Origin of the sequence: Streptomyces rimosus subsp. rimosus (genome assembly GCF_000720725.1) — a bacterium.
GTDB lineage: Bacteria > Actinomycetota > Actinomycetes > Streptomycetales > Streptomycetaceae > Streptomyces > Streptomyces rimosus_A.
This window is the reverse complement of record NZ_JOCQ01000006.1, coordinates 1-114,957: the sequence shown is the minus strand read 5'-3', so window position 1 is coordinate 114,957 and position 114,957 is coordinate 1. Positions and strand designations below refer to the sequence as shown.

At 73.0% G+C, this 114,957-nt stretch carries 101 protein-coding genes and 1 tRNA gene (1 of these 102 only partly in view); 49 read left to right on the top strand and 53 right to left on the bottom strand.

Annotation, left to right across the window (positions count from 1 at the left end):
* Together IH45_RS0104935 and soxR are read left to right on the top strand one after the other, a co-directional pair.
* On the top strand, positions 1–304 hold the 3' portion of the coding sequence (locus IH45_RS0104935; RefSeq protein ID WP_030661881.1) for a MaoC family dehydratase. It extends 158 nt beyond the left edge of the window; the window shows 304 of its 462 coding nt (coding positions 159–462); its start codon lies off the left edge, out of view; it ends in the stop codon at positions 302–304.
* 121 nt (positions 305–425) lie between these two features.
* Positions 426–959, top strand: a complete 534-nt coding sequence (gene soxR / locus IH45_RS0104930; RefSeq protein ID WP_030661878.1) for a redox-sensitive transcriptional activator SoxR — start codon at positions 426–428, stop codon at positions 957–959.
* A gap of 4 nt (positions 960–963) precedes the next feature.
* Here soxR and IH45_RS0104925 read toward each other — a convergent pair whose 3' ends face one another.
* The 6 genes from IH45_RS0104925 to IH45_RS0104900 form a co-directional block, all read right to left on the bottom strand.
* The gene (locus IH45_RS0104925; protein WP_030661875.1) at positions 964–2,406 is read right to left on the bottom strand and encodes an amidase; all 1,443 of its coding nucleotides are present in this window, start codon (positions 2,404–2,406) and stop codon (positions 964–966) included.
* A 59-nt stretch (positions 2,407–2,465) separates the two neighbouring features.
* Positions 2,466–2,579 (bottom strand): MFS transporter small subunit, encoded by a 114-nt coding sequence (locus IH45_RS1000000151170; RefSeq protein ID WP_463607441.1) that lies wholly within the window; start codon positions 2,577–2,579, stop codon positions 2,466–2,468.
* Complete coding sequence (locus tag IH45_RS0104915; protein ID WP_030661873.1) at positions 2,576–3,952, bottom strand: OFA family MFS transporter; 1,377 nt, start codon at positions 3,950–3,952, stop codon at positions 2,576–2,578. Before IH45_RS0104915 ends, IH45_RS1000000151170 begins: the two co-directional genes overlap by 4 nt.
* A 148-nt stretch (positions 3,953–4,100) precedes the next feature.
* Complete coding sequence (locus tag IH45_RS0104910) at positions 4,101–4,718, bottom strand: hypothetical protein (protein WP_030661871.1); 618 nt, start codon at positions 4,716–4,718, stop codon at positions 4,101–4,103.
* Positions 4,719–5,117: 399 nt separating this feature from the next.
* Positions 5,118–6,425 (bottom strand): hypothetical protein, encoded by a 1,308-nt coding sequence (locus tag IH45_RS0104905; protein WP_030661869.1) that lies wholly within the window; start codon positions 6,423–6,425, stop codon positions 5,118–5,120.
* Between the two features lie 223 nt (positions 6,426–6,648).
* Positions 6,649–8,019: an MFS transporter gene (locus IH45_RS0104900; protein ID WP_030661867.1), complete on the bottom strand. Its 1,371-nt coding sequence runs from the start codon at positions 8,017–8,019 to the stop codon at positions 6,649–6,651.
* A 347-nt stretch (positions 8,020–8,366) separates the two neighbouring features.
* Between IH45_RS0104900 and IH45_RS1000000146235 the strand changes: the two genes are divergently transcribed.
* Entirely contained in the window at positions 8,367–8,849 is a 483-nt protein-coding gene (locus IH45_RS1000000146235; protein WP_078897259.1) for an NUDIX domain-containing protein, read from the top strand.
* On the opposite strand, the gene IH45_RS0104890 is transcribed toward IH45_RS1000000146235, so the two are convergent.
* Together IH45_RS0104890 and IH45_RS0104885 are read right to left on the bottom strand one after the other, a co-directional pair.
* Positions 8,806–9,417: a hypothetical protein gene (locus IH45_RS0104890; protein ID WP_030661863.1), complete on the bottom strand. Its 612-nt coding sequence runs from the start codon at positions 9,415–9,417 to the stop codon at positions 8,806–8,808. The two genes, IH45_RS1000000146235 and IH45_RS0104890, sit on opposite strands and share 44 nt — an antisense overlap.
* An 88-nt stretch (positions 9,418–9,505) precedes the next feature.
* On the bottom strand, positions 9,506–10,831 hold the full coding sequence (locus IH45_RS0104885) for an exo-beta-N-acetylmuramidase NamZ family protein (protein WP_030661860.1): 1,326 nt from the start codon (positions 10,829–10,831) through the stop codon (positions 9,506–9,508).
* A gap of 207 nt (positions 10,832–11,038) precedes the next feature.
* Between IH45_RS0104885 and IH45_RS0104880 the strand changes: the two genes are divergently transcribed.
* From IH45_RS0104880 to IH45_RS0104870, 3 genes are all read left to right on the top strand, one after another.
* Positions 11,039–11,860: an SDR family oxidoreductase gene (locus IH45_RS0104880; protein ID WP_050514542.1), complete on the top strand. Its 822-nt coding sequence runs from the start codon at positions 11,039–11,041 to the stop codon at positions 11,858–11,860.
* Positions 11,857–13,572 (top strand): class I adenylate-forming enzyme family protein, encoded by a 1,716-nt coding sequence (locus IH45_RS0104875; protein WP_050514541.1) that lies wholly within the window; start codon positions 11,857–11,859, stop codon positions 13,570–13,572. The genes IH45_RS0104880 and IH45_RS0104875 overlap by 4 nt, the downstream gene beginning before the upstream one ends.
* Before the next feature lie 129 nt (positions 13,573–13,701).
* A complete protein-coding gene (locus tag IH45_RS0104870; RefSeq protein WP_107058570.1) occupies positions 13,702–14,343 on the top strand; it encodes a TetR/AcrR family transcriptional regulator in 642 nt (213 codons plus the stop codon).
* Between the two features lie 23 nt (positions 14,344–14,366).
* On the opposite strand, the gene IH45_RS1000000145045 is transcribed toward IH45_RS0104870, so the two are convergent.
* The 11 genes from IH45_RS1000000145045 to IH45_RS0104815 form a co-directional block, all read right to left on the bottom strand.
* Positions 14,367–14,909 carry a hypothetical protein gene (locus IH45_RS1000000145045; RefSeq protein WP_050514540.1) on the bottom strand — a complete coding sequence of 181 codons (543 nt, stop codon included), beginning with the start codon at positions 14,907–14,909 and terminating at the stop codon, positions 14,367–14,369.
* Between the two features lie 68 nt (positions 14,910–14,977).
* Positions 14,978–15,868, bottom strand: coding sequence for a MarR family winged helix-turn-helix transcriptional regulator (locus tag IH45_RS0104860; protein WP_030661847.1), 891 nt, complete (start codon positions 15,866–15,868; stop codon positions 14,978–14,980).
* 38 nt (positions 15,869–15,906) lie between these two features.
* The gene (locus IH45_RS0104855; protein WP_030661846.1) at positions 15,907–17,121 is read right to left on the bottom strand and encodes an acyl-CoA dehydrogenase family protein; all 1,215 of its coding nucleotides are present in this window, start codon (positions 17,119–17,121) and stop codon (positions 15,907–15,909) included.
* Positions 17,122–17,130: 9 nt separating this feature from the next.
* Positions 17,131–18,201 (bottom strand): phosphotransferase family protein, encoded by a 1,071-nt coding sequence (locus tag IH45_RS0104850; protein ID WP_030661844.1) that lies wholly within the window; start codon positions 18,199–18,201, stop codon positions 17,131–17,133.
* Between the two features lie 151 nt (positions 18,202–18,352).
* Complete coding sequence (locus IH45_RS0104845) at positions 18,353–18,736, bottom strand: DUF202 domain-containing protein (protein ID WP_078897249.1); 384 nt, start codon at positions 18,734–18,736, stop codon at positions 18,353–18,355.
* A 3-nt stretch (positions 18,737–18,739) separates the two neighbouring features.
* Positions 18,740–19,150 (bottom strand): YidH family protein, encoded by a 411-nt coding sequence (locus IH45_RS0104840; protein WP_030661839.1) that lies wholly within the window; start codon positions 19,148–19,150, stop codon positions 18,740–18,742.
* A 50-nt stretch (positions 19,151–19,200) separates the two neighbouring features.
* Positions 19,201–19,743 (bottom strand): NUDIX hydrolase, encoded by a 543-nt coding sequence (locus tag IH45_RS0104835; protein WP_030661837.1) that lies wholly within the window; start codon positions 19,741–19,743, stop codon positions 19,201–19,203.
* Between the two features lie 56 nt (positions 19,744–19,799).
* Positions 19,800–20,564: a glucose 1-dehydrogenase gene (locus IH45_RS0104830; protein ID WP_030661834.1), complete on the bottom strand. Its 765-nt coding sequence runs from the start codon at positions 20,562–20,564 to the stop codon at positions 19,800–19,802.
* 78 nt (positions 20,565–20,642) lie between these two features.
* Entirely contained in the window at positions 20,643–21,296 is a 654-nt protein-coding gene (locus IH45_RS0104825) for a TetR/AcrR family transcriptional regulator (RefSeq protein ID WP_030661831.1), read from the bottom strand.
* Between the two features lie 118 nt (positions 21,297–21,414).
* Positions 21,415–22,290: an MBL fold metallo-hydrolase gene (locus IH45_RS0104820; protein ID WP_030661828.1), complete on the bottom strand. Its 876-nt coding sequence runs from the start codon at positions 22,288–22,290 to the stop codon at positions 21,415–21,417.
* A 246-nt stretch (positions 22,291–22,536) separates the two neighbouring features.
* Entirely contained in the window at positions 22,537–23,427 is an 891-nt protein-coding gene (locus tag IH45_RS0104815) for a DMT family transporter (RefSeq protein WP_030661825.1), read from the bottom strand.
* Positions 23,428–23,647: 220 nt separating this feature from the next.
* Here IH45_RS0104815 and IH45_RS0104810 point away from each other — a divergent pair, with 220 nt between their 5' ends.
* The 6 genes from IH45_RS0104810 to IH45_RS01000000143170 all read left to right on the top strand — a co-directional run bounded on the left by IH45_RS0104810 (position 23,648) and on the right by IH45_RS01000000143170 (position 32,006).
* On the top strand, positions 23,648–25,312 hold the full coding sequence (locus IH45_RS0104810) for an FAD-binding dehydrogenase (protein WP_030661822.1): 1,665 nt from the start codon (positions 23,648–23,650) through the stop codon (positions 25,310–25,312).
* 339 nt (positions 25,313–25,651) lie between these two features.
* The gene (locus IH45_RS0104805; protein WP_030661819.1) at positions 25,652–26,605 is read left to right on the top strand and encodes a hypothetical protein; all 954 of its coding nucleotides are present in this window, start codon (positions 25,652–25,654) and stop codon (positions 26,603–26,605) included.
* Between the two features lie 239 nt (positions 26,606–26,844).
* Positions 26,845–28,407, top strand: coding sequence for an APC family permease (locus IH45_RS0104800; protein WP_030661816.1), 1,563 nt, complete (start codon positions 26,845–26,847; stop codon positions 28,405–28,407).
* A gap of 27 nt (positions 28,408–28,434) precedes the next feature.
* Positions 28,435–30,435, top strand: coding sequence for a primary-amine oxidase (locus tag IH45_RS0104795; RefSeq protein ID WP_030661814.1), 2,001 nt, complete (start codon positions 28,435–28,437; stop codon positions 30,433–30,435).
* Positions 30,436–30,679: 244 nt separating this feature from the next.
* On the top strand, positions 30,680–31,345 hold the full coding sequence (locus tag IH45_RS0104790) for a molybdopterin-dependent oxidoreductase (protein WP_234440424.1): 666 nt from the start codon (positions 30,680–30,682) through the stop codon (positions 31,343–31,345).
* On the top strand, positions 31,329–32,006 hold the full coding sequence (locus IH45_RS01000000143170) for a cytochrome b/b6 domain-containing protein (protein WP_030661810.1): 678 nt from the start codon (positions 31,329–31,331) through the stop codon (positions 32,004–32,006). Before IH45_RS0104790 ends, IH45_RS01000000143170 begins: the two co-directional genes overlap by 17 nt.
* Here the strand turns inward: IH45_RS01000000143170 and IH45_RS0104780 are convergent.
* The 5 genes from IH45_RS0104780 to IH45_RS0104760 form a co-directional block, all read right to left on the bottom strand.
* Positions 32,003–32,902 carry a phosphotransferase family protein gene (locus IH45_RS0104780; protein ID WP_030661808.1) on the bottom strand — a complete coding sequence of 300 codons (900 nt, stop codon included), beginning with the start codon at positions 32,900–32,902 and terminating at the stop codon, positions 32,003–32,005. The genes IH45_RS01000000143170 and IH45_RS0104780 overlap by 4 nt on opposite strands.
* 105 nt (positions 32,903–33,007) lie before the next feature.
* Positions 33,008–34,132 (bottom strand): sensor histidine kinase, encoded by a 1,125-nt coding sequence (locus tag IH45_RS0104775; RefSeq protein WP_030661806.1) that lies wholly within the window; start codon positions 34,130–34,132, stop codon positions 33,008–33,010.
* 73 nt (positions 34,133–34,205) lie between these two features.
* On the bottom strand, positions 34,206–35,042 hold the full coding sequence (locus IH45_RS0104770) for a winged helix-turn-helix domain-containing protein (protein WP_078897247.1): 837 nt from the start codon (positions 35,040–35,042) through the stop codon (positions 34,206–34,208).
* Positions 35,043–35,046: 4 nt separating this feature from the next.
* Positions 35,047–35,604, bottom strand: a complete 558-nt coding sequence (locus IH45_RS0104765) for a DM13 domain-containing protein (protein WP_030661803.1) — start codon at positions 35,602–35,604, stop codon at positions 35,047–35,049.
* A 114-nt stretch (positions 35,605–35,718) separates the two neighbouring features.
* Positions 35,719–36,681 (bottom strand): hypothetical protein, encoded by a 963-nt coding sequence (locus IH45_RS0104760; protein WP_030661801.1) that lies wholly within the window; start codon positions 36,679–36,681, stop codon positions 35,719–35,721.
* A 435-nt stretch (positions 36,682–37,116) separates the two neighbouring features.
* On the opposite strand from IH45_RS0104760, the gene IH45_RS0104755 reads away from it, so the two are divergent.
* On the top strand, positions 37,117–38,415 hold the full coding sequence (locus IH45_RS0104755) for a TolB family protein (protein WP_030661798.1): 1,299 nt from the start codon (positions 37,117–37,119) through the stop codon (positions 38,413–38,415).
* 361 nt (positions 38,416–38,776) lie between these two features.
* On the opposite strand, the gene IH45_RS0104750 is transcribed toward IH45_RS0104755, so the two are convergent.
* Positions 38,777–39,187, bottom strand: coding sequence for a hypothetical protein (locus IH45_RS0104750; protein ID WP_030661795.1), 411 nt, complete (start codon positions 39,185–39,187; stop codon positions 38,777–38,779).
* A gap of 103 nt (positions 39,188–39,290) precedes the next feature.
* Between IH45_RS0104750 and IH45_RS0104745 the strand changes: the two genes are divergently transcribed.
* Positions 39,291–40,670: a cytochrome P450 gene (locus tag IH45_RS0104745; protein ID WP_030661792.1), complete on the top strand. Its 1,380-nt coding sequence runs from the start codon at positions 39,291–39,293 to the stop codon at positions 40,668–40,670.
* A gap of 468 nt (positions 40,671–41,138) precedes the next feature.
* Positions 41,139–42,764, top strand: coding sequence for an ABC-F family ATP-binding cassette domain-containing protein (locus IH45_RS0104740; protein ID WP_030661789.1), 1,626 nt, complete (start codon positions 41,139–41,141; stop codon positions 42,762–42,764).
* An 82-nt stretch (positions 42,765–42,846) separates the two neighbouring features.
* Here the strand turns inward: IH45_RS0104740 and IH45_RS0104735 are convergent, their stop codons facing one another.
* Together IH45_RS0104735 and IH45_RS0104730 are read right to left on the bottom strand one after the other, a co-directional pair.
* Complete coding sequence (locus IH45_RS0104735; protein WP_234440422.1) at positions 42,847–43,233, bottom strand: NUDIX domain-containing protein; 387 nt, start codon at positions 43,231–43,233, stop codon at positions 42,847–42,849.
* Positions 43,234–43,287: 54 nt separating this feature from the next.
* Positions 43,288–43,992 carry an HAD family hydrolase gene (locus tag IH45_RS0104730; protein WP_030661782.1) on the bottom strand — a complete coding sequence of 235 codons (705 nt, stop codon included), beginning with the start codon at positions 43,990–43,992 and terminating at the stop codon, positions 43,288–43,290.
* A 153-nt stretch (positions 43,993–44,145) separates the two neighbouring features.
* Here IH45_RS0104730 and IH45_RS0104725 point away from each other — a divergent pair, with 153 nt between their 5' ends.
* A complete protein-coding gene (locus tag IH45_RS0104725; RefSeq protein ID WP_030661779.1) occupies positions 44,146–44,646 on the top strand; it encodes a DUF6314 family protein in 501 nt (166 codons plus the stop codon).
* A 79-nt stretch (positions 44,647–44,725) separates the two neighbouring features.
* Here IH45_RS0104725 and IH45_RS0104720 read toward each other — a convergent pair whose 3' ends face one another.
* Positions 44,726–45,637 (bottom strand): phosphotransferase family protein, encoded by a 912-nt coding sequence (locus tag IH45_RS0104720; protein ID WP_032916798.1) that lies wholly within the window; start codon positions 45,635–45,637, stop codon positions 44,726–44,728.
* 205 nt (positions 45,638–45,842) lie between these two features.
* On the opposite strand from IH45_RS0104720, the gene IH45_RS1000000146225 reads away from it, so the two are divergent.
* Positions 45,843–46,595: a class I SAM-dependent methyltransferase gene (locus IH45_RS1000000146225; RefSeq protein ID WP_234440421.1), complete on the top strand. Its 753-nt coding sequence runs from the start codon at positions 45,843–45,845 to the stop codon at positions 46,593–46,595.
* A 6-nt stretch (positions 46,596–46,601) separates the two neighbouring features.
* Here IH45_RS1000000146225 and IH45_RS0104710 read toward each other — a convergent pair whose 3' ends face one another.
* Entirely contained in the window at positions 46,602–47,930 is a 1,329-nt protein-coding gene (locus tag IH45_RS0104710) for a DegT/DnrJ/EryC1/StrS family aminotransferase (RefSeq protein ID WP_050514537.1), read from the bottom strand.
* 248 nt (positions 47,931–48,178) lie between these two features.
* On the opposite strand from IH45_RS0104710, the gene IH45_RS0104705 reads away from it, so the two are divergent.
* From IH45_RS0104705 to IH45_RS0104685, 5 genes are all read left to right on the top strand, one after another.
* A complete protein-coding gene (locus tag IH45_RS0104705) occupies positions 48,179–49,003 on the top strand; it encodes a class I SAM-dependent methyltransferase (RefSeq protein WP_030661768.1) in 825 nt (274 codons plus the stop codon).
* A gap of 227 nt (positions 49,004–49,230) precedes the next feature.
* A complete protein-coding gene (locus IH45_RS0104700; RefSeq protein WP_078897241.1) occupies positions 49,231–50,328 on the top strand; it encodes an acyl-CoA synthetase family protein in 1,098 nt (365 codons plus the stop codon).
* Position 50,329: 1 nt separating this feature from the next.
* On the top strand, positions 50,330–51,814 hold the full coding sequence (locus IH45_RS0104695) for an aldehyde dehydrogenase family protein (RefSeq protein WP_050514536.1): 1,485 nt from the start codon (positions 50,330–50,332) through the stop codon (positions 51,812–51,814).
* Positions 51,815–52,069: 255 nt separating this feature from the next.
* Positions 52,070–53,104, top strand: coding sequence for a DUF1611 domain-containing protein (locus tag IH45_RS0104690; RefSeq protein ID WP_050514535.1), 1,035 nt, complete (start codon positions 52,070–52,072; stop codon positions 53,102–53,104).
* A 65-nt stretch (positions 53,105–53,169) separates the two neighbouring features.
* Positions 53,170–54,021, top strand: coding sequence for an SMP-30/gluconolactonase/LRE family protein (locus tag IH45_RS0104685; protein ID WP_030661751.1), 852 nt, complete (start codon positions 53,170–53,172; stop codon positions 54,019–54,021).
* A gap of 138 nt (positions 54,022–54,159) precedes the next feature.
* On the opposite strand, the gene IH45_RS0104680 is transcribed toward IH45_RS0104685, so the two are convergent.
* The 5 genes from IH45_RS0104680 to IH45_RS0104660 form a co-directional block, all read right to left on the bottom strand.
* Entirely contained in the window at positions 54,160–55,371 is a 1,212-nt protein-coding gene (locus IH45_RS0104680; RefSeq protein WP_030661749.1) for an MAB_1171c family putative transporter, read from the bottom strand.
* Positions 55,368–55,886, bottom strand: a complete 519-nt coding sequence (locus IH45_RS0104675; RefSeq protein WP_032916797.1) for an ImmA/IrrE family metallo-endopeptidase — start codon at positions 55,884–55,886, stop codon at positions 55,368–55,370. Before IH45_RS0104675 ends, IH45_RS0104680 begins: the two co-directional genes overlap by 4 nt.
* Before the next feature lie 56 nt (positions 55,887–55,942).
* On the bottom strand, positions 55,943–56,383 hold the full coding sequence (locus tag IH45_RS0104670) for a helix-turn-helix transcriptional regulator (protein ID WP_030661743.1): 441 nt from the start codon (positions 56,381–56,383) through the stop codon (positions 55,943–55,945).
* 322 nt (positions 56,384–56,705) lie between these two features.
* Entirely contained in the window at positions 56,706–57,644 is a 939-nt protein-coding gene (locus IH45_RS0104665) for an NAD-dependent epimerase/dehydratase family protein (protein ID WP_030661741.1), read from the bottom strand.
* Between the two features lie 89 nt (positions 57,645–57,733).
* A tRNA-Leu gene (locus tag IH45_RS0104660) sits at positions 57,734–57,818 on the bottom strand.
* 233 nt (positions 57,819–58,051) lie between these two features.
* Here IH45_RS0104660 and IH45_RS0104655 point away from each other — a divergent pair.
* From IH45_RS0104655 to IH45_RS0104645, 3 genes are all read left to right on the top strand, one after another.
* Positions 58,052–59,377, top strand: a complete 1,326-nt coding sequence (locus IH45_RS0104655) for a M20/M25/M40 family metallo-hydrolase (protein WP_030661739.1) — start codon at positions 58,052–58,054, stop codon at positions 59,375–59,377.
* Between the two features lie 188 nt (positions 59,378–59,565).
* Positions 59,566–59,799: a chaplin gene (locus tag IH45_RS0104650; RefSeq protein ID WP_030661737.1), complete on the top strand. Its 234-nt coding sequence runs from the start codon at positions 59,566–59,568 to the stop codon at positions 59,797–59,799.
* A 145-nt stretch (positions 59,800–59,944) separates the two neighbouring features.
* Positions 59,945–60,808 (top strand): chaplin, encoded by an 864-nt coding sequence (locus IH45_RS0104645; protein WP_030661735.1) that lies wholly within the window; start codon positions 59,945–59,947, stop codon positions 60,806–60,808.
* 329 nt (positions 60,809–61,137) lie between these two features.
* Here IH45_RS0104645 and IH45_RS0104640 read toward each other — a convergent pair whose 3' ends face one another.
* Positions 61,138–61,326 (bottom strand): DUF5703 family protein, encoded by a 189-nt coding sequence (locus IH45_RS0104640; RefSeq protein ID WP_003986762.1) that lies wholly within the window; start codon positions 61,324–61,326, stop codon positions 61,138–61,140.
* 47 nt (positions 61,327–61,373) lie between these two features.
* On the opposite strand from IH45_RS0104640, the gene IH45_RS0104635 reads away from it, so the two are divergent.
* Positions 61,374–62,081: a hypothetical protein gene (locus IH45_RS0104635; protein WP_030661720.1), complete on the top strand. Its 708-nt coding sequence runs from the start codon at positions 61,374–61,376 to the stop codon at positions 62,079–62,081.
* A 361-nt stretch (positions 62,082–62,442) separates the two neighbouring features.
* On the opposite strand, the gene IH45_RS0104630 is transcribed toward IH45_RS0104635, so the two are convergent.
* Positions 62,443–65,061, bottom strand: a complete 2,619-nt coding sequence (locus IH45_RS0104630) for a helix-hairpin-helix domain-containing protein (RefSeq protein ID WP_050514534.1) — start codon at positions 65,059–65,061, stop codon at positions 62,443–62,445.
* The gene (locus IH45_RS0104625) at positions 65,058–66,041 is read right to left on the bottom strand and encodes an aldo/keto reductase (protein ID WP_030661713.1); all 984 of its coding nucleotides are present in this window, start codon (positions 66,039–66,041) and stop codon (positions 65,058–65,060) included. Before IH45_RS0104625 ends, IH45_RS0104630 begins: the two co-directional genes overlap by 4 nt.
* Before the next feature lie 267 nt (positions 66,042–66,308).
* Between IH45_RS0104625 and IH45_RS0104620 the strand changes: the two genes are divergently transcribed.
* Positions 66,309–67,364 (top strand): LLM class F420-dependent oxidoreductase, encoded by a 1,056-nt coding sequence (locus IH45_RS0104620; protein ID WP_030661711.1) that lies wholly within the window; start codon positions 66,309–66,311, stop codon positions 67,362–67,364.
* A gap of 288 nt (positions 67,365–67,652) precedes the next feature.
* On the top strand, positions 67,653–68,441 hold the full coding sequence (locus IH45_RS0104615) for a hypothetical protein (protein ID WP_030661706.1): 789 nt from the start codon (positions 67,653–67,655) through the stop codon (positions 68,439–68,441).
* Between the two features lie 88 nt (positions 68,442–68,529).
* Here IH45_RS0104615 and corA read toward each other — a convergent pair whose 3' ends face one another.
* A complete protein-coding gene (gene corA / locus IH45_RS0104610) occupies positions 68,530–69,525 on the bottom strand; it encodes a magnesium/cobalt transporter CorA (protein WP_030661703.1) in 996 nt (331 codons plus the stop codon).
* Between the two features lie 165 nt (positions 69,526–69,690).
* Between corA and IH45_RS0104605 the strand changes: the two genes are divergently transcribed.
* From IH45_RS0104605 to IH45_RS0104580, 6 genes are all read left to right on the top strand, one after another.
* A complete protein-coding gene (locus IH45_RS0104605; protein ID WP_030661700.1) occupies positions 69,691–70,389 on the top strand; it encodes a histidine phosphatase family protein in 699 nt (232 codons plus the stop codon).
* 126 nt (positions 70,390–70,515) lie between these two features.
* Positions 70,516–71,106, top strand: coding sequence for a DUF3090 domain-containing protein (locus IH45_RS0104600; RefSeq protein ID WP_030661697.1), 591 nt, complete (start codon positions 70,516–70,518; stop codon positions 71,104–71,106).
* Positions 71,106–72,053, top strand: a complete 948-nt coding sequence (locus tag IH45_RS0104595) for an SCO1664 family protein (RefSeq protein WP_234440419.1) — start codon at positions 71,106–71,108, stop codon at positions 72,051–72,053. The genes IH45_RS0104600 and IH45_RS0104595 overlap by 1 nt, the downstream gene beginning before the upstream one ends.
* Positions 72,054–72,194: 141 nt before the next feature.
* Positions 72,195–73,424, top strand: coding sequence for a cysteine--1-D-myo-inosityl 2-amino-2-deoxy-alpha-D-glucopyranoside ligase (gene mshC, locus IH45_RS0104590; protein ID WP_030661689.1), 1,230 nt, complete (start codon positions 72,195–72,197; stop codon positions 73,422–73,424).
* A 152-nt stretch (positions 73,425–73,576) separates the two neighbouring features.
* A complete protein-coding gene (locus tag IH45_RS0104585) occupies positions 73,577–74,533 on the top strand; it encodes an SMP-30/gluconolactonase/LRE family protein (RefSeq protein WP_030661686.1) in 957 nt (318 codons plus the stop codon).
* Positions 74,530–75,564, top strand: coding sequence for an NHL repeat-containing protein (locus IH45_RS0104580; RefSeq protein WP_050514533.1), 1,035 nt, complete (start codon positions 74,530–74,532; stop codon positions 75,562–75,564). The genes IH45_RS0104585 and IH45_RS0104580 overlap by 4 nt, the downstream gene beginning before the upstream one ends.
* Before the next feature lie 79 nt (positions 75,565–75,643).
* Here the strand turns inward: IH45_RS0104580 and IH45_RS0104575 are convergent, their stop codons facing one another.
* Positions 75,644–76,237 (bottom strand): TetR/AcrR family transcriptional regulator, encoded by a 594-nt coding sequence (locus IH45_RS0104575; protein WP_030661680.1) that lies wholly within the window; start codon positions 76,235–76,237, stop codon positions 75,644–75,646.
* A gap of 110 nt (positions 76,238–76,347) precedes the next feature.
* On the opposite strand from IH45_RS0104575, the gene IH45_RS0104570 reads away from it, so the two are divergent.
* Positions 76,348–77,358: an NADP-dependent oxidoreductase gene (locus IH45_RS0104570; protein ID WP_030661677.1), complete on the top strand. Its 1,011-nt coding sequence runs from the start codon at positions 76,348–76,350 to the stop codon at positions 77,356–77,358.
* Between the two features lie 127 nt (positions 77,359–77,485).
* On the opposite strand, the gene IH45_RS0104565 is transcribed toward IH45_RS0104570, so the two are convergent.
* Both IH45_RS0104565 and IH45_RS0104560 read right to left on the bottom strand, forming a co-directional pair.
* Positions 77,486–78,655 (bottom strand): serine hydrolase domain-containing protein, encoded by a 1,170-nt coding sequence (locus tag IH45_RS0104565; protein ID WP_030661674.1) that lies wholly within the window; start codon positions 78,653–78,655, stop codon positions 77,486–77,488.
* 158 nt (positions 78,656–78,813) lie between these two features.
* Entirely contained in the window at positions 78,814–80,025 is a 1,212-nt protein-coding gene (locus IH45_RS0104560) for a PAC2 family protein (protein ID WP_078897239.1), read from the bottom strand.
* Between the two features lie 328 nt (positions 80,026–80,353).
* Here IH45_RS0104560 and IH45_RS0104555 point away from each other — a divergent pair, with 328 nt between their 5' ends.
* From IH45_RS0104555 to IH45_RS0104520, 8 genes are all read left to right on the top strand, one after another.
* Positions 80,354–81,742: an enolase C-terminal domain-like protein gene (locus IH45_RS0104555; protein ID WP_030661668.1), complete on the top strand. Its 1,389-nt coding sequence runs from the start codon at positions 80,354–80,356 to the stop codon at positions 81,740–81,742.
* Positions 81,739–82,524, top strand: a complete 786-nt coding sequence (locus IH45_RS0104550; protein WP_030661665.1) for an SDR family NAD(P)-dependent oxidoreductase — start codon at positions 81,739–81,741, stop codon at positions 82,522–82,524. Before IH45_RS0104555 ends, IH45_RS0104550 begins: the two co-directional genes overlap by 4 nt.
* Positions 82,525–82,597: 73 nt before the next feature.
* Entirely contained in the window at positions 82,598–83,620 is a 1,023-nt protein-coding gene (locus IH45_RS0104545; RefSeq protein WP_030661662.1) for a sugar ABC transporter substrate-binding protein, read from the top strand.
* An 11-nt stretch (positions 83,621–83,631) separates the two neighbouring features.
* Positions 83,632–85,221, top strand: a complete 1,590-nt coding sequence (locus IH45_RS0104540) for a sugar ABC transporter ATP-binding protein (RefSeq protein ID WP_030661659.1) — start codon at positions 83,632–83,634, stop codon at positions 85,219–85,221.
* Entirely contained in the window at positions 85,218–86,249 is a 1,032-nt protein-coding gene (locus IH45_RS0104535; protein ID WP_030661656.1) for an ABC transporter permease, read from the top strand. Before IH45_RS0104540 ends, IH45_RS0104535 begins: the two co-directional genes overlap by 4 nt.
* A 13-nt stretch (positions 86,250–86,262) precedes the next feature.
* The gene (locus tag IH45_RS0104530; RefSeq protein WP_030661655.1) at positions 86,263–87,279 is read left to right on the top strand and encodes an aldo/keto reductase; all 1,017 of its coding nucleotides are present in this window, start codon (positions 86,263–86,265) and stop codon (positions 87,277–87,279) included.
* Positions 87,276–88,106, top strand: coding sequence for an amidohydrolase family protein (locus tag IH45_RS0104525; RefSeq protein ID WP_030661653.1), 831 nt, complete (start codon positions 87,276–87,278; stop codon positions 88,104–88,106). The genes IH45_RS0104530 and IH45_RS0104525 overlap by 4 nt, the downstream gene beginning before the upstream one ends.
* Before the next feature lie 287 nt (positions 88,107–88,393).
* On the top strand, positions 88,394–89,140 hold the full coding sequence (locus IH45_RS0104520) for an SDR family NAD(P)-dependent oxidoreductase (RefSeq protein ID WP_030661651.1): 747 nt from the start codon (positions 88,394–88,396) through the stop codon (positions 89,138–89,140).
* A 46-nt stretch (positions 89,141–89,186) separates the two neighbouring features.
* Here IH45_RS0104520 and IH45_RS0104515 read toward each other — a convergent pair whose 3' ends face one another.
* The 6 genes from IH45_RS0104515 to IH45_RS0104485 form a co-directional block, all read right to left on the bottom strand.
* Positions 89,187–89,858, bottom strand: coding sequence for a FadR/GntR family transcriptional regulator (locus IH45_RS0104515; protein ID WP_030661649.1), 672 nt, complete (start codon positions 89,856–89,858; stop codon positions 89,187–89,189).
* 123 nt (positions 89,859–89,981) lie between these two features.
* A complete protein-coding gene (locus tag IH45_RS0104510; protein WP_030661647.1) occupies positions 89,982–91,340 on the bottom strand; it encodes an amidohydrolase in 1,359 nt (452 codons plus the stop codon).
* A complete protein-coding gene (locus IH45_RS0104505) occupies positions 91,337–92,095 on the bottom strand; it encodes a nucleoside phosphorylase (protein ID WP_030661645.1) in 759 nt (252 codons plus the stop codon). Before IH45_RS0104505 ends, IH45_RS0104510 begins: the two co-directional genes overlap by 4 nt.
* A 121-nt stretch (positions 92,096–92,216) precedes the next feature.
* Positions 92,217–93,509 (bottom strand): MFS transporter, encoded by a 1,293-nt coding sequence (locus IH45_RS0104500; protein ID WP_107058571.1) that lies wholly within the window; start codon positions 93,507–93,509, stop codon positions 92,217–92,219.
* 232 nt (positions 93,510–93,741) lie between these two features.
* The gene (gene mtnC / locus IH45_RS1000000150590) at positions 93,742–95,097 is read right to left on the bottom strand and encodes an acireductone synthase (protein WP_267885128.1); all 1,356 of its coding nucleotides are present in this window, start codon (positions 95,095–95,097) and stop codon (positions 93,742–93,744) included.
* 26 nt (positions 95,098–95,123) lie between these two features.
* Entirely contained in the window at positions 95,124–95,720 is a 597-nt protein-coding gene (locus IH45_RS0104485) for a 1,2-dihydroxy-3-keto-5-methylthiopentene dioxygenase (protein WP_030661637.1), read from the bottom strand.
* A gap of 167 nt (positions 95,721–95,887) precedes the next feature.
* On the opposite strand from IH45_RS0104485, the gene IH45_RS0104480 reads away from it, so the two are divergent.
* Positions 95,888–97,417 (top strand): GMC family oxidoreductase, encoded by a 1,530-nt coding sequence (locus IH45_RS0104480; RefSeq protein ID WP_158812930.1) that lies wholly within the window; start codon positions 95,888–95,890, stop codon positions 97,415–97,417.
* 83 nt (positions 97,418–97,500) lie between these two features.
* Here the strand turns inward: IH45_RS0104480 and IH45_RS0104475 are convergent, their stop codons facing one another.
* The 4 genes from IH45_RS0104475 to IH45_RS0104460 all read right to left on the bottom strand — a co-directional run bounded on the left by IH45_RS0104475 (position 97,501) and on the right by IH45_RS0104460 (position 102,496).
* Entirely contained in the window at positions 97,501–99,111 is a 1,611-nt protein-coding gene (locus IH45_RS0104475) for a glycerol-3-phosphate dehydrogenase/oxidase (protein WP_030661630.1), read from the bottom strand.
* 12 nt (positions 99,112–99,123) lie between these two features.
* Positions 99,124–100,665, bottom strand: coding sequence for a glycerol kinase GlpK (gene glpK / locus IH45_RS0104470; RefSeq protein WP_030661627.1), 1,542 nt, complete (start codon positions 100,663–100,665; stop codon positions 99,124–99,126).
* Between the two features lie 42 nt (positions 100,666–100,707).
* Entirely contained in the window at positions 100,708–101,496 is a 789-nt protein-coding gene (locus tag IH45_RS0104465; protein ID WP_030661624.1) for an MIP/aquaporin family protein, read from the bottom strand.
* A 226-nt stretch (positions 101,497–101,722) separates the two neighbouring features.
* Entirely contained in the window at positions 101,723–102,496 is a 774-nt protein-coding gene (locus tag IH45_RS0104460) for an IclR family transcriptional regulator (RefSeq protein WP_003981592.1), read from the bottom strand.
* Positions 102,497–102,765: 269 nt separating this feature from the next.
* Between IH45_RS0104460 and metH the strand changes: the two genes are divergently transcribed.
* The 4 genes from metH (at position 102,766) to IH45_RS0104440 (ending at position 110,851) form a co-directional block, all read left to right on the top strand.
* On the top strand, positions 102,766–106,275 hold the full coding sequence (gene metH / locus IH45_RS0104455) for a methionine synthase (protein ID WP_030661621.1): 3,510 nt from the start codon (positions 102,766–102,768) through the stop codon (positions 106,273–106,275).
* Between the two features lie 160 nt (positions 106,276–106,435).
* Entirely contained in the window at positions 106,436–107,137 is a 702-nt protein-coding gene (locus tag IH45_RS0104450) for an HAD family hydrolase (protein ID WP_030661618.1), read from the top strand.
* A 373-nt stretch (positions 107,138–107,510) separates the two neighbouring features.
* Positions 107,511–109,121: an ABC transporter substrate-binding protein gene (locus tag IH45_RS0104445; protein WP_030661615.1), complete on the top strand. Its 1,611-nt coding sequence runs from the start codon at positions 107,511–107,513 to the stop codon at positions 109,119–109,121.
* Between the two features lie 137 nt (positions 109,122–109,258).
* Positions 109,259–110,851: an ABC transporter substrate-binding protein gene (locus IH45_RS0104440; RefSeq protein ID WP_030661612.1), complete on the top strand. Its 1,593-nt coding sequence runs from the start codon at positions 109,259–109,261 to the stop codon at positions 110,849–110,851.
* A gap of 107 nt (positions 110,852–110,958) precedes the next feature.
* On the opposite strand, the gene IH45_RS0104435 is transcribed toward IH45_RS0104440, so the two are convergent.
* Together IH45_RS0104435 and IH45_RS01000000143165 are read right to left on the bottom strand one after the other, a co-directional pair.
* A complete protein-coding gene (locus tag IH45_RS0104435; RefSeq protein WP_003981597.1) occupies positions 110,959–111,630 on the bottom strand; it encodes a response regulator in 672 nt (223 codons plus the stop codon).
* A 13-nt stretch (positions 111,631–111,643) separates the two neighbouring features.
* Positions 111,644–112,786 carry a RecB family exonuclease gene (locus tag IH45_RS01000000143165; protein ID WP_324607919.1) on the bottom strand — a complete coding sequence of 381 codons (1,143 nt, stop codon included), beginning with the start codon at positions 112,784–112,786 and terminating at the stop codon, positions 111,644–111,646.
* 192 nt (positions 112,787–112,978) lie between these two features.
* On the opposite strand from IH45_RS01000000143165, the gene IH45_RS0104425 reads away from it, so the two are divergent.
* On the top strand, positions 112,979–114,289 hold the full coding sequence (locus IH45_RS0104425) for a site-2 protease family protein (protein WP_030661607.1): 1,311 nt from the start codon (positions 112,979–112,981) through the stop codon (positions 114,287–114,289).
* The last annotated feature ends 668 nt before the right edge of the window (positions 114,290–114,957 follow it).

Here is a 114,957-nt window from a genome sequence, read left to right as displayed (position 1 = left end):
GGCCGCGGCCGGGCCGTTCGGCGCCACGATCGCGCACGGCTATCTGACGCTGGCGCTGCTGCCCGCGCTCGTACCGCAGCTGCTGCGGGTCGACAACGTCAAGATGGGCATCAACTACGGCGTCAACAAGGTCCGCTTCCCCGCTCCCGTCCCGGTCGGCTCGCGCCTGCGGGCCACCGCCCGGATCGCGGACGTGACGGAGGTGCCCGGCGGTGTGCAGCTGGCGACGGCGGTGACGGTCGAGCGCGAGGGCGGCGACAAGCCGGTGTGCGTGGCCGAGACGCTCAGCCGGTTCCTGCTGTGACGGGCCGCTGACCGTAACCTGTGGCGGCCCGCCGACCGTGGCCCGTACGGGCTGCCGCGCGTAGCCCGTACCGGAGGGCAGCCCCGAACCGTCCCCGCGGGCCCACGGATAGGGTTGGCCCGTGCCTCAGCTTCCTTTCAAGGTCCACGAGCTCACGGTCGGCCAGCTCTCCGCGCGTAGCGGCGCCGCGGTGTCCGCCCTGCACTTCTACGAGTCCAAGGGGCTGATCAGCAGCACCCGTACGGCCGGCAACCAGCGCCGCTACACCCGCGACGCGCTGCGCCGGGTCGCCTTCGTGCGCGCCGCCCAGCGGGTCGGCATCCCGCTCGCGGTGATCCGCGACGCGCTCGCCGAGCTGCCCGACGAGCGCACCCCCAACCGGGAGGACTGGGCCCGGCTCTCCGAGGTCTGGCGCGGCGAGCTGGACGAGCGCATCAGCCAGCTCGTCGAGCTGCGCGACCGGCTGACCGACTGCATCGGCTGCGGCTGCCTCTCCCTCCAGAAGTGCGCGCTGTCCAACCCGTACGACGAACTCGGCGAGCAGGGGCCGGGCGCGCGGCGGCTGCGCGTGGACCGGGCCGCCGGCGCACCGTCCCGGACGGGCGCGGCCGGCGCCGGGCCCGGCGCGCCCGACGGGTGCAGCACGGGCTGCTGAGGACTCACCAAACCTCCGGCTTGCGGTGCGCCCACGGCCGGGCCTGTTCCAGCTGCGCCGAGAGCGCGACCAGCGTCGCGTCCTCCCCGTACCGTCCGCCGAGCATGACGCCGATCGGCAGACCGGCCGCGTTCCAGTGCAGCGGGACGTTCACCGCGGGCTGGCCGGTGGCGTTGTAGAGCGGCGTGAACGGGGTGAAGGCGCCGACCGCGGCGAACTCGGCCTGCGGGTCGGCGTCGTTGCGCAGTTCGCCCACGCGCGGCGGCGGCGTCGCGACCGTCGGCGTCAGCACCACGTCGAACCCGCTGCCGCGCGGCATCACCCCGTCGGCGATCAGCTGCCCCAGCATCCGGAACGCGTACAGCGCGCGGGCGTACTCGGTCCCCGGGATCTCCGCGCCGCGCCTGCGCAGATAGCGGGTCAGCGGAAGCAGCTCCGCCTCACGCTCCGGCGGTACCGGGCGGTTGGCGGCGATCACCGACCAGACGCGGGTGAAGGCCAGGCGGTAGCTGTCGTCGGCGGGCAGGGTCAGTTCGTCCACCTCGTGCCCGAGGTCCGCCAGGAGCGCGGCCGTCTCCGTGACGGCGGCCCGGCAGTCCGGGTGCACCTCGACGCCCGGGAACGGCACGTCGACCAGCCAGCCGACGCGCAGCCGCCCCGGGTCGCGCCCGGCGTACGCGGTGTACGTCTCGCCGGGCGGCAGCGCGGGCGCCGCGTACGGGTCGCCGGGCATCGGACCGGCCATCGCGTCCAGCAGCGCGGCGGCATCCGCGACCGTACGGGCGAGCGGGCCTGCCGTACCCAGGCCGGAGACGTCGTGGAGCAGCGGTCCCGAGCTGATCAGACCGCGGCTCGGTTTGATGCCGTACAGGCCGCAGAGCGCGGCGGGGATACGGACCGAGCCGCCGCCGTCGCTGCCGTGCGCCACCGGGGCCAGCCCGCCGGCCACCGCCGTGGCGGCCCCACCGCTCGAACCGCCCGCCATACGCTCCAGGTCCCAGGGGGTGCGGGCGGGCGGCGCGAGGAGGTTCTCCGTGTAGCAGGGCAGGCCGAATTCGGGGGTGTTGGTCTTGCCGAGCAGGATCGTGCCCGCCCGGCGCAGCTTGGTGACGACGTGGTCGTCCCGCTCCGGCACCTGGTCGGCGAACGCCCGCGAGCCCATCGTGCAGCGCACCCCGGCGACCTGCGTGAGGTCCTTGACCGGCACCGGGACCCCGTGCAGCGGCGGCAGCTCCCGGCCCTCGCGCCGCGCCGCGGCCGCCTCGTCCTCCGCCGCGGCCGCCTGCTTGCGGGCGATGTCGGGGGTACGGGTGAGGAACGCGCCGAGCGTGCTGTCCAGGTCCTCGGCGCGGGCGAGGTAGTGCTCGGTGATCTCCACGGGGGACAGTTCGCCGCTCCGTACCCCGGCGGCCTGCTCCAGAGCGGTCAGATCGTGCAGTTCGGCCATGCGGGTCCGCCTTCGGGTGCGCTGTGGGGGACCGGTCCGGGCGGACCGGCGGTGCTGTGTCAGCCCGTGAAGAGTTGTCTCAGCTTCAGGGCCAGTTCGTAAAGGCCGTACCCGAACGGGAGGCCGACCCACAGCCAGGCCACGGCGAGCAGGGCGGTGCGGCGGGCGGTCACGGGGCGGCTCCCTTCGGAGCGGTGGGGGAGGCGGCCCGGGCCCCGGCCGGCGGTGGTTCGTGGTACCGGGGATGGACGGGCCGCACCAGCTCGTTGGCGGCGAACCCGACGACGAGCAGACCGATCATGATGAAGAAGGAGGTCGTGTACAGCTCGGGGCCGGTGTGCCCGGCGGACCTGCGGGCGTCGGCGACGGCGTTGACGATCAGCGGACCGAGGACGCCCGCGGTGGACCACGCGGTGAGCAGCCGGCCGTGGATCGCGCCCACCTGGTACGTGCCGAACAGGTCCGTCAAGTAGGCGGGCACGGTGGCGAAACCGCCCCCGTAGAACGAGAGCAGCACCGCGGCGCACACGATGAACAGCGGCTTGGAGGCGTCGCCCGCCAGCGCGATCAGCAGGTACATCAGCGCGCCCGCGCCCAGGTAGAGGCGGTAGACGTGCTTGCGTCCGGCCAGGTCGGAGGTGGCCGACCAGACGATCCGGCCGAGCATGTTGGCCAGCGAGAGCAGGCCGACGAAGCCCGCTGCGGCCGAGACGCTCACCGGCGCCGGACCGCGCGCGAAGAAGTCGGCGACCATCGGCGCCGCCTTCTCCAGGATGCCGATGCCTGCCGTGACGTTCGTGCACAGCACCACCCAGAGGCACCAGAACTGCGGGGTGCGCAGGGCGTTGCGGGCGGAGACCTGCGCGGTGGTGATCAGCGGGCGGGACGCTGTCGCGGTCCGGTGCGCACCGGGGGCGTCCCGGCCGGTGGGCGGCAGCCGTACCAGCAGCACCCCGAGCGTCATGAAGACCGCGTACGCCAGCCCCATCACCAGGAACGTGCGGGCGATCCCGGACGGGCCGGTGCCCAGCACGCCCAGCAGCCAGGCCGACCACGGCGAGGCGATCAGGGCGCCGCCGCCGAAGCCCATGATGGCGATGCCGGTGGCCGTGCCGGGGCGGTCCGGGAACCACTTGATGAGTGTGGAGACGGGGGAGATGTAGCCGATGCCCAGGCCGACGCCGCCGATCACCCCGTAGCCGAGGACGACGAGCCAGTACTGGCGGGTGGCCGCGCCGAGCGCCGCCACCAGGAAGCCCGCGGAGAAGCAGACCGCCGAGACGGCCATCGCCCAGCGCGGCCCGTTGCGCTCGACGAGGGTGCCGCCGAACGCGGCGGACAGCCCCAGCATGACGATGGCCAGCTGGAAGGGGAGCGCGGAGGCCGTCCCGGACAGGCCGAGCGCGGACTCCAGGGGAGGCTTGAACACGCTCCACGCGTACGCCTGCCCGATGGCGAGGTGGATCGACAGCGCCGCGGGCGGCACGAGCCAGCGGCTCCAGCCCGGCGGCGCGACGGCGGTACGGGAACGGCCGGACGCACACATGAGGCGGAACGTACAGCGTTCACCCACCTCCGGGAAGTACGCCCGCACCGCGCCCGCCCCCGCGGACGTCCTGCCACCCGTCCCCGCGAACGCCCTGCCGCCCCGGCCGAGCGCCCACGCCGCCCCGGCGACGCGCCCCGGCCGCCCCTCAGGCCGCCACGAACAGCCGCCGCTCGCGGGACGACTGCCGCGCCTGCGCCAGCGTCTCCCTGGTCAGCACCGCCAGCGGCGCCACGATCCCGCACTCCTGGCACACCGGTCCCGCCATCGGGAAGCGTTCGAGATCCGTGCGCCAGACGAATCGCGGCGTGTCGCAGACCGGGCAGTCCGCCCGCGGCGTACCCGCCTCCATCGCGCGGATCATGCTGCGCAGCACCGCGGCCAGCGGCGCCGCCGGATGCCGGTGGGGCGCTTCGCACGGCACGATGTCACAGCCGCCCCACGTCCGCCGGTGCCAGTCGTCGAGCGCGCTGGGCTGCCGAATGCCGTCGTGCTTCTCGCGGCGCCTGCGGGCCGCGAACTCCTGCTCGTACCCGAGCCAGACGGCGCGGGCCTCTTCCAGTTCCTCCAGCGCGGCCACCAGCCGCGCCGGGTCGGGTTCGCGGTCCTCGGTCGCGATGCCCGCCCTGGTGCACAGATGGTGCCAGGTCGCGCGGTGCCCGTACGGGGCGAAGCGTTCAAGGCACTTGCGCAGGGCCGTACGCCGCTGGGTGGCGACGAGACGGGGGTTGCGCACCTGTTCTGCGAGAGCTCTGAAACCGGCCAATTCATCCCACCTCCGTGGGGAGGACCCGACTGGACAGAGAATGGACGTAGCGGACCGCCCACCGGATCCATCGAACTGTCTTGCGGGTGTGTGGTGGCGGCACTCGCGCCGCACCGGTCGCCCCTCGCTCCCGGTGTCCCCCGCGGCGCCCGGCGCGCCTCGTGTGCATCATCCACCGTACATCTGTGGGGATTTGAGAAAGTTAAGGTTGCCCACCTTCCGACTGCGGCGCGGTACCGGCGCCCTCATCGCAAGGGGCGCCGGTGACTCCTGGTACCCAAGCCGCGGGCGATCGATCCATGCGGCGGGCTACTTGGCGGTATCCGGTCGGTCGTGTGCGAAGCGGTTTCGTACGCCCCGCCCCCGTACGAGCACCTGCTCGCGCCGCGCGGACGGAGGCTACCTACCGGTCACCCGCCCGGCCCCCAGCACCACCCGCGCCAGTTCCCCGTGGCAGATGTCGCTGTGCGCGCCGGCGGGCGGCGGGCCGTCACGCACCACCGAGGACGCGTCGATGCTCACGCAGCCCGCACCCGGCACCGCGGCGCCCAGCCGCACGATCCGGGTGCCGTCCACCGCCTGGATGCCGTCATGGCCGATCGCGCCCCAGCGGTCGAACAGGCCAAGGAAGCTCGCCGAGTCGCCGGAGAGCTTGGAGGCCAGCGGATAGAGCATGCTCAGCGCCGAGTCGTGCCGCGAGAAGCAGGCCACCATCGGCCCGTCCACCCGCTGCTGCACCCCTTTCAGTGCCCCGCCCCGGTCCGGGTCGTGCGGCAGCCGGGCAGCGAAGGCGTAGTGCGAGAAGGCCCCTTGCAGCAGGGTCACGGACTTCACCCCGGTGGCCCCGGCGGGCATGCCGCGCAGCGCGTACGACACCAGCCGGGCGCCGAAGCTGTGCCCGATCAGGTGGATGCGCACCCCCGGCGCGCTCTTCACCAGCGCGCCGAGCACCGGGCCCAGCCCCAGCTGGCCCACCACGCCCGCACGCCGCTTCATCCCGTAGTAACTCGACTGCCGCAGGAACTCCTTGGCCCCGTTCCACAGCCGCTTCAGACCGTCCCCGAACAGCTCCTGCTGCCCGCACTTCTCCAGCGCCGCCGTGAAGATCTCGCACACCCCGAGCGGGTCGTCGGTGAGCATCGCGGGCGTGCCGGTGCCCATGTCCTCGGCCAGCTGTTCCGCCGGGCTGTCCGCGCGTACGGACACCAGGTCGCGTACGAGGCGCGCGTACTCGTCGAAGGCGGACCGGGCCTCGGGCCGCTCGGCCAGCAGCTCCTGGACGCGCCGCAGCGTCAGGTCGCGGCCGGGGAAGCACCGCGCCAGAGCGCGCAGCGTCGCGTCGTCCAGCAGCGGCGGACCGGCCGGCGCGGTGGGCGCGGCGGCCGGTGCCGGGGGGAAGTCCGGGATCGGCTCGTCCGTGAACCGCATCGCCGGCCAGATCACCCCGGCGTACCCGAGGCGCACCCCGGCCCCCGCCATCGCGGGGAACGGCGCGAAGAACCGCCCGTACAGGCGCGTGGCCATCGACCGGTCGTTGTTCCAGCCGTGCGCGAAGACCAGCAGATCGGTGACGCGCTGCTGCGCCGCCCCGGCCACCAGCCGGTCCCGCTGCCCGGCGTCCGGGTCGCCGTCGGCGTCGAACGTCAGCTCCCAGTACGGCAGTACGCCGATGTCCGCTGCGCCGGAACTGCCCGCGGTATCCGTCATGACGACCCCCTGAGCGGCGCGCCGGGCCACGCTGCCGGGCCGGAATTCCGGGCCGCGCCGCGTTGTGCAGCGCATCGTCCTGCGGAGGGGTGGATCCGGCCATACGTCAGGTGTGGCCGATTCACGCCGGGGCGGGACGGGGGCGGGCCGACCCGGGATGGGGGCGGGCCGATCCGGGACGGCGCGGGGCGGCCCCGGTGCCGTTACCGGTGCGCGCCGATCCCTACCCCGCCAACTCCCTCTCCCGCGTCTCCGGCAGCGCCAGTACGCACCCCAGCGACACGACCGCCATCGCCGTCACGTACCACCCCACGGAGCTCGACCCGAAGGCCGCCTGCAACCGGGTCGCCACCAGCGGCGACACCGCGCCGCCCAGCACCCCGCCGAGGTTGTAAGCCAGCGAGGCGCCCGAGTACCGCACGGTGGTGCCGAACAGCTCCGGCAGGTACGCGCCCATCGGCCCGTACACCACACCCATGCAGAAGAGCGCACCGCCGATCGCCACCGCGATCAGCACCGGCTGCCCGGTGTCCAGCAGCGGAAAGAGGACGAGCCCCCAGACGCCCGCGGCCCCCGTCCCGGCCAGCACCAGCTTGCGGCGCCCCGCGCCGTCCGAGCGGGTGGCGGCGAGCCAGGTGCCCGCCGCCAGGAACAGGCAGGCGACCAGCGAGAGGGCGAGCATGGTGTTGCGCGGGACGCCGAGCGTCCCGGTGGCGTACGCCAGGCAGTACGTCGTAGCGGTGTAGAAGAGCCCGTACGCGACGACCATGCCGCCCGCCCCGAGCAGCAGCTCCCGCGGATACCGCCGCAGCACATCCAGCACCGGCACCCGGCCGGCTTCCCGCTTGCTCATCACCTCCGCGAAGACCGGCGTCTCGCTGATCTTCAGCCGTACGAACAGTCCCACCGCCACCAGCAGGAACGACAGCAGGAACGGCACCCGCCATCCCCACGACCGGAACGCGCCGTCGTCCAGCACCGCCGACAGCAGCCAGAACACCCCGGTGGCCGCGAAGAACCCGACCGACGGCCCCAGTTGCGGAAACGCCGCATACAGCCCGCGCCGCTTCTTCGGCGCATGCTCCACCGCCAGCAGCGCGGCCCCGCCCCACTCGCCGCCGAGCCCGATCCCCTGCAGGAACCGCAGCAGGATCAACAACAGCGGCGCCCAGACCCCCAGCGTCCCGTACCCCGGCAACAACCCCACCAGCGCCGTCGACAACCCCATCAACAACAACGAGGCCACCAACACGGACTTCCGCCCCACCCGGTCCCCGAAATGCCCGAACACCACCGACCCGAGAGGCCGCGCCGCGAACGCCACCGCATAGGTGGAGAACGACGCGAGGGTCGCGTTGACCGGGTCCAGGGTCGGGAAGAACGCCTGGTTGAGGACGAGGGCGGCGGCCGTCCCGTAGATGTAGAAGTCGTAGAACTCGATGGCCGTCCCGATGAACGAGGCCACGGCCACGCGGCGGAGGCTTTCGGGGGCGGCGGGAGAGCCGGGCGCGGCGGTGCCCTCGCCCTGGTCCGGAACCGTTGCGGCCGGGAAGAGTTCCGCCGGGTTGGCTGCTGATGACGCGTCACTGTGCATGAGGCGCACTGTCGGGCGGGAGGGTGGGGGAGTCAATAGGTGGGATGGGGGGTCTTGGATGATGAGACGGCCTGTACCGTCAAAAACTCACCCCGCGATGGTCGGCCCACTTCTCGGCAGCCCCGAGCATGGCTTGGAGCCAGGCGGCGTCGGACGACCGGTCGCAGCGCGCCTTGGCCCGCCGGCCCTGGGAGCCTCCTGGCGTTGAGTTGCGCAAGGCGCCGCCGCCACTTGCCATCGTGCGTATCCGCCGGTCCGTGACTTTCTGGCCCAATGCGATGAAGCCGCACGGGTCAGGAGGCTGCTGCTCGCGGACATCATTTCGCCACGGAGTGGAGGACACGCCCATGAGGCCGACGCCTGATGACCCCGACGCGTGGCACGCCTACCTCGCGGAGGGCAATGCCAAGCAGCCCCGTAAGCGTGTCGCTGCCGACGTGCTGCTCCGCAACACGCATGGGACCTACCTGCTCGTGCAGCCGACGTACAAGCCTGGGTGGGATCTTCCCGGAGGCATGGCGGAAGCGAACGAAGCGCCCGAGGACGCGGCCGTGCGAGAAGTGAAGGAAGAGCTCGGCGTGACCATTACGTTGCTGGGACTGCTGGTTGTGGACCGGGTGCCGCCCCATGGGCCTCGGTGCGATCAGTTGGCATTCATCTTCGACGTTTCCGCAGGTCAGAAGGCTTGTCTGGGAGCCTCTCGGTGTGCCTCGGTGTACTGCTGTGAGTGCTTCCCCAAGGAGGGGGATACGTCCACCAGCGAGGAGGCCGGGGAGCCAGGCCACGTCACCCTCCGGGCACGGTGGCAGGGCGGTGAACCTCCAGAATGACTGCGGTCCCGGCCACCGTTCGGTCCTCGTGCATGGTGATCTGCCGGCCGGGCCGGACGTGCGTCCAGTGGGCGGGGGTGAGGGGTACAAGACGAACCGTGGCATGCCCGCCGGGCTCCAGCGTGGGCATGTTCTCGATCCAGAGCGCGGCGATGCTGACCGCACGTTCACCGGTGGGTGAGAGCTGTCCGATGTCCCACATGGGGCGCAGAACACCGGCGCCGACGATGGGTGTCGTGCGTCGTGCCTCGCGGGCAGGACGGAGCGTCAGATCGGCTCGGATCGCGCCGTTGCGGATCTCGGCGCATCGCCAATGGCACCAGGCCGCGCTCCGCTCAAGCCCGAGCTGCTCAGCCGCTTCGGCGAGCTTCTGCCAGAACGCCAGAGGGAGCGAGCGACCGTCTCCGAGCTCCTCCAGCAGGCTCAGGGCGGTCTCCCACTCGTCGTGGGCGAGGTAGTCCCAGATGTCTTGCACCGTGATGTCGTTCTCGGTGGCGGTCTCTTCCGGGGCCAGCAGGGAGGCTGATTCGAGCAGCTCGGGGACGTACACGCGCTCATTGTCGACCATTTGCAAGAGCGTCCCGGTCACTCGCTCAACTCATGGCCCTGAGAAGATGAGCATGGCGACGGCGACACGCGTGGAGGACGTGGCGAACTCACCGGTAGCGCAAGTACTCCCGCCGCATCCGACGGAAGCCGGCCAAGTCCTCCTGCCAGGCCGCGGTCACCTCGTCCACCCCGGCGCCGGCGTCGATCATCGTGCGGACGCGTGGGGTGCCGGTCAGCTTGTCGATCCAGTGGTCCGGGCGCCAGGCGAAGGCGGGCCAGGTGCGGGCCGCGGTGACCAGCAGGGCGATGCCCGTACGGACCGGGTCGAAGGCCCTGCGGTCGTGGACGTGGAGCTGGACGCCGCCGACGGTCTTGCCCTGGAACTTGGAGAAGGCGGGGGCGAAGTAGGCCTCACGGAAGTGGACGCCGGGGAGACCGATGTCTGCGGCGAGGGTGTTGACCGCGGCGGCCCAGCGGCGGTCGATGCCGTCCGCGCCCAGGAGCTCGAAGGGGCGGGTGGTGCCGCGGCCCTCGGAGAGGTTGGTGCCTTCGAAGAGGCAGGTGCCCGCGTAGACCAGGGCGGTGTCCGGGGTGGGCATGTTGGGGCTGGGCGGGACCCAGGGGAGGCCGGTCGCGTCGAAGAAGTCCGACCGCCGCCAGCCCTTCATCAGGACGGTCTCCAGGTCGGCCGCCCGGCCCGCCGCGCGGGGTACGAACTCGGCGTTGAAGAGTTGGGCGAGTTCCGCCACGGTCATGCCGTGCGCGAGGGCGATCGGTTCCCGGCCCACGCCGGACGCCTGCGCGCGCTCCAGTACGGGGCCGGCGGCGGCGCGGCCGGTCACCGGGTTGGGGCGGTCGAGGACGACGAAGCGCTTGCCCGCGAGGACGGACGCGACCATGCAGTCGTACAGCGTCCAGATATAGGTGTAGAAGCGCGCCCCGACGTCCTGGATGTCGAAGACGACCGTGTCCACGCCGGACCGGGTGAAGATGTCCGCCAGCGCCCGGCCGCTCTTGCCGTACGTGTCGTGGACGGGCAGGCCGGTGGCCGGGTCCTCGTAGCTGCCCTCCGAGCCGCCCGCCTGCGCCGTGCCCCGGAAGCCGTGCTCGGGGCCGAAGACGGCGGTCAGGTTCACCCGGTCGTCGGTGTGCATCACGTCCACGATGTGGCGTACGTCGGGGGTGACACCGGTGGGGTTGGTGACGATGCCGGTGCGGCGGCCGGACAGGAGGGCGTAGCCGTCGGCTGCCAGGCGGTCGAAGCCGGTACGGACCCGGGGGCGGGCAGCCCCTGTCTCCCCTGGCCCCGCCTCACCGGTCCCGGTGGTGCCTGTGCTCCCGTACGCCGCAGCCGCCTCACCCGTCATCGCCGTCGCACCCACCATGCTCGTGACCGCCGTCGCGGCCAGCAGATTCCGTCTGGACAGGGTCATGCGTCCACCTCCGCCGTCAGGCCAGTGTGGTGCGCACGCTAACGCCCGGCGGCCGCCGGGGGAACGCGCCGGACGGCGTGCCGCGCGCCCTCGCCGCGTCCGGCGCACGGGCCGGTCCGCGCCCTTCCGCTCCGGCATACCGACTGGTTAGTCTGCCTGGCAGTCGAGTCAGGGGCGACCGATCAGGGCGACCGAGGGAGACCGCAGGTGGAAGCCGTACGGGACAGGACAGTCGTGGTGACCGGGGCGGGCGGCGGCATCGGTGCCGCGCTGGCCCGCCGCTTCGCCGCCGGAGGGGCGCGGGTGGCGGTCAACGACCTGGACGCGGCCAAGGCCGAGGCGACAGCCCGGGAGATCGGCGCGGTCGCCGTGCCCGGGGACGCCTCCACCGTCGTGCCCGCAGCCCGTGAAGCGCTCGGCGGGACCGTCGACATCTTCTGCGCCAATGCCGGGGTCGGCACCGGCGGCGGGCCCGAGGCGCCGGACGACGCCTGGGAGCTGGCCTGGGACGTCAACGTGATGGCGCATGTACGGGCCGCCCGCGCGCTGCTGCCCGAGTGGCTGGAGCGTGGCGCGGGCCGGTTCGTGTCCACCGTGTCCGCGGCGGGCCTGCTGACCATGGTGGGCGCGGCCCCGTACAGCGTCACCAAGCACGGCGCGTACGCCTTCGCGGAGTGGCTGTCGCTCACGTACCGGCACCGCGGCATAGCCGTGCACGCGATCTGTCCGCAGGGGGTGCGCACCGACATGCTCGCGGCCACCGGCGCGGCCGGGGAACTGGTGCTGACCCCGACGGCGATCGAGCCCGCCGCCGTCGCCGACGCGCTCTTCGCGGCGATGGCGGAGGAGCGGTTCCTGGTGCTGCCGCACCCGGAGGTCGGGGAGTACTACACCGCGCGGGCGGGCGACACCGAGCGGTGGCTGGGCGGCATGAACCGCCTCCAGCGGAAGCTGGAAGGCGCCGGGCGGCCGGAGGCCGTCGTGGAGCCGGACACCGGTGCCGCCGCGGCCGAGGAGGTGGCCCGATGACCTCCTACCAGGACGAGGCCTCCCAGCGGGGCAAGACGCCCTCCCACCAGGGCAAGACGCCCTCCTACCAGGACAAGCCCTGGCTCGCCCAGCTCACCGACGCCCAGCGCGCCCCCGTCCACCCGCACCCCTCCGCCCTGCACGCCTTCCGGGAAGCCGCCCGCCGGGCCCCGGACCGCACCGCCCTCGCCTACTTCGACGGCCGGCTCTCGTACGCGGAGGTCGACGCGCTCAGCGACGGCGTGGCCGGGCACCTGGCGGCACACGGCTTCCGGCCCGGCGACCGTGCCGCGATCATGCTCCAGAACACCCCGCACTTCGCCCTCGCGCTGCTCGGCATCTGGAAGGCGGGCGGCATCGTCGTCCCCGTCAACCCCATGTACAAGTCCGCCGAGATGACGCACATCCTCACCGACGCCGAGGTCACCGCGATCGTCTGCGCGGACCACACCTGGGACGCGTTCCTGCGTACGACGGCTGCCGCCGCGCCCTCCGTGCGGATCGCCCTGACCGCCTGCGAGCGGGACCTCCAGACCCGCGACGACGCGCGCGTGCTGCGCGGCGAGCGGCTCGGGCCGCGCGAGGGCGCCGACGACCTGCTGGCGGCGGCCCGCGCGTACGAGGGACGGCCGCCCGGCGTGGCCGGACCGGACGCCGCCGACACCGCCCTGATCAGCTACACCTCGGGCACCAGCGGCACGCCCAAGGGCGCCACCAACACCCACGGCAACATCGCCTACAACGCCGAGCGGCAGCGCACCGGCCTCGGCCTGCCCGACGGCGCCACCTACTTCGCGCTGGCCCCGCTGTTCCACATCACCGGCATGGTCTGCGAACTGGCCGCCTGCTTCGCCAACGCCGGCACCCTCGCGCTGGCCTACCGCTTCGAGCCGGGTGTCGTCCTAGACGCCTTCCTGGAGCACCGGCCCGCCTACACCGTCGGCCCGTCCACCGCCTACATGGCGCTGACGGCCCACCCCGGCGTCACCCGCGACCACTTCGCGTCCTTCTCCTCCCTCTCCTCGGGCGGGGCGCCGCTGCCGCCCGCGCTGGTCGAGAAGTTCCGCGCGGACTTCGGCCCGTACCTGCACAACGGTTACGGGCTGACCGAGTGCACCGCCCCCTGCGCCAGCGTCCCGCCCGGCCGCGAGGCGCCCGTCGACCCGGCCTCCGGCACCCTCGCCGTCGGCGTGCCGGGCCCCGACACGGTCATCCGGATCATCGACGACCAGGGCCGGGACGTGCCGTTCGGGGAGCAGGGCGAGATCGCGGTGCGCGGCCCGCAGGTGGTGCCCGGTTACTGGCGCCGCCCGGACGCCACCGCCGAGGCCCTGCCGGACGGTGAACTGCGCACCGGCGACATCGGTTTCATGGACGCGGGCGGCTGGCTGTACGTCGTGGACCGCAAGAAGGACATGATCAACGCGTCCGGCTTCAAGGTGTGGCCGCGGGAGGTCGAGGACGTGCTCTACGGCCACCCCGCGGTGCGCGAGGCGGCCGTGGTCGGCGTGCCGGACGCGTACCGGGGCGAGTCGGTCAAGGCGTATGTGAGCCTGCGGCCCGGGCAGCACGCGGAGCCGGCCGAGCTGGCCGGGTACTGCAAGGAGCGGCTGGCCGCGTACAAGTACCCGCGCCAGGTGGAGATCCTGCCCGAGCTGCCGAAGACGACCAGTGGCAAGATCCTCAGGCGGGAACTGCGCGGGCGCGGCTGACCGCGCCCGCGGGGGCACCACGCAGCGACACCACGCAGCGACACCACGCAGCGACACCACGCAGCGACACCACGCAACGACACGACGCATGACGCACAGCGCACGACGCACGAGGGACAGGTGAGGGCGATGGCCGGCACGACGGACGGCGGGAGTACCGGGAGCGCCGGGAGCACGGGGAATTCCGCAGGCACCGCAACCGCCAAGCCCGTGGCCCAGCGGCTGCTGGCCACCGCCACCCGCCTCTTCGCCGAGCGGGGCTACGACCGCACCTCCGTCCAGGAAATCGTGGAGGCCGCCGGCGTCACCAAGGGCGCCCTGTACCACTACTTCGGCTCCAAGGACGACCTGCTGCACGAGGTGTACGGCCGGGTGCTGCGGCTCCAGCAGGAGCGCCTGGACCACTTCGCGGACGACGACGCGCCGGTGGAGCGGCGGCTGCGGGACGCCGCGGCGGACGTCGTGGTCACCACCATCGAGAACCTCGACGACACGAAGATCTTCTTCCGCTCGATGCACCACCTCTCGCCCGAGAAGGACAAGCAGGTACGGGCCGAGCGGCGGCGCTACCACGAGCGGTTCCGCGCACTGGTCGAAGAGGGCCAGCGCACCGGGGTGTTCAGCAGCGCCACCCCCGCCGACCTGGTCGTGGACTACCACTTCGGTTCGGTGCACCACCTCGGCACCTGGTACCGCGAGGACGGCCCGCTCACCCCCCAGCAGGTCGCCGACCACCTCGCCGACCTGCTGCTGCGGGCACTGCGGCCGTGAGGGGCACCGGACAACGGCAGGGCTCAGGTCTCGAAGGACCTGCACCAGCGGTTGAACTCTTCGCAGTCGGCGACGAGGTCGAGCAGGCGCCATTCCCCTTCTCCAGTGGAAGTGGCTCGTAGTGTGTCGGCCGGGTCGATGACAGGCCACCAGGGGACGCTGTCGTCCTCCCCGCCGACGGCCTCGTCCTCGTCGAGCCGATCGAGAGCGTCCGCCGGAATCGACTCCCGGGCGGCGTACACCACTGGGTAGCCGCCCGCGGGCGGCGGCGTGGGCGGTTCCTCGGGGACGCACCGCCAGACGAGACCGAGGTTGCGTACGAATACCTCGCCCAAGTACCAGGCGGCTACCGCGGCAAAGGGGCTGTCACGATCGATGTCGGCTTCGTGCCGGTCGGCGTACCGGCTCTTGAGAGCGTCTTCGAGGAGCCCGACCGAGGCCAGGCTGAAGTCCCATTCATCGCCCAGTTCCTTGCTCCACGCGGGAAAGGCAGCGCGCTGGGCTGCCAGCCAGGAGTTCAGCCGGGGGTTGTCGGCCCATCGCGGCCGGTCGATGTCATGCGGCATGCGGCAACCCTAGGCCGACGGTGGTCGCCGGACAGGGGCCGTCACCGGTCGTTGGCGGCGCCGGTCCCTCAGACCCCGCCGATCCGCTTCTCGAACCAGTGGTGGGCGTACGGCTCGTCGTTGAAGGCCGGGACCTCTTCGAAGCCGTACGAGCGGTACAGGTCGATGGCGCCGCCGAGCGCCTTGTTGGTGTCCAGGCGCAGGACGTCACGGCCGTGCCGTACGGCCCGTGCCTCCAGCTCGCCCAGCAGGCGGCGGCCGAGGCCGAGCCGTCGCGCGTCGGGAGCCACCCACATGCGTTTGGCCTCGGCCGGGGCGCCGGGCGGCAGCTTCAGGCCCGCGCAGCCGACGGGTGCGCCGTGCAGCCGGGCGACCAGGAACAGGCCGTTCGGCGGCCGGAGTTCACCGGCGTCGGGCAGCAGGCTCCGAGTGGGGTCGAAACCGGTCTCGAACTGTTCCTGCATCTCGGCGAAGTAGGCCTTCAGGCAGTGCTGCGCGTCGGGGTGGGCCGGGTCGACGGCGTCCAGCGTGACCGTCGTGGCGGTCAGCAGCCGGTCGACCTCGGCCATGGCGGCGACCAGCCGGGCGCGCTGGCCGGCGTTGAGCGGCTCCAGCAGGGAGCCGGCCAGCTCGTTGCTGCGGTCGTCCAGCGCGGCGTGCTCCGCGCGGCCCGCTTCGGTGAGCCGGACGGTGCGCACGCGCCGGTCCTCGGGCTGCGGCTCCACCGTGACCAGGCCGTCGGCCTCCAGGGAGCGCAGCAGCCGGCTCAGGTAACCGGAGTCCAGCCCGAGGCGCTCGCGCAGCCGCCGTACGTCCTGCCCCCGCTCGCCGATCTCCCAGAGCAGCCGGGCCTCGCCGATGGGCCGGTCGCGGCCGAGGTAGTGGTCGTGGAGCACGCCCACGCGTTCGGTGACGGTGCGGTTGAAGCGCCGCACCTGCTTGATCTGTGCCGCATCCATTCCCTGACCTTAGTCAGAGAATGGATGCGGGTCCAGTGTCACATGTAGGCCTTCAGCTCCCGCCGCGCCAGCGACCGCTGGTGCACCTCGTCCGGCCCGTCCGCCAGGCGCAACGTGCGCGCCGCCGCCCACAGCTCCGCCAGCGGGAAGTCCTGGCTCACCCCGCCCGCGCCGTGCAGCTGCACGGCCCGGTCGAGGATGTCCACGACCGTACGCGGTGTTGCGATCTTGATGGCCTGGATCTCCGTGTGCGCGCCCTTGTTGCCCACGGTGTCCATCAGCCACGCGGTCTTCAGCACCAGCAGCCGCAGCTGCTCCACGGCCACCCGCGCGTCGGCGATCCACTGCTGGACGGTGCCCTGGCGCGCCAGCGGCTTGCCGAAGGCCGTACGGGACACGGCGCGGCGGCACATCAGCTCGATCGCGCGCTCGGCCATCCCGATCAGCCGCATGCAGTGGTGGATGCGGCCGGGGCCGAGCCGGGCCTGTGCGATGCCAAAGCCGCCGCCCTCCTCGCCGATCAGGTTCGCCACGGGTACCCGCACGTCGTGGAAGACGACCTCGGCGTGGCCGCCGTGGTAGTGGTCCTCGTAGCCGTACACCCGCATGGCGCGGCGGACTTCGAGGCCCGGGGCGTCGCGCGGGACCAGCACCATCGACTGCTGGCGGCGCACGTCCGCGCCGTCCGGGTCGGTCTTGCCCATCACGATGAAGATCCGGCACAGCGGGTTCATCGCGCCGGAGATGTACCACTTGCGGCCGTTGATGACGTACTGGTCGCCGTCCCGCTCGATACGGGTCTCGATGTTCGTGGCGTCCGAGGAGGCCACGTCGGGCTCGGTCATCGCGAACGCCGACCGGATCTCGCCCGCCAGCAGTGGGTGCAGCCACTGCTTCTTCTGCTCCGCCGAGCCGAACTGTGCCAGCACCTCCATGTTCCCGGTGTCCGGCGCCGCGCAGTTCAGTGCGGTGGGCGCCAGCTGCGGGCTGCGGCCGGTGATCTCGGCCAGCGGCGCGTACTGGAGGTTGGTCAGCCCCGCCCCGTGCTCCTCGTCGGGCAGGAACAGGTTCCACAGCCCGCGCCTGCGCGCCTCGGCCTTCAGGTCCTCCACGATCTGCGGGGTGTCCCACGGCGAGGCGAGCGCCGCCCGCTGCTCGTCGGCGACCGCCTCGGCCGGGTACACCTGCTCGTCCATGAAGGACAGCAGATTCTTCCGCAGCTCCTCGGTACGGGCGTCGAATGCGAAGTCCATCGGTGTGCCTCAGCCTTCCTCGGCGGTCGTCAGGGTGTCGAGCGTGGCCCGGCCGCGGTCGATGAAGACCGGCACCAGCTCGCCGATCCGGTCGAAGCCCGCGCCGACGGTCTGCCCGAGCGTGAAGCGGTAGTGGATGCCCTCCAGGATCACCGCGAGCTTGAAGTACGCGAACGCCGTGTACCAGGCGATGCCGGACACGTCCCGGCCGGACCCGGCCGCGTACCGCTCGATCAGTTCGGCCGCCTCCGGATGGCCGGGCGCGCCGCGCGTGGTGGCGATCGGGGAGCCGGGCACGTCCTCCTGCTCGCTGTACATGACCAGCAGGCCGAGATCGGTCAGCGGGTCGCCAAGGGTGGACATCTCCCAGTCCAGTACCGCCGTGATCCGGTCGTCGGCGCCCACCAGTACGTTGTCCAGGCGGTAGTCGCCGTGCACGACGGCCGGCGCGGGTGAGGCGGGCAGCGTGGTCGCCAGCGTCTCGTGCAGCGCGTCGATGCCCGGCAGGTCGCGGCTGCGCGACGCCGCCAGCTGCTTGCCCCAGCGGCGCAACTGCCGTTCCAGGAAGCCGTCCGGCCGTCCGAAGTCGGTGAGGCCGACCGTCGCCGGGTCCACGGCGTGCAGCGCGACCAGCGTGTCCACGAGGGACAGCACCACGCCGCGGGTCCGCTCCGGCCCGAGCGCGGCGAGCTGCTCCGCCGTACGGTACGGCGTGCCCGCCACCAGCTCCATCACGTAGAACGGCGCCCCGAGGACCGACTCGTCCTCGCACAGCAGCAGCGCCTCGGGCACCGGCACCGCCGTCGGGTGCAGCGCGCTGATCACCCGGAACTCGCGCCGCATGTCGTGCGCGGTGGCCAGTACGTGGCCGAGCGGCGGGCGGCGGACGACCCACTGGCCGGTGCCGTCGGTGATCCGGTAGGTGAGGTTGGACCGGCCGCCTTCGATCAGCCCGGCATCCAGGGGGCCCCGCACCGTGCCGGGGCGCTCCCGGTCCAGATGGTCCCGCAGCCGCTCCAGGTCGAGCCCCGGTGGACCCGGCCGCACCGGGGACCGCGGGGGAGGGGTGCCGTCGCTCATCGTGCTCCTCCGTACGGAAAGAGGCGGTCGCCACGGTCGGGCAACCGGGCCGGTACGATCATGCCGACTAGTCGGTATGGCGTCCAGGGGGTGAGTCCGGGATGTGGGTCACCCGGCCGGAAAGGGCCGGTCCGTCTCGGACCGGTCGGCCTCACACGAGGATCGCCGCGCCGAGCGCCGCCAGTGCGCAGGTGCAGGCCACCAAAGCCAGGGCCGTACGGGCGGACAGGACCGGCGGCCGGCTGTCGCACATCGCCCGCATCCGTACGTGCGCCGCCGCCATGAACGCGATCCACACCAGCAGCACCAGCGCGACCGCCACGACCACCACCGGGCCCGGGGCGTGGTGCTGCACCACCTGGCGGCCCGCGAGGATCGCGACCGCCGTGCAGGACAGGGTGGTGCGGCGCCAGGCGAGCCGGGTGCGCTCCGGCTGCAGACCCGGGTCCCGGCCCGGACACGGCTGGTCGGGACACGGCTGGTCACGACGCGGCTGGTCACGAGACGGCTCGTCACGACGCGGCGAACCGGCCATCGGTCAGCGCGTCCAGCCGACGGCGACCAGCACCACCATCGCCGCCGCCAGCAGGCCCACGGCGACCGCCAGTACGGCCGGGAAGCGGGAAGCGGGCAGATCCTCGCCGCGCCGCATCGCCCGCTCGCAGCGCACCCAGTGGTTGACCGCCCGCACCGCGCACAGCGCGCCGCCCACCAGCAGGACGACGGTGAAGGTCACCCGCAGCACATCGTGCAGCCGGGGCAGGAACTGGTCCACCGCGAACCCGCCGCCCACCAGCGCCAGCCCGGTCCGCAGCCAGGCCAGGAAGGTCCGTTCGTTGGCGAGCGAGAAGCGGTAGTCGGGGGTCGTGCCCTCCTCGCGGACGCGCGCGGGCGTGAACCACAGCCGGACGCCCGCGCCGATCGACCGCAGTCTGTCGGTGAGGATCATGGCCAGAACCCTACGCGCTGCCGCGCCGACAGCCGCGCTTCCCGCCGCGTCTACCCCTCCCGCCCCGCCCGCCTCTCCCGCCACTCCAGCAGCCGCTCGTAGGCGGCCATGCCGTCCGGCGTCCACTCCCACTGCGGAATGCGCTGTTCCAGCTCCGCGTCGGTGAGGAAGGCATGCCAGGCCACCTCCGACTCCTGCGGCTGTACGGGCAGCGTGCAGCGCACCTCGTAGACCGCCGACCACCAGGTGTGCTCGGGCGTCTCGTACAGGAACTTGAACAGCGGGACCGGCTGCGGCAGGCCGCTCACGCCCAGCTCCTCCTCCGCCTCGCGCAGCGCCGTCCCGTCGTACGTCTCGCCCGCGCCGACCACGCCGCCGACGAACATGTCGTAGTGCGAGGGGAAGACCAGCTTCTGCGGGGTGCGGCGGTGCACGAAGATCCGGTCCTCGGCGTCCCGGGCGAGGATGAACGTGCAGCGGGTGCGCAGCCGGTGGGCGTAGGCATCGCCGCGCCGGGCCTGCCCCACGACCTCGTCGCTCTCGTTGACGATGTCGACGATCTCGTCCGCGTTCAGTGGTTGCTGTGGGTCCATGGCCCCATGCAATCAGTTCGCCGGGGCCGCGGCGGTGGTGGGCCGGGCGGCGCGTGTCACCGTCCCATGACCTGGCGTACGGTCGGCCCGGCGGTCCAGCCGCCGTCCACCGCCAGTTCGGCCCCGGTGACGTAGGACGCCGCGTCGGACAGCAGGAACACCACGGCCCCCGCGACCTCCTCGGCCTCGCCGACCCGCCCCATCGGCGTGCCGGGGTACTTCCCCTCGCCCTTCTCGATGCCGGTCGGCGCGGTCATGGGGGTGTGGGTCATACCGGGGTGTACCGAGTTCACCCGGATCCGTTCCGCGCCCAGCTCCACCGCGCCGATCTTCGTCAGGCCGCGTACGCCCCACTTGGAGGCGCCGTAACCGCCGGTCAGCGCCAGGCCCATCAGGCCCGCCGCCGAGGAGATGTTCACGATCGAGCCCGCGCCGCGCTCGCGCATCGCCGGGATCACGGTCTTCATGCCGATGAAGACACCGGTCAGATTCACGTCGAGGACCTTGCGGAAGAAGTCCACGGAGACCGAGTCCAGCGGCTGACCGGTGGCTATGCCCGCGTTGTTGACCAGGCCGTCGATGCCGCCGAACGTCTCGGCCGTGAAGTCCGCGGCCCGCTGCCAGTCGTCCTCCGAGGTCACGTCGTGCACGAGGAACCGGGCCCGCTCGCCGAGCCGTTCGGCCGTGGCCCGGCCTTCGTCCGCCAGGACATCGGTGAGGACGACGTGTGCGCCGGCCGCGACCGCGTGCTCGGCGGCAGCGGCCCCCAGGCCGCGCGCGCCGCCGGTGATGATGATGTTCTTGCCGTGCAGGTCGGGCATGTCGGCTCCTTGCCTGGGGGAGTGGGGCGCGGAAAGTGGAGTGCGGGGAGTGAATCCGGGGAGTGAGTACGGGACCGTTCACGGATGCGGGGCCGCGGGCGGGGCCAGCAGGAACGCCTCCGTGGTGCCGATGAGGTCGGCGAGGAACAACTCCTCGTACGTCAGCGGCCGGACGCCGTCCAGGTGCTGCCGCGCCCGGTCGGCCAGCGCCGCGCCGATCAGCGTCAGCGCCAGATCGATCCGCTCCAGGCGCAGCGCCTCGGGCAGGGCCGCGGCGGCGAGCGCGTCCTCCGCCAGGCCGATCAGCCGCCAGGTCGCGGTGCCCGCCAGCGTCGGGTGCGGGGTGCGGGTGCGGACGCCGCTCTCGTGGGTCAACTGGGCGGATACGCGCAGGCAGCGGCGGCCCCGGTCGTCGCGCAGCTGGGTCGCCTCGGCGGTGATCAGCACGCCGATCAGGGCGCGGAGTCCGGGACCGGCGGCGCCGGACCGCGCCTCCACCGCCGCCAGCGCGGGTGCGAGCACCGCCTCCGTACGGGCCAGCCGCCCGGCCATCACGGCGTCCAGCAGACCGGCCCGCGAACCGAAGTGGTACTGCACGGCCGACGGGTTGCTCTGCCCGGCCAGCCGCACGATGTCCCGCGTCTGCGCCCCGTCCACACCGTGCGCCGCGAAGACCTCCTCCGCGGCGCGCAGCAGCTTCTCCCGGGTGCCGGCCCCCGTCGCTCTCGCCATGCGGGCACTCTAATGCTGGACATTATTAGGCGTCGAGGGGCCGCCGGATCCGGCTCCGGTCCGTCCGATCCGGCTCCGATCCGGCGTCGGTGGTGCTCCGGTGGGGTTCCGGTCCGGCTCACCAGCGCACCGCCGTGAAGTCCACCGGCCGTGGGCGCAGTTCCCGGGTGCGCTCGGCCAGCCGCCGTACGCGCTCGGCCATGTCGGCGGCGGGCAGGTGCGTACGGTCGCCGTGGCCCGGCAGCAGCCACTCGAAGCGCAGCCCGACGGCGGTACGGGCCAGGGAAGCGGCCAGCTCCTCGATGGAGTACCAGGTGACGCTGTCCGCCACTTCGATGTCGCCGGTCGTGCGCGACCAGTAGAAGCTGTCCCCGCTGAAGCAGTACCGCTCGTCGGCGACGTAGAGCACGCTGCCCCGGGTGTGGCCGGGGAGCGGATGGGCGTACACGCCGTCGGCGATCTCCGCGCTCTCCGTGCCGCGCAGCACGCGGTCGGCGTCCGGCGCGGCGTCCAGGTCGCCTTCGTGGATCCACAGCCGGGCCCCGAACCGGTCGGCGTACCGGCGGCCGTGAGCCGCGTGGTCCCGGTGGGTGAGCAGGACATCGGTGACCGGCCCCAGTGCCTCGTACCGGGCGGCCAGCGGTTCGCTCCAGCGTGGTGTGTCCACCATCAGCTGCGTGCCGCCGGGACGTCGCAGGAGGTAGGAGTTGGCCCCGGCGGTGTGCTGCGAGTTGTGCCCGCACAGCAGCACGTCGGTGTCGCCGAGCCGCATCGGGAACGGATCGAGGCGCGGGTCCAGCCGACGGTCCGGGCGCCGGATGGAGCGGGTGGGGCAGGCGAACGCGGCGGCGTGCAGCAGCCGTTCCTCCACCGCGTCGCGCGGCTGCCGGACGATTTCGGAGCGTCCCCCGGCCTCGGCGATCAGCTCCGGGGTGAGCTGCCGGGCGACATCGCAGTTGGTGCAGCGGTCGTCGACGTACCAGGCGTCGTTCATGGCATGCCTCACTCTTCGGGCGGCTCGTACGGGATTCGTGCGACTACGAAGAGGTAAGCGCGTCGAGCTGCGGAAGGGGAAGGGGTGCCGGGTCTTGTTTCTGCTGGTCAAGGGGTATCTCTCGCGGTATGGGATCTCGTGTCGTGAGCATGACAACCGCGCCGGTGCGCACACCCGCCGGGCGGCCACTCCGTACCCACCCGCCAAGCCTTCCCCACCCGCCAAGCCTTCCCCACCCACCAAACCTCACCCCACCCGCACCACCGGCACCCGCTCCGGCCGTCCGGCCACCCCCGCCGGCATCGCCGGATGGCCGCCGATCAGGACGATGCCGGTCACGACCGCCGCCAGTCCGGCCGCCTCCCACGCGAGCGCGTCGGTGGTCAGGTTCAGCCGGTCGCCCAGGAAGCCGACTCCGCAGACGATGCCCGCCAGCGGCTGGGCCGCCGTCAGAGCGGGCAGCGACATCCGCAGGGGCGCCGTCTCGAAGGCGCTCTGGACCAGTACGAGCGCGATGACGCCCAGCGCCAGCACCGCGTACGGTTCCCAGCCGGTGAGCAGCGCCGCCCAGCCGCCGCGCCCGAACCGCTCGCCGCTGATCCGGGTCAGGGCGTCCTGGAGGCCGTACAGCAGACCGGCCGCGATGCCCAGCAGTGCCGCCTCCCGGCTCATCCGCGCCCGCCTGGCGCAGGCCGCCAGCAGCAGCGCGAGACCGAGGACCGCGCCCATGACCAGCCAGTGCCGCAGCGGACCGGCCGGGCTCCGGCCGCCGTGCGGCTCGCCGGCCACGATGAACGCCGTCACGCCGCCCGCCAGCAGCCACAGGCCGCCCCAGCCCCGGCGGCCCAGCCGCTGCCGGGTGAGGCGCCGGGACAGGGCCATCGCGAACAGCAGGTTCGTGGCCAGCAGCGGTTCGACGAGGGTGACCTCGCCCTCGGCCAGGGCCGCCGCGCCCAGCGCCATGCCAGCCACCATGAAGCCGATGCCGGCCAGCCAGCGCGGCATCCGGGCGAGGTCGAGCAGCAGCCGCAGGGAGAGGAAGTCCTGCATCGGGGCCCGCTGGGCCGCGCCCTGCTGGAGGACGAATCCGGACCCCAGGCAGCAGGCCGCGCTCACGGCCAGCAGGAACACCGTCACGTCACGCACCTCAAGTCGGCGGGGAAGGCGGGGACTTGGCCGAGGATAGCGAGCCGTACGGCGGTCCGCCGCCCGCCCGGGGGCACCGGGCACCCCCGGGTACCCGCGCGGGCGACACCCGAACACGCGGTTGACGTGCCGTACGGACGCGCTGAGGATCGGTAGCCACGACGGCGGCCGGGCCCTCCGGTGCCGCGGCGAGCAGAGAAGACGGGCAGACATGGCCTACAACGCCTACGACGCTGATGTGATCGTGATCGGAGCGGGGCTGGCGGGTCTCGCGGCCACCGCGGAGCTGGCCGAGGCCGGCCGCAAGGTGATCCTCCTGGAGCAGGAGCCGGCGAGCGGTCTCGGCGGCCAGGCGCACTGGTCCTTCGGCGGCCTCTTCCTCGTCGACTCGCCCGAGCAGCGGCGGCTGCGCATCCGCGACAGCCACGAGCTGGCCTGGCAGGACTGGCTCGGCGCGGCAGGCTTCGACCGCCCGGAGGACCACTGGCCGCGCAAGTGGGCCGAGGCGTACGTGGACTTCGCGGCGGGCGAGAAGCGGGCCTGGCTGCACCGGCAGGGCGTACGGTTCTTCCCGGTGGTCGGCTGGGCCGAGCGCGGGGGCTACGAGGCGACCGGCCACGGCAACTCCGTACCCCGCTTCCACATCACCTGGGGCACCGGCCCCGGCCTGGTCGAGCCGTTCGTACGGCGGGTGCGGGCCGGGGTGGCGCGCGGTCTGGTGGAGCTGCGCTTCCGGCACCGCGTCACCGGCCTGGCGCGCAGCGCGGGCGCCGTGGACACCGTCACCGGGGACGTCCTGGAGCCGTCGGACGCCGAGCGCGGCACGCCCAGCAGCAGGGAGGTCGGCGGCGCCTTCGAGCTGCGCGCCCAGGCGGTGATCGTCACTTCCGGCGGCATCGGCGGCAACCACGACCTGGTGCGCGCCAACTGGCCCGAGCGGCTGGGCCGGCCGCCGGAGCGGATGCTGTCCGGGGTGCCCGCCCACGTGGACGGCCTGATGCTGGGCGTCGCGGAGGCGGCCGGCGGCCGGATCATCAACCGGGACCGCATGTGGCACTACACCGAGGGCATCGACAACTGGGACCCGATCTGGCCGCGGCACGGCATCCGCATCCTGTCCGGGCCGTCCCCGCTGTGGCTGGACGCGCACGGCAAGCGGCTGCCGGTGCCGCTCTTCCCCGGCTTCGACACCCTCGGCACCCTCGAACACATCATGCGCACCGGCCATGACCACACCTGGTTCGTGCTCACCCGGAAGATCATCGAGAAGGAGTTCACGCTGTCCGGTTCCGAGCAGAACCCGGACCTGACCGGGCGCAGCGTCCGGGACGTGATCGGGCGGGCGCTGCCCGGCGCCCCGGGCCCGGTCCAGGCGTTCATGGACCGCGGCGCGGACTTCATCGTCGAGCGCTCGCTCGGCGATCTCGTACGGCGGATGAACCAGCTGACCAAGGAGCCGCTGCTCGACGAGGCCGCGCTGCGCCGCGAAATCGTGGCGCGGGACCGTGAGATCACCAACTCCTTCACGAAGGACGCCCAGGTCACCGCCATGCGCGGCGCCCGCAAATACCTGGGCGACCGGCTGATCCGCACGGCGCCGCCGCACCGGCTGCTGGACCCCGAGGCCGGTCCGCTGATCGCCGTACGGCTGAGCATCCTCACCCGCAAGACGCTCGGCGGCCTGGAGACGGACCTGTCCTCGCGGGTGCTGACCGAGAGCGGCGAGGCCCTGCCCGGCGTGTACGCGGCCGGGGAGGCGGCGGGCTTCGGCGGCGGGGGCGTACACGGCTACCGGTCGCTGGAGGGCACCTTCCTGGGCGGCTGCATCTTCTCGGGGCGTACGGCGGGACGGGCGGCGGCCAAGGCGGTGGGGTGAGCGCGGGGGAGCTGAGCGTGGGGCGCCGGGCGCGGGCCGGTCGCGGGGCGGATCGGGTTGCCGACCGCGGGGCCGAGCGGGTTGCCGGCCGCGGGAGCCATGCGGCTACCGGCCGGTCACATTCCGCCGCGCCGCTGCCGGTCCAGCGCTTGTTGACAAGTGTGCTGACGGGCAAGGCAGTTGGCTTTCCGGCCATTCCCGGCACAGCCTTGACGCACGGCTGTGCCTGCCGCTTTGCTGTGCGTGACCAATCGGTGTCGATCAGTCCACCGATTCTGCACATGCGCGTCCGGAAGCGGCGCGTCCGGAGGTGAAGCGCGTCGTGGAGTGTTCCTGCTAGTGCCCCCTCCGCCACCCCCGCCCCTGGGCCGCTCCCGCCGCAAGGACGCGCCGGTGCTCGACCCGGCCCTGGACGACACCGAACTCGCCGCCTCGGTTGACGCCTTGGCGCACGGCCGCTGGGTCCGGGTACGGACGCTGCTCGCCGACACCGGAACGGACTGGGACCTGCGCGGCCACCGGCTGGTGGTGCTCGCCGAAGGCCCGGCCAGCGCCGCCTGGGCCGGGGACTGGCGGCTCGCCGAACCCGACAGCGCCGACGCGGCGGCCCTGCTGGCCTGCGCCCTCGTCTTCCAGGCGCTGCGCGGCAAGAGCAGCGCGGACGCCGCGCTCGAAGCCTGCCGCCTCGCCGCCGCCATGGCCCCCCGCGATCCGACGCCGTGGCTGGGCATGCTGATCCTCGCCCGCCGCACCGGCACCCCCGACGAACGCGAGCACGCCTTCGACCAGGTGCGCGCCCGGCATCCGGACCACCACCACGCCCACCACCTGATGGCCGCCTGCCTGGCCGAGCAGCAGCAGGGCGGCGCCGCCGATCCGCTGCACCAGGTCTACGACTTCGCGTACTGGGCCGCCGAACAGGCCCCGGCCGACTCGCCGCTGGCGATCCTCCCCGTCGTGGCACACGCGGAGCGCTACCGCGCGCTGGCCGCCGCCGGACTCGAACCGGCGGACCCCGCGGCCTCCGGGCACTGGTCCACCCGCCGCGCGCGCCAGGTCATGAAGGCGGCCTTCGACTGGTGGCTGGAGTGGGAGGGCGAGGGCCACCCGCGCCGCAAGGTGGATCTCAACTTCCTCGCCCACGCCAAGTACCACGAGGGAAGGATGGCCGAGGCCGCCGCGCTCTTCCACCGCATCGGCCCGCACGTCACCGCCGCGCCGTGGTCCTACCCGGACCGGGACGCCCGGAAGGCCTTCAAAGCCGCCCGCGACACCGCCTTCAACACCGCTTGACCCCCGGCGCCCGGCTGCCGTTCCCGGCCGCTCCGGCGCCCGTACGACGTACGCCGCACCACGCGCCACGCACGCAGCACCCGCATCACCGCCGTAAGCACCACACGGCGCGCACCGCACCACGTAGCCGCACCACGTACGGCACCACTCTGCACGCCCCGCACCACGCGCCAAGCACGACGCACGCCCCGCACGCAGCGCATCCCGCCCGCGCTCCACGGAAAGGACACCACCGCGCCATGCTGACGAGCAGTACGGGAAACACGGGCGACCCTGGACGGACCGGCAGGCCGGGCGGCCCCGGGGAGATCAGCACGTTCAAGGGCCAGGAACGGGCCCTGCGCGCCGGCCGCATCGGCACGCCCGGCCTGCTGCTGTCCGTGCTGGCCGCCAGCGCGCCCCTCATGGTGGTCGCCGGTGTCATGGTCACCACGTACCAGGTCATGGGCATCGTCGGGCAGCCGCTGCTGTTCGTCATCCTGGGCGTGGTGATGACGCTGTTCAGCGTCGGCTACGCGGAGATGAGCCGGCACGTCCACAACGCCGGCGCCTTCTACGCGTACATCGCGCGCGGCCTCGGCGGCACGGTCGGCGCCGGCGCCTCCTTCGTCGCCCTCGCCGCCTACAGCGCCCTGCAGTTCGGCATCTACGGGATCTTCGGCTTCGAGGTGTCCGGGCTGCTCGGCAAGCATCTGGGCGTCAGCGTCGCCTGGTGGGTGCCCGCCCTGCTCGGCGTCCTGGTCATCGGCGTGCTCGGCGCGCTGAAGATCGACCTGAACGCCAAGGTGCTGGGCGTGCTGCTCGCCGTCGAGGTCGTCCTGATCGTCGTCGTCGACATCGCCTTCGCCGCGCGGCCCGGACCGCAGGGCCTGTCGCTGCACGCCTTCGACCCGGCCACGCTCGGCGGCGCGGGCCTGGGCACCGCGCTGTGCTTCGCCGTCGCCGCGTTCGTCGGCTTCGAACAGGCCCCCGTCTACGCCGAGGAGACCAGCCGCCCGCAGACGGTGGTGGCCCGGGTGATGTTCCTGGCCGTCGGCTTCGTCGCGGTCTTCTTCGCGCTCAGCTCCTGGCTGATCGGCGTGGCCACCGGCCCGGACCACGTCGTGGCCACGGCCGGCAAGGAGGGCCCCAACCTGATCTTCGCCCTCGCCGGGACCCGGCTCGGCGGCACGTTCGCCGACATCCTGCACGTGTTCTTCGTGACCGGCATCTTCGCCTCGATGCTCAGCTTCCACAACGTGGTGGCCCGCTACGCCTTCGCCATGGGCCGCGAGGGCCTGCTGCCCGCCCCCCTCGGCCGCACCGCCAAATCCAGCGGAGCGCCCGCGCTCGGCTCACTGCTCCAGTCGGTCGTCTCGTTCGCGGTGGTGGGTGTCTTCGCACTCACCGACCGGACGCCCGCCGGCGACCCCACCACCCCGGTGCTGAAGCTGTTCACCTGGGGCGGCAACGTGGGCGCGCTCGGCGTGATCGTGCTGATGGCGACCGCGTCCGTGGCCGTCATCGCCTTCTTCGTACGGCGCGGCGCGGGCCGGGCGCAGGCGGGCCGGCTGCTGGCCGCCGGGCTGGCCGCGCTCGGCCTGCTGACCGTGCTGGTCTACGCGGTCAAGGACTTCGATGTGCTGGTCAGCGCCGAGGGCTCGGCGCTGGGCTGGGTGCTGCCCGGCGTCATCGGCCTGGCGGCCGTCGTCGGACTGGTCCACGGGCGGGTGCTGCGCGCCCGGCGCCCTGGGACGCACGCCCGTATCGGCCTGGGGAACGAGTCGTTCCAGTTGGAGAAGGCGGCGAGTGTGCCGTCCTAGCCGACGCCGCGTGAGGAGAGCTGACCGATGGCACGCAGCGCCATGGACCCGCGGGACGCGGGCAGAGCGTCCACCGCCCCGGGAACGCCCGCATCCGCCCCGCACCCGCTGGACCCGCTCACCGCCGACGAGATCACCGCCGCCCGCGGGATCCTGAGCGACGCGGGGCTGGTGGGCGCCACCACCCGCTTCCCCCTCGTCCTGCTGGACGAGCCGGACCGGCGCACCGTCACCGCGCACCGCCCCGGCGCCCCGGTCGTCCGCCGGCTGCGCGTCACCTTGCTGGACACCGCGACGGGCGCCAGTACCGAGGCGGTCGTCGACGTAACAGCCGGCACGCTGCTCGCGCACCGCGGCCTCGACCCGGCGGCGGACGGCCAGCCGCCCGTCCTCTTCGAGGAGTACGAGCGCTGCGACGCGATCGTCAAGGCCGACCCGGGCTGGCGCAAGGCCATGGCCGAGCGCGGCATCACCGACACCGGGCTCGCCGTCTGCACCCAGCTCGCCGTCGGCAACCTCGGCCGCGCCGAGGAGACCGGGCGCCGCATGCTGCGCTCGCTGACGTTCCTGCGCTGCGAGGCCACCGACAACCCGTTCGCGCACCCCGTGGGCGGCCTGGTCGTCGACGTGGACCTGACCGAGCGGCGGGTCGTACGGCTGGTGGACACCGGCGCGGTACCGGTCCCCGCCGAATGCGGGCGCTACGAGGCCGGGTTCAACGGCCCGGCGCGCACCGACCTCAGAGCACTGGAGATCAGCCAGCCCGACGGCCCCTCCTTCGCCCTGGACGGACACCGCCTCTCTTGGCAGAACTGGTCGCTGCGGCTGGACTTCAACGCCCGCGAGGGCCTGGTCCTGCACGAGGTCTCCGTCCGGGACGGCGACCGCGTACGGCCCGTGCTGCACCGCGCCTCGCTCGCCGAGATGGCCGTTCCGTACGCCGATCACGGCGCGGACCGCAACTGGATCTGCTACCTGGACGTCGGCGAGTACACCCTCGGCCGCAACGCCAACGCGCTGCGGCTGGGCTGCGACTGCCTCGGCGAGATCGTGTACGTGGACGCCGTCGTCCCCGACGACCACGGCGTGCCGCGGACGCTGCCCAACGCCATCTGCATCCACGAGGAAGACCACGGCCTCCTGTGGAAGCACACCGACATGTTCCACGATTTCGCTGCCGAGAGCCGCCGCTCCCGCCGTCTGGTCGTCTCGTACATCGTCACGCTCAGCAACTACGACTACGGCTTCTACTGGTACCTTTACCAGGACGGCGGCATCGAGTTCGAGGTCAAGTCGACCGGTGTGGTGCAGACCTCGGCGTCCGCACCGGGCACGGTCTCCCCGTACGCCACGGAGGTCGCCCCCGGCCTCCAGGCGCCGTACCACCAGCACCTGTTCTGCGCCCGGCTGGACCCGGCGGTGGACGGCCACGCGAACACGGTGGAGGAGGTCGATGTCGTTCCGCTCCCCATGGGCCCGGACAACCCCAACGGCAACGCCTTCACCGTCCGCGCCACCCCCGTCACCGACTCCGGCGAGGCGGGACGCCTGGCCGACCCGGCCGCCGGGCGCCGCTGGCGGATCACCAACCCGTCCGCCCGCAACCGGACCGGCCGGCCCGTCGCGTACACCCTGACCCCGCAGCCGTCCGGCCCCACCCTGCTCGCCCGGCCGGACTCCCCGGTCGCCGCCCGGGCCGCCTACGCCACCAAGCACCTGTGGATCACCCGCAGCACCCCCGACCGCCGCTTCCCGGACGGCGACTACCCCAACCAGCACCCCGGCGGCGCGGGCGTCACCGCGTGGTCGCGCCCCGGCGAGTCCCTGGAGAACACCGCCCTCACGCTCTGGCACTGCTTCGGGCCGACCCACCTGCCGCGCCTGGAGGACTGGCCGGTCATGCCGGTCGACCGCTGCGGCTTCACCCTCCGGCCGACCGGCTTCTTCGACCGGAACCCGACGCTGGACCTGCCGCGCGAGAGCGGCGGGGGAGGGCGGGAAGGGCACTGCCACGCCCAGGAAGGGTGACGGCCGCGAAAGATGACGAAAGCCTGACGTCCCGTCCGGAAGGCTGGCCGGGCCCCCGGCGGGGTGCTCGAATCGAGGCGTGACCCCGCACGACAACACACCTCCGAACGATCACGCGTCTGCGCATGACCGTGCGCCTGCGCACGACAGCGCGCCCATCGCCGGGCACCGCACCGCCCGGCACCGCACCGGGCCGGGGGCCGACGGACACGGCACCCCCGTCGGCCGCCGCCTGGTGCTCGGCATGCTCGTCACCGGCGTCGCGGGCATCGCCACGGCGCCGTACCTGCAACAGGCGTACGACAACACGCTCGGCGCCGCCGCGCGGAACGACCCCACCGGCCTGACCGGACTGCTCCCGGCGAGCGGCGGCTTCCGCTACTACTCGGTGACCGCCTCCGTACCGGCCAAGGACGCCCGCACCTACCGCCTCACGGTGGGCGGCCTGGTCGAACGCCCCACCACGTACCGCCTGTCCGACCTGCGCGCGCTGCCGCAGACGCGCCTGGTGCGCGACGTGCAGTGCGTGACCGGCTGGCGGGTCCCGGACACGCCCTTCACCGGCGTACGCCTGCGCCGCCTCCTGGACGCGGCAGGGGTACGGCCCGGGGCGAAGGCTGTCCGCTTCACCTGCTTCGACGGCGCGTACAGCGAAAGCCTCACGCTCGAACAGGCCCGCCGCGACGATGTGCTGATCGCTCTCACCATGCAGGACAAGCCGCTGCCGCACGCGCACGGCGGGCCGGTGCGGCTGTACGCCGCGCCGATGTACTTCTACAAATCGGCGAAGTGGCTCTCCGGCATCACCGTCACCGAGCGGGTCGAGCCGGGGTACTGGGAAGAGCGCGGCTACGACGTGGACGCGTGGGTCGGCCGCTCGAACGGACGCGACGATGCGCCGACCGTCTGAGCGCGCAGCCGGTTGGGCACAGGCACCGGTACGGGCGGCAAGCGCGCGCGTACGCCGCTTCACGCCCGCCCAGCGCTGGGTGCACCGCGCCACCGCCACCCTCATGGCCGTCTGCGTGCTGACCGCGGGCTGCCTCTACGTCCCGCTCCTCGCCCAACTCGTCGGCCGACGGGCGCTCATGGTCACCGTCCATGAGTGGTCCGGCCTGCTGCTGCCCGTACCGCTGCTGCTCGGCCTGGCCTCGCGCGCGCTGCGCGCCGACCTGACCCGCCTCAACAGGTACGGGCCGCACGACCGCCGCTGGCTGCGTTCCGCGCTGCGTCGCGGGTCCGACCGGCCGGCGGGCAAATTCAACGCGGGCCAGAAGCTCTACGCCGCCTGGCTGGCAGGCGCGGTCCTGGTCATGGCCGGTACGGGCCTGCTGATGTGGTTCACCCACCTCGCCCCACTGCTCTGGCGCACCGGCGCGACCTTCGTCCACGACTGGCTGGCGCTGGCGGTCATCGTCGTCATCGCGGGCCACGTATGGCGGGCGTACGGCGACCCCGAAGCACGCCGGGGCATGCGGACCGGAGCCGTCGACGCGGCATGGGCACGGCGGGAGCATCCGTTGTGGGCACCGGAGGAGGAAGCAGAGGGCCTGGACCGCCGCGCGCGCTAGGAGTGCTGTCCCGGCCCGTCCAGGGCAGTCGGCTCCCACGCACGCCGCAGCTGTGTACGCAGCAGCGGCAGCGGGCTGTCGTCCTGGCCGCTGAGCCGGTCGGAGAGGAGCGTCAGCGTGTCGCAGCGGGCCAGTTGCAGCGCGCGGGCGCACGCGCCGCGGTCGAATCCGGCGGCGGTCGCGATACGTACGGCCGCCACGGCACCGACCGAGATCGCGAGCCCGGCGACGTCCTCGGCGGCGTCGCCGGTCACCGCGTCCGTCCAGTCCAGTACGCCGCTGATCCGGCCGTCCCCGGCCACGAGCAGGTGCTCGCCCTTGAGGTCGTTGTGCACCAGGCTGGCGGGCGCCGTCGCCTCCTCCGCCTCTCGTACGCGCAGCCTCGGCAGCCACGCGGTGTCGAACTCACCGCGCGCCGCCACCGCTTCCGCCGCCGCCGAAGCCCGCCGCAGCAGGCCGGGCATATTGCGCGGCGCCTCCGGCGGTACGCCCAGCGCCTCGGCGTCCGCCACGGGCACCTGCGCCAGCCCGACGAGCAGCCGCGCGAGATCGTCCTCGCCCGCCGCCGGGACCGGGCGCTGCTCGGCGGAGACCCCGTCCAGCCGGGTGTCGAGGGTGAACGCGCGCCCACGCGCCCAGTTCCCGTTCGCGACGCTCTGCGGTACGGGCACACCGAGCCGGTCCCCGATCAGCTCGCGCAGCGCAAGCTCCCGGCGCAGGCGCTCCGACCCGCCGGAGTCGAGCGCGCACCGCGCCACATGGTCCGGGCCCACCCACCAGGACGCGTGGTCGCCGCCTTCACCGATGGGCCGGATGTCCGCGGCGTGCACTCCGGGCACGACGTCCTGGACCAGTCGGGCCACTTCTGCCGCGTCCGGCAGGTGTTCCTCCATCATGATCGCCATCATGCCGCAGGGCGGGGCCGCGGTGGGGTGACGGCAGGCCGGTACTGCCGTACGGGTACGCGTATACGCTGTTCAACGGGTACGCGCGCGCGACGTTCACCCGTCGGGGAGGTCGACCTCGAACCGGCAGCCGCGCTCCGTGTTGCGCACCGTGGCCCGCCCCGCGTGTGCCTCGACGATGCCGCGGACGATCGCCAGGCCCAGCCCGGCGCCGCTCCCGCCGTCCGCGCGCGGCGTACGGGCGGGGGCGCCGCGCCAGCCGGTGTCGAAGACGCGTGGCAGATCGGCCTCCGGGATGCCCCCGCAGCCGTCCTCCACCGCGAGCACCACCCGGCCGTCGGCACGCCGCGCCGCCACCGCGACCGTGCCGCCGTCCGGCGTCGCCCGGATCGCGTTGACCAGCAGATTGCCCAGCACCCGGGTGATCTGCTGCGCGTCCACCCGGACCGGTACGGCCGCCACCCCGCCGTCCACCAGGCGCACCCCGCCCGCGGCGGCCAGCGGCCGGGCGCCCGCGAGCGCGTCGTCCACCAGGTCGTACACCGACACCCGGGACGGCGTCAGCGTCAGCGCGCCCGCCTGGATGCGGGAGAGCTCGAAGAGGTCGTCGACCATGCCGGCCAGCCGGTCCACCTCCACCCGGATGCGGGCGTGGTAGCGGGCGGCGTCCGCGCCCCGCACCACGCCGTCCTCCAATGCCTCGGCCATCGCCCGCAGGCCCGCCAGCGGTGTGCGCAGGTCGTGGGAGATGCCCGCGATCAGGTCGCGCCGGGCGGTGTCCAGCGCGCGTTCGCGCTCCCTGGCCCGTGCCAGCCGGGCACTGGTCTCCTCCAACGCCTCGGCCAGCGTGGCCAGTTCAGCTGTCGGTGGCTCGGCGGGCGCGGCGAACCCGCCCTCGCTGCCGACCGTACGCGCCGCGTCCGCCAGCTGCCGGCTGCCCGCGGCGATCCGGCGGCCGAACAGCAGCGCGGCGGCCAGCGACACCAGCCCGGAGACGGCGACCACGGCCATCACCACGCCCAGGTCGTGCGCCGAGAGGAACATCGCCTGGGCCACCGCGACGGTTCCGGCCGCCATGGTGACGACCGCCAGCGCCCCCGCCGCGAAGAGCGACAGCGCGACGGAGTGGCGGCGCAGCACCCGTACGGCAGCGGCGGCCGGCAGCCCGGCCGCCACGGCGCCGAGCGCGGCCAGCGCGACGATGACGAGGAAGTCGTTCACGGGCGGGGGCCTTCGGCAGGGTTCATGGGCGGTGACCTACGGCAGGGTTCATGGGCGGGGCCTTCGGATGGGTTCACGGGCGAGGGTTTTCGGTGGGTGCGGGCGGGGTGTTCGAGGCCGTACGGCCGTCGCCCGCGCCGCCCTCCGGGTCGAAGCGGTACCCGGCGCCCCACACCGTGACGATCAGTCGCGGTGCCGCCGGATCGTCCTCGATCTTCTCGCGCAGCCGCCGCACGTGCACGGTCACGGTGGACAGGTCGCCGAACTCCCAGCCCCAGACCTGGTGCAGCAGGTCCTCCCGGGCGAACACCCGCGCCGGGTTGCGCATCAGGAAGAGCAGCAGGTCGAACTCGCGGGCGGTCAGGGACAGCGGGCGCCCCGCCCGTACGGCGTGGCGCGCGACGGGGTCCGCGGTCAGGTCGCCGGCCCGTACGGGCGGGACCGGGGTGGCGGCCGGCGGGGCGGCCTCCGCGCGGCGCAGTACGGACCCGATGCGCAGCACCAGTTCGCGGGGGCTGAACGGCTTGGTCACGTAGTCGTCCGCACCCAGCTCCAGGCCCAGGATGCGGTCCGGGGCCTCGCCGCGGGCGGTGAGCATCACGACGGGGACCGGGACCGGGGCCGGGTCGGGCGCGGTGGCGTGGGTACCGCGCAGCCTGCGGCACACCTCCAGACCGTCGAGGCCCGGCAGCATCAGGTCCAGCACCACCAGGTGCGGGCGGAAGGACGCGGCCCGGTCGAGGGCCGCCCAGCCGTCGGCGACGTGCTCGGTCACATACCCGGCGCGCGTCAGATAGCCGGTGACGACCTCGGCGACGGTCGGGTCGTCCTCGACGACGAGGATGCGCCGGGGCGGTGCGGCGGGCACCGGGCCGGGCGGCGGGTCGGCGGGCGGGGAGGTTCGGCTCACGGGATCAGCGTGCCATCGCGGCCGCCGCCGGGAGGTCGGCGGCGCCGAAGGAGACGGAGAAGCGGTGGCACCAGATCACCACGCTGCGGAAGGCGGCGGGGTCGGTGCCGGCCGGCACGGCGTAGTTCTGATTGCCGAGGTTGCCCTTGAGCTTGCCCAGCTCGACGGCGCCCGCGCCGAGCCCGTGCTCGGCGTCGGCGGCGCCGCGGTGCGACAGATACACCCGTACGTCCGGTCCCTCGGACGTCTTGAGGTCCTCCAGCCGCACCACCCGGCCGCCGTCCGCGAGGCGCAGGGCGCGGGCGGTGCCGCTGGTGGGGTGCTCGTGGGAGACGAAGGAGCCGCGGGCTGTCGGCATCTTCATGCCGTCCGTGTCCTGCATCTGCCCCATGGCGGAGGAGGTGGCGGACGGTGCGGCCTCGTCGACCGTGGTGTTCGTCAGGGCCTTCCACGGCTGGAAGAGGTAGAGCGCGACGGCCGCGACGGCCACGGCCACGAGGAGGGCGGGGACGACGACGGCGCGGCGCAGCAGTGGGGAGCGGCGGGGTGCGATGGGTTCCATGCGTCCAGCCAAGCGCGTGGAGCGGGCGGCCGGGCTTCCTGGACCAGGTCCGTAAGACTCCGGTAATCCTCCAAGGCACGGGCCGCCGGAGAATGCCGCCGCCTGAGCGAGCTTTCATCGCGAGCTGGGCGACGACAACCGCGTACGGACGAGCGCGCCCAGCATCGCGGCGCCCGTCCCCACCGCTGCCACGTGCAGGACTGCCGCGAGTACGAGTCTTTCCGGCAGGGTGGCACCGGCCGGTTGCGCGATCGCCAGGTACAAGGTGAAGGGAAGCTTCCAGCCGCTCCATGCGAACAGCGAGCCCGAGCCGAGCCAGCCGAGCACCATCGGCACCCATCGAGGGACCTGTGCGGGCCTGCCGCGGACGACAGCCCAGGAAGCGGCGGAGGCCACGAGCGCCCAGCATCCGAAGACCCCGGACAGCAGGTGCCAGGCGAGATCCCGCTCGCCGCGGTGGGCGACACCGGCGGTGCCGCCCACCGCCCAGTACAGCCAGACGAGACCGACGGTGGCGCCGACCACGGCCGTCCACGGCGGTGCCGTCGGTGAGTCGCGTCTGCTCGGTAAACCCCCTGCACCGTCCCCGAGCCGACCCGCGAACGCCTCCGGCCAGCGCCTCCGCAAGTACGCGGGCAGCGCGACGGCCAGACCCAGCCCCATGCCCACGAACCCTATCTGGATCAGCGCGGCCTCCCAGCCGGGCATCGACGGGCCCGCGTCACTCCCGCTCTTGCGGTCGCCGTCCGCCGAGACCAGCAGCGAACCGAGAACGGCATACGGCAGGACCGGGACGAGGAACCCCGTACCGACCCAGGCGCAGAAGACCAACGGCGCACCCGGAATGCGCATCCCCCACGACCGCACCAGCGCGAGTGCCACCGCGATCCCGACCCCCGCCATACCGATCGTCGCGCTGTTGAGCACCACCCACTCCGCCTTGCCGAACCCGCTGCCGACCGGCAGCAGCCCCAGGAGCGAACCGGCCACCCACGACACCTTGATCAGCAAGTACGGCGTCAGCGCGAGCGCCGCCCCGTACGCCGCAATCCGGCCGGCCCGGTCCCATCTGTCCACTCCAACCCCCGTGTTACGCGGTGAAGTTCGAGTCTCATGCGCCCTGGCCTCCACGGGCGTCGACCGCTGGGCGCATCCAGGTCATCAGCCAGGGGGAGCGCACATCGGCTGATGGGATGATGCGCAACGGGGGCGGGAGCATCCAGGGGTGGGACCTTGGTGCGGGACCTCGAAGTGGGGCCTTGGTGTGGAGACTTGGCGCGGGCGCTTACACCCATCGCGTCCCGTCGCGTCCAGGCGGGCACTCCGGCAACGGCCGTATCCGTAGCGGAGTCGCCCTCGCTTTTCGTTGACCAGAGGCTGACGGGGCTGTTGGCTGCCTTCGCGTACTCGATGCGCATATGCCCGTATTCCGTACCGTGATTCCGTACCGTGCGAGGGGGATCCACCATGCGTCACCCCGGTCGACGACTCGATCGACTCAGAAGTGCCGCCGTGGCGGCGGCGTTATCGGCCGGCTTCGCGACCGCCCTGCCGCCGACCACGGCAGCGGCGGACGCCCGGCAGCCGCGCACCGAGCAGGTGAGCGTGGCGCAGGACGGCACCCCGGCCGACGCGGCCGTGGACAACGGGCGGATCAGTGGGGACGGGCGGTACGTGGTCTTCACCTCCCGGGCGACCAACCTCGTCCCCGGGGCCGCGGGGGACCGGGTGAAGGTCTTCCTCAAGGACCTCCGCACGGGCCGGGTCGAGCTGATCAGCGCCACCCCGGACGGCGCGGTGGCCGACGACGACTCCTACGCGGACAGCATCAGCGCGGACGGGCGCCACGTCGTCTTCTCGTCCGCCGCCACCGACCTGACCGGCACCGTACGTACGGGCCACCGGTCCGATGTGTACGTCCGCGACCGCGCGACCGGCCGCACCGAGCTTCTCGTGCCCAGTGCCGACGACTCCCCGGCCGCGCGCAGCACCAACGGGCAGATCAGCGACGACGGCCGCCATGTCGTCTTCTCCTCCAACCGCAAGGACCTGGTGCCGGGCGGCGACAGCACCGACTACCTCTACGTGCGGGACCGCCGGGAGGGGACCACGGTGCGCATCGGCGGCCCGCTGGCATGGGGCCGCTACACCTCACCGGTGATCAGCGCGGACGGACGCAGGGTCGGCTTCAAGTCCAACGGCGTCCCCACGGGCCCGTCCGGTACGGAAGGGAGGCCCGGGCTCCGGCGCCCTTCCCCGGACCGCCAGTTCTACGTGTACGACATCGGCAGCCGCCGAATCCGGCTCGCCGCCTGGGGCCTGGGGGGAGAGGACCTGCGGGCCGACCGGATCAGCCTCAGCCCCGACGGCCGTCACGCCCTGTTCTCCTGCACCTCGCCGCGCGTCGTGGAGAACGACACCAACGAGAAGGCGGACGTCTTCGGCACAGACCTGGTCACCGACAACGTACGGCTGCTGAGCCTGCGGGCCGACGGCACGCAGGCCGACGGCAGCTCGGCGACCGGCGCGTACATGAGCGCCGACAACCGGAAGGTGTACTTCGCCTCACGGGCCACCGATCTGGTGCCGGGCGACACCAACGGCGTCGACGACGTCTTCGTCCGGAACCTGGTGACCGGCGCCGTCGACCGCGTCAGCATCGGCGCCGACGGCACACAGCGCACCGACCACGCCCGCCTGCTGGGCGTCGACCGCGCCGGGGACACCGTGCTCTTCGGCAGCTCACCGGACCAGGCCACCCCCGGGGGGCCCGCTGCGGTGGCTCATCTCTTCGTACGCCACCTGAACTGAGCCTCGGCCCGGAGGCGGAGGCGGAGGCGGAGGCGGAAGTGGCGGCGGAAGTGGCGGCGGAGGCGGAAGCGGAAGCGGCGGTGGAGGCTGCGGGCCGGAGGGGCTAATCGCGCGCCTTGGGAGACGAATCGAACGTGGTCGTTCCCCCGGCGGGGGCTTACCCGGGGGTGGCGTGGGCGAAGCCTCTCCGGGCGGAGGTCGGCCGTACGTCCCGAGGGCTAATCGCGCGCCTTGGGAGACGAATCGAACGTGATCGTCCCCCCGGCGGGGGCTTACCCGGAGGAGGTGCGGACGAAGCCCCCGAGCCGAGTTCGCGCCGAGCCCGCGCCGAGCCCGCCCCGCCCGAGCCCGGTACCCACTCTCACCCCTCCAGCCCCTCCCGCACCCGCCGCGACACGGTGAACTCGTACAGGTCCAGCACGCCGGGCGGCTCCGCGAGGCCGGGGCCGCCGGCGCGTATCCAGGCGGCCACGTCGTCCAGCGCCGCGTCGTCGTTGACCAGCCCCAGCCACACCGGGCGCCCGCCCGCTGCCCGGCCCGCGCGGGACGGCTGGACCACCACGACGTTGGCCTGGTCACAGACGTCCAGGCACTCCGAGGCGCGGACCTCCGCGGCGCCCGCCAGCGCGGCCCGCAGCCGCGGGATCTGCGCCGCGTGGTCCACACCCGGGACCTTGCGCGGGTCGCCGCAGCAGCAGCCGCGGCAGACGGTGACGCGGCAGGGGGCTTCGGCGGGCTGGCGGCCGGCACGCTTGTTGATCATTCGGCCCATGCTACGCGGGGCAGGTGCTGATCATTCGGTCCGTGCTGCGCGGGGCAGGTGTTGATCATTCGGTCCGTGCGGCTCGGGGTAGGCCGGGGTAGGTATCGCCCTCATGACCCTCACCACACGCTCCGGCCCGGCGATACCGGGCCCCCGGGGAGTACCGTTCCTGGGCTCGATGTTCGACCTGCGGCGCAGCACGCTCGACACATTCGCGCGCGCCCGCCGCGACCACGGCGACCTGGTGCGCTTCTCGGCCGGCCCACCAGGCCTGCGCAGCGTCTTCTACGGGGTGTTCTCGCCCGAGGGCAGCCAGCAGATCCTCGCCTCCGAGGCCGCCAACTTCCGCAAGGACCACCCGTTCTACGAAGAGGTCCGGCAGTCCTTCGGCAACGGCCTGCTGACCAGCCAGGACGCCGACTACCTGCGCCAACGGCGCATCGTGCAGCCGCTGTTCACCAAGCGCCGGGTGGACGGCTACGCGTCGGCCGTGGCAGCCGAGGCGCAGGCCGTTGCCGAGCGCTGGCGGACCGCGCCCGGCGGCACGGTCGACCTGGTGGGCGAGATGAACCGGCTCGCGCTGCGCACGGTCTCCCGCATCCTGTTCGGCACGGACGTGGAGGCCGCGGTCGCCACCGTGCACCGCTGCTTCCCGGTGATCAACTCGTACGTCGTACGGCGCGGCTTCTCGCCCCGCAACCCGCCGCGCCACTGGCCCACCCCCGCCAACCGCCGGGCCGCCGCCGCGACGGCCGAACTGCACGCGGTCTGCGACCGGATCGTGGCCGGGCGTCGGGCCGCCGGCGAACCGGGCGCCGGCGCCGACCTGCTGTCCCTGCTCAGCCATGCGGGCAACGCGGCGGACGGCGGCCTGGACGCCACCGAGGTCCGCGACCAGGTCCTGGTCTTCCTGCTCGCCGGACACGAGACGACCGCGACCTCGCTCGCCTTCACCCTCCACCTGCTCGCCCGGCACCCGGAGGAACAGGCGCTGGTACGGGAGGAGATCGACGCCGTACTGGGGGACCGGGAGCCGGAAGCCGCCGACCTGGAGCGGCTGCCGCGGCTGACTATGGCCCTCAAGGAGGCCATGCGGCTGTACCCGGCGGCGCCCGTGGTGAGCCGTCGTGGTGTCGCGGCCACCGAGATCGACGGCCACCGGATACCGGACGGCGCCGACGTGATCGTCTCGCCGTGGGTGACCCACCGGCACCCCGGCCTGTGGGAGGACCCGGAGCGCTTCGACCCGCGGCGGTTCACCCCGGAGCGCGAGGCGGCGCGCCACCGCTACGCGTGGTTCCCGTTCGGCGGCGGGCCGCGGGCGTGCATCGGGCAGCACTTCTCGATGCTGGAGTCGGTACTGGCGGCGGCGGTTCTGCTGCGCTCGTACGAGCTGACGGCGGTCGACCGGGAGGTGCCGCTCACCGCGGGGATCACCTTGCAGGCGGCCGGGCCGGGGCGGGTGCGGGCGCGGTCGCGGGAGGCGGGCTGAGGCCGGGGCCGGGGTCGGAGGGGCGGGTGACGCCCCTCCGGCCCTCTGCCGCCTCTCCGCCACCCCTCCGCCCCTTCGCCGTGCCGCCCCCTCCCGCAAATGCTACGGAAATAGCGTTTGCGTTTTCGTGGTGCGCCCCGTAACGTTCTTCTCGGCCCCATTGCCGTCGACAGGAGAAGGCCGTTGCTCGTCTGAGGTCATGAGACACCGCGCCCGCGGCGCGAGGTGCGAGAGCGTGCGAAGAGCACGACCGGCACCCGCTGCGCGGCCCTGTCCACGACCTCGGCGATCCGCAATGTACGGCCCGCCCTCCGCCCGGCTTCACCGTTCTCGTGACGTCAGCGTTCTCGTAACGTCGGCGTTCTCGTGACGTCAGCGTTCTCGTGACGCCGGCCCGGCTCTCTCGTGGACCTTCGTGGTGTCTCCCGCGCCGTCCCCCGTACCTCCGCGCGCACCGAGGAGACCCGTATGACCACCTCTTCCACCTCTCCCGCCACCTCTGCCGCCATCGTCTGCACCGGCCTCGGCTTCGCCTGGCCCGACGGCACCCCCGTACTGGAGGACTTCGACCTGGCCGTCGGCCCCGGGCGCACCGGCCTCATCGGCCTCAACGGCGCGGGGAAGTCAACCCTGTTGAAGCTCTTCGCCGGGGAGCTGCGCCCCACCGAAGGGGCAGTGAAGGTGACCGGCGAGATCGGCTACCTGCCGCAGAACGCCGCCCTGGACACCAGGACGCGGGTGGACGCGGCCCTCGGCATCGCCGGGACCCGCGCCGCCCTGCACGCCATCGAGAACGGCGATGCCGGCGAGGCCAACTTCACGGCGGTCGGCGACGACTGGGACGTCGAGGAGCGCGCTCGCGCCGCCCTCGACCAACTCGGCCTGCATGCCATCGACCTCGACCGCACCGTCGGCGAGGTCTCCGGCGGCGAGTCCGTCCTGCTGCGGCTGGCCGCGCTGCTGCTGCGCCGCCCGGAGGTGCTCCTGCTGGACGAGCCGACCAACAACCTGGACCTGGCCGCCCGCCACCGGCTCTACACCGCGGTGGAGGGCTGGTCCGGCGCCCTGGTCGTGGTCAGCCACGACCGCGAACTGCTCGACCGGGTGGACCGTATCGCCGACCTGCGCGGCGGCGAGGTCCACTGGTACGGCGGCAACTTCACCGCGTACGAGCAGGCGCTCGCCGTCGAGCAGGAAGCGGCCGAGCGCATGCTGCGGGTCGCCGAGGCCGACGTGGCGCGGCAGAAGCGCGAACTGGCCGACGCGCACATGAAGCTGGCGCGCCGGGTCCGCTACGGCAACAAGATGTACGCGCAGAAGCGCGAGCCGAAGATCGTCATGAACAGCCGCAAGGCCGCGGCCCAGGTATCGGCCGGCAAGCACCGCACGATGCACACCGAGAAGCTGAAGGAGGCCAGGGAGCGGCTGGGCGAGGCCGCCGAGGCGGTGCGGGACGACGACGAGATCCGCGTCGACCTGCCGCGCACCGAGGTGCCGCCGGGCCGCGAGGTGCTGACCGTACGAGGCTTGCGGACACGCTACGGCGCGTACGCGAACCTCGAACTGCGCGGCCCGGAGCGGGTCGCCCTGACCGGGCGCAACGGCTCCGGCAAGACCACGCTGCTGCGGACGCTCGCGGGCGAGATCCCGCCCGAGGAGGGCACGGCGGGGATCTACGTGCCGCACCGCTACCTGCCGCAGCGGCTGGACGTCCTGGACGACGGGCTGACCGTCGTCGAGAATGTCGCGCGGTTCGCCCCGGAAGCCACCAACAATCTGATACGGGCCCGACTGGCGCGGTTCCTTTTCAAGGGCGCCCGTGCCGACCAGCAGGCGGGCACGCTCTCCGGGGGCGAGCGCTTCCGGGCCGCCCTCGCGGCCCTGATGCTGGCCGAGCCCGCGCCCCAGCTCCTCATGCTGGACGAGCCGACGAACAACCTCGACATGGCGTCGGTGCGCCGACTCGTCACGGCGCTGGACTCCTACCGGGGCGCACTGATCGTGGTCAGCCACGATCCGGCGTTCCTCCGGGAGATCGGTATCACCCGCTGGCTCGCGCTGGACGGCGAACTGACCGACACCGAGCCGATGTAACGCCACCCGGGCGGCGCACGGCGCACGACCTCCGCCGTGCGCCGCCCCTCACCCGTACGAGACCTTGACCCGTGTGGTCCCCTCACTGCTTCGGGAACAGCGCCAACGTCTCGGTGCACTGCGAGTGCAGCGGCGACGGCAGTGCGCCGGGCGCGAACCAGCCCAGCTCGTCGAACTTGTGCGGCTCGCCGATCCGCACCTCGTCCGGGCGCACCCGGACCGCGAAGACCACGGCGACCCAGTGCGATTCCACCGGCTCGCCGCGCAGTACGTTGCGCACCCCGAGCTGGGCGATCTCCAGCGGCGTCGCGCGGTACTCCTCGTACACCTCACGCGTCACCGCAGCCTCGAAGCTCTCGCCGAACTCCAGCGCTCCGGCACCGCAGTCCCACGTCCCCGGCTCGTCCCGGGCCCCCGCGCCACGCCGCGCGAGCAGCACCCTGCCGCCGCCGTCGTGACACACGAACACACACGAAACCCGGAGCATCCCGCCGGCCTCAGCCATCGCCCGCCCTCCCGCCTCTCAGAAGTGCCGCAGCAACTCGGCGAATTTCTCCAGATGCAGCACCTTCTCATCGGCCGGGTCGAGTACGCCGTGTTCCAGCACCCACGTGTTGTCGTTCGGGATGAACACCGCGTTCAGGCCCGCTTCCCGGGCCGGCAGGATGTCCGACTTCGGGGAGTTGCCGATCATCCAGGTGACCGACGGCGTGAGCGCGTACGTCCGCACCAGCTCTTCGTACGTCCCCACGTTCTTCTCCGGCACGATGCGGACGTCGCGGAAGTGGTGCGCCAGCCGCGACACCTCCACCTTCCGCCGCTGCTCCGCCGCGTCCCCCTTGGTCAGCATCAGCAGCCGGTGCCGCCCGGCCAGCTCCGCCAGCGTCTCGGCGACCCCCGGGATCAGCTCCACCTCGTCCGCCTCGAAGGCCCGCGCCCAGCCCGCGATCCGGGCCAGCTCCCCGGCGTCGGCCTCCCGCCGCCGGACCCGCCGGACACACTCGCCGAGGCTGCGCAGGAACACCTTGCTGCCGTAGCCGTGCACCGCGGCGTTGGCCGCCTCGATCTCGTCCAGCAGGGCCCGTACGCCGTCCCGGCCCAGCTCCGGATGGTTCAGCCAGGTCAGGAACTCCTCGATGACCCGCTCGAAGATCACGTTGTTCTCCCACAACGTGTCGTCGGCATCGAAGACCAGCACCTGCCGCGCCCGGCGCACCCCGCCGCCCACTGCGCTCACACCGTTCTCCTCGTACGCACCGTCGTCCGGCCCGGGCCGGCTCTCTACCTCGCGGCACCCTACTGACCCGGCGGACGCGGACGCACGGCAATTGTCCGGCGGCCCGCCCGCGGTACCGCGGCCGCCACCGGGGACAATGGCGCCATGTCGACAGAGCACGACGGCACGCCCGCACCCGGCGGCCGGTACCCGGCCCCGGACGCCGCCGCGTACCTGGCCGGCTGGTGGACCATCGACCGCACCGTTGCCGACGTCCGTACGGGCACGCAGGGCACCTTCCACGGCACAGCGCACTACCACCCGGAAAACCCCGGAGCCGGTACCGCGCCCGTCCCCCTCCGCCACATCGAAGAGGGCCACCTGACCTGGAACGGCACCACCACCCCCGCCACCCGCACCCTCCGCCTGCACCCCCGCCCCGACGGCACCGCCGCCATCACCTTCGCCGACGGCCGCCCCTTCCACGACCTCGACCTCCGCACCGGCCACTGGACCACCCGCCACCCCTGCGCCGCCGACCTCTACGAAGGCGAGTTCACGGTCGTCTCGGAGGGGGAGTGGCATCTGACGTGGCGGGTGGGCGGTCCGGCGAAGGAGCAACTGCTGCGCTCGGTGTACCGGAGGACGGATCGTCCGTCGGCCTGAGAGCCGGGCCCGGACACGAGCCGAGGGGAGCTGCCACGGCGAGCGAGATCGCCGCTACGGCCGAGATCGCCGCTACGGCTCAGCCCCGCCCGTCCAGCAGAGCGGTGACATAGGCGTCCAGCCGCTCCTCCACGACTCGCGTCGTCAGCTCGGTCCTCCCTGCCTCCCGCCACACCTGCGCCACCTCCCGCACTTCTTCCGAGCTCGCCAGTCCGTCCCGCACCTGCCAGTACAACCGGTCCTTCGCGGTCGCGGCCAGCACCCCGCCGGCCTCCTCGTACGCTTCGAAGAACCGCAGTCCCCACGCCGGGCCGTGCAGCAGCGCGAGATTGGTGGAGCAGTGCGCCACATCGAGATCCGTCGGCCCCCAGGAGGTCCCTGCCCAGTCGACGACCCCCGCGATCCGGACCCCGGCCGGCCCTGAGGCGTCGAACAGCACGTTCCCGGGCTGGAAGTCCCGGTGCAGATACCGCCCCTCATAGGGCGGCGCGGGCTCGCGGATCACGTCGATTGCCGCGGCCCATGCCGCCGTGTCGGCACCCTTCGGAGTGACGACGGTGTCGGCGGTCGTCAACGTCACAAACTTCCGGGGCCGTTCGGATTCGGCGGGCCGCAACGCGTGAATGGCCACGAGTTGCCGGGCCAGCAGGGGAATGCGCGCCTCCACACCCTCGTCGCCGAGCACCGTCCGGCCCGCCAGATGCGTCATGAGGAGCGACGGATACTCGCAATACGCGGCGGTCGGATCGACCGCGACCAGTCCGGGGGCCGCCACATCGGTCCCCGCGAGCAGGCTCAGGGCACCGGCCTCCCTGCTCAGCGAGTCCTCGGCCTGCTCGACGTAGTACGGGTCGACGAAGGTCCGCAGCACCAGGTGACGGGCGCCTCCGCCCCGCGTGCCAACGGTCAGCCTCCGCATTTCGGCAGTGATGCCGCCGTGCAGCGCCTCGATTCCGACGACCCGCTCGCCGTCCTCCAGATGGCGGCCCACCCAAGCCAGTGTCAACGGTCGGACAGTCGCTGTCCCGTCATCATGGATCACCGTGCCACCTCAGCACCCGCACACCGACACCCGCAAAGCGTTTTACCGGAGACGAGACCGACGCTGTTCTGCCGAGGGCCTGCGCGACGAGGGGCGCCGCCCAACACCGGAAAACCGTTCGCCCACGCTCACCAGCGCCCCTACCGTCCGCACCGTGACGCCTCCAGCCAACCCCCGATCCGCCAACCCTGAATCCGCCAACCCCGAATCCGCCAACCCTCAATCCGCCGGCTCTCAATCCGCCGGCTCTCAATCCGCCGCCCCGGAATTCCCCAACCCCAAAGCCCTCGTCCGCCGCGGTTACGACATCGTCTCCCACGCCTACCGAGCCGACGACGCCGAGGACGACACGTACACGCCCTGGATCGCCGCCCTGCTGGAGCGGCTGCCGGGCGGAGCCGATGTGCTCGACCTCGGATGTGGGTGTGGTGTGCCCGTCGCGCGGGACCTGAGTGGGGCCGGGCACGCCGTGGTCGGGGTGGATGTGAGTGAGGTGCAGGTGCGGCGGGCCCGGGGGCTTGTGCCGCGGGCCCGTTTTCGCCGGGCTGATGCTGTTGACGCCGACTTTCCTTCCGCCTCGTTCGACGCCGTTGTCTGCTTGTACATGCTGATCCATCTGCCGCTCGCCGAGCAGCCGGTGCTGCTGTCGCGGATCGCCGGGTGGCTGCGGCCCGGTGGCACCCTGCTGGTGGTCGCCGGGGACGGGGCCTGGACCGGGATCGAGGAGGACTGGCTCGGGGGCGGGGCTCCGATGTGGTGGAGCCATCCCGGTAAGGAGACCTACCGGGAGTGGATCACTGCGGCCGGGCTGTCCGTGGAAGGGGAGGAGTTCGTGCCGGAGGGGGATGGCGGGCACGCGTTGTTCTGGGCGCGGAAGCCCGGAGAGATCGATGAAGGGCTGGGCTGAGGTATCTCATCGGGCCGTGCCCCAGTCCTCCGGGTCCAGGACGGCTGCCATTCGGTCCAGGGTCCGGTCGGTCATGCCGGGGCGCAGGGGGAGGCAGACGGCGTGCCGGACGAGGTGCGCCGCGGTTCGTGCGCCCTGTGGGCGGTCGGGGGGTGCCGGTACGGCGCCGAGGGAGGTCGGGCGTGCGGCGTCGAAGCCCGCGGCGCGCAGCCGGGTGGTGGTCGCGTCGGGGTCGGGGGTGGGGACGGCGCACAGCCAGTACGTGTGTACGGGTGCGGCCGCGCCGTAGACCAGGGACGGGGCGGGCAGGCGTGCCACCAGCCGTCGTGCCACCTCCGCCCGCTCGGCCACCGCCCGCGCGATGTCCGGCGCGCGAAGCCGCCGGTCCAGGAGGTCCAGCAGCGCGGGGCTCGGGCGGTGCCGGATCGCCGGCATGAGATCCGTACCGGCGAAGGCGCCGACCGTGTTCTGGAGGCCGCTCGCGTGGTCGTGTCCCAGCAGGCCGACGGCGGTCACCAGGCCGGTGTAGACCGGCCGCGTGGTGAGCAGTGCGAGAGAGGCGTACTTGGCGACCCGGCGCGCCTGCGCGTCCTGTGTCTGCACCGGCCACTCCTGGTGCAGCGCGCGCATGGCCGCAAGCAACCCCGGATTGCGTACGACGGCCACCGCGCCGCCCAGCGCCGTGGCGGTCTTGAGCGGACCGAAGCTGAACAGCGACATGTCGGCCTTCGGGCTGCCCCGGAAGCCGGGGCCGCTGTATGCCTGGGCACAGTCCTCGATCAGCAGCCAGCCGTGTTGGGCGGCCAGCTCCGCCAGTGGGTCCAGCGGGGTCTGGGTGCCGAAGAGATGGGCGACGACTACGGCGCGCGTGCGCCCGGTGGCGGCTGCCGCCCATTGCCCGGTGGTGGGCAGCAGTGTGCCGGCGTCGAGGTCCACCGGCACCGGCACCAGGCCGTGTTCGGTGACGATGCGCCACATGTCGGGGATCGTGACGGCGGACATCAGCACCTCGCTGCCGCGTGGCAGCGAGGCGGCGGTCAGGGCCAGGTCCAGCGCGCTGCGGACGGATAAAGCCGACAGGCAGGGGGCAGGGCCGCCTTCGTCTGCCGGCCGGTCTTCGTCTGCCGGCCGGACGGCGCCCCCCTCCGCCCGTACGTCCCCCTCCGCCCGTACGTCCCGCTCCGCCTGTACGCCCCCCTCAACCCGTACGCCCCCTTCCGCGAACCGCCGTTCCACGGTCGCCGCCCACCGGTCCGCGTCGCCCTCGCGCCCGCAGGCCGCCAGCGCGTACGCGAGATCCGGCCATCCGATGTCGAAGTTCCTCGGTGGATACACCGCACACCTCCTCACCGGGACAGACGCACGGCGACGCCCCGTACCTGACCCACAGCGGCCCGTATTGGGCATCTGTTCGCGCGCGGCCGGGTAGGGAGGCCGCTGTGACTACTCAGGACAGCGCTCTTCCGGGGGCCGGCGCCCCGGTGACCGGCGCCTCGACGCATGAGTCTCCGACGTATGAACCCTCGACGCATGTGTCCCCGACGCATGAGTCCTCGACGCATGACGCCCCGGCGACCGACGCCATGCTCCGCGCCAATCAGGCGAACTGGGACGCCCGTACCCCGGTGCACGTGGCCAGTGCCTTCTACGGCCTGGACGGCTCGCGTACCGCCGACGACTGGTTCGCCCCGTTCGAGTGGGACGACCTCGGGCCCTTGGCGGGCCGGGACGTCCTGCACCTCCAGTGCCATCTGGGCACCGAGACCCAGGCGTTCGCCGAGCGGGGTGCGGCGCGCACCGTCGGGCTGGACTTCTCCGGCGCGGCCCTGGAGCAGGCGCGACGGCTGGCGGCGGACAGCGGGCGGGAGATCGAATTCGTCCAGGCCGATGTGCACGGGGCGGCCGAAGCCCTGGGCGGCCGTCGCTTCGACGTGGTGTACACGGGGAAGGGCGCGCTCTGCTACCTGCCCGACCTCTCCCGCTGGGCCGAGGTGATCGCCGGGCTGCTGCGGCCGGGCGGCATGCTGTACGTGGTGGAGTTCCACCCGCTGCTCAACTCCCTGGGGCCTGCGCCCGACCCGGACCGCGCGCCGGGCGATGAGCACCTGGTGCTCGCCCACGACTACCTGGCGGGCCGGGGCGCCATCCGCAGCGACACGCCGTACACGTACACCGACGGACCGCCCGTCGAGGGCGCGACGACCAGCTACGAGTGGCGGCACGGCCTCGGGGAGACGGTCGGCGCGCTGGTCGGCGCGGGGCTGACGGTGGATCTGCTGCGCGAGACGGACCTGCTGCCCTGGAAGCGCTTCGAGGCGATGGAGCAGGCGGAGAACGGCTGGTGGCGGCTGCCGCCGGAGCAGCCGCGCATTCCGCTGCTGTTCGCGCTGCGGGCAGTCAAAGCCTGAGGGGCCGGGGCGCACGGCTCCGTGCCGTACGTGGGGCGGGTGCGGGCCGAAGCGGAATGCCCGGGTACGACGGGTGCCGGACCGCGCTCCGCGCGTTCAGCAGCGGGGATACGGTTCCGGCCAGCCCTCGCGCGCTTCAAGCCGGAATGTCCCGGCCCGCATTGCACCGACAAACATCCCATGATCCGGTGGATCGGGCCCACACACCAGCAGAAAGGCGACCCAGCATGCGCGACGTGGATGCCGTACTCGGCACGCCCTGGCACGAACTGCCCTCCGCCGACGCCGTCGTGGCGGCGGCCATGGAGTGGCACTTCGACCCCGCCACCGGCTCCCGGTTCTGGGTGGAGCGCGCCGCCTCGCTGCCCTTCGACCCGCGCAAGGACATCACCACCGTCGCCGACCTGGACCGCTTCCCCGACGTCAGCTCCGAGTGGCGGGAGGTACCGGTCGAGGACCTGCTGCCGGCGGGCCTGCGCGGCCTCGGCCGACCGCCCGCCGTCTGGGAGAGCGGCGGCACCACCGGCCCGCCCAAGCGCACCGTCGACCTCGGCCAGTGGGCCCGCAACACCCGCTGGTGGTCCGAGGTCCTCGACCAGCACGGCTTTCCCTCGCACGACGGCAATCTGCTCTTCCTCGGCCCCACCGGACCGCACGTCGTCGCCGAGGCGGTGCGCGAACTCGCCCGGCTGCGCGGCGCGGTCTTCTTCCCGGTCGACTTCGACCCGCGCTGGGTGCGCCGGTGCCTTCGGGACGGCCACACCGACCTCGCCCGGCACTACGTCGACCACCTCCTCGACCAGGCCGAGCGGGTGCTCGCCTCGCAGCGCGTCTCCCTGCTGTACGCGACGCCGCCCCTCCTGGAGGCGATCGCCGAACGCCCGCGCCTGGCCGGTCTCGTCCGCGACCAGGTGCGCGGGATCCTGTGGGGCGGCACCTCGATGGACCCCGAGACGCTCCGGCTGCTGTCCGCCGAGGTCTTTCCCGGTGCGGTCCTCGGCGGCCTGTACGGCAACACGATGATGGGCGGGGCGCCGCAGCGGCCCGCCGTCCCCGGCGACCCCCATCCATGCGTCTTCCAGCCCTTCCACCCGTACGTGCACCTGTCCCTGCTGGATCCGGACGACCTGTCGCGCGAGGTGGCGTACGGCGAGCGCGGGCGGGTGTGCATGCGCCAGCTGAGCCCGGAGGTGCTGCTGCCGTACGTCCTCGAACGGGACGTCGCGGTGCGGGTCGCGCCGGTGGCGGGCTACGCGGGCGACGGGGTGGCCGACGTGCGGCCCGTCGACGACGGCGGCGCGAAGATCATCGAGGGGGTGTACTGAGATGACGGACGACGCGGCGGCCGCCCCGGACGGCACCGGCTGCGACATCGACGTCGAGCGGCCCGCGGGACCGTACCGCTCCGCCAACCGCACCACCCTCACCGACGTCACCGGCCGCCCGGTCGGTGAACTCTCCCTCGCGCCGCCCCTGCTGATCCGCCAGGTGATCAACGAGATGCGCGCCGCGCCCGAACAGGCGGCGGACGAACGCCTCGCGGCCCTCGCGCGGGCGGGGGAGCTGTTCGCGACGGCGACCCTGGACGGCGAGACCCCCGACACGTACTGCCGCCGCCAGGCGCTGGTCTCCGGGCTGCCCGTCTCCGTCGCCCGCCGCACCCTCGGCCGGGTGGCGCAAGCCGGACGGGCCGCGGCGGACACCCTGTCCGCGCAGCGCCCCAGGGGGGCCGTACCGCTCGGGGATCTGCCCTTCGGCGAACCGCCCGCCGCGGGGCGGACGAGCGCCGGTGCGGCGGTGGTGTGGGTACGCAAGGGAGATGTCCTCGGCGTCCTCGCGCCCGGCAACCACCCGGCCACTCATGTGGAGTGGCTGGGCGCCCTCGCCCTCGGGTACCGGGTGGCCGTACGCCCCTCCCAGCGCGACCCGTTCACCCCGCGGCGGCTCGTCCGGGCCTTGCGCGAGGCCGGCCTCGCGCCCGGGTACGCGTCGCTGCTGCCGACCACCCACGAACACGCGGAGGCCATCGTGGACGGGGCCGACCTCGGCCTGGTCTACGGCGGTGATTCCGTCGTCACCCGCTACGCCGACAGCAGGCGGGTGCTCGCGCAGGGCCCCGGCCGCTCCAAGGTCCTGATCACCCGGGACGTGCCCTGGCGGTCCCACCTGGACACCATCGCCGACTCGGTCGCCGCCGACGCCGGTGTGCAGTGCCTCAACGCCAGCGCCGTCCTGTGCGAGGACGACGCGCCGGGCCTCGCACACGCCCTGGCCGAACGGCTCGCCCGCCTCCCGCTGCTCCCGCCCGGCCACACCGACGCGGTCCTGCCCGTACGGCCGTTGGACGAGGCCCGGCGCCTCGCGGAGCAGCTGCACGAGTCCGTCGGCCCGCTGTACGAGACCGTCGGCCCGCGCCTGGCGGCCGGATCGGACGCTGACCCCGCTGAACGGTTCCTCGCCGACCTGGGCGACGGCAGCGCCGCCCTGCGGCCGGTCGTCGTCCCGCTCGACAGCGCGCGGGACCCGCGGTTCGGCATCGAACTGCCCTTTCCGTACGCGGCCGTGGCGCCCTGGGAACCGGAGCTGCGCCCCGCCGCGTTCGGCCGGACCCTGGCCCTCACGGTGCTGAGCGAGGACGCGGACCTGGTACGCGAGTGCGTCGCGAGCCCGCTGATCCGCAACACCCACTGGGGCGCCGTGCCCACCCACTGGTCCCGCCCCGGACTGCCGCACGACGGGGCACTGGCCGAGTTCCTGATGGAGTCCAAGACCTTCGCCGGGGAAACGGCGCTCCGTGGGCCGGTGATGTGACGCGCCGTTACGAATAGGCGGCGGCGGTACGGAACGGGTGCACCGGTGCCGTACCGCTGTATCCCCGTACCGCTGTACCCCCGTACCGCCGCCGTGGGAACTCCGCGTGAACTCCGCGGGAAAGCGGACCGACCCCGTTTGCCGGACACCAACCCGCTTTCGTACAGGCTCCCTTCGGCATTCCGCGAAAGAGTTCCGGTGGGTAGGGTTCCGGGTATGCTCCTATCCGGGTTTCCGCGGCTTCCGCTTCGTTCCGTGCTCTTCGCCGACGGGGTTTTCGGCCTTCTCGAAGGCAAGACGGCACAGGGGGTGCTGCGGCACAGCACCGTCCTCGAAGCCGTGGCGGTCGTCGACCGCCTGCACACCTCCGGCAGCACCGCGTCCGTGGTGCCCGGCACCGACGTCCCGGTCGTCTCCTCGCTGGAGGAGGCCCTGCGGTTCCGGCCGGAAGCGCTGGTCATCGCGATGACCGAGTCCGACCACGTCGAGGTGGTGGACGGCGAGGTGCAGCACGCGCCGCGGCAGCCCGGAGACCTCCCGGAATTCTGGTGGGAGCAGATCGCCACCGCCGTACGCAACGGCCTGCACGTCATTTCCTGCCTCCACCTCCAGCTGCGGCACACGGAATTCGCCGATAAGACGGCGGACGGCCAGCAGCTGATCGATGTCCGCCGCCCGTACGACGAGTTGCCAAAGTATTCCGGCCGTCTCCGGCGATCCCGCGCCAAACTCGTGCACGTGGCGGGCAGCGACTGTGTCGTGGGAAAGCGGACCGTCGCCCTCCAATTGCACCGGGAGGCACAGGCGCGCGGTATCGACTCCGGATACGTCGGCACCGGCCAGACCTGCCTGCTGGCCGGCTGCACGGAAGGCGCGATCATCGACCGTACCCCCGTCTTCCAGGCGGCCGGGCTCGTCGAGCACCTGGTGCAGCGCGCCGACCCCCGGCACGACCTGCTGATCATCAAGGGGCAGGCGTCCGTGCTGCACCCGGCCTTCGGCGGCCTGGCCACCGCGATCCTCCAGGGCTCACAGCCCGACGCCGTGGTCTTCGTGCACGACCCGCGCCGCTCCCGGCGCTACCACTGGGAGCACCTGCCCGTGCACGACCCGCGCAGCGAGATCCGCATCGTGGAGGAGCTGGGCGGCGCCCCGGTCGTCGCCGTGGCCACCCGCGGCCGTGAGAACGTGGAGAGCCTGCGCTCCCTGGGCCTGCCGGTCGTCGACGTGCTCGACGGGGACGGTACGGCGGTGCTGATGGACGCACTCGGACCCGTACTGACCGGATGAACCGGACCGCTCCCGGGCCGGGTCCGGGAGCGGCGCCCGGCCCGTGATCCCCGTTCCCGAGGAGAATGTGCACCGTGAATGTTGAAGTCGCCCTCGCTGTACGGGCGCACTTTGCCGAATGCCCGACCTGGGACGCCTCCGACGGCACGCTGTTGTGGGTGGACATGAACAACGGCGGGATCCACCGCTACCGCCCCGCCGACGGCGCCGATACCGTCACCGAGGTCGACCAGCCGGTGGCGGCGGCGCTGCCCCGGGCGGGCGGCGGCCTCGTCCTGAGCCTGCGCGACGGCGTGGCGGTCACCGGCCCGGACGGGACCCGCCGCTGGCTGACCGAGTGGTCGCAGCAGGGCGTACGCGGCAACGACGCGAGCACCGACGGCCGCGGCCGCCTGTGGGTGGGCACCATCGCCGGCGAGACCGCGCCCGGCTGGCTGGCGCGCGTCGACGCCGACGGCACGGCGCACACTGCGGCCACCGGCGTACGGCTCAGCAACGGCATCACCTGGAGCCCGGACGCGACCCGCATGTACTACGTCGACACCCCGACCCGCCGCATCGACGTCTTCGACTACGACCTCGACACCGGGAAGGCCGCCAACCGCCGGGTGTTCGCCGAGATCACCGGCACCGACGGCGCGCCGGACGGCATGTGCGCCGACACCGACGGCGGTGTGTGGGTGGCGCTCTTCCGCGGGGGAGCCGTCCGCCGCTACGCCCCGGACGGCCGCCTGGACCGCGAGATCACCTTCCCCGCCTCGCTGACCACCGCCTGCGCTTTCGGCGGCCCGGACCTGACCGACCTCTACGTGACTTCGGCCCGCCGCGACCTGGGCGACGCCGAGCCGGAGGCGGGCAATCTGTTCGTGGTGCCCGGGGTGGGGCAGGGGCTGCCGGGGGTGGCGTTCGCCGGGTAGGCGGCGGATGCCTGGCGCACGGGCCGGGACGGCGACTGCCCGGCCCGTACCCGTACTCACTGGCCGTACGGTGATCGCCCGGCCCGTACCCGTACGGTCACTGGCCGTACGGCGATCGCCAGGCCCGTCCCCGTACGGTCACCGCCCGGCCGATGCCACCGCGGGCCGGACCCGGGCGAACGCGCGGGACACCTCGACCAGCCACGCCACGTCGGCGGAGAAGTCCGGACCGCCCGCCGCGGCAGGCGCCGGCACCCCGTCCGGGCCCGACGGCCCTTCCACGCCGGCCGGATCGTCCGCCTCGGGGCCCGGCGGCCGTGGCCCGGCCGCGAGCGCCGCCGCGATGTGCGCCGCCTCCACCTCGGCGTGCCGCACCGCCGCGGCCCCCTGCCCCGGCATCAGCACCGCGCCCGGATCGCCGTGGTGCCCGCGCAGCGCCAGACAGCCGTCCCGGATCTCGATCACCCGGCGGTGCAGGTGGAAACGCAGGTCGTACAGGGCCGACAGGTCGCTGCCGGTGCTGGACGGCAGCAGGATCTCCGGATGCGCCTGGTGCAGCGCCTGCCACAGCGGGCGCAGCAGCCGGTAACTGCGGTAGTCGGCCAGCCAGCTGCGGGCGGCGGAGACCCGCGGTCCCCACAGCGGGGCGGTCCAGCCGACGATGTTGAGGACCATGCCGATGGTGAGCGTCGTACGGGACACGTCGGACCAGCGCATCGGGTTCCAGCCGTACTGCGCGAGGAAGACATCGGCGTACCGCCCGGCCGGGTAGACCAGCTCGATGACCGCGCCGGCCGCCGCGATGCGCAGCCCGCGGCGCACCCAGCGGTGGTCGGTGAGCTTGGCGAAGTGCCAGCAGGCGCGCGCCACCAGGACCTTGCCGACCACGAACGCGGTGAGATAGGCGGCCTGGTAGGCGACGAAGAACGGCTGGTCGCCGGGGTGCGTGAAGATGTTGCGGGGCGGCCCCTGGAGGGTCGCCAGGAAGAACAGCACCACCATCGTCACCGGCACCGCCGCGAGGAGCAGCAGCCGCCGCCGGGCCCGCACGCGCGCCTCGGCCCGGGGATGTATCCAGTGGATGAGGAGGATCTGCTGACAGGCCAGCACCGCGATGATCCACAGCTGGACCGAGACGTTGTACCAGGTGATGGTGCCGAACAGGGTGCCCGTCCAGCGCACCGGGGTGGACATGGACAGGTACATGCCCTGGCAGCCGAACGAGGCGCACAGCGCGATCAGCCCCGCGTTGCGGCGGTGCCCGCGCAGCAGCGGTACGAGGGTGTAGGCGAACGCGATCCAGCAGGCGAGCGCGGCGATCGGGTACCGGATGTGGGTGATGCCGCTCATGAACCGTCCTCGCGGCGCCAGTTCAGCGATCCGTGGATCCGGCCCAGCACGCTGTTGGGGTCCGGCGCGTCGGCGCGCCCGCGCGTGCCGGCCCGCAGCCGCTCCCCGAGGAGAAAGGCCATGACCTCGGCTTCCTGTTCCTGGGCATCCGAGTAGTTCTCGCGGTACAGCAGGTCCTGTACGAGGGACGGGTCGAGGTCCGGGAAGAGCTGGGTGCCGGAGTCGTCCCCGGGTACGCCCACGCCGTGGTGGCCGCAGATCATATGGGCCAGTTCGTGGGCGATGATGTGCTCCTGGTGGTGCCGGCTGGTCTGCGCCTCGTAGACGACGTAGTCCGTACCCGGGAAGGACAGCCACAGCCCGCACGGTCCCGAGGTGCCCATCGGCATGGCCACCAGGTGGATCTCCCGGTTTCGCACCCGGGCCAGGTGGTCGCACAGCAGCGGAAGGTCGTAGGCGGGCGGGAGCCCGTACGAGGCCAGCTTTTCCCGGCACTGCCGGCGCAGGGCCTTCATCCCGGAAGAAGACCCTCTGCCGTGGCGGTCACGCCAGGGGAAAGGCATCCGGAGCACTACTCCTCGCTGTCGACCGGCTCGTTCGGCTGCCGGCCGCGCGCCGCGGCCGTGGTGGCGTGCATCTTGCTGACCTCGCGGATGATGCGGGCCAGGGACTTGCGGCCGGAGTCGTCCATGCTCATGGCGCGCAGCGCGATGTCACGGACCTCGGCGTTGCCCATCGCCGAGGCGAGGGCGAGCTGGGAGTCGACGCGGCCGGCGGTGTCGTCGTCGAAGAAGTACGCCACCGGCACCCGGAAGAACGCCGCGAGGGCCTCCAGATGGCGCTTGGTGGGGTTGGTGCGCTGACCGGTGCGCAGCTGCCAGACGTACGTCTTGGAGAACGTACCGCCGCTCAACTCGCTGCATCCGCGCGCGACTTCCTCGTACGTGTACTCGCGGCCGTTCGCGCGGATCGTGGTGAACAGCTTGTCGACCTTCCCGGCCAGTGACGACATCGGGGCTCCTTCTCATGCGCCGGGGTGAGCTGCCTCGGAGTGCCAACTCATCCTAGTTGACAGGACCCTGACTTGCACTTAACGTCGGGATCGCGTTAGCGGAGATGAACAGAGTAGTTTCCATGTCCACTCACGCGGACGACGGGGGTGTCCGCATGAGGGAGAGCTCGTCGCGGCGGCGGCCGGTCGCCACGGTCGCACGGCGCCGGCGCGATGAGCCGCGGAGGGCATGGGGCCGCCGCGCGCTCCTTTCGTGCGGCTGTCGTTCTCCGGCTGCCCGCTTCCGCCCTCTTCCCTGTTGTCCTCGTCGAACGCGCTCGGCTCATGCGCGGGCCAGGCGCGCCCGCCACCAGTCCACGGTCGCCGCCAGCTGGTGATCGAGCGGTGTCGCGTCCGCGCCGAACGCCTCGCGGTACGCGGACGAGTCCATGACGAACGGCCGGTCGAACTGGTAACGGACCTCCCTCAGCTCCCGCAGCAGCGGTGAGACGAGCGACGCCGCGCGCAGCACCGCCGACGGCAGCCGCCGTACCGGAACCGGCCGTACCCGCGCCTGTTCCGCGAGCCTGCCGGCCATCTCCCGGGTGGACAGCGGCGGCACGGTCGGTACGTGCCAGGCGCGGCCCCAGGCGCCCTCCCGCTCCGCGGCCTCGACCAGCGTCCTCGCCACGTCGGGCAGGTAGGTCCAGCTGTGCGGCGCGTCCGGGTCGCCGAGGACGGAGACCGGCTTGCCCTCCAGGATGCGCGGGACGACCCGGGAGGCCAGATGGCCACCGTCGGTCACACCCGGACCGAAGAAGTCCGACGCGCGCACCTCGACCACCCGAATACGGCCCTTTTCGTGCAGGGCGAGCGCCTGCTCCCAGATGTCGGCCCGGATCCGTCCCTTCGGCCCCGTCGCGGCCGGCGGCAGGTCTTCGGTCAGCTTGCCCTGGACCGGGCCGTATCCGTAGAGATTGCCCAGCAGGGCGAGGACCGCACCGGTCTGCTCGGCGGCGTGCCGGACGGAAGCGGCGAGCGGCGGCCAGTCGCGCGTCCAGCGGTGGTACGGAGGCGAGGCGCAGTTGTAGATCGCGGTCGCGCCCCGCGCGGCCTCCGCCAGCTGTTCCGGCACCGCCGCGTCCAGCGCGACATGCTCGATCCCCGGCTCGGCGGGCCGGCCCGACCGCGTGACGACCCGCACGGAACGCCCTTTTCCGGCCAGCAACCGGGCCGTTGCCGCCCCCGCGGGGCCGAAACCTATGACGAGATGAACATCCATGCGCGAAGGCTAGCGGCGCAAGGGGAGGTCGGAGGTGCGGGCCGGTGGAAATGCAGAAGACCCCAGATGAACTGGGGTCTTCTGCGTTGTGTCCGAGGGGGGACTTGAACCCCCACGCCCGATAAAGGGCACTAGCACCTCAAGCTAGCGCGTCTGCCATTCCGCCACCCGGACCAGGTGTCTGTCGCTCCGGCCCTCGGCCGTTCCGACATGGAAAACAATAGCAAACGTTCAGGGGTGGTCGATCACGGCCGGTCCGCGGCGGGGGCGCGCCTGTGACCAGGGGATGTCGGGAGTATTGCGGCCTTGGGCGCAGCGCCGCCGAGGGGGAGGATGGCGGTGGACCCCCGCCGCGGTCCGGGCCCCCTTCGGGAGGACGGCGCGGCCGTGAACCATGAGGAGGCAGTGTGAGCGAGTCGCAGCCGGCCCGTACGGTCACCGGCGAGGACGAGGTCGTCGACCTGTGCCGGGACCTGATCAGGATCGATACGAGCAACTACGGCGACCACTCCGGGCCGGGTGAGCGGGCCGCCGCCGAGTACGTGGCGGAGAAGCTCGCCGAGGTCGGGCTGGAGCCGCAGATCATCGAGTCGCACAAGGGCCGCGCCTCCACCGTGGCCCGCATCGAGGGGGCGGACCCGTCGCGGCCCGCGCTGCTCATCCACGGCCACACCGACGTGGTGCCCGCCAACGCGGCGGACTGGACCCACCACCCCTTCTCCGGGGAGATCGCGGACGGGTGCGTGTGGGGCCGCGGCGCGGTCGACATGAAGGACATGGACGCGATGACGCTCGCGGTCGTCCGCGACCGGCTGCGCTCCGGCCGCAAGCCGCCGCGGGACATCGTGCTGGCCTTCCTCGCCGACGAGGAGGCCGGCGGCGTCTACGGCGCCCGCCACCTCGTCGACAAGCACCCCGGGCTCTTCGAGGGGGTGACGGAGGCCATCGGCGAGGTCGGCGGCTTCTCCTTCACCGTCAACGAGAACCTGCGGCTCTACTTGATCGAGACGGCCCAGAAGGGCATGCACTGGATGCGGCTCACCGTGGACGGCACCGCCGGTCACGGCTCGATGACCAACAGCGACAACGCGATCACCGAGCTGTGCGAGGCGGTCGGGCGGCTCGGGCGGCACAAGTTCCCGGTGCGCGTGACCAAGACCGTACGGTCGTTCCTGGACGAGCTGTCGGACGCCCTGGGCACCGAGCTGGACCCGGAGGACATGGAGGAGACCCTCGCCAAGCTGGGCGGCATCGCCAAGATCATCGGTGCCACGCTGCAGAACACCGCCGCGCCGACCCAACTGGGCGCCGGTTACAAGGTCAACGTCATCCCGGGCCAGGCGACCGCGGCCGTCGACGGCCGGTTCCTGCCCGGCCACGAGGAGGAATTCCTCGCCGATCTGGACCGGATTCTCGGTCCGCGGGTCAAGCGCGAGGACATTCATGCCGACAAGGCACTGGAGACCGGTTTCGACGGCCCCCTGGTGGCGGCCATGCAGTCGGCGCTGAAGGCCGAGGACCCGATCGCCCGGGCCGTTCCGTACATGCTTTCCGGCGGTACGGACGCGAAGTCGTTCGACGACCTCGGAATCCGGTGCTTCGGTTTCGCGCCGCTGAAGCTGCCGCCGGAGCTGGACTTCGCCGGAATGTTCCACGGCGTGGACGAGCGGGTACCGGTGGACGGACTGAAGTTCGGGACGCGCGTGCTCGACCGGTTCATCGAGCAGAGCTGAGGCGAAATCCCGTGCCGGCGCACGGGACTTCCGCTGCCCGGCCTCGCACGCGGACCGGACAATCGCCCAGGCGTGCGTATTTAGCCGGAACGAGTGAATGCCGTCATAGGCTCGTAGCTTCATCACCTTCTCCTCGTTGCAGAGGGTGCGGTCCGCGGCTGGGACCGCATTGCCAACAAGGAGGAATAATGATCAAGAAGGTCGTCGCCGCCGCGGCTGCCACCGGTGGTCTGGTGCTCGCCGGCGCGGGCATCGCCGTCGCCGACGCGGGGACGCAGGGCGCCGCCCTGAACTCCCCGGGCGTCATTTCGGGCAACGCCGTCCAGGTCCCGATCCACGTGCCGATCAACCTGTGCGGCAACACGATTGACATCATCGGGCTGCTGAACCCTGCCTTTGGCAACACCTGCGTCAACGACTGACGCGGTGCCTGAAACCGTAAGGCTGTAATCCCGGTCGGCTCCGGAGTGCGCGCCATGCACTCCGGAGCCGACGGTTGTTCCGGCACGCGGACGCCAGGCGTTCCGCGGGTCATTCGGCAGGTCAAAGGCAGGGGAGAGCGAACCTATGCGACAGGTCGGGAAAAAGGGCCTGATCACGATGGCGGCAGCGAGCGGCGTACTGGCCGTCGCGAGCGGCTACGCGCACGCGGATTCCGGTGCGCAGGGGAATGCGGCGCATTCCCCGGGGGTGTTGGCCGGAAACGCCGGTCAAATCCCCGTGGACATCCCGGTACAAGCCTGCGGCAATTCCGCCAACGTCGTCGGGCTGCTGAATCCCGCCATGGGAAACGGGTGCGGGACCGACGGCGGCGCGCACGGCGGCCGGGGTCACGGCAGCAGGGGGCAGGGGGGTTCCGGCGCGCAGGGCTCGGCGCAGTCCTCGCCGGGCGTCGCCTCGGGCAACAACGTACAGGCGCCGATCCACGCGCCGGTCAACGCCTGCGGGAATTCCGTCGACGTCGTCGGGCTCGGCAACCCCGTCAACGCCAACGGCTGCACCGACAACGGCGGCAGCACCGGCGACGGCACCGGAACCGGCACCGACCACCCGGCGCCCCACCACCCGGGCCCGCAGGGCCCGCGGCCGTCCGGCGGCGGCCCCGTCACCCCGGCCGAGGACCGCGCGGGCGAGCCGGCGACTCCGTCGCAAGGGCAGGCGCCGCACACGACGGACACGGCGGGCGCCGAGCAGGTACGGGGCCCGCGGGCCCAGATGGAGGAGACGGCGCCGCATACGCAGATCGTCACCCCGCCCAAGCAGGACAAGGGCGGAGAAGCGGGACAGGACAAGGACGGGGAAGCGGGAGAGGAAGCGGGCAATCTCGCCCAGACCGGGGCAGGTGCGCTCGGTGTGGCACTGCCGGCGAGCGCGGGTCTGCTGATCGGCGGCGCGGTGCTCTACCGCCGCGCGCGTTCCGCACGCCGCTGACGGGCCGGCGGGCGCGGGGCCCGACAGCCCCGCGCGCGCACGGCATATGGCATATGACGGCCGGACCGGCCACCGGCGGACCGTACGGGTCCGGATCGGTCACGCGGACCGTACGGGTCCGGGCCGGTTACGCGGACCGTACGGGTCCAGGCCGGTCACACGCACCGTACGGGCTGCGGCCGCCGGTCATCCGGCCGCCCCGGCCCCGGCGTCCGGCCGGTACGACAGAGCGGGCCCCGCGTCGGCGGGGCCCGCTCCGCCGTGTCCGGGCGAGGGGCGCGGGCGCGGCGGTCACCTCGGACGGCGCGTGCCGCGGCGGCCGTGGCCGCTCACCAGGTCGCGCGGATCTGGCGGATGATCCGGCGGCGCAGCCGCACGCGGCGGCTGCCGTCGGGATTGAGGCGCAGGCGGTCCAACTCCCAGTGTCCGTACTCGGCATGATCGGTCAGCAGGCGTGTGGCGGCCTTGCGGGAGACCCCTCGCGGCACATACACATCGCAGAATTCGTATTCCGGCATCGCATCTATTGTGCGGGACCGGCCCCGGTACGGATAGCGTCTGCACTATGTCTGATGCTGCGCAGCCTTCCGCTGCCGAGGTACGTGCCGCCGCCGAGGCGGTCAAAGCCGCGCTGGACCGTCACCTCGACGCGGTCGAACACCGCTCGGGCCAGGACGACCCCGCCGTCTACGCCGCGTTCGACGAACTCGCCGCGGCGGCTGAGGCGTACGACGAGCTGCTGTACGACACCTATGACGAGGTCACTCCCTTCGAGATCCCCGGGAACGACACGCTGCCCGCCTACGCGGGGCCGGAGGAACCCAGCGCGCTGAGCGTGCTGATCCGGCGCGACTACGCGGTGGCCGAACCGCAGCGGCTGCTGTCGCAGGCCCAGCGGATCGCCGACCTCGACCCCGAATCGGCCGCCGACGCCGCGGCGGAGGCCAGGGCGGTCAACGGTGGTACGGGGTCGGTGGCCGGCGTGGTCGGCAGCAGCGTGCACGCGGCGCTGGGCGTGCTCTTCGGGGAGTTCGAACCGGACGAGATCGCCACCCGGCACAAGGAGTTCGGCCTGGAGGAGGGCGACTCCACGCTGTGGGTGGTCGCCGCCGACGAGATGCCCGAGCCCGGGGAATGGCTCTCCGCCCCGTTCGACCAGACCGACCCGCAGCGGGTGGTGTGCCGCTTCGACGTCAGCTCCGTCTTCGACGAGGACCTGGAAGCCGACGCGGATGACGACGAGGTGCTGGAGAGGCTCGACGGGGAGAGGTGACCCGACGGGGAGAGGCGAGGGGGAGCGGGCAGCGGAGCCGGGCTGGAGCGTTCGTGGCCGGGGCCGGGGGCGGTCTTCGGTCGTTTCCCGGGTGGTCTTTGGCCGGTTTCGGGATCGTTGAGGCCGGCCGTGGCGGGGTGGTTACGGGGGCTGGGGCGGTGGGGCCGGGCGGCGCGTGTCCGTGTGGTGGCGCCGCCTGGGTTGGTTCGTACGGGCGGGTGTTGACCGTTCCGTACGGAGGGGCGGTCGGTGCCGTACGGGCGGGTGTTGACCGGTCCCGTACGGACGCCTCGCTCGGTGCCGTACGGGACGGAGGGTGACCGGCCCGTACGGACACGCCGCCCGGCTCCGTGCCGGATGATCAGCCGGCCAGGGCGTCCGCCGTGGCCTGGACGGTGTGCAGCTGGAGCAGAGTGCGCAGACGGGTGGTGCGTTCCTTCGCCGGGATCTCGGCGACCGCGCGCGGCAGTGCCTGGTCCACGCCCTGCACGACCGACAGATGGCGCTCGGCGCGGCCGAAGGCCGTGTAGACCCAGGCGCGGGTGAGGCCCTTGGCGGCGTCGCCCGGCAGGACCACCACGGCGGCCGGCCAGCGTGCGCCGACCGCCTGGTGGGCGGTGATCGCCCAGCCGTGCCGGACCGTGTCCGCGCCGACCCGTTCGCGCGGCACGACCACGGGGGCACCGGCGCACTCCAGGTGCAGACCGGCCGCGTCGGCGCCGGTGACCGTGCCGGGGACCGTACGGCCCGGGGCGGGGGAGTAGGCGACGCGGTCGCCGGGGTCGAAGCCGCCGAACCGGCCGGGGCCGGGGTTCAGCCGCTCCTTGAGGGCCGCGTTCAGCGCGCGGGTGCCCGCGGCGCCGCCGTGGCCGACGGTGATGACCTGCGTCTGCTCGGCGGGCACGCCGATCGCGCGGGGCACCGAGTCGGCGACGAGCTGCACCGTACGGTGCACCGCCTCGCCCGGGTCGCGGGCCGGGACGATCACCACCTCCTTGCCGGGCGCCTCGACCTGGGTCAGCTCGCCGATGCCGATGCCGGAGACCAGCTCGCCCACCGGGCCGAAGTCGGGGGTGCGGGAGGCGACCTGGGGGCAGCAGCGGGCGGCGAGGACGTCGGCGAAGAGCCGCCCGGGGCCCGCCGACCACAGCACGCCAGGGTCGCCGCTGAGCACCAGCCGGGTGCCGTCGGTCAGCGACTCGACGAGCATCGCGGCGGTTTCCAGGTCCAGCTGGGGCGCGTCCAGGACGACCAGCAGGTCGAGCGCGAGCGCGCCGTCCGCGTCCCGGCCGGGGCCTTCGCGGCCGGCCAGCAGGCCCGAGAGGGTGACGGCGGCCTTGGCGGCGTCGTCGGGGGTGCCCGTCGCCGCCAGGTCCGCGTACGCCTCGGTGGCCTCGGTGATGTGGCGGGACAGCCGGGCGCGGCCGTCGGCCGTGTGCGTGGCGCCGCAGGCGCGCAGACCGAGGGCGCGGGCCGCGGCGATCAGCGCGGCGGGCTCGGCACGGGCGGCCTCGGCGCCGGTGTGCGCGACCAGGCCGCTGCGGGCCGCGGCTCGGATCAGCTCGGCGGCGGAGGGGGAGGGGGCGGCCGTCGCGGCGGCTTCCCACTGGGCCGGGCGCGGCTGCCGGACGGTCCGTACGAGGGAGTCGGCGTCCGGCTCCGGCGCGGCGGCGCCGGGGCGTTCCCCGCCTTCCCCGTCCCCGGCGCTGCCCTCGCCGCCTTCATTGCCTTCGGAAGCGTCGTCCACGTCTTCGTCCACGTCGCCATCCACGTCGGAGGGCTCTTCGAAGGTGTTGAGCAGCCGGGCCAGGCCGTCCGCGACGCTCTCCTCGGCCATGGCGAACCGGTCGAGCCCGAGCAGGATGCGCACCGGCTGTTCTTCGTCCTCGTCGGCCGCCGACGGGCGCGCCCCGGGCGTCTCGACGGCGTCCTGGAAGACCAGCGCGGTCCCCTCGGCGATGGCCGTCTGCAGGGCTTCGTCCGGGTCCGGTACGGAGCGCTGGGCGAGCGCGTCGCGTAGCGCGGACGCCTCCAGTGCGGAGTGCCCGGCCAGGGCGGCCTGCTCCAGCAGCCAGCCGACCAGGGCCTGTCCGCGCCGCTCGTCGCCCGGCCCGCAGGCCGCCCCGAGCAGCGCCCGCGCGAAGCCGTCGGCCTGCTCGGGGCGGACGCCCGGCACGGAGAGCAGCTGCCAGGGGTCCTCGCGCAGCGCTTCCGCCGCGCGGTCGCCGAGCGTTTCGGCGGTCTTCCCGGCCAGCGCCTCGGGGGCGCCGCCCGCCGCCAGCACCTGTCGTACGCCGCCGAGCCCGGGGGCCAGGTCGGCCGTCGCGGCCGGGTGCGCGGCGGCGTGCTCCGCGGGGGCGGGGTGGCCGGGACCGTCGCCGTTCGGGGCCGGGTGGGTGTGGCCTTGGGCAGCGCCCTGGCCAATACCCTGAGCGCCGTCCTGAAGACCATCAGGAGCGCCGCTCTGAGCATTGCTCCGGGCGGGCCGGGCCGCGGTCGCGCCCTCCGGCGCGGGGCCTGCCGGTCGGCCCGCCGGTCCGCCCTGACCGGCGCGTTCCGGGGAGCCGGTCGTCGGAGCCGGGACGCCGCCGTTCTTACGGGCGCCCGCTGCCGCCCCCGTACCGCCCGCCCGAGGAGAGCGCGCGGTGAAGAACGAGTCCGCCGACCGCTCACCGCTCTCCACGGCCCGCACCGCCGCCGCCAGCGCCGCGGCGCTCGGCACACCGCCCCGCTCGGCGGCACCCGCCCCACCGGCGGCACCGGCACCCGTGCCGCTCGCACCCGGGCCCGTACCACCCGCGCCCGCGTCCGTACCGCCTGCCCCAGCAGCATCCGCACCAGCAGCATCCGCACCAGCAGCATCCGCACCAGCAGCATCCGCCCCGGAAGCGCCCGCCGCGGCGGTCTCCCCCTCGGTGGTCTCCGGGCCGGGCGCGGTGGGCTCGGGCGCGGCCTCGTCGGAGAGGCGGTCGGTACTCACAGCGTGCTCCAGTCGTGATCGGGGTAGTGGTGCACCGGGGCCGAGATGTCGTCCAGGGCCCGGCAGATCTCGTCAGGAAGACTAAGGGTCTCCACTGACAATGCCGCTCTGAGCTGCTGCGCCGTGCGAGCGCCGACGACCGGGGCGGCGACTCCGGGGCGGTCGCGCACCCACGCGAGAGCCACTTGCAGCGCGGTGACGGCGAGGCCGTCGGCGGCCGTGGTGACCGCCTCGACGATCCGGCTCGCCGTGTCGTCCAGATACGGGGCGACGAACGGCGCGAGCTGTTCCGAGGCGCCGCGGGAGTCGGCGGGGGTGGCGTGGCGGTACTTGCCGGTGAGCACCCCGCGCCCCAGCGGCGACGAGGGCAGCAGGCCGACGCCCAGGTCACGCGCCGCGGGCAGCAGCTCCCGTTCGATGCCGCGCTGGAGGAGGGAGTACTCCATCTGGGTGCCGGCCAGGCGCGTCCGTATGGTCGGCGCGGACAGCTGCCAGGTCGCTGCCTTGGCCAGCTGCCAGCCGGAGAAGTTCGAGACGCCCACATAGCGCGCGCGGCCGGTGGCCACGGCGATGTCGAGCGCCTGGAGGGTCTCCTCCAGCGGAGTGTGCGGGTCGAAGGCGTGCAGCTGCCACAGATCGACGTAGTCCGTGCCGAGACGTTCCAGCGAGGCGTCCAGCGCGTCCAGCAGGTGGCGGCGGGAGCCGTCGACGCGGCGGTCCGCGTCCAGGACGCTGCCCGCCTTCGTCGCGATCACCAGGTCCCGGCGCGGCACCAGCTGCTCGCAGAGGCGGCCGAGGAGATACTCGGCGCCGCCGTCCGCGTACACGTCCGCCGTGTCCACGAGGGTGCCGCCGGCCTCCCAGAACGCCTTGAGCTGTTCGGCGGCGTCGTGCTCGTCGGTGTCCCGGGCCCAGGTCAGTGTGCCGAGGCCGAGACGGGACACGCGCAGGCCCGTACGGCCGAGGTGCCTTTGCTCCATGAACCTTGAGATTACTGGCCCGTCGGCCGGGTCAGGGGACCCTGTGGACAACCCTCGCCGGTGTGCCGCCGGGCCTGTGGACAACCCGGTGTCCAGGGGCGCCGCCCGGCTCGTGCCCGGCCCGGCGGCCCGCTGCGCCGTCGGCACTCGGAGGCCCCGGCGGCCCGCCGCGCCGCACCCCTGTGACCCATCGGCCGGTGACGCCCGGCGCCACCCCGCGCTAGAGTCCCCGGAACACCGACGTTACTGATCAGTAAGGGGAGCGCGATGAAGCTCGGGATCAACCTCGGCTACTGGGGCGCCGGGATGGACGCGGACAATCTGGCCGTGGCGCAGGAGGCGGACCGGCTCGGCTACGCGGTCTGCTGGGCCGCCGAGGCGTACGGCTCCGACGCGCCCACCGTGCTGTCCTGGGTCGCCGCCCAGACCGAGCGCATCGACGTCGGCTCGGCGATCTTCCAGATCCCGGCGCGGACGCCCGCCATGACCGCGATGACCGCCGCCACCCTCGACTCCCTGTCCGGCGGCCGTTTCCGCCTGGGCCTGGGCGTCTCCGGGCCGCAGGTCTCCGAGGGCTGGTACGGCGTGAAGTTCGACAAGCCGCTGGCCCGGACCCGCGAGTACGTGGAGATCGTCCGTAAGGCGATGACGCGCGAGCGGCTGTCCTACGAGGGACAGCACTGGACGCTGCCGCTGCCCGGCGGCCCCGGCAAGCCGCTGAAGCTGACCGTGCACCCGCAGCGCTCCCACATCCCGCTCTACATCGCGGCGATCGGTCCCAAGAACCTCACCCAGACCGGCGAGATCGCCGACGGCGCACTGCTGATCTTCCCCTCCGCCGACCACCTGGAGGAGACGGCCGTCGCACACATCCGGGCGGGCCGGGAGAAGGCCGGCAAGACGCTGGAGGGCTTCGACGTCTGTCCGACGCTGCCGCTGGCCGTCGGCGCCGACAAGGACGTCAGCGCGCTCGCCGACACCTTCCGCCCGTACACCGCGCTCTACGTGGGCGGCATGGGCAGCCGCAAGCAGAACTTCTACAACCAGCTCGCGCGGCGCATGGGCTACGAGAAGGAGGCCACCGAGATCCAGGACAAGTACCTGGCCGGCGACAAGGAGGGCGCGGCGGCGGCCATCCCGCACCAGCTGATCGACCAGACCACGCTGCTGGGGTCCGTCGAGCGCATCGCGGACCGGATGCAGGCCTACGCGGCGGCCGGGGTGACCACGCTGACGCTGGCGCCCGCGGGCTTCACGCTGGAGGAGCGGATCGCCTCGCTGCGGGCGGGCACCGAGGCGCTGGAGCGCGCGGGGCTGGCGTGAAGCGGAGCTGACGCGACGAGCGAGGCGGCGGGCCCGGGCCCGTACCGGGGCCGGGCAAGCCCGCGGCCGTGGTGGGGGCTCGGGGGTCTTCCCCGCCACGGCCGTCATCCCGCACAACGCCGGCACGGCCCGCGTGGTTACGCGACGGCGTCCCGTACCGCCGCCGGTCCGTCTTACGGCCGCCCCGCGGGTCACTCGAACGGACGAGATGGCCGACGCATCGGTTGCCACCTCCCACGTACCGCTCTTTACTCTTCTTTTGCGGATGTGGCGTACCGGAGGTGCCCGATGCTCTCGGCGCGAAGCGTGTTCCAGGAGATATTCGACCACGACGAGTCCTACCGGCTCTTCTGCTCCATCGCGGCCAGCGGCGAGACGCAGGGCGGCTGGGAGAACGGCCGGATCGCCGCGCTGATGCCCACCTCCCTGCGCGCCCTGGCCCCCAAGGTCGCCCGGCACGGCGCCGACGAGGACAAGCACGGCCGCCTCTTCAACGCCCTGCTGCGCAAGCGCGGCCTGGACCCGGCGCCGGTCCCCGGGGCCACCGACTACACCGTCCTCCTGGAGCGCCGGGGCATCGGCCTGGCCCACGACAAGCTGCGCCGCGACGAGCCGCTGACCGAGCGGGACATCGTCGTCTACCTCGCGCACAGCCGGGTCACCGAGCAGCGCGCCGCCGAGCAGATGGACCTGCTGAAGAAGCATTTCGGCGACCACCCGGAGATCGGCAAGGCGGTCCGGATGATCGCGCAGGACGAGGAGAACCACCTCGCCTACTGCCACGAGGAACTGCTGCGCCTGGTGGAGCAGGGCCACGGCCCGGTGATCCGGCGCACGCTGCGCGACTGCGCGCGTGTCGAGATCGAGGTCTACCGGGACGTCGGCCTGGCCGTGATGGCCCACATGGGCCGCATCCTGGGCTGGTCGCGGGCCAAGTCCGCGGTCCTCGCCGCCGGCATCCGCGCGGTGTACGCGTACGAGCGGCTCGGCGGCCGGCGCAGGATGGTCACGCTGCGGCCCCCGGAGCGGCGGGACGCGCTGGGCGGCCCGGCCACCGCGGCGACGGAGTTCGTCTGAGGCGTACGGGCGGGCACGGCCCGGTGCGGCGCACGGGTGCGCGCGGCCCGGGCGGGGGCGGCTCGCGCGCCCCCTTGCGCGCCGTCGCTCACAGCCAGCCGCGGCGCTTGAACGTCCGGTACAGCAACAGCTCGATGACCACCATCAGCAGCAGGATGCCGTAGTAGCCCCAGGACCACTTCAGCTCCGGCATGTGCTCGAAGTTCATGCCGTACACACCGGCGATCAGCGTCGGCACGGCCGCCAGCGCCGCCCAGGCGGAGATCTTGCGCATGTCGTCGTTCTGGCGCACGCCCATCTGTGCCAGATGGGCGCTGAGGATGTCCGACAGCAGCCGGTCCAGGCCCTCGACGGACTCGTTGGCGCGGGTGAGGTGGTCGCCGACGTCCCGGAAGAACGGGCGGGCCTCGTCGTGCACGAAGGGCACCCCGGGGTTCTGCAGCCGCAGCATCGGCTCCACCAGCGGGTTGGCGGCCCGCCGGAACTCCAGCACCTCGCGCTTGAACGCGTAGATCGCCGCCGCCGTGTTGTTGCTGTCCCCGCCGCGGGACGGGGCGAACACCTCCGCCTCCAACTCCTCCAGATCCACCTGGAGTTCCGCGGCCACCTCGATGTAGTGGTCGACGACCGCGTCGCCGACCGCGTACAGCACCGCGGTGGGGCCGTGCCGCAGGACGTCCGGCTCGTGCTCCAGGCGGCGGCGCACCGCGGCGAGCGGGCTGGCCTCGCCGTGCCGGACGGTGACCACGAAGGAGTCGCCGAGGAAGATCATCAGCTCGCTGGCGGAGATGGCGCCCGCCGCGTCGTCGTACGCGATCGGTTTGAGCACCATGAACAGCGAGTCGTCGTACACCTCCAGCTTGGGCCGCTGGTGGGCCTTGAGCGCGTCCTCCACGGCGAGCGGGTGCAGCCCGAACTCGCTGCTGACGCGGTCGAACTCCTCCTGCGTGGGCTCGTGGAGCCCGAGCCACAGGAAGGAGTGCCCTTCGGCGCGCGCCGCATCGAGGGCGTCGGAGAAGTCCCTCGGCCCTTCGGTGCGGCGGCCGTCCTGGTAGATGGCGCAGTCGACGATCACACTGGGCATTGTCACCCGCCCTCCCGGACCATGCCAGGATCGCAGGGCACAGCGGGGGCGCGCGGGTATACGGGTACGGGGTCCGGAAGCCGGCCCGTAAGGCTGCGGGCCTCGGTGCCGCCGCCTTGTGACCTGCGTCCGGTGCCGCCTTCCCGAGAACGTAGGCTGGCTGCCATGCCCACGCTGATCCTCGTACGGCACGGCCGCTCCACCGCCAACACCTCCGGCCTGCTCGCCGGGCGGACGCCCGGAGTGGCCCTCGACGAGCGCGGCGCCGCCCAGGCCGCGGCACTCCCCGGCCGTCTGGCGGACCTGCCGCTCGCCGCCGCCGTGAGCAGCCCGCTGCAACGCTGCCTGGAGACCCTGCAACCCCTTCTCGACGCCCGCCCCGGCCTGCCGCTGCACACCGAGGACCGCATCACCGAATGCGACTACGGCGACTGGTCGGGCCGCAAGCTGGCCGAGCTGAACGACGAGCCGCTGATGGAGGTCGTCCAGCAGCACCCGTCCGCCGCCGCCTTCCCCGGCGGCGAGTCGATGCGCGGCATGCAGGCGCGCGCCGTGGACGCGGTCCGCGACTGGAACGCCCGGATCGAGGCCGCGCACGGCCCCGAGGCCGTCTACGCGATGTGCTCGCACGGCGACATCATCAAGTCCCTGGTCGCCGACGCCCTGGGACTGCACTTCGACCTGTTCCAGCGGATCTCGGTCGAACCCTGTTCGCTGACCGCGATCCGCTACACGCGGCTGCGCCCGTATGTCGTACGCCTCGGTGACACCGGTGACTTCGGCACCCTGGCGCCGAGGGAGGACGGCAGCTCCGCGGCGGACGACCGGGACGCGGCCGTCGGCGGCGGCGCGGGCGGACCGTGATCAGCGGGCGCAGTAGGGTGGTGCGACGACGCTGCCGGCCACACCTTCTGCGCACCGCACCCGTACGCATCACCCACAGGAACCGCAGCGACCACCACCTTGCAGTCGAGCAAACGGAGCAGGACGTTGTCCCGTCAGGTGTTCTTCTACGACGCGCCGGACCGCTTCGTGGCCGGTACGGTCGGGCTGCCTGGCCGCCGTAGCTTCTTCCTCCAGGCATCGGCCGCCGGCCGCACCACGAGTGTCGCCCTGGAGAAGACCCAGGTCGCCGCGCTCGCCGAACGCGTCGACGAGCTGCTGGACGAGGTGGTGCGCCGCAGTGGCGGCAACGCCCCCGTCCCCGCGGTCGCCCCCACCGAGCAGTCCGACACCGCGCCGCTGGAGTCGCCGGTGGAGGAGGAGTTCCGGGTCGGCACCATGGCGCTGGCCTGGGACGGCGACGAACAGCGCATGATCATCGAGGCCCAGGCGCTGGTCGAGCTGGACGCCGACACCGACGAGGACCTCGCCGAGGCCGAGGAGCGGCTGCTCCAGGACGACGAGAACGGCCCGCCGATGCTGCGCGTGCGCCTCACCGGCGCGATGGCCCGCTCGTTCGCCAAGCGCGCCCTGGAGGTCGTCAACGCGGGCCGCCCGCCGTGCCCCCTGTGCAGCCTGCCGCTCGACCCGGAAGGACACGTGTGCCCGCGCCAGAACGGGTACCGGCGGGACGCGTGATGCCGGGCGAGGAGACGGTGGCGGCCGGCGGCGCCGGGCCGGCCGACCGGGTGGCGGACCGCCGGACGGGTGAGAGCCCGGACGGCGGGACGAACGGCAGTGTTGGCGCACGTGCCGACGGCGGCATAGCCGGCCGGGCCGCCGCCGGGCGCCCCGTACGGCTGTCCGCCGACGCGCTGGCCCGCGGCGAGCTGACCGTACGCGGACAGGTCCGGGAGGCGTCCAACGCCGTCCTGTACTGCACGATCACCTACGAGGGCGCCACCGGCACCTGCGTCTACAAACCCGTCGCCGGGGAGCGCCCGCTGTGGGACTTCCCCGACGGCACGCTCGCCCAGCGCGAGGTCGCCGCCTACGAGCTGTCCCGGGCCACCGGCTGGGACCTGATCCCCACCACGGTGCTGCGCGACGGCCCGTACGGCCGGGGCATGGTCCAGGAGTGGATCGAGGCCGCGCCGGAGGGCGCGGAGCTGCTGGCGCTGGTCGAGGAGGACGAACCGGGGCCCGGCTGGAAACCGGTGGGTTTCGCCGAGGTCGGCGAAGGTCGCACCGCGCTTCTGGTACACGCCGACGACGAGCGGCTGCGCCGGCTCGCCGTCCTGGACGCCGTGATCAACAACGGCGACCGCAAGGGCGGCCACCTGCTGCCCGCCGCCGACGGCCGCCTCTACGCCATCGACCACGGCGTGACCTTCAACGCCGACGACAAGCTGCGCACGCTGCTGTGGGGCTGGGCGGGCGAGCCGCTGACCGAGGAGGCCCGCGCGGTGCTGGAGCGGCTCGCCACGGCGCTGGCCGAGGGCGCCTCGCTCGCCACCCGACTGGCCGCGCTGATCACCGGCGCCGAGCTGGCGGCGCTGCGCGCACGCGTCACGGACCTGCTGAGCACCGGGGTGCACCCGCGGCCCGGCGGCGACTGGCCGCCGATCCCCTGGCCGCCGGTCTGAGAAGCGGCCGGGGGCCGGGCAAGGGCGCGCCTGTCTTCCGGGTACGGCTGCACACATCGCCGTCCGGCGCAAGAGTCCGTATTCGGCCATGATCCGTGGTCCGGTTCGTATGCGGAACATGCGTCCGGTTACGCTCAAGGCATGCATGCATGGCCCGCTTCTGAGGTCCCCGCCCTGCCCGGCCAGGGCCGCGACCTGAGGATCCACGACACCGCGACCGGCGGACGGGTGACCCTCGACCCCGGTCCCGTCGCCCGTATCTACGTCTGCGGCATCACGCCGTACGACGCCACCCACATGGGGCACGCGGCGACCTACAACGCGTTCGACCTGGTCCAGCGCGTGTGGCTCGACACGAAGCGCCAGGTGCACTACGTGCAGAACGTCACCGACGTCGACGACCCCCTCCTGGAGCGGGCCCTGGCCACCGGCGACGACTGGACCGCACTCGCCGAGCGCGAGACCGCCCTGTTCCGCGAGGACATGACGGCCCTGCGGATGCTCCCCCCGCGCGAGTATGTCGGCGCCGTCGAAGCCATACCGTGGATCGTCCCGATGGTCGAGCGGCTGCGCGACAACGGCGCCGCCTACGAGCTGGAGGGCGACATCTACTTCTCCGTCGAGGCCGACCGGCACTTCGGCGAGGTCTCCCGGCTCGACGCCGAGGCGATGCGGGTGCTGTCCGCCGAGCGCGGCGGCGACCCGGAGCGCCCCGGCAAGAAGAACCCGCTCGACCCGATGCTGTGGATGGCCGCCCGCGAGGGCGAGCCCAGCTGGGAGGGCGCCTCGCTGGGCCGCGGCCGGCCGGGCTGGCACATCGAGTGTGTGGCCATTGCCCTGCAGTACCTCGGCATGGGCTTCGACGTGCAGGGCGGCGGCTCCGACCTCGCCTTCCCGCACCACGAGATGGGTGCCTCGCACGCCCAGGCCCTGACCGGCGAGCACCCCTTCGCCAAGGCGTACGTGCACGCCGGCATGGTCGCCCTGAACGGCGAGAAGATGTCGAAGTCCAAGGGCAACCTCGTCTTCGTCTCCAAGGTGCGCCGCGACGGCACGGACCCGGCGGCCATCCGCCTGGCCCTGCTCGCGCACCACTACCGCGCCGACTGGGAGTGGACCGACGCGGTCCTGGAAGAGGCGGTGCAGCGGCTGGCCCGCTGGCGTGCCGCGGTCTCCCGCCCGGACGGCCCGCCGGCCGAGGCGCTGCTGGAGGAGATCCGTACGGCGCTCGCCGACGACCTGGACTCGCCGGCCGCGCTCGCCGCGGTCGACCGCTGGGCCGCCGCGCAGGAGGCGGACGGCGGCAGCGACGAGGGCGCGCCCGGCCTGGTCTCGCGCTCGGTGGACGCGTTGCTCGGCGTCGCGCTGTAACCGTACGGCGGCTCCCGCTCACCCCCCGGGGCGTTCCCTCTCACGAGGGAGCGCCCCGATTCGCTTGTGAAGACGGACGGTTGTGGCGGACGGTGGGCCGCGGGGTGTGCTGGGCTGGTCGTCACCGGACCCTCGCAGGAAGGACGTGCACCATGCACCACTCCCTGTCCCGCCGAAGACTCCTGGCCACCGGTACGGCCCTGGGCGCCGGGGCCGCCCTGGCACCGTTCGGCCCCTTCGCGCCGCCGGCGCACGCGGCCGGCCACTGGCCCGCCACCATCTCCCTGCCCGACGGATTCCGGCCCGAAGGCATCGCCATCGGCCGCGGCCCGTACGCGTACTTCGGCTCCCTCGGCGACGGCTCGGTCTACCGCGCCGACCTGAGCACCGGCCGGGGGCGGCTGATCACCGGCAGCCTCGGTACGGACCGGCAGTCCGTCGGTCTCAAGCTCGACGCCCGGGGCAGGCTGTTCATCGCGGGTGGCCTGGGCACGCTGTGCGTCGTCGACGCACGCGACGGCGCCGTCCTGGCCACGTACGAGGTCGGTGGTGGTGTGCCGACGCTCGTCAACGACGTCGTGCTCACCCCCGAAGCCGCCTACTTCACCGACTCGTACCAGCCCCGGCTGTTCGTGCTGCCCTTCGGCCGCCACGGCGAACTGCCCGGCCCCGACGGGATCCGCACCCTGCCGCTGACCGGGGAGTGGGTGCAGGGCCCCTTCACGGCGAACGGCATCGAACGCACTCCGGACGGCTCGGCGCTGCTCGTCGTCAACACCGTCGCCGGAGCGCTCTTCCGTGTCGATCCGCGCACCGGGGATGCCCGCAAGGTGCCGCACACCGGCCCGCCGCTCGTGAACGGGGACGGACTGCTGCTCCTGGGACGCCAGATGTACGTCGTGCAGCAGCACCAGAACGCCGTGGACGTCCTGTGCCTGAACGGCAGCGGCACGCGCGGCCGGGCCGTCGCCCGCATCACCGACCCGCGCTTCGACACCCCGACCACTGCCGCCGTCTGCGGCGACCGCATCTACCTGCCCAACGCCCGCTTGAACGTCGATCCGCTGCCGACCACGACGTACACCGTGGTGGCGGTGGAGTGCGTATGACCGGCCGTACGCGAGGATCCGCGGCCGGGGCACGCGCCCTGACCCGCCGGAAGCTGCTCGCCACCGGCGCCGCCCTGGGAGCGGGCGCGGCCCTCGGTCCTGTCGCGCCCGCCGCGGCCCGCGCCCGTACGGCCGCCGGGCCCGGCCGTACGGTCTTCCGGCTGCCCGACGGCTTCCGGCCGGGCTGCGCCGCCGACGGCCGGTTCAACCTGCTCTACTTCGGCTCCCTCCACGACGGTTCGGTCCATCGGATCGACCCGGCCACGGGGGAGGGCACCCTCGTCCATCAGGGCACCGGCAGCCCGGCGGCCGCCCTCCAGGTCAACTGGCAGACGTCCCTGTTCATCGCGGGTGGCGCGAGCGGCGAACTGCGCGTGGTCGAGGGCGGTACGGGCGCGGTCCGCGGCATCTATCCGCTCGGCGGCGCGGGGACGTACGCGAGCGACCTGATCGGGGTCGGGGCGGGCCACTATGTGACCGACGCCGCCCGGCCCCGGATCCACCTGCTGCCGTACGGCCCGTCCGGCTCCCTCCCGCCCCCGCCCGGCGGCATCGTCACCCTGCCGCTGACGGGGGAGTGGGTGCAGGGCGACGGGCCCACGGCCACCGGCATCACCTACGCCGACGACGGCGCCCTGATCGTCCTCAACTCCGCCGCCGGAGCCCTCTACCGGGTCGATCCGAAGACCGGGAGCGCCGTCCGCGTCCCCCATCACGGCCCGTCCCTGTGCGGCGGCGACGGGCTGCGCACCCTGGGCGGCCGTCTCTACGTCGTCCGGCCGGAACAGAACGCGATCGATGTGCTGCGCCTCGACCCGGCCACCGGTAGTACGACCGTCGGCCGCCTCACCGACCCGGACCTCGACGTGCCGGGCAAACCGGCGGTGGACTGGTCGCGTACGCAACTGTGCGTCCCCAACACCCGCCGCGGGACGCCGCCGGCACCCACGACCCCGTACACCGCGCTGTCCCTGCCGGTAGGGGATCGGAGCGGGTCGGGGCCCGGAGGAGGAACGATGCCGGCCGCGTGAGCCACCGCCTTGGCGGACCGGCGTCGATCCGCCTTGCCGGGCGGGCGTCCGAGCGCGCCGGTCTGCTTGCGCGACGGTGTCAGCCACTGGCGCGAGGGCCGCCTTCCCCCTCGGTGTCACTGCTCGCCGAGCCGGTCAGGATCGCGCTTGCGACGACGTCGAAGAGGTGATCGGCGCGGGGCGCGAGCGAGGGCTGATCGCCGAGCCAGGCGAGCGCCGCCACCAGCGCGAACAGATCGGTGCCGTCGATGTCGGTCCGGGCCGTGCCCGCGCCCTGGGCGCGGGTGAGGAGCCGCGCGCCGGCCGCGCGCAGGGTGACGCACGAAGCGTGGAGCGCGGACTCGGTGTCCTCGATGGCGGCTGCCATCAGCACGGTCACGCCTCGGTACTCGGTCGTCCACGCGGTGCAGTCGCGGAGCCACGAGACCAGAGCGTCTTCGGGGGAGTCCGACGTTTCGAGCTCCGCCGCCTTCGCCGTCAGCTCGTCGAAGCTCGTGTGGAGCAGGGCTTCGAGCAGTGCCTCGCGGGTGGGGAAGTGCCGCAGGAGCGTCGCGAGCCCGACACCGGCCGTGCGGGCGATGTCACGCAGGGACACCTCGACGCCCTGTTCGGTGATGGCGGCGCCCGCTACGGCGAGCAGGTGGTCACGGTTCTTCCTGGCGTCGGCTCGCATCTGCCCTCTTGACTATCCGGATCAGTGGTCCATATATTCGGATCAGTGGTCCACTTATGTGGATCGCTGATCCGAATCAGCGTATCCCGCGATGCGGGCAGGAGAGAACGATGGCGACACGCACGATGCGGGCGGTCCGGCTGCATGAGCACGGCGGCCCCGAAGTACTGCGATACGACGAGGTGGCGGTACCCGAGCCGGGGCCGGGTGAGGTGCTCGTGCGCGTGCACGCGGTCGGCGTCAATCCGCCGGACTGGTACCTGCGCGACGGGCTGGGCAACCTCCCTCCGGAGACGCGGCCGAAGTTCGACCTGCCCGTGATTCCGGGGACGGATGTGTCCGGCGTCGTCGAGGCCGTCGCCGCGGACGTGACGGGCTTCTCCGTCGGTGACGAAGTCTTCGGTCTCCTTCGCTTTCCCAGCTTCGACGGCAGCGCGTACGCCGAGTACGTGGCGGCGCCCGCGTCGGACCTCGCGCTCAAGCCGGCCGGTGTCGATCACGTGCACGCCGCCGGGGCGCCCATGTCCCTGCTGACGGCGTGGCAGTTCCTGATCGAGCTCGGACACGACCACCCGTCGCCCTTCCAGGCGGCGCGGCACCGCCCGGTGGCCCTCGGCGCCGATACGACGGTGCTCGTCAACGGCGCCGCGGGCGGTGTGGGGCACTTCGCGGTGCAGCTGGCGAAATGGCGGGGCGCACGGGTCATCGCGGTGGCATCGGGCGCGCATGAAACGTTCCTGCGCGAGCTCGGCGCCGACGCGTTCATCGACTACACCAAGAGCCGGCCCGAGGAACTCGTGCACGACGTCGACCTGGTTCTCGACGCCGTCGGCGGCCGCGACAGCAGCCGCTTCCTGCGCACGCTCAAGCGCGGTGGCGCCCTGTTCCCCGTGTTCTTCGGCGCCTACGACGAGGAGGAGACCGCGAGGCTGGGCGTCACGGTCTCGGGCACCCAGGTCCGCTCGCACGGCGCGCAGCTCGCCGAAGCGGGCCGCCTGCTCGGCGCGGGCACGGTCCGCGTCGCGATCGACAGCACGTTTGCGCTCGCGGACGCCCGGGCGGCGCACGAACGCGCCGCCCGGGGACATATCCAGGGCAAGATCGTGCTCACGGTCGGGTAGGGGCGAGCCGTTTCACCGAGTAGCACCGAGTAGGGGCGAGCCGTTTCAGCGAGGTGTCCGGCGGCCGTTCCGGCCGCGCTCGGAGCCCGGTCGGCCGCTCTCCTCCACTCCCCCTCCGATACGGATCTCAGTGTCTGCCGGGCGCGAAGGCGGCCTTCAGGAGGCGGGTGGCGACCGGATTCGTCGTCTCGCTCTTGGCGTCGACCGAGTTGACGGAGTACACCAGCGTCCGCGACAGGTCGCGGGTGGCCGCGATGAGCGTGCTGTAGCCGGGCCGGCCGCCGCTCTTGCTCCAGATGACCAGTCCGTCACCGGCGTCGTAGCGCTGGAGCCCCGCGCTCATCGTGGCGCCCTTGACGTCCGGCAGCGTGAACATCTCCCGGTCCAGCAGCGGTTGCGGCACGAGCTTCCCCCGGAACAGCGCGACCAGGAACTTCTCCAGGTCGGCGGTGGTGGAGATCATGTCGCCCGCCGCCCAGCGGTCCGACATGTTCCACTCGGTGGCGTCCACCACCTCGCCGCTCACCAGCCGCTGGTAGCCCCGGTGGTGCGGGCCGTGGATCCGCGGGTCGGGCCCGTCGGGGAACGAGGTGTGCGTCATCCCGGCCGGCTGGAAGATCCGGACCTTCGCCTGGTGCTCGTACGTGTCGTCGGTCACCTTCTCGATCAGCATGCCGAGCACGGTGTAGTCGATATTGCTGTAACGCTGCTTCTTGCCCGGTCCCTCGTCTTCCCCGCAGTAGGGCCCCTTGGCGACCGACGCCGCGACGACGGCCTGCGGGGTGAGGGTGCGGAAACGGTTCGTGTACCCCTCGGCGTTCTCGGGACCCAGCGACGCGCCCGGCTGGAGGCCGCTGGTGAAGGTGAGCAACTGCCGTACGGTGATGGGGTTGAAGTCCTTCGACAGCAGGCCGGGGAGGTAGTGCTGGACGGTGCCGTCCAGGTCGATCTTCTTCTCCGCGGCGAGCTGGAGGACGAGGGCCGCGGTGACCGTCTTGGTGGTCGAGCCCGCGCGGAACCGCGCGTTCTCCAGGGGCCCGCGGCCCGTCGACAGGTCGCGCACCCCGGCGCTCCCGTGCCAGCTGCCCTGTCCGCCCACCCGTACCAGCGCGGCGGTCGTGTCCCGGTCCGGCAGCCCACTGAGCGCCTGCCGGAGCGCCGCGACGTTCGGGCCGTCGTGCCGCTGGTGGGCCGTCGTGTGCGTTCCGGCGGGTGCGGGCGCCGCGACCGCGGGGCCTACGGCGACACCGGTGACGAGGGCGGCAATCAGGGCGGCGGTGGTGAGGCGGGTACGCAAGGGCGCTCCAGGAGTGGGCGAGCCGGGGCTCGTTCGTACGAAGACGAAGACCAGCTTTCCTGTCGCGTGCCCGCCCGGGGATCACCGGTGAGGAGGAGCCCGCACCCACGCCGCCTTAGGGGACGACCCGGAGGGCGGCCCGGTGGCCGCCCCTGGGGTCAGCTCTCGGAGCCGTCCGCCGGGCCGTCCTTGGGGCTGTCCTCCGGCTCCTCGGGGCCCGGCTTCCGGGAGTCCGGGCCACCCGTGGAGTCCGTACCCCTGATTTCCGGTCCCTTGGCCTCCAGCCCCTTGGCTTCCGGTTCCGCGGCCTCCGGTCCCTTGGCCTCCGGACCCTTGGCCTCCGCCGGGCCGCCCGGCTCGCGGCCCGAATCCTTGGACTCCTTGGCCTCCTTGGACTCCTTCGGTTCCTTCGCAGCGGGCTTCGGCGGGCGGGTGCGGCCGCTGGCCGTGTCGCGCAGGTACGAGCCGTCGCGGCCGTCGGCGACGCCGCCCTCGGTCGCCAGGCCGGGACCGGCCTGCGGGTCGCGGCGGCGCAGATAGCGCTCGAACTCGCGGGCGATGGCCTCGCCGGACGCCTCCGGCAGGTCGGCGGTGTCCCGCGCCTCCTCCAGCGACTGGACGTACTCGGCGACCTCGCTGTCCTCGGCCGCCAGCTGGTCCACGCCCAGCTGCCAGGCGCGCGCGTCCTCGCTCAGCTCGCCCAGCGGGATGCGCAGGTCGAGCAGATCCTCCAGGCGGTTCAGGAGCGCCAGGGTGGCCTTCGGGTTCGGCGGCTGGGAGACGTAGTGCGGCACCGCCGCCCACAGGCTGACGGCCGGGACGCCCGCGTGGGTGCACGCCTCCTGGAGGATGCCGACGATGCCGGTCGGGCCCTCGTACCGGGTCTCCTCCAGATCCAGCCGGCGTGCCAGGTCCGGGTCGGAGGTGACGCCGCTGACCGGCACCGGGCGGGTGTGCGGGGTGTCGCCGAGCAGCGCGCCCAGCACCACCAGCATCTCCACGCCCAACTCGTGCGCGAAGCCGAGGATCTCGTTGCAGAACGAGCGCCAGCGCATGCTGGGTTCGATGCCCCGTACCAGCACCAGGTCGCGCGGCTTGCCCTTGCCGTTCGCGTCGGCGATCCGGACGACGGAGAGCCGGGTCGTCGGCCATGTGATCTTCCGTACGCCGCCGTCCAGCCAGACGGTCGGGCGGTTGACCTGGAAGTCGTAGTAGTCCTCCGCGTCCAGCGCGGCGAACACCTCGCCCTTCCATTCCCGGTCCAGATGCGCGACCGCGGCGGAGGCGGCGTCGCCGGCGTCGTTCCAGCCCTCGAACGCGGCCACCATGACCGGGTCGATCAGCTCGGGAACCCCCTCGAGCTCGATCACCCAGCGCCTCCTTCCGACCGGCGCCGCCTCCTCTGGGCGGCCACCGGCAGCAGTTCCTTTGCGTGCGCCCCCAGCCTACGGCGTCCGTGGTACCGCAACGCAGCCCCTGTGCACGAACGAGTGTGCATACATCCGACGTGTTCGGATTGCGTCCGTCCCGGCCCCCGTACCGGGCCCGCGCCCGGTCCGACACCGCCCGGCGTCCGGATTTCGACGCCGGCCCGCGCCGTCCGCACGCCCCCTGGACGCTGCCGCCGGAGCGGCGCTATACATCGGAGGTCCGGGAAAGGTCCGATGTTCCTCCGCGCCCGTCCCTGGAGGCGTACGCATGGCCGTCACCGACACCGTCACGGGGCTGGAGGTCCACGACGTCCGCTTCCCCACCTCCCGGGAACTGACCGGCTCGGACGCGATGAACCCGGACCCGAACTACTCCGCCGTCTACGTCGTGCTGCGCACCGCCGAGGGCGGCCGGGGCCACGGCCTGTGCTTCACCATCGGCCGCGGCAACGACATCGTCGCCGCCGCGGTCCGTGCCCTCGCCCCGTACGTGACCGGCCGCCCGGTCCCCGCCACCGCCGCCGGTCTGGCCGCCCTGCACCGCGACCTGACGCACGACTCGCAGCTGCGCTGGCTCGGCCCCGAGAAGGGCGTGGCGCACATGGCGGCCGGGGCGCTGGTCAACGCCGCCTGGGACCTGGCCGCCACCCGCGCCGGACTGCCGGTCTGGGCGTTCCTGGCCGCCATGACCCCCGAGGAACTGGTCTCCCTCGTCGACTTCCGCTACCTGTCCGACGCGCTGACCCCGGACGACGCGCTGGCGATCCTGCGCGCCGCGGAACCGGGCCGCGACGGGCGCGCCGCCCGCCTGAAGGCCGAGGGCTACCCGGCCTACACCACCTCGCCCGGCTGGCTCGGCCATGACGACGCCACCCTCGTCCGGCTGGCCGGGCAGGCGGTGGCCGACGGCTTCCGGCAGATCAAGCTCAAGGTGGGCGCGGACCTGGACGACGATGTGCGGCGGCTGCGGCTGGCGCGGGAGGCCGTCGGGCCCGGGGTGCGGATCGCGGTCGACGCCAACCAGCGCTGGGACGTGGCGGACGCGGTCCGCTGGATGACCGCGCTCGCGCCGTACGAGCCGTACTGGATCGAGGAGCCGACCAGCCCCGACGACGTCCTCGGGCACGCCGCGGTGCGCTCCGGCCAGCCGGTCAAGGTCGCCACCGGCGAACACGCCGCCAACCGCGTGGTGTTCAAGCAGCTGCTCCAGGCGGGCGCGGTGGACTTCGTGCAGATCGACGCGGCCCGGGTGGCGGGCGTGAACGAGAACGTGGCGATCCTGCTGCTCGCCGCCAAATACGGCGTGCCGGTATGTCCGCACGCGGGCGGCGTCGGGCTGTGCGAGATGGTGCAGCACCTGGCGATGTTCGACTACGTGGCGGTGTCCGGCACCCGCCGGGACCGGGTGATCGAGTACGTCGACCACCTCCACGAGCACTTCACCGACCCGGCCGTCGTCACCGGCGGCCGCTACCGCGCGCCCGCGGCCCCGGGCTTCTCCGTCCGCATGAAGCCTCTTTCGGTCGCCGCGTACCGCTTCCCGGACGGGCCGGTGTGGCGGGCCGGGCCGGACGGGACGCCACCGGAAGGCGCGGACCCGGATCCGAAATCCGGCCTGGACCCGGACCCGACGGGCGGTCAGGAGGGCACGGCATGACCACCGCCCCCGAAGGACGCGATTTCGCGGGCATGGCCGCGATCGTCACCGGCGGCGCCTCCGGCATCGGCGCCGCCACCGCCGCCCTGCTGCTGCGCCGCGGCGCCCGGGTCGCCGTACTGGACCGCGACCCGGCCGGGGCGCCGCCCGGCACGCTGCCCGTGACGGCCGACGTGACCGATGAGGACGCCGTACGGACCGCGGTCGCCGCGGCCGTGGACGCGCTGGGCGGGCTGGACGCCCTCGTGGGCAACGCGGGCATCGGCGCCGTCGGTACGGTCGAGGACAATCCCGACGCGGAGTGGCGGCACGTCCTGGACGTCAACGTCCTGGGGCTGGTGCGCACCGCGCGGGCCGCCCTGCCGCACCTGCGGCGCAGCGCCGCCGAGCGTCCCGGCCGCGCCTCGATCACCCACACCTGTTCCATCGCCGCCACCGCCGGACTGCCGCAGCGCGCCCTCTACAGCGCCAGCAAGGGCGCCGTGCTCTCCCTGACCCTCGCCATGGCCGCCGACCACGTCCGCGAGGGCATCCGCGTCAACTGCGTCAATCCCGGCACGGCCGACACCCCGTGGGTCGGGCGGCTGCTGGACCAGGCGCCGGACCCGGCGGCCGAGCGGGCCGCGCTCAACGCCCGGCAGCCGACGGGCCGGATGGTCACCGCCGACGAGGTCGCCGCCGCCATCGCCCACCTGGCGTCCCCGGCCGCCTCCGGCATCACCGGCACCGCGCTCGCGGTCGACGGCGGCATGCAGGGGCTGCGGCCGCGCCCCGTCCTCTGACGTACGGCGGGACCGCGAGCCGTACGGGACGGGCGGCGCAGCACCGCCGTACACCTCGACCTGGGACGGGACCATGAGACTACGTACGACCGGCGCGGCGGTGTGCGGCCTGCTGTTGGCCGCCGCGCTCGCTGGCTGCAACCGCGGCAGCGACGCCCGGGGGAAGATCGGCATCGACCTGCCGCGCGCCGACACCGACTTCTGGAGCTCCTACCAGGACCACATGGAAGAGGAGCTGGCCGCGAGCCGGACCAGGGCGCTGCCGCTGTCCAACTCGCAGAACGACGTGGCCAAGGTCGTCTCCAATGTGCAGGCGCTCACCGCCCAGGGCGCCGGTGCGGTGGTGATCGCCCCGCAGGACACCGGCGCGATCACCGCCGAACTGCGCCGGCTCGCGGACCGGAAGATCCCCGTGGTCAGCGTGGACACCCGGCCCGACGCGGGGCCGGTCTACATGGTCGTACGGGCCGACAACCGCGCGTTCGGGGAGAAGTCGTGCGACTACCTGGGCCGGAAACTGGGCGGCCGCGGGCGGGTCGCCGAGCTCCAGGGGGACCTCAGCTCCGTCAACGGCCGGGACCGCTCCGAGGCGTTCGCCGCCTGCATGCGCAGGAAGTACCCGGGGATCACCGTGCACGAGCTGCCCACCGACTGGAAGGGCGAGGTCGCCTCCGCCAAGCTCCAGAGCCTGCTGGGCCGGTACCCGGACACCGACGGCATCTACATGCAGGCGGGCGGCGCGTTCCTCCGGCCCGTCCTGGCACTCCTCGAACAGCGGGGCCTGCTCAAGCCGGCCGGCACCGCCGGGCACATCACGGTCGTCTCCAACGACGGCATCCCCGAGGAGCTCGCCGCCATCCGCGCCGGGACGATCGACGCCACACTGTCCCAGCCGGCCGACCTGTACGCGAAGTACGCGCTGTACTACGCGCGAGCGGCGCTCGCGGGCCGGACGTTCGCGCCCGGCCCCACCGGCCACGGCTCGAAGATAGTGAAGATCCCGAACGGCCTGGAGGACCAGCTGCCGGCCCCGCTCGTCACGCGGGCCGACGTGGACGATCCGCGACTGTGGGCCAACCGGCCCGCGGGGAAGTAGAGGTGGCGAGCGTGCGGGACGACACGGACGACGGCCGGGCCGGCCCGCCCGCCGTACAGGCCGAGGGCATCGTCAAGCGCTACGGGCCGACCGTGGCCCTGGACGGCGCCGGGCTGACCGTACGGCGCGGTGCAGCACACGCCCTCGTCGGCCGCAACGGCGCCGGGAAATCCACCCTGGTGTCCGTACTCACCGGCCTGACCCGGCCGGACGCCGGACGGGTCGCCTTCGACGGCGAACCGGCACCCCGCTGGGGCGACGCCGCGGCCTGGCGGCGCAAGGCCGCCTGCGTCCACCAGAAGCCCATGACGGTCCCCGAGCTGACCGTCGCGGAAAACCTCCATCTGAACCGGTTCCCGGACGGGCGGGTGATCCGGTGGCGGGCCCTGCGCGCGCGGGCCGCCGCCCTGCTGGCCGAGTACGGCGTCGACATCGACCCCGCGGCCCGGATCAAGGACCTCGGCGTCGGGCAGCGGCAGTTCGTCGAGATCGCCCGCGCGCTGTCCGGCGGCGCCCGGCTGATCATCCTGGACGAGCCCACCGCCCGGCTCGACGCGGGCGGCACCGCCCGCCTCTTCGCCAAGCTGCGCGCCCTGCGCGCGACCGGCGCCGCGTTCCTGTTCATCTCGCACCACCTGCACGAGGTGTACGACCTGTGCGACACCGTCACCGTCCTGCGCGACGCCCGCCCGGTGCTGACCGCGCCGGTGACCGGGCTGGCCGAGGACGACCTCGTGGCGGCGATGACGGGGGAGCGGGCGGCCCGCTCCGGCTCGGGGCACGCCGTCCGGCAGCCCGCGGGCGACGTGGTGCTGCGTACCGAAGGGCTGGCGCTGCGCGGGGTGTTCGCGCCGCTGGACCTGACCGTACGGGCGGGCGAGGTGGTGGGCCTGGCCGGGGCCGCGGCCGGCGGGAACACCGCCATCGGCGAGACGCTGGCGGGCGTGCGGGCACCGGACGGCGGACGGATCGAGGTGCGCGGGCGGCCCGTACGGACCGGCAGCGTGCGGCACGCGGTCGAGGCGGGCATCGGCTACGTACCGGAGGACCGGCACCGCGACGGGCTGGTCCCGGGCCGCAGCGTCGCCGAGAACGTGACGCTGGCCGTCACCGACCGGCTCGGACCGCTGGGCACGGTGCTGCCGTCCCGTACCCGCGCGTTCGCCCGGCGCATGATCACCGACCTGGACATCCGCACCGCCGGGCCCGGCCAGCCGGTGTCCGGCCTGTCCGGCGGCAACCAGCAGAAGGTCGTTGTCGCCCGTGCCCTGGCCCGCGACCCCGCCGTGCTGATCGCGGTCCGGCCCACCAACGGGGTGGACGTGAAGTCCAAGGACGCGCTGCTGGGCGTCGTACGGGGCGTGGCGGCGGCCGGCAGCGGCGTCCTCCTCGTCTCCGACGAACCGGACGACCTGCGGGTCTGCGACCGGGTACTGGCGGTGTTCCACGGCCGGGTCGTCGCCCGCTTCGGGCGCGGGTGGCGGGAGGAGGAGCTGGTGGGGGCCATGGAGGGGGTGGAGGGCGTGCAGGGGCCGGGTGGCGGGGGCGACGGGTCGGGCGCGGACGGTACGGACGGCTCCGGAGGAGGCGGTCCGCGATGACCGACACCGCACGGCAGCCGCCGCCCGGCCTGGCGGACGCACCGGCGCGAAGCCGTCCGCGTCCCGCGCTCGCCCGCTGGCGCGACGTGTCCCTGGTGCCGGTGATCCTCGTCCTCGGCGTCACCGGCTTCATCGTCTCGCCCGCCTTCCTGACCCGCGACAACCTCGTCGGCGTCGTCCAGCAGTCCACCGAACTCGGCCTGCTGGTGCTCGGCGAGGCGCTGATCCTGATCAGCGGCCGGATGGACCTGTCGCTGGAGTCCACCATCGGCCTGGCGCCGGTGCTCGCCCTGTGGCTGGTGATGCCCGCGCACGGCGGGCGCTTCGCCGGCCTGGAACTGCTGCCGGAGTGGACGGCCGTACCGCTGTGCCTGGCCGTGGGCGCCGCGGTCGGCGCGGCCAACGGGTTCCTGATGCTCAAGCTGCGCGTCAACGGCTTCATCGCCACCCTCGGCATGCTGACCATGCTGCGCGGCCTCCAACTGGGCATCTCCGAGGGCCGCTCGATCGGCGACGTGCCGGAGTCCTTCGCCTACCTGGGCCGGACCGCCTGGCTCGGCGTCCCGGCCGCCGTCTGGATCTGCCTGGCGCTGTTCGCGCTCGGCGGCGCGGTCCTCGGCTACCTGCGGCACGGCCGCGCGCTGTACGCGATCGGCGGCAACCCGGAGGCCGCCCGCACGGCCGGCATCCGGGTGGACCGGATCACCTGGGCCGTGCTCGCCGTCGGCGGCCTGCTGGCCGCCTTCGCGGGCATCCTCTACACCGGCCACTACGGCGCGGTCTCCGCGAGCCAGGGCAACGGCTGGATCTTCCAGGTCTTCGCCGCCGCCGTCATCGGCGGCATCAGCCTCAAGGGCGGCCGCGGCACGCTCTTCGGCGCGCTCACCGGCGTCCTGACCCTCCAGCTCGTCATCAACGTCATGACGCTGGGCGGGGTGCCGCCGCTGTGGACCCAGTTCCTCAACGGCCTGATCATCATCGTCGCGCTGGTCATCTCCCGGTTCGCGGGCGGCGAGCAGCAGGACTGAGGAGGAACGTGCGATGCCGTATGTACCGCGCGGGGAACGGCAGTTGGGCCGTACGGGGGTGACCGTACCGCCCCTCGGGCTGGGCTGCGCTCCCCTCGGAAACCTGTACCGGCCGCTCCCCGAGGACCGCGCCCAACAGACCGTGCACGCCGCCTTCGACACCGGCGCCCGCCACTTCGACACCGCGCCGCACTACGGGCTCGGCCTGTCCGAGGAGCGCCTGGGGCGGGCGCTGGCCGGGCGCGACCGGGCCGCGTACACGCTGTCCACCAAGGTCGGGCGGCGGCTGCGGCCCCTCGCGCCCGGCGAGACGGTGGACGGCCAGGGCTATACCGAGCTGCCGCCGCGCGCCCGCGAGTGGGACCTCTCCCGCGACGGCATCCGCCGCACGCTCGCCGCGTCCCTGGAGCGCCTGGACGTTTCCGCCGTGGACATCGTCTACCTGCACGACGTCGAGGACCACGTTCCCGAGGTGTACGGGACCGGCTTTCCCGCCCTCGCCGAACTGCGCGCGGAGGGCGTGGTGGGCGCCATCGGGTTCGGGCTCAACCACAGCGACGTGGCGGCCCGGTTCGTCGCCGACCTCGACGTGGACGTGGTGCTGTGCGCCGGACGCTGGACCCTGCTCGACCACAGCGCCTTCGACGACCTGCTGCCGGTCTGCGCCCGTCGCGGCACGTCGGTCGTCGTCGGCGGCGTCTACAACTCCGGGCTGCTGGCCGACCCGGCGCTCGGCGCCCCGTACGACTACGCGCCGGCACCCGCCGCGCTGGTGGAGCGGGCACGGCGGCTCGCGTCCGTGTGCGCGGAGTTCGGCGTGCCGCTCAAGGCCGCCGCGCTGCGCTTCCCGTTCGGCCATCCCGCAGTGGCCGGGGTCCTGGCGGGTGCCGCGTCGCCGGAGGAGGCCCGGGAGAACGCCGCACTGTTCACGTACGACATCCCGGACGCCCTCTGGCACACCCTCACCGCCCGCGGCCTGCTCGCCCCCGATCTGCCGCTTCCCACCGCCGACCCAGGGACCCTCCCATGACCGACCGCATCGACGCCCACCACCACCTGTGGGACCTGTCCCGGCGTCCGCAGCCGTGGATGGACGGCGCCTGGGCCGACCCGATCCGCCGTACGTACACCCTCGGCGACCTGACACCCCACCTCGCCGCGCACGGCATCCACGGCACCATCCTCGTCCAGTCCTCGGCCTCCCGTGCCGAGACCGCCGAACTGCTCGCGATCGCGGCCCGCTCGCCCGTCGTCCGGGGCGTCGTCGGCTGGGCCGACCTGACCGACCCCGGGCTGCCCGGGGTCCTGGCCACGATGCCACCGCTCCTGGTGGGCCTGCGCCACCAGGTCCAGGACGAACCCGACCCGCACTGGCTCGCCCGCCCCGCCGTACGGCGCGGCCTGGCCGCCGTCGCGGACGCCGGCCTCGTCTACGACCTCCTGGTCACCCCGCGCCAACTGCCCGCCGCACTCGCCGCCGCCCGCGCGCTCCCCGCCCTCACGTTCGTCCTGGACCACGCCGCCAAACCCGCCGTCGCGGCCCGCGCCTGGCAGCCGTGGGCCGACGGCCTGGCCGCCCTCGCCCGCCTCCCCAACACCGTCTGCAAACTCTCCGGCCTGGTCACCGAGGCCGACCACGCGGCATGGCGCCCCGCCGACATGGAGCCCTACGCCCGCCACACCCTGGACACCTTCGGCCCCCACCGCGTCCTGTTCGGCTCCGACTGGCCGGTATGCACCCTGGCCGCCCCGTACGAGACCGTCGTCACCCTGGCCGAAGCGACGACCGCCCACCTTGCACCGGAGGAACGGGCGGCGGTGTTCGGGGGGAATGCGGGGTGGGTGTACGGGGTGTAGGGGTGCAGGGGGGAGCCGTACGCGGACGCGGAGAACCGAGACGCCCCGCCGCGCCCGCGAGGCGGGCGGCGGGGTGATCGTCTGGTGACGCGCGCCCGGTTCGTGCGGCCGTGATGCGTATGGCCGTGGCTCGTACGGCCGTGATGCGTACGGCCGTGATTCCCCGTCCGGTTTCCGCCAGCGACGCCGTCCCCCGGCCACGAGTATCGAGATGTGCCGCAGAGGGCGACACATCACAAGAACTCAGTACATGGCGCGACAAGCGCTGGCAACACGGAGGGGCGGACATGACTACCGCGCAGCTCGACGGCAAGGTGGCGCTGGTGACCGGGGGAAGCCGGGGGATCGGGGAGGCCGTTGCGGTGCGGCTCGCCGAGGACGGGGCCGATGTGGCGTTCACGTACCGCAGTGAGGAAGCGCGGGCCGCGCTCGTGGTGGAGCGCATCGAGAAGCTGGGCCGGCGGGCCTGGGCGGTGCGGGCCGACAGCGCGGACACCGCGGCGGTACGGGCGTCCGTGGACGGCACCGTGGAACGGTTCGGACGGCTGGACATCCTCGTCAACAACGCGGGCCTCGGCGTCCTCGGGCCCATCGAGGGGATCTCGGAGGAGGACGTGGACCGTGTCCTGGCCGTCAACGTCCGCGCGCCCTTCATCGCGGCGCAGGCCGCCGCCGGGCGGATGACCGAGGGCGGGCGCATCATCAGCATCGGCAGCTGCATGGCCGAGCGCGTCGCCTTCCCCGGCGGCTCGCTGTACGCGACGAGCAAGGCCGCGCTCACCGGCCTGACCAGGACCCTGGCCAGGGAACTGGGCCCGCGCGGCATCACCGCCAACCTGGTGCACCCGGGCCCGATCGACACCGACATGAACCCGGCCGACGGCGAGAGCGCGCCGATGCAGGCCCAGTTGACGTCGCTCGGATCCTACGGCCGGCCCGCGGACGTCGCGGCGACCGTGGCGCACCTCGCGGGGGAGGGCGGCCGGTACGTGACGGGCGCCTCGATCGCGGTGGACGGCGGGTTCGCCGTCTGACGGGACGCCGCTGTCCGGCGGGGAGGGGTGCGGCCGCGCCCCTCCCTCACAGCGTCGCGCGCAGCCACTGCTCCACGCTCGCGATGTGCACCGTCGCCCAGGCCCGCGCCGCCTCCGCGTCCCGGTCGCGGAGCGCGCCGAGGATCGCCCGGTGTTCGGTGAGGGTGCGGCTCACCGCGTCCTTCTGCGTCAGGCCGCGCCAGACGCGGGCCCGGGTCGTCGGCCCGGACAGGCCGTCGAGGAGGGAGCTCAGCACCGGGTTGCCGGCCGCGGCCACGATCCGGCGGTGGAACTCCAGGTCGCGGGCGACCAGTTCCTCCACCGCCGGGTGCGGGCCGAGCGCGTCCAACTGGCGTGCCAGTTCGTCCAGTTCGGCCGTCGCGATCCGGCCGGCCGCCATCGCGGTGGCGGCCGGTTCCAGGATGCGGCGTACGGCCAGGAACTCCAGGACCGTGTCGTCGCGGTGGAAGTCCACCACGAAGCTCAGCGCTTCCAGGAGGAGCTTCGGGTCCAGGCTGGTGACGTACGTGCCGTCGCCCTGCCGTACGTCCAGGATGCGGATCAGCGACAGGGCGCGCACCGCCTCGCGCAGCGAGTTGCGGGACAGTCCCAGGTCGGCGGCGAGTTCGCTCTCCCTGGGCAGCCGGTCGCCGGGCCGCAGCGCGCCCGAGACGATCATCGACTTGATCTTCTCTATGGCCTCGTCCGTGACCGCCATGCCCGGCCTCCCCGCTCGCCGCCATCCGGACCCCCGCAGACATCCGATGTCTGCGCCATTATGGCCACCGGACCACGGGGCCGGGAGGGGCCGGGAGGGAGCGCGGGGAGTTCCCCGCCGTCCTCAGACGGACCGGACGACCGCCTCCGCCGCGCCGGTCACGGCCGCCTCGTCCAGCGTCGTCAGCCGGCGGCCGCGCATCAGCACCCGGCCGTCGACGACCGTGTCCCGGACATCACCGGCCCGCGCCGCGTACGCCAGCGTCGACCACGGGTCGTGCCGGGGCGCCAGGTGCGCACCGCCGAGGTCCAGCACCGCCAGGTCCGCGCGCTTGCCCACCTCCAGCGAGCCGAGCTGCCCGCCCAGCCCCAGCGCCCGCGCACCCTCGATCGTCGCCATCCGTACGGCCTGCTCGGCGCCGACCGCGGTGGGATCGCCGCCCGCCTTGTGGACCAGCGCGGCCATGCCCAGCGCCGCCACCATGTCCAGGGAGTTGGAGCTGACCGAGCCGTCCGTGCCCAGCCCGACCCGTACGCCCTGCCGCAGCAGCTCCGGCACCCGGGCGATGCCGCAGCCCAGCTTGAGGTTGGAGACCGGGCAGTGCGCGACGCCGGTACCGGTACGGGCCAGCGCCGCGATCTCGGTGTCGGTCAGCTCGACCGCGTGCGCCAGCAGCGTGTCCGGGCCCAGCAGGCCCAGCGACTCCAGCAGTTCCACCGGCCGCTTGCCGTACCGCTCGCGCACCATCGCCACCTCGGCGGCGTTCTCCGCCGCGTGCAGGTGCAGCAGCGCGCCGTACTCCTTCGCCAGTGCGGCGATGTCCGTCAGCTGCGCGGCGTCCAGGGTGTAGGCGCTGTGCGCGAAGACCACCGGACGGGTGCCGGGGGAGGGGCTGCGGTCTTCGAGGTGCCGGCGGGCCCACGCCATCCGGTTCCCGTACGGCATCCGGTCGGGCGGCCCCGGTACGTCCATGAACGTCGGCCCGGACAGCAGCCGCCAGCCCGCGTCCCGCGCGGCCCGCTCGGCCGCCTCGTGGAACCAGTACATGTCCAGCGCGGTGGTCACCCCGCCCCGCACGCTCTCCGCGACGGCCAGCCGCAGACCCGCGGTCACCGCCTCCGGGGACAGCAGCGCGTTCTCCCGCGGCACCACCCTGCCCAGGAACCCCTGGAGGTCCACGTCGTCGGCGTGCCCGCGCAGCAGTGTCATCGCCAGGTGGGTGTGGGTGTTGACCAGCCCGGGCAGCACCAGGCAGCCGGTGGCGTCGATCTCCTCGGCCGCGCGGTGGGCGGCGCGCAGCCCGTCGGCGGGGCCGACCGCGACGATCTGCCCGTTCCGTACGGCCACCGCGCCGTCGGGCAGGACGGTGCCGGAGTCGTCGACGGTGAGGACCGTCCCGCCGTGCACCAGCAGGTCGGCGTCCGCCGCTTCCGTGTTCCCCACGGGGCTCGTCGGGACCGTGCCCGTCGGGACCGTGCTCATCGGTTCTCCTCCTCCGTCAGCGCCCGCAGCGCCTCCAGCGCGACGACGGCGCCGCGCGCCACGCCCTCCGCGACCACGTCCCGGTGCGGGTCATAGCCGCCGGTGGCCGCCCGGTCGACCAGTTCGTCCGCGTTCGCCCCGTCGATCACCAGCACCGCGCCGGCCACCAGGCCGCGCAGCGAGGCCGTCACGAACAGCGCGGACGCCTCCATCTCGATCGCCGCCACGCCCGCCGCGGTGTACGCCGCGACCGGCAGCGGCAGCAGGCCCGGCTGGAACGCCGCGCGCGTCCACACCACCCCGCGGTGGTACGGCGCCCCGGCCGCCCCCGCCGCCCGCTCCAGCGCCAGCACCGCTTCCGGCGCGGCCACGGCCGGGTACTCCGGCGGCACCAGCTGCTGCGTCACCCCGTCATCGCGTACCGCCGCCTCGGCGATCACCAGATCGCCGTCGCCGATCCCGGCCCGTATCGCCCCCGCCGTACCGAAGCGTACGAAGGTCCGTACGCCCGCGTCCGCCAGCTCCTGGAACAGCAGCACCGCGCCGGGCGCGCCCACGCCGTGCGACGCGACGACCACCGGCACGCCCTTCCAGCTGCCGGTGAACGTCCGGTACTCGCGGTGGTACGCGACCTCCGCCGCGCCGTCGAGCAGCTCGGCGACGGCCGCCGCGCGGGCCGGATCGCCGACCACGACGGCCTGCGGCGGCAGCCCGCCGCGGGGCAGGCGGGCGATGGGGGACAGGTCTGGGGTCACGGGGCGGCTCCAGGGGCTCGGACGGATGACCCGGCGGACGACGGGACAACACGGACGGGACGGCGGTACCGCACCAACCTACGGGCCCGGCGGACGGTGCCCGCAACGTGGTCCGGTCCGCTCACGCGGCCCGGGTGCGCGCGGAGAACAGGACGGCCAGGGCGCACGGTATGAGCAGCAGCAAGAAGGCCGCACCGTACCCGGCGGCCCGTGCCACACCCGCGCCCAGGCACAGATTGAGGACGGCGGAGGCCACTGCCAGCACCGTCACCTGGCCAAGATTCTGGTTGGTCTGCATCGCGCCGCTCGCCGCGCCCTGGCGGCCGGGCGGGCTGTGGGTCAGGGACAGCACGGTGAGCGAAGGGGCGAGCAGGCCCATGCCGACGGCCGCGACGAGCATGGCCGTACCGGCGGTGAACGCCGGTGCCGCGGGCAGCGTCCCGACGGCCGCGATCGCCACGGCCGCCGACTGCACCAGCGCCCCGGCCACGACCAGCCGGTGCCGGGGTACGTGCTCCAGCAGGCGGCCCTGCACCCAGGAAGCGGCGGCCCAGAACACCGCGGCTCCCGTGAAGACCAGGCCGATCAGTACGGGAGGCGCCGCCCGTTCGGTGACGAGCAGCAGCGGCACCAGTGCCTCCAGCGTGAAGAACGTGCCCGAACTGAGGCCGCGCAGCAGGACCGTCGCGGGCAGGCCGCGCGCCGCACGCCACGTACCCCGCGGCAGCAGCCGTGGCGCGAACACCAGCAGCAGACCGAGCCCGCCGGCCGCGAACAGCAGCTGGCGCGGGTCCCGGCCCGAGACGCCGTACTGGCCCAGCGCCGCGCCCGCGCTCACCGCCACCGCGACCAGCAACGCGGGCCGCGGCGCCCGTTCGTCCGACGGCGCGGGAGCCGCGGACCGCGAACGGCCGCGCAGTACGGCCGCCACCGCCAGCGCCGGAAGCACGGTGAGCGCGGCCAGCCAGAAGAACACCATGCGCCACGACCACCACTCGGCCACCAGCCCCGCCAGCGGCGGACCGATCAGTGACGGAACGATCCAGCAGGTGCTCATCAGCGCCAGGGCGCGCGGCTGGAGACGGCTCGGGTACGCCTGGCCGATGGCGGTGTTGACCGCGACCATGATCATTCCGCCGGCCAGGCCGTCCAGGAACCGCCCGGCCGCCAGCTGCCAGACCGAGGTGCTGGCACCGGAGACGAGCAGCGTGGCCACCGCCAGCACCAGGCCCGTCGCCAGCGGCTGCTGCGCCCCGGACCGGTCCGCCCAGTGCCCGCCCAGCACCCCGCCGAGCAGGCTCGCCGCCACGAAGCACCCCGCGACGAGCGGGAAGAGCCGCACCCCGTCCAGGTCGCGGGCGGCCGTCGGCAGGGTGGGGACCACGGCGAGCGCGGCGAGGCCGGTCAGGAACATCACGGCGGCGAAGCAGGCGGAAGCGGCCGCGTACGGACGGGAGAACAGGCCGCCGGGAGGGGCGGGCGGGGCGCCCTGGGCGGGGACGACCACGACGGCCGGCGCCGCGGAAGCCACGGGCGCGGCACTGGACGAGCACTTCGGATCACCGGTCACGAGCGCACAAGGTAGGCGCGCCACGCGGCCGGCAGCCAGTTGTTTTCGCAGGCGCCCGCCACCCGGCCACCGGCCCTCAGGCCCGGCCCGCCGCCAGCTCCAACTCCAGGAGCCACTGCACCACTTCGGCATGGTGCCGGGCCTGGAGCAGGTCCGCGCCCCACACGTACAGACCGTGTCCCGCGACGACCACGGCGGGCATCCGCGGCTCCCGGGCCGCCTCCAGCCGGTCCCCGAGCACGGCCATGTCCTGGCTGTTGGCGATGACCGGCAGCCGCACCGTGGCCCCTTCGGCGGGCAGCCCCAGCCCCTTGAGCATCTCCAGGTCGCCGAAGACGATCCCGCCCGGCCTGCGCCGCGCCATCGCCACCGCCGCGACCGTGTGGACGTGCACGACCGCGCCCGCGCCGGTCAGCCGCACCACCCGCGCGTGCAGCCCGGCCTCCGCCGACGGCTTCCCGGCCCCGACCGCGGTGCCCGCGACCGCGGTGCCCGCGCCGTCCACCAGCACCACGTCGTCCGCGGTCAGCTCGCCCTTGTCCCGCCCGCTCGCGGTCACCGCCAGCCGCAGCGGATCGCGGTCCAGTACGGCCGACAGGTTGCCGGACGTGCCGCGCATCCAGCCGAACGAGGCGAACCGCGCGGCCTCGGCGGCCAGCCGGGCCCCGGCCCGCCGCACCTCCTCGTCACCGATGTCCGGTCCCGCGCCGGTCCGGGCGCCGGGCACGGTGCCTGCACCGGCCGCCCCCGCCCCCGTCCCGATCCTCAGCTCCGCGAAGGACGCCACCTCCGGATGGTCCCCCACCCCGCTCCCGTAGTACGGCTCCCCGGGCCGCCGCACCCCGGCCGTACGCCACCCCGCCGCACGCGCCGCGTCCAGCTCCCCGGGCCGGTCGGACAGGAACAGCACCCGCTCCGACTCGGCCCCGAGGTCGTCGGCGATCGTCTCGTACGACATGGCCACCAGCTTGGGCCCGGCGTTCTCCGTGTCGTAGAACCGCTCGGCCAGTGCCCGCAGATCGCCCTCCGGGCTGTGCCCGAACCACGCCTGCTGCGCGGCCACCGAGCCCGACGAGTACACGTGCAGCCGGACGCCCGCCGCGTGCCACTCCCGCAGCCGGGGCACCACGTCCGGGTAGAAGTGCGAGACCAGCTCGCCGCTCGCGAAGCCCTCGGACCACACGATGCCCTGCAGCGTTTTCAGGGGCGTGACCTTGCGGTCCTCGTCCAGCCAGGCGCCGAGCGCCCGCTCGATCCGCACGGCGTCCGCGCCCGGCTCGGCCAGCAGCTCCCGGATCTGCGTCATGGCCCGCCGTACCGCCGGCTCCTCGGCCCGCTCGGCCAGCAGCCGTCCGAACCGCTTGCGGGAGTACGGGTACAGCTCGTCCACGACGAACCCGGTCGCGCTCGTGGTGCCCTCGATGTCGAGCACCACGTGGTCCACGTCGAAGGTGTGGTTCACGCCGTGCCCCGTTCCGCCCGCCGGGCCATCAGCGTGTCGAAGTCCGGGAAGCGCAGCGCGATGTCGTCCCCGGTGAACGTGCCGACCCAGCCGTCCTCCTCGTGGAAGAAGCGGATGGCGGTGAACGACGGCCGGGTGCCCATGTCGAACCAGTGGGTGGTGCCCCGCGGCACGCCCAGCAGGTCGCCCTCCTCGCACAGCACGGCGTGCACCTCGCCGCCCGTGTGGAGGTAGAACACCCCGGCCCCGGCGACGAAGAACCGCACCTCGTCGTCGTCCTCGTGGGTGTGCTCGGCGAGGAACTTCTGCCGCGCAGCGCGGGCCGTCTCCGCCCAGCCGGGGGCGTCGCCCGGGTGCAGGGACGCCACGTCCACCGTCACGAAACCCTCCTCGGCGGTCAGCCGGTCGATCTCCGCCCGGTACGCGGCGAGGACGGTGGCGGACTCCGCGTCCGGCGCCACGTCCGCGCGCACCGGCCACTGCTCGTACCGCACTCCCGCGGGCGCCAGCGCGGCGGCGATCTCCGCGGGCTCCGACGTACGCCGCAGCACGGTCTCCGGGCCGCTCTCCGGCCAGGTGGTCAGCAAGGTCATGGGAATCTCCAAGGTCGGTGACGGGTCTGGAGAAACACGGGGGAGGCCGCGAGGAGCGGCCGGGCCCCTGCACGGCGATGCTAGTCCGGCCGGGTCCGGGCGCGGGGGGTTCCGCCCGACGGACGTGTGTGATCCGCCCGCCGCGGGTACCTCAGGCAGCCGGAACCGTGAGCCGTACCCACAGGGAGGCGAAAGCGCAGGTCATGGACGTATGGGATGTGATCATCGTCGGCGCGGGCTCGGCCGGCGGCGTACTGGCCGACCGGCTGACCGAGGACCCCGCACGGTCCGTCCTGCTGCTGGAGGCCGGGCCCGATTACGGCAGCTCGCCCGACGGCCTGCCCGACGACGTGGCCACCAGCCCCGCCGCCACCCACAGCCACGACTGGGGGTACGCCAGCGAGCCGGGCACCCTCGGCCGGTCCGTGGAGCTGCCGCGCGGCAAGCTCGTGGGCGGCTCCTCGGCGATCAACTCCGCGATCGCGCTGCGCGGCCACCCGCGGGACCACGACGACTGGGCCGCCCAGGGCAACGAGGGCTGGGCTTTCGCCGACTTCCTGCCCAGCCTGCGCCGCGTCGAGCGGGACCTGGACCTCGGCACGCGCTGGCACGGTACGGACGGCCCGGTTCCCGTGGGGCGGTACGGGCCGGACGAGACCAACCGGTGGCAGCGAGCCTTCCACGACGCCTGCACGGCCCTCGGCCACCCGCCCGTCGAGGACCACAACGCCCCCGGCGCGCGCGGCGTGGGCCCGGTGCCGGTCAACCGGCTCGGCGGCGTACGGCAGAGCACCGCACTGACCTACCTCGCGCGGGCCCGCGAGCGCGCCAACCTGACCGTGCGCGGCGATGTCCTGGTGGACCGGGTCGTACTGCGCGACGGCCGCGCGGTGGGAGTACAGCTGGCCGATCCGGCGCGTACAGTCCTGTCCGCCCACCGCGTCGTGCTCGCCGCCGGCGCCTACGGCAGCCCGCCGATCCTGCTGCGCTCCGGACTCGGCCCGGCCGCCCACCTGCGCGACCTCGGCATCCCGGTGGCGGCCGACCTGCCCGGCGTGGGGGAGAACCTGCGGGACCACCCCGCCGTCACTCTGCGGTACGCCACCGACGCGCCGCCGCCCGGCCCCCGCGACCCGGTGTTGCAGACCTTTCTGACCTGCGACCTCACCTGCGGGGACGGCCCGGTCGACCTCCAGGTCTTCCCGTCGGGGCCGGAGGCCGGCGAGGACGGCGGCACGGTGCTCACCTTCTGGGTCGCCCTGCTGCGGCCGTTCTCCTGTGGCCGGCTGTGGCTGCGCTCGGCCGACCCCCGCGACGCGCCGCGCATCGACGTCGGGTTCCTGAGCGATCCGCGCGACGGCGAGCGCATGGTGGCAGGCATGCGGCTGGCGCGCTCCCTCGCCCGTACGGCTCCGCTGTCCGGCCTGCTGGGCGAAGAGCGCGCACCGGGCCCCGCCGTCACCACGGACGAACAGCTGGCGGAAGCACTACGGCAGACAGTCAGCGGCTACCAGCACGCCGCCGGTACCTGCCGGATGGGACCGGCGGGGGACCCCGGCGCCGTCGTCTCCGCCACCGGCGCCGTCCACGGCGTCGAGGCCCTGGACGTCATCGACGCCTCCGTCATGCCGACCCTGCCCGCCGCCAACACCAATCTCACCACCATGGCCCTCGCCGAGCACTGCCTGCGGGGGTAGCGGGGACAACGGCCGCGGACACGCCGGAGGGCGGCTCCCCGAAACGGGGAGCCGCCCTCGTGACGGCAACGGGTGACGGAACGTCAGCCGCGCTGCTCCAGTATCTCCTTGGCCCGCGCCCGGACGTCCTCCGAGTCCAGGCCGCGGATGGTCAGCGTGGTGCGGCGGCGCAGCACGTCGTCCACCGTCTCCGCCCACTCGTGGTCCCGGGCGTAGACGACCTGGGCCCAGATCTCCGGCGCGTCCGGGTGGATGCGCTCGGCGAGGGCCGGGTCCTCGTTGGCCAGGCGCGCGATGTCGAAGGACAGCGAGCCGTAGTGGGTGGCCAGGTGACGGGCGGTCTCCGGCGCCATGCGCGGGCCGGGGGCCGAGCCGTCGACGAGCAGCCGGTGGGCCACCGCGTTCGGGTTGGCGATGCCCGGCAGCGGGAGCTTCTTCGGCAGCCGCGAGATCGGCTCCATGTCCTCGGCCAGCGGGTGGCCGGGCAGCGCCGCCAGCTTGTTCATGACCGTACGGCCGATGTGGCGGAACGTCGTCCACTTGCCGCCCGCGACCGAGAGCATGCCGCCCGCGCCCTCGGTGACGACGGTCTCGCGCTTGGCCTTGGAGGTGTCGCCGGGGCCGCCCGGCAGCACCCGCAGGCCCGCGAAGGAGTACGTGATCAGGTCACGCGAGAGCTGCTGGTCGCGGACGGAGAAGGCCGCCTCGTCCAGGATCTGCGCGGTGTCCTTCTCGGTGACGCGGACGTCCGCCGGGTCGCCCTCGTACTCCTCGTCGGTCGTACCGAGCAGCAGCATGTCCTCCCAGGGGAGGGCGAAGGTGATGCGGTACTTGTCGATCGGGGTGGCCAGCGCCGCCTTCCAGGGGGAGGTGCGCTTGAGGACCAGGTGCGCGCCCTTGGACAGGCGGATGGAGGGCGCCGCGTTCGGGTTCTCCATCTTGCGCAGGTGGTCGACCCACGGGCCGGTCGCGTTCAGGACCAGGCGCGCGTTGACACCGAACTCGGTGCCGTCGGTGCCGTCCTTCAGCTCGGCGCCGGTGACCCGGCCCTGCGTGAACCGCAGGCCGGTGACCTCGGCGTGGTTCAGCACGGTGGCGCCCGCGGCGACCGCCGCGCGGACCGTCATCAGGGCCATCCGCGCGTCGTTCATCTGGTCGTCGCCGTACACGGCCACGGCCTTCAGGTTGTCCGTACGCAGCTCCGGCACGTCCCGCTGGGCCTTGGCCGGGCTGATGACGTGGCCGACGCCGTCGCCGAAGGCGGACAGCGCCGAGTACGCGAAGACGCCCGCGCCCAGCTTGGCCGCGCCGTGCGGGCCGCCCTTGTAGACCGGCAGGTAGAAGGTGAGCGGGTTGGCGAGGTGGGGGGCCACCTCACGCGAGACCGCGCGGCGCTCGAAGTGGTTCTCCGCCACCAGCTTGACGGCGCCGGTCTGCAGGTAGCGCAGGCCGCCGTGCAGCAGCTTGGAGGAGGCGGAGGAGGTGGCGCCGGCGAAGTCGCCGGCGTCCACCAGCGCAACCCGCAGCCCCGACTGCGCGGCGTGCCAGGCGGTGGAGATGCCCAGGATGCCGCCGCCGATCACCAGGAGGTCGTACGTCGCCTTGGAAAGCCGCTCCCGAGTCTCGGCGCGGCTCGGGTTCGAACCGTCGGCCGGGTGCGTCCCGAGGGCCGGGACGCTCTGCAGGGTGCTCATGATTACTCCTCGTCAGCTCTCGTCGTCGATCCAGCCCATGGTCCGCTCGACGGCCTTGAGCCAGTTCTTGTACTCGCGGTCGCGGGTCTCCGCGTCCATGCGGGGGGTCCACTCGGCGGCCCGGCGCCAGTTGGCGCGCAGCGCGTCGGTGTCCGGCCAGAAGCCGACGGCCAGACCGGCGGCGTAGGCGGCGCCGAGGCAGGTCGTCTCGGCCACCATCGGGCGCACCACGGGGGCGTCCAGGAAGTCCGAGATGGTCTGCATCAGCAGGTTGTTGGAGGTCATGCCGCCGTCGACCTTCAGCGAGGTCAGGTCGACGCCGGAGTCCTTGGTCATGGCGTCGGTGATCTCGCGGGTCTGCCAGGCGGTGGCCTCAAGCACGGCGCGGGCGATGTGCGCCTTGGTGACGTAGCGGGTCAGGCCCGCGATCACGCCGCGCGCGTCGGAGCGCCAGTAGGGGGCGAACAGGCCGGAGAAGGCCGGGACGAAGTACGCGCCGCCGTTGTCCTCGACGGTGGACGCCAGCGTCTCGATCTCGGCGGCCGAGTTGATCAGGCCCATCTGGTCGCGCATCCACTGCACCAGCGAACCGGTGACGGCGATCGAGCCCTCCAGCGCGTACACCGGGTCCTGGTCGCCGATGCGGTAGCCGACCGTGGTCAGCAGCCCGTTGTAGGAGTTGACGGGCTCGTCACCGGTGTTCATCAGCATGAAGGTGCCGGTGCCGTACGTGGACTTGGCCTCGCCCTTGTCGTAGCAGGTCTGGCCGAACAGGGCCGCCTGCTGGTCGCCCAGTGCCGAGGCGACCGGCACGCCGGCCAGCGCGCCCGCGGCGGCGGTGCCGTACACCTCGGCCGACGAGCGGATCTCCGGCAGCACCGCCGCCGGGATGTCGATGGAGTGCAGGATCTTCTCGTCCCACTCCAGCTTGCGCAGGTTCATCAGGAGGGTGCGCGAGGCGTTGGTGACGTCGGTGACGTGCACGCCGCCCTCGGCGCCGCCGGTCAGGTTCCAGATGACCCAGGAGTCCATGGTGCCGAAGAGGATGTCGCCGGCCTCGGCGCGCTCGCGCAGGCCCTCGACGTTGTCCAGCAGCCAGCGGATCTTCGGGGCGGCGAAGTAGGAGGCCAGCGGCAGGCCGGTCTCGCGGCGGAAGCGGTCCTTGCCGACGTTGCGGCCCAGCTCGCGGCAGAGCGCGTCGGTACGGGTGTCCTGCCAGACGATGGCGTTGTGGACCGGCTCACCGGTCTTCTTGTCCCACATCAGCGTGGTCTCGCGCTGATTGGTGATGCCGATGGCCTTGACGTCCTTGGCGGTGATGCCGGCCTTCTCGACGGCGCCGGCCACGACCTGCTGGACGTTCTCCCAGATCTCCTTGGCGTCGTGCTCGACCCACCCCGGCTTGGGGAAGATCTGTTCGTGCTCCTTCTGGTCGACCGAGACGATGCGGCCGTCCTTGTCGAACACGATGCAGCGGCTGGACGTGGTGCCCTGGTCGATGGCCGCGATGAACGGGCCGTGGCCGTGCGAGGCGGTGCTGTGGTTGTCGCTCATGGGTGTCTGTGCTCCAAAAGTCTTCGGTGCGGGCGGCGCGGCTCAGGCGAACGCGAGGTTGTAGATACCACCGGCGATCGCGCCGCCGAGCAGCGGACCGACGACCGGGATCCAGGCGTATCCCCAGTCCGACCCGCCCTTGTTCGGCAGCGGAAGCAGCGAGTGGACGATACGCGGACCGAGGTCGCGGACCGGGTTGATCGCGTAGCCGGTCGGGCCGCCCAGCGACAGACCGATGCCGACGACCACGAACGCGGTCAGCAGTGCCCCGATGACGCCGACGCCCTTGCCGTTGTCGCTGAGGCCCTGCGTGAGGATCGCCAGCACGAGCACGATGGTGGCGATGACCTCCGTGGTCAGGTTCTGCACCGCGTTGCGGATCTCGGGTCCGGTGGAGAAGACGCCGAGAACCGGGCCGGCCTTGGGGGCCGCCGCCTTGTCGACCATGCCTTCCTGGCCGCTCTGCTCGCCCACGATCTCGGGGTCGGTCAGATGGGCCTTGAAGTGGCCGTAGTAGGCCAGCCAGACGAGTACCGCACCGATCATGGCGCCGAACAGCTCACCGGCGAAGTACACCGGCACGTCGCTCCAGGGCGTTCCGCCCTTGATGGCCAGTCCCACGGTGACCGCGGGGTTCAGGTGGGCACCGGACTTGGTCGCGATGTACGCGCCGGTCAGTACGGCGAAGCCCCACCCGAAGGTGATGGCCACCCAACCCGAGTTGAACGCCTTTGAGCGCTTGAGCGTGACGGCGGCGCAGACGCCACCGCCCAGCAGGATCAGAACAGCGGTACCGATGGTCTCGCTGATGAAGATGTCGGAGCTGGACACCCGCGACTCCTTTGTCCTTCGTCCAGGGGAAGGCGGACCCCGGGTCCCTCCGAGGTCCGCGCCCTCCGAGAGGGCGTTGGTCGGCCTCCGGCGCTGTCCACCATAACCAATATTGTCGTTAGGTGTTCGACAATGCCGACCGACGAACGGCAGTTTTCTTCACACGTAGCACCCCGTCAAGGGTTCTGTGACTGAAAACTTAGGTGAACATATGGGGCATAAGCGGTCAGAATCGCCCTGCGCCCAGGTCACGGGAGACCGCACGTGCGCAATCCCTCACAGCCGCGACGATTTCCGGCCGCAGCTCACCCGGCTCGCCGTCCCGGCAGACCCGCTCCACGGCGCCCGTGACGCCCACCGCGCCCACCGGCATCCGCCGCCGGTCGTGGATGGGCGCGGCCACCGACGCCACGCCCTCCCAGGTCTCCTCCACGTCGGCCGCCCAGCCCCGCGCCCGGGTCAGGTCCAGTACGCCTTCCAGCTCGTCCAGGGCGGTCACCGTGCGCGGCGTGAACGCCTGCCGCTCGGCCTCCGCCGCCTCGCTGTGCGCCACCGGGTCGTACGCGGTCAGCACCTTGCCCAGCGCTGTGCTGTGCAGCGGGTGCATCGCGCCGACCTCCAGCACCTGGCGGCTGTCGTCGGGCCGGAAGACGTGGTGCACGATCAGCACGCCCTGCTGGTGCAGCACGCCCAGGTAGACGCTCTCACCGCTGGAGCGCGCCAGGTCGTCCGTCCACACCAGGGCGCGGGCGCGCAGCTCGTGCACGTCCAGATAGCTGTTGCCGAGCCGCAGCAGCTCAGCGCCCAGCTGGTAGCGGCCTGAGGCCGGGTCCTGCTCGACGAAGCCCTCCTGCTGGAGGGTGCGCAGGATGCCGTGCGCGGTGCCCTTGGCCAGGCCCAGCGCGGAGGAGATGTCGGAGAGCCCCAGCCGCCGCTCACCGCCGGCCAGCAGCCGCAGCATCGCGGCGGCACGTTCCAGTGACTGGATGTTCCGTGCCATCGGGAGACCTCCGGGTCGAGCGGTGTGGAGCGGGTGGTGTGGTGCAGTGTTCAACAGTGCCGGGCGGCTCCAGGAGCGGTTCGGCAATGCTGAACGATATCGGTGAATGCCGACCCTCCGGCAGTCGACCGAGCCATGTCAATGATCTTGGCCGAGTCCACGCCGTGGGACGGCCGGGCCCCGGGCGGCGCCGCCCGCTACCCTGACCGGGTGCGCCTTCCACCGGAAGACGCAAAGCCGACAGCCGTCGCAACCAGGGGAGCACCTCCATGGCCTCGTACACGCCATCGTCCACCAGCACATCCCGCACCACGGCCCTCCGCGAGGCCCTCGCCTCCCGCGTCGTGGTGGCCGACGGGGCGATGGGGACGATGCTCCAGGCGCAGGACCCGTCCCTGGAGGACTTCCAGCAGCTGGAGGGCTGCAACGAGATCCTGAACCTCACCCGTCCGGACATCGTCCGCTCGGTCCACGAGGCCTATTTCGCGGTCGGCGTCGACTGCGTCGAGACCAACACCTTCGGCGCCAACCACGCCGCCCTCGCCGAGTACGACATTCCCGAGCGGGTCTTCGAGCTGTCCGAATCCGGCGCCCGCATCGCCCGCGAGGCCGCCGACGCGTTCACCGCCTCGACCGGGCAGCAGCGCTGGGTGCTCGGCTCCATGGGCCCCGGCACCAAGCTGCCCACCCTCGGCCACGTCGACTACGTGACGCTGCGCGACGCCTACCAGAAGAACGCCGAAGGCATGATCGCCGGCGGCGCCGACGCGCTCCTCGTGGAGACCACCCAGGACCTGCTCCAGACCAAGGCCGCCGTCCTCGGCGCCCGCCGCGCCCTGGCCGCCACCGGCACCGACCTGCCGGTGATCTGCTCGGTGACCGTCGAGACCACCGGCACCATGCTGCTCGGCTCGGAGATCGGCGCCGCGCTGACCGCGCTGGAGCCGCTGGGCATCGACATGATCGGCCTGAACTGCGCCACCGGCCCGGCCGAGATGAGCGAGCACCTGCGCTACCTGGCACGCAACGCCCGCGTACCGCTGTCGTGCATGCCCAACGCCGGCCTGCCCGTCCTCGGCAAGGACGGCGCGCACTACCCGCTGACCCCGGCCGAGCTGGCCGACGCCCAGGAGACCTTCGTCTCCGAGTACGGGCTCTCGCTCGTCGGCGGCTGCTGCGGCACCACCCCCGAGCACCTGCGCCAGGTCGTCGAGCGGGTACGGGGCGTGGCCCCCACCGAGCGCAGCCCGCGCCCCGAGCCCGGCGCCGCCTCGCTCTACCAGACCGTCCCGTTCCGCCAGGACACCTCCTACCTGGCGATCGGCGAGCGCACCAACGCCAACGGCTCCAAGAAGTTCCGCGAGGCCATGCTGGAGGGCCGCTGGGACGACTGCGTGGAGATGGCCCGCGACCAGATCCGCGAGGGCGCGCACATGCTCGACCTGTGCGTGGACTACGTCGGCCGGGACGGCGTCGCCGACATGCGGGAGCTGGCCGGCCGCTTCGCCACCGCCTCCACCCTGCCCATCGTGCTGGACTCCACCGAGGTCCCGGTCATCCAGGCGGGTCTGGAGAAGCTGGGCGGCCGCGCGGTCATCAACTCCGTCAACTACGAGGACGGCGCCGGGCCCGAGTCCCGCTTCGCCCGGGTCGCCGCGCTGGCCCGGGAGCACGGCGCGGCCCTGATGGCGCTGACCATCGACGAGGAGGGCCAGGCCCGTACCGCCGGGCACAAGGTCGCCATCGCCGAGCGGATCATCGACGACCTGACCGGGAACTGGGGCATCCGCGAGTCGGACATCCTCATCGACTGCCTGACCTTCACCATCTGCACCGGCCAGGAGGAGTCCCGCAAGGACGGCGTCAACACCATCGAGGCGATCCGCGAGCTGAAGCGGCGTCACCCCGACGTGCAGACCACACTGGGCCTGTCCAACATCTCCTTCGGCCTCAACCCGGCCGCCCGCATCGTGCTGAACTCCGTCTTCCTGGACGAGTGCGTCAAGGCCGGACTGGACTCGGCGATCGTGCACGCCTCCAAGATCCTGCCGATCGCCCGCCTGGAGGAGGAGCAGGTCAAGGTCGCCCTCGACTTGATCTACGACCGTCGCGAAGAGGGCTACGACCCGCTCCAGAAGCTGCTGGAGCTGTTCGAGGGAGCCACCGCCAAGTCGCTGAAGGCCGGCAAGGCCGAGGAACTGCTCGCGCTGCCCCTGGAGGAGCGCCTCCAGCGCCGCATCATCGACGGCGAGAAGAACGGCCTGGAGGCGGACCTGGACACGGCGCTCGCCGAACGCCCGGCCCTGGACATCGTCAACGACACCCTGCTGGAGGGCATGAAGGTCGTCGGCGAGCTGTTCGGCTCCGGCCAGATGCAGCTGCCGTTCGTGCTCCAGTCCGCCGAGGTCATGAAGACCGCGGTGGCCTATCTGGAGCCGCACATGGAGAAGTCCGACGCGGAGGGCAAGGGCACCATCGTGCTGGCGACCGTCCGCGGCGATGTGCACGACATCGGCAAGAACCTGGTCGACATCATCCTGTCCAACAACGGCTACAACGTCGTCAACCTCGGCATCAAGCAGCCGGTTTCGGCCATCCTGGAAGCCGCCGAGGAACACCGCGCCGACGTCATCGGCATGTCCGGGCTGCTGGTCAAGTCCACGGTGATCATGAAGGAGAACCTGGAGGAGCTCAACCAGCGCAAGATGGCGGCCGACTTCCCCGTCATCCTCGGCGGCGCCGCCCTGACCCGCGCCTACGTCGAGCAGGACCTCCACGAGATCTACGAGGGCGAGGTCCGCTACGCCCGCGACGCCTTCGAGGGCCTGCGTCTGATGGACGCCCTGATCGCCGTCAAGCGCGGCGTGCCCGGCGCCAGCCTGCCCGAGCTCAAGCAGCGCCGCGTCCCCAAGCGCGACGTGCAGATCGCCGAGCCTGAGCCGGAGGAGGGCACCGTCCGCTCCGACGTGGCCACCGACAACCCGGTGCCCGCCCCGCCCTTCTGGGGCACCCGCGTCGTCAAGGGCATCCAGCTCGCCGACTACGCGTCCTGGCTGGACGAGGGCGCCCTGTTCAAGGGGCAGTGGGGCCTCAAGCAGAACCGTACGGGCGACGGCCCCTCGTACGAGGAACTGGTCGAGACCGAGGGACGCCCCCGGCTGCGCGGCTGGCTGGACAAGCTCCAGACCGAGAACCTCCTGGAGGCCGCCGTCGTCCACGGGTACTTCCCCTGCTACTCCAAGGGCGACGACCTGATCCTGCTCAACGAGGACGGCACCGAGCGCACCCGCTTCACCTTCCCGCGCCAGCGCCGCGGCCGGCGGCTGTGCCTGGCGGACTTCTTCCGGCCGGAGGAGTCCGGCGAGCGGGACGTGGTCGGCCTCCAGGTCGTCACCGTCGGCTCGAAGATCGGCGAGGCCACCGCGGAGCTGTTCGCCTCCGACTCCTACCGCGACTACCTGGAGCTGCACGGCCTGTCCGTCCAGCTCGCCGAGGCGCTGGCCGAGTACTGGCACGCCCGCGTCCGCGCCGAGCTGGGCTTCGCCGGCGAGGACCCGGCCGACGTCGAGGACATGTTCGCGCTGAAGTACCGCGGCGCCCGCTTCTCGCTGGGCTACGGGGCCTGCCCCGACCTGGAGGACCGGGCCAAGATCGCCGACCTGCTGCGGCCGGAACGCATCGGCGTCCAGCTCTCCGAGGAGTTCCAGCTGCACCCCGAGCAGTCCACCGACGCGATCGTCATCCACCACCCGGAGGCCAAGTACTTCAACGCCCGGTAGCGCCGGGACCGGGGAGGCCACGGAAGTTCCCGCGGGCACCGCGCGTCTCCCCGCACAGTCGTACACTGGTCGGTCCGGTAGTGGCCGGTCGTCCTCCCCGCGCGGGAGGGCGGCCGGCCCTTTCGTCCCTCCGGGGACGTTCGACTACGGAGGTGCACGGATGACCAGCAGCATCCCCGCGGTGGGCACGCGTACGGCCGACGGCGCCACCCTCCAGGCCGTCTTCCTCGACCTGGACGGCACCCTCGTCGACACCGAGGGCTTCTGGTGGGAGGCGGAGGCCGCGGTCTTCGCCGAGCTGGGCCACGTACTGGACGACCACCACCGCCAGGTCGTCGTCGGCGGGCCGATGACGCGCAGCGCCGCGTACCTGATCGGCGTCACCGGCGCCGACATCGGCCTGGACGAGCTGACGGTGCTGCTCAATGCCCGGTTCGCGGAGCGCATCGCCCGCGGCGTGCCGCTGATGCCCGGCGCCCGCCGGCTGCTGGCGGAACTGGCCGCGCACCGGGTGCCCACCGCGCTGGTCTCCGCCTCGCACCGCACCGTCATCGACCGGATGCTGCCCTCCCTGGGCCCGGAGCACTTCCACCTGACGCTGGCCGGCGACGACCTGCCCCGTACGAAGCCGCACCCGGACCCGTACCTGACCGCCGCCGCCCGGCTCGGGGTGGACCCGCGGCGCTGCGCCGTGGTGGAGGACACCGTCACCGGCGTGACGGCCGGGGAGGCGGCGGGCTGCCGGGTGGTGGCGGTGCCGTCGGTGAGCCCGATCGGCCCCGGCACCGGCCGTACCGTCGTCGGATCGCTCGAAGAAGTGGATCTCCCATTTCTGCGGTCGTTGATCACGGACGGCCGGTGACCCGAACACCGAGCGTGCCCGGCGAAAAGGGAAGAAACTGTGAGCAGCGGGCCGCTCATTTTCCGTGACGAATGCGCTGGCCGAATTCGCCCGGCCGAACTCCTCAATGCGGGAGTGACGTTTCTCACGCGTCAGCCCGTCGACAGTTCGGCATGGACACGTTCCATGGGTGCTTTCTCCTGGTTTTCATGGGGGTATGTGTCCGGATTGATGGAGGCCCGTACGAAACGTTCCGGCGTCCGGATATCGGTCACCCGGCGGCCGTTATCCGGGCGTGATATCCGTTCAACTTGGTTGTGTCCCGGACGCGCTGGCCGTTCCTACTAATGTCATCGCGAGCAACACCTCTGCGCTGATAAGGAACCTGCCGACGATGAATCGCAAGACCTTGGTGCTGCCGGCCCTGGCCGGTCTGCTCGTCCCCACGCTCGCCGCCTGCGGCAGCTCGGACGGCTCCGGCGACGGCGGCAAGCCGATCAAGGTCGGCACCACCGCCCAGCTGGAGGCCACCAAGGACGCGCCCGCCCCGCTCGACCCCGCCCAGGCGTACGACGTCGACGCGTGGAACGTGCTGCGCGGAACCCTGCAGACGCTGATGCGACTGCCGCGGACCGGCACCGCGCCGGTGCCCGAGGCCGCCGAGTCCTGCGGCTTCCGGGACACCCAGAACGAGCAGTACCGCTGCAAACTCCGCGACGGTCTGAAGTTCACCAACGGGCACGCCCTCACGTCCAAGGACGTGAAGTTCTCCATCGACCGGATGCTGGCCATCAAGTACGACCGCGGCCCCGTCTCCCTGGTGGACAACGTCGACAAGGTGGAGACCCCCAGCGAATCCGAGGTGGTCTTCCACCTGAAGAAGCCGGACGCCACGTTCCCGCAGAAGCTTGCCACCCCGGCGGCCGCCATCGTCGACAGCGAGGTCTATCCGAACAAGGGCCTCTACAAGGGCTTCGAGGTGGCCGGCTCCGGCCCGTACACCGTCAAGATGGAACACAGCGGAGAGCGTGTCAGCAAGGCCGTCTTCACCAAGAATCCCGACTACAAGGGCGGAATCGAGGTGAAGAACTCCACCGTCGAGATGAAGTTCTTCGACGACTCCGAAGGCATGGAGAAGGCGCTCCGCAAGGGCGACATCGACCTGATGAACCGCAGCCTGGCGCCCGACCAGATCAAGGGCCTGGAGAACGCCCGGGACGAGCACGTCCGACTGCAGGCCGTACCCGGCTCCGAGATCCGCTACCTCGCCTTCAACACCGACAACCCGTCGGTCTCCGACAAGGCCGTCCGGCAGGCCATGGCCCAGCTGGTCAACCGCTCCGCGCTGGTGCGCGACGTGTACTCCCACACCGGTGACCCGCTGTACTCCATGGTTCCCAAGGGCCTCACCGGCCACATCAACTCGTTCTTCACCAAGTACGGCAGCCCGAGCGTCCCCGCCGCCCGCAGGATCCTCCAGCAGGCGCACATCAACACCCCGGTGAAGCTCACCCTCACGTACACCACGAACCACTACGGCTCCAGCACCATCAAGGAGTTCAAGGCCCTGCAGAGCCAGCTCAACCAGGGCGGCCTGTTCGACGTGAGCATCAAGGGCGTCGACAGCTGGCAGCAGTTCCGCAAGGAACAGACCGAGGGCAAGTACGCCGCCTACGGCATGGGCTGGTTCGCCGACCTCCCGGACGCGGACAACTACATCGCGCCGTTCTTCGGCAAGGGGAACTTCCTCAACTCCCCGTACCGCAACAACAAGATCGAGTCCCAGCTGATCCCCGGCACCCGGCAGCAGACCGACCGCAACTCCGCCGCGGAGCAGTTCAAGCAGGCCCAGGACATCATCGCGGACGAGGTGCCGATCCTGCCGCTGTGGCAGGGCAAGCAGTACGTCGCCGCCCGCGACGACATCACCGGCGCCGAGTGGGCCCTGAACTCGTCCTCGGCCCTGCAGATCTGGGAACTCGCCCGCGGAGTGAGCAGCAACTGACGACGACCTCCGGCCGGCGCGCCACCGCACGCCGGCCGGCTGCCGCACCCGACGGCGCGCACCACCACAACCGATGACGGCACCCGCCGGCGCGGACCACAACGCTTCACCGCCATACGACTGTGAGGAACACGCACGTGAGGAAACGCGACCAGTGGCTGGCCGCACCGCTGGGAGCAGGGCTCGTCGCCGCCCTGCTCAGTGGCTGCGGAACGGGTGACGGCGGCAGCGCCGGAACCGGCAACCCCGTGGTGATGGGCATGACCGACAAGATCGTGTCCATCGACCCCGCAGGCGGCTACGACCCGGTCTCGTGGGTGCTGTTCACCAACGTCTTCCAGTCGTTGCTCAGCTTCCCCAAGGGCAGCACGACCCCCGAACCCGAGGCCGCCGAGTCCTGCGGCTTCGCCGAGGGCGGCAGCACCGTCTACAAGTGCACCCTCAAGGACAACCTGAAGTTCAGCAACGGCCACGCGCTGACCTCGAAGGACGTCAAGTTCTCCTTCGACCGGATCAAGCGCATCGCCGACACCAACGGCCCGGCCGTGATGTTCACCGGCCTGGACAAGGTCGAGGCCCCCGATGACAAGACCGTCGTCTTCCGCCTCAAGAGCCCCGACGCGACCTTCCCCATGAAGATCGCCTCCGGCGCCGGCTCCATCGTCGACCACAGCGAGTACGCGCCCGACAAACTGCGCACCGACAACAAGGCCGTCGGCTCCGGCGCCTACAAGCTGGAGGACTACGACCCCGAGGACGAGGCGGTCTTCGGCGTCAACGGCTCCTACCAGGGCCCCGCCGAGGTCAAGAACTCCGGCATGACCATGAAGTTCTTCAAGAGCCCGGACAAGCTCAAGAAGGCGGTCCAGGACGGCTCCATCGACGTCGCCTACCGCGGTCTGGACATGAAGGACATCGCCTCGCTGGAGCAGGCGTCCGCCAGCCAGAAGCACGGCATCCAGGTCGTCCAGGGCAACAGCGCCGAGGTCATGCACCTCGTCTTCAACATGCACGACCCGGTCGTCGGCAAGCTCGGCGTCCGCAAGGCCATCGCCTACCTCCTGGACCGCTCCACGCTGGTCCGGGACGTCTACAAGCGCACCGCCGCGCCGCTGTACTCGATCGTCCCCGCGGGTATCACCGGCCACAACACGGCCTTCTTCGCCAGCTACGGCGACCGGCCGCAGCCCGACAAGGCCGCCGCCGCCCTGCACGAGGCGGGCTACGGCAGCGGCAAGAAGGTGCCGCTCACCCTCTGGGCCACCCCCGTCCGCTACGGCCCCGGCACCGTCCCGGCCTTCCAGGAGATCGCCCAGCAGCTCAACGCCAGCGGCCTCTTCGACGCCCAGGTCAAGAGCGTGCCCATCGAGGAGTTCGAGAAGGGCGTCAAGGGCGGGAAGTACGGCGCGTACGTCAAGGGCTGGGTCCCGGACTACCCGGACCCGGACAACTTCACCCAGCCGTTCTTCGGCAAGGGCAACGTCCTCAACAACAACTACGACGCCAAGCGCATCACCGCGAAGCTGCTGCCCGGCACCGCGGGCCAGCCCGACCGGCAGGCCACCAAGCCCGCCTTCCGCGAGATGCAGGACATCGTCGCCGAGGACCTGCCCGTCCTGCCGATCTGGCAGGGCAAGCAGTACGCCGTCGCCGGCGAGAACATCGCCGGCCTCCAGTGGACGCTGGACGCCTCGACGGTCTTCCGGTTCTGGGAGATCAGCAAGGGCTGACGCTCCGGACCCACGCGACGGCCCGGCCCACCGCTGCCCCTCTCGGGGCGGGGTGGGCCGGGCCGTCGCTTGTGGGGGCGTTCGTAGGGCCGGACGGCCGGACGGGCTTACTGGGCGCCGGGGCGCACCAGCCCGCTCTCGTACGCGTACACCGCGGCCTGCACCCGGTCGCGCAGCCCCAGCTTCGTCAGCACGTGGCCGACGTGCGTCTTGACCGTCGTCTCGCTCACGAACAGGTCCGCGGCGATCTCCGCGTTCGACAGCCCGCGCGCCACCAGCTTCAGCACCTCCACCTCGCGCTCGGTGAGGGTGTGCAGCGTGTCCGGCACCGGCTCCTCGCCGGACGGCAGATGGCCCGCGTACTTGTCCAGCAGCCGGCGAGTGATGCTCGGCGCCAGCATCGCCTCGCCCGCCGCGACCACCCGGATCGCCTGCACCAGCTCCTGGGCCGGCGCGTCCTTCAGCAGGAAGCCGCTGGCCCCCGCGCGCAGCGCCTCGACCACGTACTCGTCCAGGTCGAACGTGGTCAGCACCAGCACCTTCGCCGGACCGTCCTTCGCCGGGCCGGTGATCTGCCGGGTCGCCTCGACCCCGTCCATCCGCGGCATCCGGATGTCCATCAGCACCACGTCGGGCTGCAGCGCCCGTACCTGCTCCAGCGCCTGCAGGCCGTCCCCGGCCTCGCCGACGACCGCGAGATCCTGCTCGGCCTCCAGAATCATCCGGAAGCCGGTACGCAGCAGCGGCTGGTCGTCGACCAGCAGGACGCGGATTGCCACAGGAACTCCTTCGTTAGACCAGGTCCATTCTGCCCTGCCCCTCCCCGGACGCCGCCACAGGGAGCGTCCCCGCCCGGCCGGGCACCGGCAGCGGATACGGCGGGGGAGTACCGCCGAATTCCGGGCACACCGCCTGGTGGTCGCACCAGCCGCACAGCTTTGTACGGCGCGGGCGCCAGTCACCGGTCGCGGTCGCCCGCTGGATCGCGTCCCACAGCGCCAGCAGCTTGCGCTCCACGCCGCGCAGATCCGCCTCGGTGGGGTCGTACGTCAGTATGTCGCCGCTGCCCAGGTACACCAGCTGGAGCCGGCGCGGCACGATGCCGCGCAGCCGCCACATCACCAGCGCGTAGAACTTCATCTGGAACAGCGGACCGTCGGCGTACTCCGGACGGGGCGCCTTGCCGGTCTTGTAGTCGACGAGGCGCACCTCGCCGGTCGGCGCCACGTCCACCCGGTCGATGAAGCCGCGCAGCTGGAGGCCCGAGTCGAGCACCGTCTCCACGTACAGCTCGCGATCGGCGGGCTCCAGGCGGGTCGGGTCCTCCAGCGTGAACCACCGCTCCACCAGCGTCTCGGCGTCCGCCAGCCAGGCCGCCAGCCGCTCACCCGCCGGGTCGTCCGTGAACAGCTCGGCCAGCTCCGGCCGCTTCGCCAGCAGCTTCTCCCACTCGCCCGGCACCATCGCCCGCGCGCCGCCCGCCGTACGCTGCCCCGCCGGGGCGTCGAAGAGGCGCTCCAGCACCGCGTGCACCACCGTGCCGCGCGTCGCCGCGGCGCTCGGCTTCTCCGGCAGCTTGTCGATCACCCGGAAGCGGTACAGCAGCGGACACTGCATGAAGTCGCTCGCCCGCGACGGGGAGAGGGAGACGGGACGGGTGGCGGGGGAGGGGGTGCGGGGGAGCGGGGTGGTGGATGGGGCGGGGGCGGCGGACGGTGCTGCCGGGTCTGCTGGTGCGGCTTCGCGGGGCAGGTTGGCCGTCCCGGCCTCGCGGGCAGCGGCCGTCCTGTCCTCGCCGGTCCCGTCGGTCTCACCGGCGGCCTCGGCGGCCTCGGCGCCCCTGGGCACCTCAGCCACCTCGGCCTCGCCGGTGCCGTCCTGCCCGCCGTCCCCGCCCGCGGCGTCCGGCACAGCCTTCTCGGTGCTCGTTCCCATGACATACGAGCCTACGGTCCGCCACTGACAGCTCCGGCAACCGAGGGATCACAATGGGAGACCGAGACGGGGCGTCGCGAAGCGTTCCGCATACCATCGACGCCAGACCCCTTCGCCCTGCATGATCGACAGGCCGTACCGGACCGGAACCGGACGGACAGGAGCGAAGGCCGCAATCGACGAGGGGACGCCGTGGACGAGAGTGGGAAGCCGCAGGACCCCGAGGAGTCCGCGCACCCCCAACCGCCCAACCCGCCCGGACCGTCCGACCCGGCCCGCGGCACCGGCCGTACGAGGCCGTCCGGAACCCGCCCCTCCCCGCAGTCGTCGCCCAAGGGCCAGCAGGGGCGGCGCACCGGCGGCGGCATCCTCATGGGCCGCCCCTTCGGCGTACCGGTGTACGTGGCGCCCAGCTGGTTCATCGTCGCCGCACTGATCACCTGGGTCTTCGGCGGCCAGCTCGAACGGGTCCTGCCGGAGCTCGGCGCGGGCCGCTACCTGGTCTCGCTCTTCTTCGCCGTCGCCTTCTACGCGTCGGTGCTCGTGCACGAGCTCGCGCACACCGTCGCCGCGCTGCGCTTCAAGCTCCCCGTACGCCGTATTCAGCTCCAGTTCTTCGGCGGCGTCTCCGAGATCGAGAAGGAGTCCGAGACCCCCGGCCGCGAATTCGTCCTGGCCTTCGTGGGGCCGCTGCTCTCGCTCGTCCTGGCGGGGGTCTTCTACGGCGGCATGGAGCTGGTCGAGCCCGGCACCGTACCGGGCGTCCTGCTCGCCGGGCTGATGATCTCCAACCTGATCGTCGCCGTCTTCAACCTGCTGCCCGGCCTCCCGCTGGACGGCGGGCGGATGCTCCGCGCCGTCGTGTGGAAGATCACCGGCAAGCCGATGACCGGCACCGTCGCCGCCGCCTGGGTCGGCCGCGCGCTCGCCGTCTCGGTCCTGATCGGGCTGCCGCTGCTCACCCACACCGGCGCCCTGGGCAACGCCCCCACCGACCTCGGAGGCGCCGACTCGATCACCGACGCGCTGCTCGCCGCGATCCTCGCCGCGATCATCTGGACCGGTGCGGGCAACAGCCTGCGCATGGCCCGGCTGCGCGAACGCCTCCCGGATCTCCAGGCCCGTACGCTCACCCGGCGCGCCGTCCCGGTGGAGGCCGACACCCCGCTGTCCGAGGCCCTGCGCCGCGCCAACGACGCGGGCGCGCGCGCCCTGGTCGTGGTGGACCGCGCGGGCCGGCCCACCGCCGTCGTCCGCGAGACCGCCATCGTGGGCGTTCCCGAGCACCGCCGCCCCTGGGTTCCCGTCAGTGGCCTGGCGCAGGACCTGAAGGACGGCATGCGGGTCTCCGCCGAACTCGCCGGCGAAGACCTCCTGGACTACCTGCGCGCCACCCCCGCCACCGAGTACCTGGTGGTCGAGGAGACCGGCGAGATCTACGGCGTCCTGTCCACCGCCGACGTGGAACGCGCCTTCGTGGCCGCCATGGCCCGCCCGTCCTGACCCAGGCCCTGCCCCAGCCACCAGGTCCGGCCCGCCCTCGGCAATTCACGCGCACTGCCGCGGCCCCGGTTACGCCCCCCGACGGCCCCGGCTACGCCCCCCGACCTGGCTGCACGCGCTTCACGCGCGCCACCCGTGGGTAAGCCCCCGTCGGGGGGACGATCACCTGCGGCCCTATAGGCGCGCAGGTTCCGGTACGGAGCCTGGCGGCCGGCCTGGGACCTGGCGTACGTACGGAAGGGAACGCAGCGTCACGGCCAAAAGCCCGGAGTCCGTACGGGAGGGAGCGCAGCGTCCGCCCAGCAGCCCGGCGTCCGGCCGGCAGCCCGGCGTGCGGCTCCAGCTCGGTATCCCGCCCCGGCCCCCGGTTACGCCCCTGACGGCCCCCGGTTACGCCCCCTGACCTGGCTTGACGCGCGCCGCCCCGGGGTAAGCCCCCGCCGGGGGGACGATCACCTGCGGCCCCATAGGCGCGCAGCTTTCCGGCCAACAGCCCGGCCCGCAGCCCAGGCCCTGACCCGCAGCCCAGGCCCCGGCCCGCAGCCCAGGCCCCGGCCCGCAGCCCAACCCCCGACCCACAGCCCAACCCCCGACCCGGAGGGAACCCAGCCCCTGCCAGAGGAGACCCAGCCCCCACCAGAAGGAACCCAGCCCCGCCAGAGGGAACC

Bases quoted from the DNA above. Each gene is read 5' to 3' on its own strand.
- IH45_RS0104925 (WP_030661875.1), bottom strand. From the start codon at position 2,406: ATGGCCGAACTGCACGATCTGACCGCTCTGGAGCAGGCCGCCGGGGTA.
- IH45_RS0104915 (WP_030661873.1), bottom strand. From the start codon at position 3,952: ATGTGTGCGTCCGGCCGTTCCCGTACCGCCGTCGCGCCGCCGGGCTGG.
- IH45_RS0104905 (WP_030661869.1), bottom strand. From the start codon at position 6,425: ATGACGGATACCGCGGGCAGTTCCGGCGCAGCGGACATCGGCGTACTG.
- IH45_RS0104900 (WP_030661867.1), bottom strand. From the start codon at position 8,019: ATGCACAGTGACGCGTCATCAGCAGCCAACCCGGCGGAACTCTTCCCG.
- IH45_RS1000000146235 (WP_078897259.1), top strand. From the start codon at position 8,367: ATGAGGCCGACGCCTGATGACCCCGACGCGTGGCACGCCTACCTCGCG.
- IH45_RS0104890 (WP_030661863.1), bottom strand. From the start codon at position 9,417: ATGGTCGACAATGAGCGCGTGTACGTCCCCGAGCTGCTCGAATCAGCC.
- IH45_RS0104885 (WP_030661860.1), bottom strand. From the start codon at position 10,831: ATGACCCTGTCCAGACGGAATCTGCTGGCCGCGACGGCGGTCACGAGC.
- IH45_RS0104875 (WP_050514541.1), top strand. From the start codon at position 11,857: ATGACCTCCTACCAGGACGAGGCCTCCCAGCGGGGCAAGACGCCCTCC.
- IH45_RS0104870 (WP_107058570.1), top strand. From the start codon at position 13,702: ATGGCCGGCACGACGGACGGCGGGAGTACCGGGAGCGCCGGGAGCACG.
- IH45_RS1000000145045 (WP_050514540.1), bottom strand. From the start codon at position 14,909: ATGCCGCATGACATCGACCGGCCGCGATGGGCCGACAACCCCCGGCTG.
- IH45_RS0104860 (WP_030661847.1), bottom strand. From the start codon at position 15,868: ATGGATGCGGCACAGATCAAGCAGGTGCGGCGCTTCAACCGCACCGTC.
- IH45_RS0104855 (WP_030661846.1), bottom strand. From the start codon at position 17,121: ATGGACTTCGCATTCGACGCCCGTACCGAGGAGCTGCGGAAGAATCTG.
- IH45_RS0104850 (WP_030661844.1), bottom strand. From the start codon at position 18,201: ATGAGCGACGGCACCCCTCCCCCGCGGTCCCCGGTGCGGCCGGGTCCA.
- IH45_RS0104845 (WP_078897249.1), bottom strand. From the start codon at position 18,736: ATGGCCGGTTCGCCGCGTCGTGACGAGCCGTCTCGTGACCAGCCGCGT.
- IH45_RS0104840 (WP_030661839.1), bottom strand. From the start codon at position 19,150: ATGATCCTCACCGACAGACTGCGGTCGATCGGCGCGGGCGTCCGGCTG.
- IH45_RS0104835 (WP_030661837.1), bottom strand. From the start codon at position 19,743: ATGGACCCACAGCAACCACTGAACGCGGACGAGATCGTCGACATCGTC.
- IH45_RS0104830 (WP_030661834.1), bottom strand. From the start codon at position 20,564: ATGCCCGACCTGCACGGCAAGAACATCATCATCACCGGCGGCGCGCGC.
- IH45_RS0104825 (WP_030661831.1), bottom strand. From the start codon at position 21,296: ATGGCGAGAGCGACGGGGGCCGGCACCCGGGAGAAGCTGCTGCGCGCC.
- IH45_RS0104820 (WP_030661828.1), bottom strand. From the start codon at position 22,290: ATGAACGACGCCTGGTACGTCGACGACCGCTGCACCAACTGCGATGTC.
- IH45_RS0104810 (WP_030661822.1), top strand. From the start codon at position 23,648: ATGGCCTACAACGCCTACGACGCTGATGTGATCGTGATCGGAGCGGGG.
- IH45_RS0104800 (WP_030661816.1), top strand. From the start codon at position 26,845: ATGCTGACGAGCAGTACGGGAAACACGGGCGACCCTGGACGGACCGGC.
- IH45_RS0104795 (WP_030661814.1), top strand. From the start codon at position 28,435: ATGGCACGCAGCGCCATGGACCCGCGGGACGCGGGCAGAGCGTCCACC.
- IH45_RS0104790 (WP_234440424.1), top strand. From the start codon at position 30,680: ATGCTCGTCACCGGCGTCGCGGGCATCGCCACGGCGCCGTACCTGCAA.
- IH45_RS01000000143170 (WP_030661810.1), top strand. From the start codon at position 31,329: ATGCGCCGACCGTCTGAGCGCGCAGCCGGTTGGGCACAGGCACCGGTA.
- IH45_RS0104780 (WP_030661808.1), bottom strand. From the start codon at position 32,902: ATGATGGAGGAACACCTGCCGGACGCGGCAGAAGTGGCCCGACTGGTC.
- IH45_RS0104765 (WP_030661803.1), bottom strand. From the start codon at position 35,604: ATGGAACCCATCGCACCCCGCCGCTCCCCACTGCTGCGCCGCGCCGTC.
- IH45_RS0104750 (WP_030661795.1), bottom strand. From the start codon at position 39,187: ATGGGCCGAATGATCAACAAGCGTGCCGGCCGCCAGCCCGCCGAAGCC.
- IH45_RS0104745 (WP_030661792.1), top strand. From the start codon at position 39,291: ATGACCCTCACCACACGCTCCGGCCCGGCGATACCGGGCCCCCGGGGA.
- IH45_RS0104740 (WP_030661789.1), top strand. From the start codon at position 41,139: ATGACCACCTCTTCCACCTCTCCCGCCACCTCTGCCGCCATCGTCTGC.
- IH45_RS0104725 (WP_030661779.1), top strand. From the start codon at position 44,146: ATGTCGACAGAGCACGACGGCACGCCCGCACCCGGCGGCCGGTACCCG.
- IH45_RS0104705 (WP_030661768.1), top strand. From the start codon at position 48,179: ATGCTCCGCGCCAATCAGGCGAACTGGGACGCCCGTACCCCGGTGCAC.
- IH45_RS0104700 (WP_078897241.1), top strand. From the start codon at position 49,231: ATGCGCGACGTGGATGCCGTACTCGGCACGCCCTGGCACGAACTGCCC.
- IH45_RS0104695 (WP_050514536.1), top strand. From the start codon at position 50,330: ATGACGGACGACGCGGCGGCCGCCCCGGACGGCACCGGCTGCGACATC.
- IH45_RS0104685 (WP_030661751.1), top strand. From the start codon at position 53,170: ATGTGCACCGTGAATGTTGAAGTCGCCCTCGCTGTACGGGCGCACTTT.
- IH45_RS0104680 (WP_030661749.1), bottom strand. From the start codon at position 55,371: ATGAGCGGCATCACCCACATCCGGTACCCGATCGCCGCGCTCGCCTGC.
- IH45_RS0104675 (WP_032916797.1), bottom strand. From the start codon at position 55,886: ATGAAGGCCCTGCGCCGGCAGTGCCGGGAAAAGCTGGCCTCGTACGGG.
- IH45_RS0104670 (WP_030661743.1), bottom strand. From the start codon at position 56,383: ATGTCGTCACTGGCCGGGAAGGTCGACAAGCTGTTCACCACGATCCGC.
- IH45_RS0104665 (WP_030661741.1), bottom strand. From the start codon at position 57,644: ATGGATGTTCATCTCGTCATAGGTTTCGGCCCCGCGGGGGCGGCAACG.
- IH45_RS0104650 (WP_030661737.1), top strand. From the start codon at position 59,566: ATGATCAAGAAGGTCGTCGCCGCCGCGGCTGCCACCGGTGGTCTGGTG.
- IH45_RS0104645 (WP_030661735.1), top strand. From the start codon at position 59,945: ATGCGACAGGTCGGGAAAAAGGGCCTGATCACGATGGCGGCAGCGAGC.
- IH45_RS0104640 (WP_003986762.1), bottom strand. From the start codon at position 61,326: ATGCCGGAATACGAATTCTGCGATGTGTATGTGCCGCGAGGGGTCTCC.
- IH45_RS0104635 (WP_030661720.1), top strand. From the start codon at position 61,374: ATGTCTGATGCTGCGCAGCCTTCCGCTGCCGAGGTACGTGCCGCCGCC.
- IH45_RS0104625 (WP_030661713.1), bottom strand. From the start codon at position 66,041: ATGGAGCAAAGGCACCTCGGCCGTACGGGCCTGCGCGTGTCCCGTCTC.
- IH45_RS0104620 (WP_030661711.1), top strand. From the start codon at position 66,309: ATGAAGCTCGGGATCAACCTCGGCTACTGGGGCGCCGGGATGGACGCG.
- IH45_RS0104615 (WP_030661706.1), top strand. From the start codon at position 67,653: ATGCTCTCGGCGCGAAGCGTGTTCCAGGAGATATTCGACCACGACGAG.
- corA (WP_030661703.1), bottom strand. From the start codon at position 69,525: ATGCCCAGTGTGATCGTCGACTGCGCCATCTACCAGGACGGCCGCCGC.
- IH45_RS0104605 (WP_030661700.1), top strand. From the start codon at position 69,691: ATGCCCACGCTGATCCTCGTACGGCACGGCCGCTCCACCGCCAACACC.
- IH45_RS0104595 (WP_234440419.1), top strand. From the start codon at position 71,106: ATGCCGGGCGAGGAGACGGTGGCGGCCGGCGGCGCCGGGCCGGCCGAC.
- mshC (WP_030661689.1), top strand. From the start codon at position 72,195: ATGCATGCATGGCCCGCTTCTGAGGTCCCCGCCCTGCCCGGCCAGGGC.
- IH45_RS0104585 (WP_030661686.1), top strand. From the start codon at position 73,577: ATGCACCACTCCCTGTCCCGCCGAAGACTCCTGGCCACCGGTACGGCC.
- IH45_RS0104580 (WP_050514533.1), top strand. From the start codon at position 74,530: ATGACCGGCCGTACGCGAGGATCCGCGGCCGGGGCACGCGCCCTGACC.
- IH45_RS0104575 (WP_030661680.1), bottom strand. From the start codon at position 76,237: ATGCGAGCCGACGCCAGGAAGAACCGTGACCACCTGCTCGCCGTAGCG.
- IH45_RS0104570 (WP_030661677.1), top strand. From the start codon at position 76,348: ATGGCGACACGCACGATGCGGGCGGTCCGGCTGCATGAGCACGGCGGC.
- IH45_RS0104555 (WP_030661668.1), top strand. From the start codon at position 80,354: ATGGCCGTCACCGACACCGTCACGGGGCTGGAGGTCCACGACGTCCGC.
- IH45_RS0104550 (WP_030661665.1), top strand. From the start codon at position 81,739: ATGACCACCGCCCCCGAAGGACGCGATTTCGCGGGCATGGCCGCGATC.
- IH45_RS0104545 (WP_030661662.1), top strand. From the start codon at position 82,598: ATGAGACTACGTACGACCGGCGCGGCGGTGTGCGGCCTGCTGTTGGCC.
- IH45_RS0104535 (WP_030661656.1), top strand. From the start codon at position 85,218: ATGACCGACACCGCACGGCAGCCGCCGCCCGGCCTGGCGGACGCACCG.
- IH45_RS0104530 (WP_030661655.1), top strand. From the start codon at position 86,263: ATGCCGTATGTACCGCGCGGGGAACGGCAGTTGGGCCGTACGGGGGTG.
- IH45_RS0104525 (WP_030661653.1), top strand. From the start codon at position 87,276: ATGACCGACCGCATCGACGCCCACCACCACCTGTGGGACCTGTCCCGG.
- IH45_RS0104520 (WP_030661651.1), top strand. From the start codon at position 88,394: ATGACTACCGCGCAGCTCGACGGCAAGGTGGCGCTGGTGACCGGGGGA.
- IH45_RS0104515 (WP_030661649.1), bottom strand. From the start codon at position 89,858: ATGGCGGTCACGGACGAGGCCATAGAGAAGATCAAGTCGATGATCGTC.
- IH45_RS0104510 (WP_030661647.1), bottom strand. From the start codon at position 91,340: ATGAGCACGGTCCCGACGGGCACGGTCCCGACGAGCCCCGTGGGGAAC.
- IH45_RS0104500 (WP_107058571.1), bottom strand. From the start codon at position 93,509: ATGTTCCTGACCGGCCTCGCCGCGCTCGCCGTGGTCCCCACCCTGCCG.
- IH45_RS0104485 (WP_030661637.1), bottom strand. From the start codon at position 95,720: ATGACCTTGCTGACCACCTGGCCGGAGAGCGGCCCGGAGACCGTGCTG.
- IH45_RS0104475 (WP_030661630.1), bottom strand. From the start codon at position 99,111: ATGAGCACCCTGCAGAGCGTCCCGGCCCTCGGGACGCACCCGGCCGAC.
- glpK (WP_030661627.1), bottom strand. From the start codon at position 100,665: ATGAGCGACAACCACAGCACCGCCTCGCACGGCCACGGCCCGTTCATC.
- IH45_RS0104460 (WP_003981592.1), bottom strand. From the start codon at position 102,496: ATGGCACGGAACATCCAGTCACTGGAACGTGCCGCCGCGATGCTGCGG.
- metH (WP_030661621.1), top strand. From the start codon at position 102,766: ATGGCCTCGTACACGCCATCGTCCACCAGCACATCCCGCACCACGGCC.
- IH45_RS0104450 (WP_030661618.1), top strand. From the start codon at position 106,436: ATGACCAGCAGCATCCCCGCGGTGGGCACGCGTACGGCCGACGGCGCC.
- IH45_RS0104445 (WP_030661615.1), top strand. From the start codon at position 107,511: ATGAATCGCAAGACCTTGGTGCTGCCGGCCCTGGCCGGTCTGCTCGTC.
- IH45_RS01000000143165 (WP_324607919.1), bottom strand. From the start codon at position 112,786: ATGGGAACGAGCACCGAGAAGGCTGTGCCGGACGCCGCGGGCGGGGAC.